The 99,645-nt window shown below is 43.3% G+C and carries 89 protein-coding genes, 1 pseudogene and 1 riboswitch (1 of these 91 only partly in view); of the genes and pseudogenes, 22 read left to right on the forward strand and 68 right to left on the reverse strand.

Going from position 1 to position 99,645, the window contains the following annotated elements:
- The 4 genes from B2248_RS10040 to B2248_RS10055 all read right to left on the reverse strand — a co-directional run.
- Nucleotides 1-422, reverse strand: partial view of a nucleotide-binding protein gene (locus B2248_RS10040; protein ID WP_273182101.1) — the 5' portion only. 409 nt of this gene lie to the left of the window's left edge; 422 of the gene's 831 nt are visible here — the first part of the coding sequence; the start codon lies at nt 420-422; the stop codon falls past the left edge of the window.
- Nucleotides 423-469: 47 nt separating this feature from the next.
- Nucleotides 470-1,390 (reverse strand): hypothetical protein, encoded by a 921-nt coding sequence (locus B2248_RS10045; protein WP_273182103.1) that lies wholly within the window; start codon nt 1,388-1,390, stop codon nt 470-472.
- 92 nt (nt 1,391-1,482) lie between these two features.
- Nucleotides 1,483-2,298, reverse strand: coding sequence for a hypothetical protein (locus B2248_RS10050; RefSeq protein ID WP_273182105.1), 816 nt, complete (start codon nt 2,296-2,298; stop codon nt 1,483-1,485).
- A gap of 94 nt (nt 2,299-2,392) precedes the next feature.
- Complete coding sequence (locus tag B2248_RS10055) at nt 2,393-3,049, reverse strand: hypothetical protein (RefSeq protein WP_273182108.1); 657 nt, start codon at nt 3,047-3,049, stop codon at nt 2,393-2,395.
- A gap of 637 nt (nt 3,050-3,686) precedes the next feature.
- Here B2248_RS10055 and B2248_RS10060 point away from each other — a divergent pair.
- The 6 genes from B2248_RS10060 to dbpA all read left to right on the forward strand — a co-directional run bounded on the left by B2248_RS10060 (nt 3,687) and on the right by dbpA (nt 9,710).
- Nucleotides 3,687-4,475 carry a TOBE domain-containing protein gene (locus tag B2248_RS10060; protein ID WP_273182110.1) on the forward strand — a complete coding sequence of 263 codons (789 nt, stop codon included), beginning with the start codon at nt 3,687-3,689 and terminating at the stop codon, nt 4,473-4,475.
- A gap of 14 nt (nt 4,476-4,489) precedes the next feature.
- Nucleotides 4,490-5,245 (forward strand): molybdate ABC transporter substrate-binding protein, encoded by a 756-nt coding sequence (modA, locus tag B2248_RS10065; protein WP_273182113.1) that lies wholly within the window; start codon nt 4,490-4,492, stop codon nt 5,243-5,245.
- Between the two features lie 22 nt (nt 5,246-5,267).
- Entirely contained in the window at nt 5,268-5,945 is a 678-nt protein-coding gene (modB, locus tag B2248_RS10070) for a molybdate ABC transporter permease subunit (RefSeq protein WP_273182116.1), read from the forward strand.
- A complete protein-coding gene (gene modC, locus B2248_RS10075) occupies nt 5,942-7,018 on the forward strand; it encodes a molybdenum ABC transporter ATP-binding protein (RefSeq protein ID WP_273182119.1) in 1,077 nt (358 codons plus the stop codon). The genes modB and modC overlap by 4 nt, the downstream gene beginning before the upstream one ends.
- A 185-nt stretch (nt 7,019-7,203) precedes the next feature.
- On the forward strand, nt 7,204-8,118 hold the full coding sequence (draG, locus tag B2248_RS10080; RefSeq protein WP_273182121.1) for an ADP-ribosyl-[dinitrogen reductase] hydrolase: 915 nt from the start codon (nt 7,204-7,206) through the stop codon (nt 8,116-8,118).
- Between the two features lie 209 nt (nt 8,119-8,327).
- Nucleotides 8,328-9,710, forward strand: a complete 1,383-nt coding sequence (gene dbpA / locus B2248_RS10085) for an ATP-dependent RNA helicase DbpA (protein WP_273182124.1) — start codon at nt 8,328-8,330, stop codon at nt 9,708-9,710.
- Nucleotides 9,711-9,721: 11 nt separating this feature from the next.
- Here the strand turns inward: dbpA and B2248_RS10090 are convergent, their stop codons facing one another.
- A complete protein-coding gene (locus B2248_RS10090; RefSeq protein ID WP_273182126.1) occupies nt 9,722-10,396 on the reverse strand; it encodes a class I SAM-dependent methyltransferase in 675 nt (224 codons plus the stop codon).
- A 105-nt stretch (nt 10,397-10,501) separates the two neighbouring features.
- Nucleotides 10,502-12,253: a pyrroloquinoline quinone-dependent dehydrogenase gene (locus B2248_RS10095; protein ID WP_273182128.1), complete on the reverse strand. Its 1,752-nt coding sequence runs from the start codon at nt 12,251-12,253 to the stop codon at nt 10,502-10,504.
- A 107-nt stretch (nt 12,254-12,360) separates the two neighbouring features.
- Between B2248_RS10095 and B2248_RS10100 the strand changes: the two genes are divergently transcribed.
- Nucleotides 12,361-12,747 (forward strand): acyl-CoA thioesterase, encoded by a 387-nt coding sequence (locus B2248_RS10100; RefSeq protein WP_007145660.1) that lies wholly within the window; start codon nt 12,361-12,363, stop codon nt 12,745-12,747.
- A 65-nt stretch (nt 12,748-12,812) separates the two neighbouring features.
- On the opposite strand, the gene B2248_RS10105 is transcribed toward B2248_RS10100, so the two are convergent.
- The 5 genes from B2248_RS10105 to B2248_RS10125 are packed head-to-tail and all read right to left on the reverse strand — an operon-like array spanning nt 12,813 to nt 18,830.
- Nucleotides 12,813-13,067: a formate dehydrogenase subunit delta gene (locus B2248_RS10105; protein ID WP_273182131.1), complete on the reverse strand. Its 255-nt coding sequence runs from the start codon at nt 13,065-13,067 to the stop codon at nt 12,813-12,815.
- A 13-nt stretch (nt 13,068-13,080) separates the two neighbouring features.
- Nucleotides 13,081-13,911 (reverse strand): formate dehydrogenase accessory sulfurtransferase FdhD, encoded by an 831-nt coding sequence (gene fdhD / locus B2248_RS10110; protein ID WP_273182133.1) that lies wholly within the window; start codon nt 13,909-13,911, stop codon nt 13,081-13,083.
- Nucleotides 13,911-16,787 carry a formate dehydrogenase subunit alpha gene (gene fdhF, locus B2248_RS10115; protein WP_273182136.1) on the reverse strand — a complete coding sequence of 959 codons (2,877 nt, stop codon included), beginning with the start codon at nt 16,785-16,787 and terminating at the stop codon, nt 13,911-13,913. The genes fdhD and fdhF overlap by 1 nt, the downstream gene beginning before the upstream one ends.
- 10 nt (nt 16,788-16,797) lie before the next feature.
- Nucleotides 16,798-18,339: a formate dehydrogenase beta subunit gene (locus tag B2248_RS10120; RefSeq protein ID WP_273182137.1), complete on the reverse strand. Its 1,542-nt coding sequence runs from the start codon at nt 18,337-18,339 to the stop codon at nt 16,798-16,800.
- Nucleotides 18,339-18,830, reverse strand: a complete 492-nt coding sequence (locus B2248_RS10125) for a formate dehydrogenase subunit gamma (protein WP_007145665.1) — start codon at nt 18,828-18,830, stop codon at nt 18,339-18,341. The genes B2248_RS10120 and B2248_RS10125 overlap by 1 nt, the downstream gene beginning before the upstream one ends.
- 496 nt (nt 18,831-19,326) lie before the next feature.
- Between B2248_RS10125 and dmeF the strand changes: the two genes are divergently transcribed.
- The 5 genes from dmeF (at nt 19,327) to galU (ending at nt 26,053) form a co-directional block, all read left to right on the forward strand.
- The gene (gene dmeF, locus B2248_RS10130) at nt 19,327-20,259 is read left to right on the forward strand and encodes a CDF family Co(II)/Ni(II) efflux transporter DmeF (RefSeq protein WP_273182139.1); all 933 of its coding nucleotides are present in this window, start codon (nt 19,327-19,329) and stop codon (nt 20,257-20,259) included.
- A gap of 121 nt (nt 20,260-20,380) precedes the next feature.
- The gene (locus B2248_RS10135) at nt 20,381-22,153 is read left to right on the forward strand and encodes an HAD-IIB family hydrolase (protein WP_273182140.1); all 1,773 of its coding nucleotides are present in this window, start codon (nt 20,381-20,383) and stop codon (nt 22,151-22,153) included.
- Nucleotides 22,146-23,369: a glycosyl transferase gene (locus B2248_RS10140; RefSeq protein WP_273182141.1), complete on the forward strand. Its 1,224-nt coding sequence runs from the start codon at nt 22,146-22,148 to the stop codon at nt 23,367-23,369. Before B2248_RS10135 ends, B2248_RS10140 begins: the two co-directional genes overlap by 8 nt.
- A 12-nt stretch (nt 23,370-23,381) precedes the next feature.
- Nucleotides 23,382-25,136 carry a sugar phosphorylase gene (locus B2248_RS10145; RefSeq protein WP_273182143.1) on the forward strand — a complete coding sequence of 585 codons (1,755 nt, stop codon included), beginning with the start codon at nt 23,382-23,384 and terminating at the stop codon, nt 25,134-25,136.
- A gap of 62 nt (nt 25,137-25,198) precedes the next feature.
- Complete coding sequence (galU, locus tag B2248_RS10150) at nt 25,199-26,053, forward strand: UTP--glucose-1-phosphate uridylyltransferase GalU (RefSeq protein WP_007145670.1); 855 nt, start codon at nt 25,199-25,201, stop codon at nt 26,051-26,053.
- Between the two features lie 48 nt (nt 26,054-26,101).
- Here the strand turns inward: galU and B2248_RS10155 are convergent, their stop codons facing one another.
- Both B2248_RS10155 and lexA read right to left on the reverse strand, forming a co-directional pair.
- Complete coding sequence (locus B2248_RS10155; RefSeq protein ID WP_273271029.1) at nt 26,102-27,301, reverse strand: DNA polymerase Y family protein; 1,200 nt, start codon at nt 27,299-27,301, stop codon at nt 26,102-26,104.
- Between the two features lie 36 nt (nt 27,302-27,337).
- Nucleotides 27,338-27,946 carry a transcriptional repressor LexA gene (lexA, locus tag B2248_RS10160; protein ID WP_273182147.1) on the reverse strand — a complete coding sequence of 203 codons (609 nt, stop codon included), beginning with the start codon at nt 27,944-27,946 and terminating at the stop codon, nt 27,338-27,340.
- A gap of 308 nt (nt 27,947-28,254) precedes the next feature.
- Between lexA and B2248_RS10165 the strand changes: the two genes are divergently transcribed.
- Nucleotides 28,255-29,787 carry a SulP family inorganic anion transporter gene (locus tag B2248_RS10165; protein WP_273182149.1) on the forward strand — a complete coding sequence of 511 codons (1,533 nt, stop codon included), beginning with the start codon at nt 28,255-28,257 and terminating at the stop codon, nt 29,785-29,787.
- A 473-nt stretch (nt 29,788-30,260) separates the two neighbouring features.
- Here the strand turns inward: B2248_RS10165 and B2248_RS10170 are convergent, their stop codons facing one another.
- The 14 genes from B2248_RS10170 to lepA form a co-directional block, all read right to left on the reverse strand.
- Entirely contained in the window at nt 30,261-31,370 is a 1,110-nt protein-coding gene (locus B2248_RS10170) for a DNA alkylation repair protein (RefSeq protein ID WP_273182150.1), read from the reverse strand.
- 53 nt (nt 31,371-31,423) lie between these two features.
- The gene (locus B2248_RS10175) at nt 31,424-32,029 is read right to left on the reverse strand and encodes a VPLPA-CTERM sorting domain-containing protein (RefSeq protein WP_273182152.1); all 606 of its coding nucleotides are present in this window, start codon (nt 32,027-32,029) and stop codon (nt 31,424-31,426) included.
- A gap of 17 nt (nt 32,030-32,046) precedes the next feature.
- Nucleotides 32,047-32,124: riboswitch (cyclic di-GMP riboswitch) on the reverse strand.
- A gap of 226 nt (nt 32,125-32,350) precedes the next feature.
- Complete coding sequence (gene rlmD, locus B2248_RS10180) at nt 32,351-33,685, reverse strand: 23S rRNA (uracil(1939)-C(5))-methyltransferase RlmD (protein WP_273182153.1); 1,335 nt, start codon at nt 33,683-33,685, stop codon at nt 32,351-32,353.
- A gap of 85 nt (nt 33,686-33,770) precedes the next feature.
- Complete coding sequence (locus tag B2248_RS10185) at nt 33,771-34,379, reverse strand: YdbL family protein (RefSeq protein WP_273182155.1); 609 nt, start codon at nt 34,377-34,379, stop codon at nt 33,771-33,773.
- 10 nt (nt 34,380-34,389) lie between these two features.
- Nucleotides 34,390-36,456 (reverse strand): hypothetical protein, encoded by a 2,067-nt coding sequence (locus B2248_RS10190; protein WP_286722949.1) that lies wholly within the window; start codon nt 36,454-36,456, stop codon nt 34,390-34,392.
- A 2-nt stretch (nt 36,457-36,458) separates the two neighbouring features.
- A complete protein-coding gene (cysM, locus tag B2248_RS10195) occupies nt 36,459-37,343 on the reverse strand; it encodes a cysteine synthase CysM (protein ID WP_273182160.1) in 885 nt (294 codons plus the stop codon).
- On the reverse strand, nt 37,343-37,726 hold the full coding sequence (gene acpS, locus B2248_RS10200; RefSeq protein ID WP_273182161.1) for a holo-ACP synthase: 384 nt from the start codon (nt 37,724-37,726) through the stop codon (nt 37,343-37,345). The genes cysM and acpS overlap by 1 nt, the downstream gene beginning before the upstream one ends.
- A complete protein-coding gene (pdxJ, locus tag B2248_RS10205) occupies nt 37,723-38,454 on the reverse strand; it encodes a pyridoxine 5'-phosphate synthase (protein ID WP_273182164.1) in 732 nt (243 codons plus the stop codon). Before pdxJ ends, acpS begins: the two co-directional genes overlap by 4 nt.
- Before the next feature lie 12 nt (nt 38,455-38,466).
- The gene (gene recO, locus B2248_RS10210; RefSeq protein WP_273182166.1) at nt 38,467-39,180 is read right to left on the reverse strand and encodes a DNA repair protein RecO; all 714 of its coding nucleotides are present in this window, start codon (nt 39,178-39,180) and stop codon (nt 38,467-38,469) included.
- 9 nt (nt 39,181-39,189) lie between these two features.
- Nucleotides 39,190-40,095, reverse strand: coding sequence for a GTPase Era (gene era, locus B2248_RS10215; protein ID WP_273182168.1), 906 nt, complete (start codon nt 40,093-40,095; stop codon nt 39,190-39,192).
- Nucleotides 40,092-40,775: a ribonuclease III gene (rnc, locus tag B2248_RS10220; protein WP_273182170.1), complete on the reverse strand. Its 684-nt coding sequence runs from the start codon at nt 40,773-40,775 to the stop codon at nt 40,092-40,094. The genes era and rnc overlap by 4 nt, the downstream gene beginning before the upstream one ends.
- Complete coding sequence (locus B2248_RS10225) at nt 40,775-41,152, reverse strand: DUF4845 domain-containing protein (RefSeq protein ID WP_007145688.1); 378 nt, start codon at nt 41,150-41,152, stop codon at nt 40,775-40,777. Before B2248_RS10225 ends, rnc begins: the two co-directional genes overlap by 1 nt.
- A 10-nt stretch (nt 41,153-41,162) precedes the next feature.
- Complete coding sequence (gene lepB, locus B2248_RS10230) at nt 41,163-41,939, reverse strand: signal peptidase I (protein WP_273182171.1); 777 nt, start codon at nt 41,937-41,939, stop codon at nt 41,163-41,165.
- 20 nt (nt 41,940-41,959) lie between these two features.
- Nucleotides 41,960-43,756: a translation elongation factor 4 gene (lepA, locus tag B2248_RS10235; RefSeq protein WP_007145690.1), complete on the reverse strand. Its 1,797-nt coding sequence runs from the start codon at nt 43,754-43,756 to the stop codon at nt 41,960-41,962.
- 292 nt (nt 43,757-44,048) lie between these two features.
- Between lepA and B2248_RS10240 the strand changes: the two genes are divergently transcribed.
- Nucleotides 44,049-45,377 (forward strand): MATE family efflux transporter, encoded by a 1,329-nt coding sequence (locus B2248_RS10240; RefSeq protein ID WP_273182172.1) that lies wholly within the window; start codon nt 44,049-44,051, stop codon nt 45,375-45,377.
- A 288-nt stretch (nt 45,378-45,665) separates the two neighbouring features.
- Here the strand turns inward: B2248_RS10240 and B2248_RS10245 are convergent, their stop codons facing one another.
- The 8 genes from B2248_RS10245 to rpoE form a co-directional block, all read right to left on the reverse strand.
- Complete coding sequence (locus tag B2248_RS10245) at nt 45,666-47,633, reverse strand: TonB-dependent receptor domain-containing protein (RefSeq protein ID WP_273182173.1); 1,968 nt, start codon at nt 47,631-47,633, stop codon at nt 45,666-45,668.
- Between the two features lie 101 nt (nt 47,634-47,734).
- Nucleotides 47,735-49,075, reverse strand: a complete 1,341-nt coding sequence (locus tag B2248_RS10250; protein ID WP_273182176.1) for a HAMP domain-containing sensor histidine kinase — start codon at nt 49,073-49,075, stop codon at nt 47,735-47,737.
- Entirely contained in the window at nt 49,072-49,773 is a 702-nt protein-coding gene (locus B2248_RS10255; RefSeq protein WP_007145695.1) for a response regulator transcription factor, read from the reverse strand. The genes B2248_RS10250 and B2248_RS10255 overlap by 4 nt, the downstream gene beginning before the upstream one ends.
- Nucleotides 49,774-49,912: 139 nt before the next feature.
- Nucleotides 49,913-51,331 (reverse strand): DegQ family serine endoprotease, encoded by a 1,419-nt coding sequence (locus B2248_RS10260; protein WP_007145696.1) that lies wholly within the window; start codon nt 51,329-51,331, stop codon nt 49,913-49,915.
- Nucleotides 51,328-51,753 carry a SoxR reducing system RseC family protein gene (locus B2248_RS10265; RefSeq protein ID WP_273182179.1) on the reverse strand — a complete coding sequence of 142 codons (426 nt, stop codon included), beginning with the start codon at nt 51,751-51,753 and terminating at the stop codon, nt 51,328-51,330. Before B2248_RS10265 ends, B2248_RS10260 begins: the two co-directional genes overlap by 4 nt.
- Complete coding sequence (locus B2248_RS10270) at nt 51,750-52,736, reverse strand: MucB/RseB C-terminal domain-containing protein (RefSeq protein ID WP_007145698.1); 987 nt, start codon at nt 52,734-52,736, stop codon at nt 51,750-51,752. Before B2248_RS10270 ends, B2248_RS10265 begins: the two co-directional genes overlap by 4 nt.
- A gap of 6 nt (nt 52,737-52,742) precedes the next feature.
- Nucleotides 52,743-53,303: a sigma-E factor negative regulatory protein gene (locus tag B2248_RS10275; protein WP_273182181.1), complete on the reverse strand. Its 561-nt coding sequence runs from the start codon at nt 53,301-53,303 to the stop codon at nt 52,743-52,745.
- Complete coding sequence (gene rpoE / locus B2248_RS10280; RefSeq protein WP_007145701.1) at nt 53,300-53,878, reverse strand: RNA polymerase sigma factor RpoE; 579 nt, start codon at nt 53,876-53,878, stop codon at nt 53,300-53,302. The genes B2248_RS10275 and rpoE overlap by 4 nt, the downstream gene beginning before the upstream one ends.
- Before the next feature lie 127 nt (nt 53,879-54,005).
- Here rpoE and nadB point away from each other — a divergent pair, with 127 nt between their 5' ends.
- Nucleotides 54,006-55,625 carry an L-aspartate oxidase gene (gene nadB / locus B2248_RS10285; protein WP_273182184.1) on the forward strand — a complete coding sequence of 540 codons (1,620 nt, stop codon included), beginning with the start codon at nt 54,006-54,008 and terminating at the stop codon, nt 55,623-55,625.
- Here nadB and B2248_RS10290 read toward each other — a convergent pair.
- Nucleotides 55,585-56,013, reverse strand: coding sequence for a protein YgfX (locus tag B2248_RS10290; RefSeq protein ID WP_273182186.1), 429 nt, complete (start codon nt 56,011-56,013; stop codon nt 55,585-55,587). The genes nadB and B2248_RS10290 overlap by 41 nt on opposite strands.
- Before the next feature lie 87 nt (nt 56,014-56,100).
- Here B2248_RS10290 and B2248_RS10295 point away from each other — a divergent pair, with 87 nt between their 5' ends.
- Nucleotides 56,101-57,042: a YgfZ/GcvT domain-containing protein gene (locus tag B2248_RS10295; RefSeq protein ID WP_273182188.1), complete on the forward strand. Its 942-nt coding sequence runs from the start codon at nt 56,101-56,103 to the stop codon at nt 57,040-57,042.
- 2 nt (nt 57,043-57,044) lie between these two features.
- Here B2248_RS10295 and B2248_RS10300 read toward each other — a convergent pair whose 3' ends face one another.
- The 5 genes from B2248_RS10300 to suhB form a co-directional block, all read right to left on the reverse strand.
- Complete coding sequence (locus tag B2248_RS10300) at nt 57,045-58,397, reverse strand: sigma-54-dependent transcriptional regulator (RefSeq protein WP_007145705.1); 1,353 nt, start codon at nt 58,395-58,397, stop codon at nt 57,045-57,047.
- A complete protein-coding gene (locus B2248_RS10305; RefSeq protein WP_273182192.1) occupies nt 58,394-59,998 on the reverse strand; it encodes a sensor histidine kinase in 1,605 nt (534 codons plus the stop codon). The genes B2248_RS10300 and B2248_RS10305 overlap by 4 nt, the downstream gene beginning before the upstream one ends.
- Nucleotides 59,995-60,213: a PP0621 family protein gene (locus B2248_RS10310; protein WP_007145707.1), complete on the reverse strand. Its 219-nt coding sequence runs from the start codon at nt 60,211-60,213 to the stop codon at nt 59,995-59,997. Before B2248_RS10310 ends, B2248_RS10305 begins: the two co-directional genes overlap by 4 nt.
- A gap of 63 nt (nt 60,214-60,276) precedes the next feature.
- The gene (typA, locus tag B2248_RS10315; protein WP_007145708.1) at nt 60,277-62,106 is read right to left on the reverse strand and encodes a translational GTPase TypA; all 1,830 of its coding nucleotides are present in this window, start codon (nt 62,104-62,106) and stop codon (nt 60,277-60,279) included.
- A gap of 48 nt (nt 62,107-62,154) precedes the next feature.
- The gene (suhB, locus tag B2248_RS10320; RefSeq protein ID WP_007145709.1) at nt 62,155-62,955 is read right to left on the reverse strand and encodes an inositol-1-monophosphatase; all 801 of its coding nucleotides are present in this window, start codon (nt 62,953-62,955) and stop codon (nt 62,155-62,157) included.
- A 232-nt stretch (nt 62,956-63,187) separates the two neighbouring features.
- Here suhB and B2248_RS10325 point away from each other — a divergent pair, with 232 nt between their 5' ends.
- Nucleotides 63,188-63,487, forward strand: a complete 300-nt coding sequence (locus tag B2248_RS10325; protein WP_007145710.1) for an Lpp/OprI family alanine-zipper lipoprotein — start codon at nt 63,188-63,190, stop codon at nt 63,485-63,487.
- A 74-nt stretch (nt 63,488-63,561) separates the two neighbouring features.
- Here B2248_RS10325 and B2248_RS10330 read toward each other — a convergent pair whose 3' ends face one another.
- Nucleotides 63,562-64,725 carry a L,D-transpeptidase family protein gene (locus tag B2248_RS10330; RefSeq protein ID WP_273182196.1) on the reverse strand — a complete coding sequence of 388 codons (1,164 nt, stop codon included), beginning with the start codon at nt 64,723-64,725 and terminating at the stop codon, nt 63,562-63,564.
- Nucleotides 64,726-64,870: 145 nt separating this feature from the next.
- On the opposite strand from B2248_RS10330, the gene B2248_RS10335 reads away from it, so the two are divergent.
- The gene (locus B2248_RS10335) at nt 64,871-65,656 is read left to right on the forward strand and encodes an outer membrane protein assembly factor BamD (RefSeq protein WP_007145712.1); all 786 of its coding nucleotides are present in this window, start codon (nt 64,871-64,873) and stop codon (nt 65,654-65,656) included.
- Nucleotides 65,657-65,720: 64 nt separating this feature from the next.
- Here the strand turns inward: B2248_RS10335 and B2248_RS10340 are convergent, their stop codons facing one another.
- The 4 genes and pseudogenes from B2248_RS10340 to sucC form a co-directional block, all read right to left on the reverse strand.
- Nucleotides 65,721-66,059, reverse strand: a complete 339-nt coding sequence (locus B2248_RS10340) for a P-II family nitrogen regulator (protein ID WP_007145713.1) — start codon at nt 66,057-66,059, stop codon at nt 65,721-65,723.
- Between the two features lie 9 nt (nt 66,060-66,068).
- A complete protein-coding gene (locus tag B2248_RS10345; RefSeq protein ID WP_273182200.1) occupies nt 66,069-67,709 on the reverse strand; it encodes an NAD+ synthase in 1,641 nt (546 codons plus the stop codon).
- Nucleotides 67,710-68,585: a succinate--CoA ligase subunit alpha gene (gene sucD, locus B2248_RS10350; RefSeq protein WP_273182203.1), complete on the reverse strand. Its 876-nt coding sequence runs from the start codon at nt 68,583-68,585 to the stop codon at nt 67,710-67,712.
- A pseudogene (gene sucC, locus B2248_RS10355) lies at nt 68,582-69,760 on the reverse strand (ADP-forming succinate--CoA ligase subunit beta); the annotation flags it as partial. The pseudogene sucC and the gene sucD, both read right to left, overlap by 4 nt.
- A gap of 185 nt (nt 69,761-69,945) precedes the next feature.
- On the opposite strand from sucC, the gene pip reads away from it, so the two are divergent.
- The 3 genes from pip to B2248_RS10370 are packed head-to-tail and all read left to right on the forward strand — an operon-like array spanning nt 69,946 to nt 71,997.
- The gene (gene pip, locus B2248_RS10360; protein WP_273182209.1) at nt 69,946-70,911 is read left to right on the forward strand and encodes a prolyl aminopeptidase; all 966 of its coding nucleotides are present in this window, start codon (nt 69,946-69,948) and stop codon (nt 70,909-70,911) included.
- The gene (gene dtd / locus B2248_RS10365) at nt 70,908-71,345 is read left to right on the forward strand and encodes a D-aminoacyl-tRNA deacylase (RefSeq protein ID WP_007145718.1); all 438 of its coding nucleotides are present in this window, start codon (nt 70,908-70,910) and stop codon (nt 71,343-71,345) included. Before pip ends, dtd begins: the two co-directional genes overlap by 4 nt.
- Nucleotides 71,346-71,367: 22 nt before the next feature.
- Nucleotides 71,368-71,997: a lytic murein transglycosylase gene (locus B2248_RS10370; RefSeq protein ID WP_273182212.1), complete on the forward strand. Its 630-nt coding sequence runs from the start codon at nt 71,368-71,370 to the stop codon at nt 71,995-71,997.
- Here B2248_RS10370 and B2248_RS10375 read toward each other — a convergent pair.
- The 17 genes from B2248_RS10375 to ileS form a co-directional block, all read right to left on the reverse strand.
- Complete coding sequence (locus B2248_RS10375; protein WP_273182213.1) at nt 71,990-75,247, reverse strand: EAL domain-containing protein; 3,258 nt, start codon at nt 75,245-75,247, stop codon at nt 71,990-71,992. The genes B2248_RS10370 and B2248_RS10375 overlap by 8 nt on opposite strands.
- Nucleotides 75,248-75,292: 45 nt before the next feature.
- Nucleotides 75,293-75,502 carry a cbb3-type cytochrome oxidase assembly protein CcoS gene (ccoS, locus tag B2248_RS10380; protein WP_007145721.1) on the reverse strand — a complete coding sequence of 70 codons (210 nt, stop codon included), beginning with the start codon at nt 75,500-75,502 and terminating at the stop codon, nt 75,293-75,295.
- A gap of 80 nt (nt 75,503-75,582) precedes the next feature.
- Nucleotides 75,583-78,021 (reverse strand): heavy metal translocating P-type ATPase, encoded by a 2,439-nt coding sequence (locus B2248_RS10385; RefSeq protein ID WP_273182216.1) that lies wholly within the window; start codon nt 78,019-78,021, stop codon nt 75,583-75,585.
- Nucleotides 78,022-78,058: 37 nt separating this feature from the next.
- Nucleotides 78,059-78,562 carry a FixH family protein gene (locus B2248_RS10390; RefSeq protein WP_007145723.1) on the reverse strand — a complete coding sequence of 168 codons (504 nt, stop codon included), beginning with the start codon at nt 78,560-78,562 and terminating at the stop codon, nt 78,059-78,061.
- Nucleotides 78,563-78,577: 15 nt separating this feature from the next.
- Nucleotides 78,578-80,002, reverse strand: a complete 1,425-nt coding sequence (gene ccoG / locus B2248_RS10395; protein ID WP_007145724.1) for a cytochrome c oxidase accessory protein CcoG — start codon at nt 80,000-80,002, stop codon at nt 78,578-78,580.
- Between the two features lie 331 nt (nt 80,003-80,333).
- Nucleotides 80,334-81,260 carry a cytochrome-c oxidase, cbb3-type subunit III gene (ccoP, locus tag B2248_RS10400; RefSeq protein WP_273182219.1) on the reverse strand — a complete coding sequence of 309 codons (927 nt, stop codon included), beginning with the start codon at nt 81,258-81,260 and terminating at the stop codon, nt 80,334-80,336.
- 195 nt (nt 81,261-81,455) lie between these two features.
- On the reverse strand, nt 81,456-82,136 hold the full coding sequence (gene ccoO, locus B2248_RS10405) for a cytochrome-c oxidase, cbb3-type subunit II (protein ID WP_273182220.1): 681 nt from the start codon (nt 82,134-82,136) through the stop codon (nt 81,456-81,458).
- A gap of 10 nt (nt 82,137-82,146) precedes the next feature.
- Entirely contained in the window at nt 82,147-83,571 is a 1,425-nt protein-coding gene (gene ccoN, locus B2248_RS10410) for a cytochrome-c oxidase, cbb3-type subunit I (protein WP_273182222.1), read from the reverse strand.
- 389 nt (nt 83,572-83,960) lie between these two features.
- Nucleotides 83,961-84,347, reverse strand: coding sequence for an MTH938/NDUFAF3 family protein (locus B2248_RS10415; protein WP_273182224.1), 387 nt, complete (start codon nt 84,345-84,347; stop codon nt 83,961-83,963).
- Between the two features lie 5 nt (nt 84,348-84,352).
- A complete protein-coding gene (locus B2248_RS10420) occupies nt 84,353-84,649 on the reverse strand; it encodes an integration host factor subunit beta (RefSeq protein ID WP_007145730.1) in 297 nt (98 codons plus the stop codon).
- Between the two features lie 122 nt (nt 84,650-84,771).
- Nucleotides 84,772-86,445, reverse strand: a complete 1,674-nt coding sequence (gene rpsA, locus B2248_RS10425; protein ID WP_007145731.1) for a 30S ribosomal protein S1 — start codon at nt 86,443-86,445, stop codon at nt 84,772-84,774.
- Nucleotides 86,446-86,555: 110 nt separating this feature from the next.
- A complete protein-coding gene (gene cmk / locus B2248_RS10430; RefSeq protein ID WP_414673482.1) occupies nt 86,556-87,224 on the reverse strand; it encodes a (d)CMP kinase in 669 nt (222 codons plus the stop codon).
- Entirely contained in the window at nt 87,214-88,533 is a 1,320-nt protein-coding gene (aroA, locus tag B2248_RS10435) for a 3-phosphoshikimate 1-carboxyvinyltransferase (protein ID WP_273182765.1), read from the reverse strand. Before aroA ends, cmk begins: the two co-directional genes overlap by 11 nt.
- Before the next feature lie 17 nt (nt 88,534-88,550).
- The gene (locus B2248_RS10440) at nt 88,551-89,438 is read right to left on the reverse strand and encodes a prephenate dehydrogenase (RefSeq protein WP_273182228.1); all 888 of its coding nucleotides are present in this window, start codon (nt 89,436-89,438) and stop codon (nt 88,551-88,553) included.
- Nucleotides 89,438-90,532, reverse strand: coding sequence for a histidinol-phosphate transaminase (gene hisC, locus B2248_RS10445; protein WP_273182231.1), 1,095 nt, complete (start codon nt 90,530-90,532; stop codon nt 89,438-89,440). Before hisC ends, B2248_RS10440 begins: the two co-directional genes overlap by 1 nt.
- The gene (gene lspA, locus B2248_RS10450) at nt 90,529-90,996 is read right to left on the reverse strand and encodes a signal peptidase II (protein ID WP_273182233.1); all 468 of its coding nucleotides are present in this window, start codon (nt 90,994-90,996) and stop codon (nt 90,529-90,531) included. Before lspA ends, hisC begins: the two co-directional genes overlap by 4 nt.
- Nucleotides 90,997-91,005: 9 nt before the next feature.
- On the reverse strand, nt 91,006-93,810 hold the full coding sequence (gene ileS, locus B2248_RS10455; RefSeq protein ID WP_273182235.1) for an isoleucine--tRNA ligase: 2,805 nt from the start codon (nt 93,808-93,810) through the stop codon (nt 91,006-91,008).
- A gap of 162 nt (nt 93,811-93,972) precedes the next feature.
- On the opposite strand from ileS, the gene B2248_RS10460 reads away from it, so the two are divergent.
- Nucleotides 93,973-94,266 carry a DUF3579 domain-containing protein gene (locus B2248_RS10460; protein ID WP_273182239.1) on the forward strand — a complete coding sequence of 98 codons (294 nt, stop codon included), beginning with the start codon at nt 93,973-93,975 and terminating at the stop codon, nt 94,264-94,266.
- On the opposite strand, the gene B2248_RS10465 is transcribed toward B2248_RS10460, so the two are convergent.
- The 5 genes from B2248_RS10465 to B2248_RS10485 all read right to left on the reverse strand — a co-directional run.
- Nucleotides 94,263-94,715, reverse strand: a complete 453-nt coding sequence (locus B2248_RS10465) for a CBS domain-containing protein (protein WP_273182241.1) — start codon at nt 94,713-94,715, stop codon at nt 94,263-94,265. The two genes, B2248_RS10460 and B2248_RS10465, sit on opposite strands and share 4 nt — an antisense overlap.
- A 112-nt stretch (nt 94,716-94,827) precedes the next feature.
- Entirely contained in the window at nt 94,828-97,281 is a 2,454-nt protein-coding gene (locus B2248_RS10470) for a TonB-dependent siderophore receptor (RefSeq protein WP_273182243.1), read from the reverse strand.
- 104 nt (nt 97,282-97,385) lie between these two features.
- On the reverse strand, nt 97,386-98,354 hold the full coding sequence (locus tag B2248_RS10475; RefSeq protein ID WP_007145741.1) for a FecR domain-containing protein: 969 nt from the start codon (nt 98,352-98,354) through the stop codon (nt 97,386-97,388).
- 3 nt (nt 98,355-98,357) lie between these two features.
- A complete protein-coding gene (locus B2248_RS10480) occupies nt 98,358-98,870 on the reverse strand; it encodes a sigma-70 family RNA polymerase sigma factor (RefSeq protein ID WP_007145742.1) in 513 nt (170 codons plus the stop codon).
- Between the two features lie 79 nt (nt 98,871-98,949).
- On the reverse strand, nt 98,950-99,645 hold a 696-nt coding region (locus B2248_RS10485), incomplete at its 5' end, for an EF-Tu/IF-2/RF-3 family GTPase (RefSeq protein ID WP_286722967.1).

Genomic DNA, 99,645 nt, shown 5'->3' on the forward strand with positions numbered 1-99,645 from the left:
TCATCATGTCCATGAACAATAAACACCCTACATAGTTCACCTTCTTTGTTTTTCTGAACACTACTTTTGGTTTCAGCAAGGGCTTTCCTATAACCAATTGCACCTTCAATAAAATCATCAGTCACATCAGTAGCCCTTCCAATAGCTTGATGTGTATAAGATGGCCCGCCAATAAAAGCAACTGATGATGCCCGATCCTCAGCTTTAATCTGAGGAATTAATGACTCGATTGTTTTTTCACTCTTTGAGATTTTGATTCGCTCAAGATCATCAGGCTGAACAGTTTTACCATTTATAACTATTGGCATCCCTTGCTCGTAAGGCTCAACAAACCTTGAAATCAGCTGTTCTTTAGTGAGATCTGTTTTGTACTCACCATAGTATTTATCTGATTTCGGTTTAATTATTACATGATAAAACATGATGACTCCTTAAAGAGGCTAACGCCCCGTTACAGGCCCTGTTATAATCACAATGATTCATAATAGACAATCAACTCCTTACAAAACTTTTTCCCTGCCTTCGCAGCGCCAAATTGACCTAACTTCTTTTTGAGCTCCATCATATGATTACCCAATTTGGTTGAGTCATTTGGTGCTTTTTGGTTTAGCTCAGGACGTAAACTATGGTAGAAGTGTAAAGCTTGGTATTCTCCTATATGATTTTGCAGAAGTTGCTTATCTAGAGATCTTGCAACCCCAAATATGAGCTTTTGATATTTGAGTGTATTTTCGCGACTAAGTCTATCCATAGACTGAATATCTATAACATTGTGCCTTCGGCTTTCTTCTATATCCCGCCCAAAAGCGTGACCAACGTTGTTTCTGAGTTTCCTAATTTTCTCTAATCTTGAAATATTGTCTGTGAGAATATTGGGCACAGAGCCAAATATTTTGGAAAAAGCGCAGACTCGACTACTCCAATCACCTTTGACACAAGAAACCAACTTATCCTCAAAGTCGAACGGCTGGGATCGTCCATATTTGACGATTTCAATTCCGTCTATTCTTTTGCTAGTCCCAAATAGAACACCGACGTCAGATTCAAGAGCTAATTGGATGACAGTTGACATATAGGTTTCAAGGTTTGAACTCATTGCCATAACAGAATTCAAGTTGATCCAGTTGTCGAATTGATTGTATGAATCTGACCAAGATTTAACGTTGTCGAAATTATTTACTTTGGTGTCGTCTAGAAATTCGAAGATGGTGCTGGCAGGGTCGCTCCATTCCGCTAGTTGGCCAAGCTTATTGTACGTAAACGCATGTGCAGCGATGTGCGATATGTACATCCTGCTTAGCTCTTTATTGTACTTTTGAAATACTTGAAAGCTCCAAGTCGACACCTCCCTGGACTTCCATCTTTCAAACCCAACCTCACTTCTTGGCAACGGAAACTCCTAAATGAATGTAACGCTAGCCGAAACCGGCACATTTGTAGTAAGCGCAGCGAACGAAAATTACGTCCGAGGTTACAGCATTGTTAGGGCTGAGCCGCATCTATCACTACCTTCACTTTTTCTATAGCTTCTTTTATCTGAAAATTTGCAGCACTTTCAATAATGGATTTTGCTTGGATATCGACACCTAAGTTTAACGCTATGTAGTCGAAAAAGGGGATTAGAAGAAGTATGAAGACTGAGAGTTCGATGCCCCAGCGAACAACCCCAGCTAATGGATACAAAACTGGGATGGACGTAGCAAGTCCTCTCATTAGCCTGCGCTTAAATTTTGAATTATGATCCAGGTATTGGGTTAAACCCACTGCTAGAGTGATAATTGAACTCCATACATACTCGACTATCGAAAAAACGATATGGATACCGTGATGAAGTATCCACAAGACGACAAAAATGATAAGTAGACTTTGCAAAAGTGGAAATTGTTGGCTCTTGCTGTCGAGCTCATCTAACTCTTGAACAGCTTGTTTAATTTTTGGCAGAGCCTCTTCAATTTGCTTTTGATAATCCTCTACACTTTTGGTTTTATTATCAGCCAACTCATTGAGCATTTTCTCAATCTCAACGCGAGTTTTGACTTCTTCAGTTAATATTTTCTGGGTTTCGGCAACAGACTTTATTGTATCCTGATCGGATTGTTCGGCTTGGTTAAACTGCAGCATAATTGCAATCACAATAGCCGGAATACCCAATATTTTAGTAATTGTTGTCCATATAGATTCATCAAACTTTCCAGTAGCCTTTTTCTCGCTCAGTTCGGTTTTTTCGATAGAGATTCCTAGCCTATCTATTTTGTTATTTATTTTCTCTAATGCTAAGAGAGTACTTTCGTCAGTCATTGTTTACTTCCATACTAAACTCTAACGCTCTAGCTTTGCGGCGAACCTGAGCGTAGCGTAGGTGCGTCCGACAACAGCCGCTGGTTAGACATATCTATTCTGGCTCCATTCTCGAGCCTCTATAACGCTGCATTGCGCCCGCGTTCTGGATGTCAGTTTCACGACGGAAAACTAAGACCAAAGCATCCGATTGATCATATAAATTTGTCATGCCAACCAAGGCCCACCCATTAGTAGACCACTGTTTCAAAACTTCAGATATTGCGTCATAAACCTCATTGGCGTTCCGTTCAAATACCGTGTTCAAAAGATACTCATAGTGGGCTGGTGACGAAGACTGACTTTCTAATAGTCTATTAATCTTGCTATTTTCATCGCCCAATATCTTCGATATATCGTCTATTTTGCTCTGGATGTTGTTGACCGTTTCATTGATATCTCTTCCAGCCAGCTTAGCGTTGTCACCAAATTCAGAGCCGCCAGCATCAAAGCTAGACCCAGCGCCGTTCGCGTTCTTTTCTGTAACGCTATTGGCGCCAAACAAATAACCAGCAATAGTACCAAGTATTCCAAGAGCCGCATTTAGATCGTTAGCTTTTGCGAGGGAAATGATGGAGGCCAGCAATGCAATGAGAACTATGCCTACTGCTCGCAGATTTACAGGGCCAAAACCACCCTTCATTTTGTAAAAAACGCCTATAAGAGTACCGGCGCCAATTGCGGATATAATCCAAAGCGTTTGCTGTTCCATGAAACTACCTATGTGTCTAACAGTGTCTTTCATGAAGCCTGTGGCTTCATAACAAATATTAAAGAAGTCGCTTCATAATTCCATTTTAAAATTTCTAAGCATTTGATTAAAAAAGAAACGACGATTAATTTTTTTGAGAAATAGATCCAAAAAGTTGGAATGGGTTGGAAAAATAGAGCCAAGTTATTATTCTCTTGGAAATGAATATTTCTCAGAGAAAAAGCGATATTCATATTGAAGCATCCATTTCTTTGTCCCTTTAAATCCTTTACGAGCGAATGGTTTAGCGACATTACAATCTATTGATATTTATAAAATATTTCATAGTTTTAACTTTTAATCAACATTCAATAACGTTGGATGATAAAAATCTGATACTAACTCACTTAACCTAAGCAATAACCATTTTTTCAAACACTTCAAATTCCATCCATTGAAGGAAGGCTTCCCGTTCCAGCTTGCTGATAATGTATTAGTCATTACTCTCTGCGCTATTGTAGAGAACCACATCATTTTTAATTCTCTCATTTTTGAACCAATTACAAATCATGCGATGCATTAAAGCTGAGATTGTAGTGTTGCTTATACCGATATATAGTTATACATACTATCGGTATTTAGAGACAATAAAAACCAAATGACCGAACAACATGCAGACACTACAACCGATTTATTCAGTCGTGGTCGTAAATACGATCACATGGCTTTACTTGAGCAGATTGATGTCACAGGCTCAATTCGCGCCGCTGCCACAGCATTAGGTATGACTTATAAAACGGCCTGGGATGCAGTCGAAGCCATTAACAATATGACTGAGAGACCTTTGGTGGAAAGACGCAAAGGGGGTCGTGATGGAGGTGGAGCCAAATTGACTGATCATGGCCGTCGATTGGTTAGCACATATCGTCGGCTTGATGAGGAACGTGAACGTGTTCTGCAGCAATTAAATAACGTGGTAGATGACTTTGATGCTTATTATCAGCTCATCAGGAGATTTGACTTGAAAACCAGTGCTCGTAATCAGTTTCTTGGCAAAGTAAAAACGATCAAGCAAGGCGAAATATCTAACGAAGTAATTTTGGATATCGGCGGTGATGATGAAATTGTCGCCAATATCACCACCGACAGTCTAGAGCATCTTGAGCTGAAACAAGGTACAGAAGCCTACGCGATGATTAAGGCTTCGTGGGTGATTCTGACCTTAGAGCATCAGCTAAAAACCAGTGCTCGCAATAAACTCACGGGCAAAGTCGCACGCTGCCATGAAGGTGCTATCAATACAGAAGTGATTATTGAACTCAAGGGTGGCAAAACACTGGCTGCCACTATTACCAATGACAGTGCTCATGAATTGGACCTTAAACTGGAGACACAAATCACGGCGTTAATTAAAGCATCCAACGTGATCCTTGCTGTAGCGAATTAAAACTGAGACTTCACATGACGACATTACAAAAACTGCTCACCACCCTTTTCTGTTTATTTGCCATCAGCAACGTTCAAGCGCAAACCGTCATGGTGGCGGTGGCTGCTAATTTCACCGAGCCGATGCAGGAAATTGCGGCTGCCTTTGATAAAGAGACGGGAAATAACACGGTATTGTCTTTTGCCTCATCCGGTAAGTTCTTTGCCCAGATAAAAAATGGTGCTCCGTTTGATGTGTTTCTTTCTGCCGATACGGCTAAGCCATTAGCACTGGAAGAGGCAGAACTGAGCGTTCAAGGCAGTCGCTTTACCTATGCTCAGGGCGGATTGATTCTGTGGTCACCCAAAGCGGGTTTTGTGGATAGTCAAAGTCCAGATGTGTTAAAAACCGATCAGTTCAAACATCTGTCTTTAGCTAATCCTAAGCTTGCACCTTATGGCAAAGCCGCAGTCGAGACATTAAATAATCTTGGTGTTTATGATGATGTCGCCAACAAAATCGTGATGGGAGAAAACATTGCCCAAGCCTATCAATTTGTTGCTACACATAATGCTCAACTGGGTTTTGTGGCTTTGTCACAAGTGATGAAACAAGGCAAGCTAAGTTCAGGCTCGGGCTGGATTGTGCCTAAAGATCTCTATTCACCGATTCGTCAGGATGCCGTATTACTTAAGAAAGCAAAAGATAATGACGCAGCCAAAGCGTTACTTGATTTTCTTCAATCAGATAAGGCACTGGCAATCATTGAGTCCTATGGTTATTCACATTGAGCATGGATCAACATAAAGCATCATGTTTAGCGACGCGAATCTAGCTGCCATCTTACTCACAGCAAAACTGGCCAGTATTGTGACCGTTTTGCTGTTACTCATTAGCACACCTATCGCCTGGTGGCTGGCTCGTACCCGTTGTCGAGCTAAAGTCGCTATCGAGGCATTGGTGGCGATGCCGATTGTTTTACCGCCATCGGTTATTGGCTTTTATTTATTAGTCGCTATGGGCCCTGAAGGTCCAGTGGGGCAATTGACTCAGGCGCTTGGTTTGGGCACCTTACCTTTTACCTTTAGCGGGCTGGTGATCGCGTCTATTTTTTATTCCCTGCCTTTTGTCGTGCAACCGATACAGCTAGCTTTTGAAAATATTAATGAGCATTATCTGGAAGCGGCTGCCACGCTAGGTTCCAGTCCCTTAGATCGATTTCTCACTATTGCCTTACCGCTTGCAGTACCCGGATTTCTAACCGGTGGCATTCTAGGCTTTGCTCATACTGTCGGTGAGTTTGGTGTGGTGTTAATGATTGGCGGCAATATTCCTGACGTGACGCGGGTTGTCTCTGTGCAGATTTATGACTATGTCGAGGCCTTAGAATATGACCAGGCATGGGAACTATCGGCGATTATGATTGCGTTTTCTTTTATTACCTTGTTATTGCTGTATCTATTTAACCCCAATAAAAGAAAAACCGCATGAGCAAGTCTGGCATCGAAACCTGCTTTTATCTTCAACATCCTGGCTTTACGCTGGATATTGATCTGACCATTCCTGCTCAAGGCGTCACCGCTTTGTTTGGGCCGTCGGGTTCGGGAAAATCCACCATCCTACGTTGTATTGCCGGTCTGGAAAAAGCCAAGGGCAAATTCGTCTTTGATGGCAACGTCTGGCAGGATGACAACACCTTTATTCCTCCCCACCAGCGTCCGATTGCCTATGTATTTCAGGAGTCGGCTTTATTCCCTCATCTCAGTGTGATGGCCAATTTGAACTATGCCTTTAAACGCAGAAAACAAAACAACCATGAATTTTCACTGGATAAAGCCATTGAGTTATTAGGCATTGCACACTTGCTTGACCGCAAACCGGCCAAATTATCCGGTGGTGAAAAACAACGGGTTGCCATAGCACGCAGTCTGGCGGTGAACCCCAAACTCTTATTAATGGATGAACCATTAGCGGCACTGGATGTAGCCAGAAAACGTGAGTTTTTGCCTTTTTTAGAAAAGCTGCATGACACACTGAAAATGCCGGTGATTTATGTGAGTCACTCCCCCACTGAAGTGGCGCGATTAGCCGATCATATCGTGTTACTGAAAGAAGGTCGGGTTGAAGCTACTGGTCCGCTGAATCAAACACTGTCTCGACTGGATTTATCGTCACAAATGGATGAGCAAGCTAGCGTCATCATTGAAGCCAGGATTGAACAACTTCAGTCTGAATGGCACCTTGCTGAGGCTGCGTTTGAGGGTGGCAGCATGTGGGTTAGAGATATGAATTTTGTTATCGGCAGTCAGGTGCGTCTGCAAGTGCTGGCACGGGATGTCAGTCTCACCCTATCTCCTGATAAAGACTCCAGTATTGCCAATACAATCGAGGCCATCATCGAAGAAGTCGGCGCTGGTGATCATCCAGCCATCTTATTAGTGAGACTTAAGATCGGCGCTAATTTTCTACTTTGCCGACTTACCTCACGCTCATTTCATCATCTCGGCGTTTCTGTCGGTGATAAAGTCTGGGCGCAAATTAAATCCGCTGCCATCATCGAATAACCGCATTTCTTCTAGCTCGTTCCAGCCTTTTCCCATACATCATCATCCATGTCTGTCATTTGAATAGAACGACAGGCATTTCATCATCTTCATGATCAGGATCAATGTCGCGATACATTCCCAGCTTTATTATTGGCGGCAGTTTTTTGGAATACCCGACAAATGGATAATAAGGCTCAATAAAGATGAATTCAGATGCAACGATAACAGCATCTTCTCTCTATGATCGTGCTTTAGGCGCTTATCTTGGTTTTGCTTGTGGTGATGCACTCGGCGCCACCTTGGAATTTATGACACCAGAACAGATTCAGGCAAGCTTTGGTGTTCACAAAGATATTACCGGCGGTGGCTGGTTAGGATTGCCAAAAGGTCACGTGACTGATGCGACCGAGATGACGCTCACACTCAGTCAGGCCATTATTGATGCTCAAGGCTGGGATATTAAAGTCGCCGCTGATTACTTTGTGGTCTGGTTAAGCAAACATCCGACCGATATCAGCGAAGCAGTCCTTCGGGGAATTCGTCGCTATAAAAATACCGGTGAGATCATAGCCCCTTATGATGAACATGACGCTGGTAATGGCGCCTGTAGCCGAATATTACCTTTGGCTTTGATCTGTCTATATCGAGATGATGAGTTTGAACACTGGCTTTGTGAACAAAATCATTTTACTCACCACAACAGCTTATCTGACCGAGCCAGCCAGATGCTGGGATATCTGATAAAGCATTTAATTCGGCAAGAAACTGATTTGGCTGAACACACCATTTCTGAGTTCACTGAAAAAGAGCCCTTGTTTACTTTCTCACCCTACCCTGGTCATAGCTCTGGCTATATCGTGGATACCATGCAAACCGTGCTGCATTTTTTTCATACGACCGATGGCCTGGAATCCTGTGTGATTAAGACGGTCAATATGGGCGGTGATGCCAATACGGTGGGTGCTCTCGCCGGTATGCTGGCTGGCGCGAAATATGGCGTGGATGCTATTCCCGAGCGGTGGCTGAAACAACTTGATCCGGATGTTTATCAACAGATAAAAAGTCAGACAACCACCTTACTTTCATTAGCAGAAAAACTCGCCGAACAAGATCAATAAGATCTTTCTGCTGTGATGACGAAGTGTTATGTCGCTTTGCCGGGATGAGCAAGGTATAATTCTTTCCTATATTCAAAGGACTACTAGCTCCCTGAGTTTATCTCTCTCCCATTAAGAAGTTCAGTCTTGATTGCGGAACAACGCTAAGTCTTATTTTCATATCCTCTGAACAGCCATCACGCATGCACGTGATTATTAATTGAGTTCCTATGTCAGATACTGCTTTTTCATCCCTCCCCTTATCTCAGCCGCAACTGGATGCCTTAACCTCATTAGGTTATGACAGCATGACAGCCATTCAGGCAGAAACATTACCCTGGTTATTAAAAGGCCGTGATGTGGTCGCCCAGGCGAAAACCGGCAGTGGTAAAACGGCGGCGTTTGGAATCAGCGTATTAAATAGCATCAACCCGCGTTTCTTTGGGGTGCAAGCGTTAATCTTAAGTCCGACCCGCGAGCTGGCAGAACAAATCACCAGCGAATTACGCAAGCTCGCGCGTTTAATGCCGAACATCAAAGTCACCACCTTATGCGGTGGTAAACCCATCGGCCCACAAATTGCGTCACTAGAACATGGCACACATATCGTCGTGGGCACGCCGGGTCGGGTAAATGACTTACATAGCAAAAACTGTTTAAAGTTAGATCAACTGAAAGTGCTGGTTCTCGATGAAGCGGATCGTATGTTGGATATGGGCTTTGCTGAAGTGATTCACCACATCATTGATCAAACACCAGAATCGCGTCAGACCGCTCTGTTCTCTGCCACCTATCCTGATACGATTCAGCAGATGAGTGAATCCATCCAAAAGTCACCCGTATCAGTTAAGGTTATCTCTGAACATAAGCAAGATGTCATCGAGCAACTGTTTTTTGATGTGAATAAAAATGAACGTGATCAGGCGTTAATCAAGCTGATTCAACACTATAAACCGAATAATGCTGTTATCTTCTGTCATACCAAAAAGCAGTGTGATGAAGTGGCGCAGTGGTTATCCAGTCAACAAATACAAGCGGCCGCTATTCATGGCGATCTTGAACAACGGGATCGTGATCAGGCACTGATTCGTTTTGCCAATAACAGTTGCCCGGTATTGGTCGCTACCGATGTTGCTGCCAGAGGCCTGGATATCGCCGCTCTGGAAATGGTCATTAACTATGAATTACCACGCGATCCGGAAGTGTATGTGCATCGTATCGGCCGTACCGGTCGTGCCGGTGAAAAAGGCATGGCGATCAGTATCGTCACACCAGCTGATGCGCCTCGGGTTGTTGCCATTGAAAACTATGTCTACGAGCCAGTTCATTATGGCAATTTATCCAAGCTAAAGACCGATTCAGGTTTCACGCTGCAAGGCAAGATGACCACCATCCAGCTGGATAGTGGTCGTAAAAATAAAATACGGCCTGGTGATATTTTAGGTGCCTTAACTGGCGATGCGGGTTTAAACGGTCAGCAAATAGGCAAGATTGATATTCGCGATATGTCCAGCTACGTGGCCGTTGAACACAGTGCCCTTAGGCAAGCAATGAATTACTTAGCCAAAGGCAAAGTGAAGGGCCGATCTGTTCGAGCCAGACAAATTCGTTAACTGATTGCTTGTTATCGCTTTTCGAGCACGTAAGTACGCCACATCGCATATTTGGGTAAAAAGTCGATGGCCGCTTTTACTTCAAAACCACTTTGGCGAAACTCATTTTCAATGGTGTGCTGATTAATCACAAAACGGTTTTGGTACTCTCTTGCGTGGCGTTTTTTCTCCAGCTTTTTACGACGCCAGGCTTTAAAGTTACCATCCACCCATAACGAAATAATCACGGTTTTTTGCGTTACCCGATGAAACTCTTTCAGCAGTGTTAAGCGATCTTGTGCATCACCAATATGGTGAATAAGACGAATACAGAAAATATTTTCTACAAAATTATCTGGCACATCCAGGCTGAACGCCGATGCCTGAAATGCTTCTACCCGTTGTGTGATTGCCTTGTCACGATACCGCATGCCAGTGTTTATCATGTCCTGGCTATAATCACTGGCAAAGATCTGGCGTTGAGGATTTTCACATAATAAAGACCAGAATCGACCTGTACCACATGGCACATCTAATACCGTTTTTGGGTCACCCGCGAGCTTAAGTGCTTGTCTGGCCACTTGATGATCACGCCAGTTAGATAATTGACGCCATAAGCCATCCTGATGTTTTTCAAAATAAGCTTTCGCATGTGTATCATCATATTTACCTGAAAACTCAAGCGTTGTTTTAATATCTGTGGTCATCTCATCACCTGCTTTTTTAAACTGAGGCTGAGTATGGTTAACAAATATTAAAAAAGACTTAACCGGTTTTTAATATTGCAACGTGGCGTTAACTTAAGTGAGACATTAATCCTTTAATGCCCATACTTTCATATAATCACCTGTTTTATAGCCGAATAATTTATTGCCACCACTGGCAACAGCAATATACTGCTTTCCTTCAATCTCATAACTGATTGGTGGCGCATTCACACCGGCTTCTGAGTGACCTTGCCATAACAGCTCACCTGAGGCCGCATCAAAGGCTAATAATCGACCATCCCCTTCACCTGTAAAGACAAGACCGGCAGCCGTGCTAAGCACGCCGCCTAATAATGGATTTGGGGTTTTATATTGCCAAACAATTTGGCCAGTATTGATATCGATCGCCGTTAATAGCCCATAGTGCTCAACATCATTCATGAGTGACATAGAAGAATATTTCACCCCTGACTCACCATCGCCGGTCCCCATTTGATGCAGGCGATAATTAATTGGCCAGTGAATACCCGCGATAAAAGCCAGTCCACGTTGTTGATCAACAGAAATAGGTGACCAGTTCGAGCCGCCAAGTACCCCCGGGTAGATAACCGTACCCTCTTCACTAGGCAGTTTGAACATATTCTGTTGCGGCACATAGGCTTCGCTTCGAAATAACAGTTTGCCGGTGTTACGGTTTAACACATAAAACCAGCCTGTTTTTCCCGCCTGCCCTAGTGCTTTGATCTGTTTGCCATCAATATCCACAGTGAATAATGCCGGAGGGCTGGCCACATCATATCCCCATAGATCATGGGGGACTTGCTGGAAATACCACTTTACTTTGCCACTCATGGCATCTAATGCGACGATAGAAGATGTGTAGAGATTATCACCAGGTCGTGACGAGTCTTCCATCTGTGGCGATGGATTCCCGGTGCCAAAAAATAGTGTATCGGTATCCTCATCTATTGCAGGCGTACTCCAGGCTGAGCCACCGCCATAACGCCAGGCATCAGGATATTCTGCTAACACCGCTTTTTCTTTTTCGATATCTCTGGGTAAGGCTTCACCACCCGGTGTAGTTGTCACGAACTGGCCTTCCCAATTGTGTTCTGGAATGGTATCGAACTGCCATAAGGGTGTTCCGGTTTCAGCATCATAGGCAGCAAGAAACCCTCTCCGTCCATACTCACCGGCGATACCCACCACAGCACCCAAAGGTGCATTAACGTCAGGAGAGTCGATATGTAAGCCATAACCAACACCTGTAATGCCAATAATGACCTGGCCTTTGTACACCATGGGTGCCATGTTGATACCGGCGCCTGATTTACCCGATACTTTTCCTTCAGCCTCGTCCCCCAGCGTAGCGATATCCTCCTGAATACCACTCTCACCTAGAGTGACATCTCTATCCCAGGCTAGCTTGCCTGTTTGTCGATCCAAAGCAATCAACCGACCGTCTACTGTGCCCATATACACATGATAATCATCAACAGCGACACCTCGATTCGCCGGACCACAACACATCTCACGGGATGTGATTCGCTCATGATAATAACGCCATAACTGTCGCCCCGTTTTGGCATCTAATGCCACCACGTCATTAAAGGGTAGAGACAAGTACATCACCTTATCTTTGACAATAGGCGTTGCTTGAAAAGTGGCTTTAATACCGCTTTGATATTGCCACGCAGGCTGTAAATTCTGGATGGTATCTTGATTAATTTGTGTCAGCGGTGAATGCCTTTGATGCCATTGGTTACCACCAAATACAGGCCATTGATTTTCATCAGCATTGGCCTGCACATTTAATATACTGAAAACAACGATGATACAAAGCTGTCTTAATTTCATCATCCGCTCCACTTATTCTGCTTGATAAAATCACTATACATGAGAAGTCTCTGTATTTTTTGTTATAACAAAGACACGATAAATCTATTTTCAGTTAAGGATTCGTAATGGAGTTACCACAAGATAAACATGCCGTTTTACGGATTATGGCCAGACCGAGTGATGTGAATATCGCTGGTGATATTTTTGGTGGTTGGTTAATGTCGCAATGTGATATTGCCGGTGGTATTTATGCCAGTCGTCTTGCCGGCGGCCGGGTTGTCACTGTCGCCGTCAATAATTTTCAGTTTATTGCGCCCGTGTTGGTGGCTGATATTGTCAGTATTTATGTCGATACGATACGGATTGGCACAACCTCTATCACTGTGAAAGTAACGGTATTAATTGAACGCCGTGATGGAAAAAATGAAACGACAATGAAAGTAGCAGAAGCTGACATTGTCTATGTTCATATTGATGAAAACCGCCAGCCAGCCGCTATTACACAAGAATAAGAGCGATACATAAAATATAAGGCCTTAGCGGCCTTATATTTGTTGCTTATGTTGAGAATAAGTGGTTAAACAGCTTGCTTCGCGGCAGCGGCTTCTTGCATATCACTTTTAACTTGCTCTGCTGCTTCTTTCGCAATCGGATCAAGCTCAGCACCACCTGCATCAAGATATTCCACTAAATCTTCTTTCATTTTTCTGGCCCAAAAGCGCTTGATATGACTGGCAATACGTTCCGCTGCCTCTTTATCTTCATAAGCGCGATTATTTGCCGCGATTTGGTTAATCATTTTGATCAATGTTTCAACCGGACTATGACTCATTTTGTTACTTTCCTTACATTGCCCCGAGGGCTTTTTCGTGATCATGTTGAGTAAACGGATCGTGATAAATGACGTGACGACCAGAACGGGCAAAGCCAACCAGCTTCAGACCCACATGCTGTGCTTGTTCAATCGCTAAAGATGTGGGGGCAGACACTGCCACAAGACAGCCAAAACCAGCGCTGGCTGTTTTCTGTACCATTTCATAGCTGGCACGACTGGTGACTAAAACAAAACCGTCGTGTGGCGATAATCCGGCTTTAACGTGAGCACCGATAAGTTTATCCAGTGCATTATGTCTGCCGACATCTTCTCTTGTCAGGACGATATTACCTTCAAGATCACACCAGGCGGCTGCATGGGTCGCCCCTGTCAGTTGCTGAAGCTGTTGGTATTGCTTGATATTATTCAAGGCTGTCTGGATAACATCATCCGCAACTTGCACCGACTGAACGGGTTTAATCGGGCGAATAGCCTGTTTAAGTGATTCAACACCACATAAACCACAGCCAGTTCGGCCAACTAAACTGCGTCGACGCTCACGTAATGCATCAAACTTTTCATCAGCAATCATCAATCGGACACTGATGCCATTACTATTCGACTGCACATGAATATGGCTAACCTGTTCGGCATTATCCACAATATCTTCAGTCAAACTAAACCCCAGAGCAAAGTCAGCTAAATCTGCCGGTGTCGCCATCATCACCGCATGAGAAATCGTGTTGTAAACCAGTGCAACAGGTATTTCAACAGCAATGTCGTCATGCTGATATTGGGTAGCCGATTCATTGTGATGAACGGCTACCTCAACATCAACTGTCGTTTTATCAACGCTTGTCATTACTCAGCTTCTACCTCTGAGTGAGCCGTGTCTGCTGCCCCTTTCAGTAGTTTCATCTGCAACGCTTCAAATGATTTGAAGTTTTGCTGCCACTCTGAAGGTTGGCTGACTCGTTCAACCTGAACGGCTGTGACTTTATACTCAGGACAGTTGGTCGCCCAGTCAGAGTTATCAGTCGTAATAACGTTGGCACCGCTACCAGGATGATGGAATGTGGTGTAAACCACGCCCGGCAGGACTTTATCGGTAATGCGAGCACGCAATACCGTTTGTCCGGCTCGACTGGTAATACCTAACCAGTCATTCTCTTTAATACCCCGTACTTCAGCATCAGATGGATGAATATCCAATACGTCCTCATTATGCCAGGCCTGATTCTCAGTACGACGTGTTTGAGCACCGACGTTGTATTGAGACAGGATACGTCCAGTTGTGAGTAATAATGGGAAACGACTATTAGTACGTTCATCCGTCGCCACGTATTCAGTGACACTGAAACGACCCTTACCAATCGGGAAATCATCCACATGCATGGTAGGCATACCCACTGGATTTTCATCGTTACATGGCCATTGAATACTGCCCAGCTCGTCAAGACGATCATAGTTAACACCGGTAAAGGTAGGTGTCAGCGAGGCAATTTCATCCATAATTTCTGATGGATGGTTGTAATGCATTGGATAACCCAGAGCATTCGATAAATCGACTGTAATTTCCCAGTCTTCCTTACCGGCTAATGCTGGCATCACTTTACGTACACGGTTGATACGACGCTCCGCATTCGTAAAGGTACCGTTTTTCTCCAGGAATGAAGACCCCGGTAATAACACATGAGCAAACTTGGCTGTTTCATTCAGGAACAGATCCTGAACAATCAAACATTCTAATGAACGCAGTGCTTTTTCCACATGCTGTGTGCCTGGATCTGACTGAGCAATATCCTCACCCTGAACATATAAGGCTTTAAATTCACCAGCAATCGCTGAATCAAACATATTCGGGATACGCAGACCTGGCTCATTATCCAGTTTCACACCCCAGACTGATTCAAAGTGTGCACGCGCAGTATCATCTGAAACGTGTTGATAGCCTGGCAATTCATGTGGGAATGAGCCCATATCGCATGAACCCTGCACATTATTCTGACCACGAAGTGGGTTCACGCCCACACCTTCGCGACCGATATTACCGGTTGCCATCGCCAGGTTAGCAATACCCATGACCATGGTTGAACCTTGACTATGTTCGGTCACACCCAGACCGTAGTAAATCGCGCCGTTCTTCGCTGTCGCATAAGTTCTGGCCGCTTGACGTACTTTGTCGGCGGCGACACCGGTTGTGGCTTCAACGGCTTCTGGTGAATGACGTTCATCACGAATGAACTCACGCCATTTTTCATAACTTTCCATATCACAGCGTTTTTCCACAAAGGCTCTGTCTTCCAGGCCTTCTGTCACTACGACGTGTGCAATAGCATTAACCAGCGCCACATTAGAACCTGGGCGTAAAGCTAAATGTTGTGCTTTTTTCAAATGCGGAGTTTTCAACAGATCAATATGACGTGGATCCGCCACAATCAAGTCGGCTCCTTCACGCAGACGACGACGCATCATTGAACCAAATACCGGATGCGCATCCGTTGGGTTAGCACCGATAACCATGATGACATCAGATTTCATTACAGAATCGAAGTTCTGCGTACCCGCTGATTCACCCATGGTCACTTTCAGACCATAACCCGTTGGTGAGTGACAAACGCGTGCACAGGTATCCGTGTTGTTATTACCAAATGCCGCACGGACTAATTTTTGAACCAAATAACTTTCTTCGTTAGTACAACGTGATGAGGTGATACCACCGACACTTTCACGACCGTATTTAGCTTGAATACCTTTCAGACGTGTTGCTGCGAAATTAATCGCTTCTTCCCAGCTAACTTCTTGCCAAGGATCGGTAATCGACTCACGAATCATCGGTGCTTTGATACGATCTTTATGCGTGGCATAACCAAAGGCAAAACGACCTTTCACACAAGAATGACCGTGGTTTGCGTCGCCGCCTTTATAAGGCACCATACGCACCACTTTGTCGCCTTTCATTTCAGCTTTAAATGAGCAACCTACACCACAATAGGCACAGGTGGTGACAACACTGTGCTCAGGTTGGCCCATTTCAATGATGCTTTTTTCCATCAGTGTGGAAGTTGGGCATGCTTGTACACACGCACCACAAGACACACACTCTGAATCCATAAAGTCTTCATCTTGACCCGCCGCGACTTTCGAATCAAAACCACGACCATCAATGGTTAATGCAAAGGTACCCTGCACTTCTTCACAGGCACGTACACAACGGGAACAAACAATACATTTACTTGGATCAAAACTGAAATACGGGTTGGAATTATCTTTTTCACTATCCAGATGATTTTCACCTTGATAGCCATAACGCACTTCACGCAACCCTACATCACCAGCCATATCCTGTAGTTCACAGTTACCGTTAGCAGGGCAAGTCAAACAATCAAGGGGATGGTCTGAGATGTACAGCTCCATCACATTCCTGCGTAATTTCGCAAGTTTGCTGTTTTGCGTGGTGACTTTCATGCCTTCATCAACTGTTGTTGTACATGAAGCTGGGTAGCCACGCCGTCCTTCAATTTGTACAGCGCATAAACGACAGGAACCAAAGGATTCCAGGTTGTCGGTGGCACATAATTTTGGAATATTGATATTCGCTAACGATGCAGCACGCATTACTGACGTGCCTTCAGGCACTGTGATTTCTACACCGTCAATTTCTACAGTCACTAACTTCTCAGATACACGAGCTGGTGTACCGTAGTCTTTATTTGGATTAAATGTTTCAATTCTCATGTCGTCACTCCTAGCGCGTTGCGCTGAGTTCTTCTGGGAAATATTTCATTACGCTCTGCACAGGAAATGGCGTCATGCCACCCATCGCACAAAGCGAGCCGTCTATCATGGTTTCGCACAAGTCTTCGAGTAAGACCCAGTTCGCATTGGCATTTTCGCCGCTGCGAATGCGATCAATGACCTCGACACCCCGTGTGGAGCCAATCCGGCATGGCGTACATTTGCCACAAGACTCGACTTTACAAAATTCCATTGAGAAACGGGCCTGCTGTCCCATATCCACGGTTTCGTCAAACATAACGACCCCGCCATGCCCTAATACGGCGCCAACAGCAGCGAACTCTTCATAGTCAATGAGGGTATCCCATTGGCTTGCGGGTAGATAAGCACCCAGTGGACCACCTACTTGTACAGCTTTCAGAGGTTTGCCCGTCAACGTGCCACCACCAAAGTCTTCCATTAACTCTCGTAAACTAATACCAAAAGCTAACTCGACTAAGCCGCCTTGTTTTACATTACCCGCCAATTGCAATGGTAATGTGCCGCGCGAGCGCCCCATGCCATAGTCCGCATACGACTGACCGCCTTTATCCAAGATATAAGGCACAGCAGCAAACGAAAGCACGTTATTGACAACCGTCGGTTGCCCGAATAAGCCGACAATGGCTGGTAACGGTGGCTTGGCTCTGACTAGACCACGCTTTCCTTCCAGACTGTCTAACAGAGACGTTTCTTCACCGCAGATATAAGCGCCTGCGCCGAGACGCACTTCTAAATCAAAGTGTTTACCCGACCCCAGAATATTTTCCCCCAGATACCCGGCTTTATAGGCACGTTCAATTGCTTCATTCAGAAGTTTATGGGCTACAGGATATTCAGAACGGAGATAGATATAACCTTGTGTTGCATGAACGGCCAATCCAGCGATAGTCATGCCTTCTATCAGCATAAATGGATCGCATTCCATCACCAGGCGATCGGCAAAGGTACCGGAGTCACCTTCATCAGCATTACAGACAATATATTTTTGTTCTGCTGGGGTATCTAAAACGGTTTGCCACTTAATCCCTGTTGGGAAGGCGGCACCACCACGACCACGCAGGCCAGATGTTTTGACTTCATCAACAATATTCTGGGCTTGCATTGCGATGGCATTTTTCAGGCCGTTAAAGCCATCCAAAGCAATATAATCTTCAATTGAAACAGGATCAGTAATACCAGAACGGGCAAATGTCAGTCTTTGTTGTTTTTTGAGGAAGGGATGTTCTTCAACCAGACCAATGCAACTTTCATGTTGTTGATTACCATCCAACATGCCAGCATCAAATAGCGCCGGTACTTGCTGAGCACTGATAGCACCATAACCAACGCGACCTTTTGCTGTCTCGACTTCGACAAGTGGTTCAAGCCAAAGCATGCCACGGCTACCGTTACGGACAATAGTAGCATCCAGGCCACGTTGTTCAATTTCTTGCTGAACCGCTTCTGCTAGTTGATCTGCTCCCAAAGAAAGTGCGGTTGTATCGCAGGGAATATAGATACGCTGACTCATTAGCCGACCTCCTTCATATCTTGCTGATGGGATGCCACTAATTCATCGAAACGATCCAGACTGACCCGGCCATGGATATCGTCATCAATCCTAATAGAAGGGCCAGTAGCGCAGTTACCCAGACAATAAACGGGTTCTAAAGAAAACTGTCTGTTTGCGGTGGTTTGGTGGTAATCAATACCGAGTGCTTGTTTTGCGTGTGCTTCTAGCGATCGGCAACCGACAGCCTGACAGGCTTCTGCACGACATATTTCAATCGTGTGTTTTCCTGGCGGTGTGGTTCTAAAATGATGATAGAAACTGATCACACCGTGAACTTCTGCTCGCGTTTGCAACAAAGACTCAGCAATCTGTGCAACCGCTTTTTCAGGGATGTAACCAATTTCGTTCTGAATTGCATGCAAGATGGGTAACATCGCGCCAGGCTTGTGTTTTAGCCCATCTATAATTAATTGAATAGACTGCTCAGTCCATTCTTTACCAACTGTCATTATATCTCTCTCCGTTATCTGAAATATGCACAATTAGGCATATTTAATTTATCTTATTTTTATTATTGACAAGACATTAGCATAGAGATTGCACGATAAAAATATGCATTTTTAATCATATTTAAAAACTGTGAATCACTATCCATTTTTTATAAAAGTATGACCTTAACAAGCTCATAAAATTTCCTACTCTGGTTCCCAGGCCGAATTAAGTGCAAAGCCATTTATATTTGCACCATCGCTGTGCATAAAATTTATTAACAACTTTCACACCCAACATAAACCTTTGTTTTAAATGGTAAATAAAAACTGGCACAGTTACTGCTAAATATAAATTACAAACAACTTTTCAGCTGCATTTTGTTTGTATTTCTCTCTTGTCTACGTGCTGAGCCTTGGGGTGAACATAAGTTCACCCCTTTTTTTTGTCTCAAATTGTCCCATCAGTTCTGTTAGCATAGCAGTATCATTCATCGGCAATTACTCTCTGAATTCTATGCATCAGCGCACTATTGAAAACCTTCAACAAGATCATGATTTTGTCACGGTAAATCCCCATGCTGAGAAGCGTACCCGATATGTGCTTTTCCTTACTGTGATTACCATGGTTGCAGAAATTATCGCCGGTACGCTATTCGGCTCAATGGCATTGCTTGCTGATGGCTGGCATATGGCTACCCATGTCGTCGCTTTTCTGATTACTTTATTTGCTTATTCTTACGCGGCGAAAAATAAAGCAAATGCAGCCTTTGCTTTTGGTACAGGAAAAGTAAGTGTTCTGGGCGGCTTTGCCAGTGCAATTGCTCTGGGTGTGGTGGCTTTAATGATGTTGCTTGAATCTGTTGAGCGACTGGTGAATCCACATCAAATTGAATTCAGTGCCGCGATTCTTGTCGCTGTGATTGGTCTCGTTGTTAATCTGATCAGTGCCCTATTATTAAAAGATAACCATGCACACAGTCATAATCATGGACATGCTCATTCGCATCACGATCACAATCTGAAAGCCGCCTATATGCATGTATTGGCAGATGCCTTAACCTCAATTCTCGCCATCATTGCCCTTATTGGTGCGATGTATCTTGGCTGGTTATGGTTAGATGCCACAATGGGTATTATCGGCGCAGCCATTATTAGTATCTGGGCCATTGGCCTAATTCGGGAAACAAGCCCAGTCTTACTCGACGGCAGTATTGATAAAAGCTATAGCCAAGCCATCCAGAACTGTATTGAAAGTGATGCTGATAATCGTATTGTTGATTTTCATATTTGGCATGTGAGTGCTAATCATTTTGCTGCCATCATTTCCATTGTGACATCTGAGCCTAAAGCCACGCATCATTACAAGTCACTACTCACTGAATTTGATCGTCTTTCTCACATCACGATTGAAGTCAATCAATGTCACGATAAGTCATGTCGCCATTAAAAATTGATTTATAACAAGTTTTTCAAAGAAAACTCGACCTTCGTTCAATATCTTAAATAGGCGGTACGAATACTGCATTAAGCTACCCATAATCAATTAAAGCCACCTGAGAGATATGGATATGCTGAATATCGACATCAGCGACTTTCTTCAAAAGCATCAATTACCTGATAGTTATCAAACGCTTGCGCGAGACTGGTATCTACCCATAATAGAAGAAATCGCTACGCACCAGAACAGTGCAAAAAGGACGATCACGATTGGTATTAATGGTGCACAAGGTTCAGGAAAAAGTACGCTAGCGCAGTTGGCTGTTTATGTCCTCACTCAGCATTATTCGCTGAGTGTTGTCTCTCTTTCATTAGATGATTTCTATTTTACACGTCAGGAAAGAACACAACTGGGTCAGGGTATCCATCCTCTTTTAGCCACACGCGGTGTGCCAGGAACACACGATATAACACTTGCCAGAAGAACCATTACTCAGCTTATTCATCAGCAATTTCCAGTGAGTATTCCGCGTTTCAATAAAGCAGAAGATGATCGCTTCCCTGTTGAATCTGCAGAAATTATTACTCATCCTATCGATGTCATCGTGCTTGAGGGTTGGTGTTTAGGGGCAGAAGCCCAACATGAATCATCACTCATCCAGCCAGTTAATGATTTGGAAGAAACTGAAGATAAAGATCTGGCATGGCGCCGTTATGTTAACGAGCAGCTAGCACGGTTTTATCCCAAACTGTTTGAGCTGATTGATATCTGGATCATGCTCAAAGCTCCATCATTTGATTGTGTTTTTCAATGGCGGTTGGAGCAAGAAAACAAATTAAAACGAAGTTTGTCAGAGTCTGATAAACAAACACAGATCATGGATGAAAAAGCGGTCGGACGCTTTATTAAATTTTATCAACGTATTACCGAAAATACCCTCAACACGCTGCCTAAGAAAGTGAACTATCTATTTGAACTCGATCAAAACCGTCAGATAACAAAATTAACCAGACCGACTCAATCCACTTTGAATACAGACTTGCCTTGCCAATGGTTAGTCTTCACCGATATGGATGGGAGCCTACTGGATCACCATAACTACCATTTTGATGAAGCCATTCCGACCTTAACAGCACTTGAACAGAACCATATTCCTGTCATCCCTGTGACCAGCAAAACTGCTGCTGAAGTGGAATTAATAAGAGACAGCTTAACTAATCACCACCCTTTTATTATTGAAAATGGTGCTGCAGTTTATATCCCACAAGACTATTTTGAAAAGCAACCCGAAGGCACTGAAAAACGAGGCAAATACTGGGTGAAAAGTTTTGTCCAGCCGCGTAGCTATTGGCAATCGCTCATTAATCAGCTGCGTCCCAAATATCAGAATGACTTTGTTACCTTTGCTGATGCAGGTATCGACGGCATTATTGCCATGACAGGTCTGAATGTTCATGCGGCCGCTTGTGCAGCAAGAAGAGAGTTTGGCGAACCCGTGTCCTGGCATGGCAATGGTAATCTGAAACAACAATTTATTGCTGAACTCAATGCGCTGGGAGCCAATATTCTTGAAGGCGGTCGCTTTCTTCATGTATCTGGGCAATGTGACAAGGGACGGGCCTTAAAATGGTTGACAGATATGTATCAGAACACGATGCCCGAACAAGTTATACAAACTTTAGCGATAGGCGATAGCCAAAATGACAAAGCCATGCTTGAACAGGCTGATCATGCCTTAGTCATCCGCTCACCGGTACATGGTCTACCTGATATCGACAGAACACATAATTTAACGGTGTCCACATTTTTTGGCCCTAAAGGTTGGGCTGAAGGCGTCACTCAAATCATCGATGCAAAGCTGCATTCCGATTCATTTAACTTACCCCGAGGCAATCATGGCTGATTTTCACCAGAATGGGATTATTACCACACTTCATAATCTAACCAATCGTCACCTAGCTGATTTAGAAAGTGATCTTGTACAGTTCAGCAAACAAAGACCAATGGGATTACTTTTGCCCTCTCTTTTCTCAGAGCTTGAAGGCGAGGCCTTACCGCAAATAATTCAACAGCTAAAAACGGTACCCTATTTATCTGAAATTGTGATTGGTCTCGACCGCGCTGATGTCGACCAATATCGCCATGCACTGACCTTCTTTTCTGCCTTGCCACAACACCATCGTATTTTATGGAATGATGGCCCCAGGCTCACCGCAATAGATGAAGAGTTACAATCATTAGGACTGGCACCAAAAGAAAAAGGCAAAGGTCGTAACGTGTGGTATTGCATGGGTTACATCATTGCTTCAGGCAAGACAGAATCTATTGCTCTCCATGATTGTGACATCGTGACTTACACCAGTGATTTACTGGCACGATTGATCTATCCGGTTGCTAACCCAATGTTTAACTATGAATTTTGTAAAGGCTATTACGCCCGCGTTGCCAGTGGCAAACTCAATGGTCGTGTGAATCGTTTATTAGTGACGCCACTTATCCGTGCATTAAAAATGGTGGTGGGTAACCAGCCCTATCTTGAGTACATGGATAGCTTCCGCTACCCATTAGCGGGCGAGTTCTCTTTTAGACGCGATGTATTATCCGATATTCGTATTCCTAGTGACTGGGGGCTGGAAATTGGTGTGTTATCAGAAATGCATCGTAACTATGCCAATAACAGACTGTGTCAGGTCGATGTTGCCCAAGTTTATGATCACAAACATCAGGAATTATCGCCGGATGATCAGCAAGCCGGCTTATCAAAAATGTCGATTGATATTGCTAAATCCCTGTTCAGAAAATTAGCAACGAAAGGCACTGTTTTTACGCCTGAATCATTCCGTACCCTGAAAGCCACCTATTATCGAATCGCACTCGACTTTGTTGAAACCTACCACAATGATGCTGTGATGAATGGGCTGCATTTTGATATTCATCAGGAAGAAGAATCAGTGGAAATGTTCGCTAAAAATATTATGGATGCAGGACAGATGTTCCTGGAAAATCCGATGGAAGTCCCTTTTACTCCGAGTTGGAGCCGCGTTCAGAGCGCTCTTCCAGATATTTTTGAAAGACTGTATGAGGCTGTTGAAGCTGATTATCAGGAATTTTCTGCATAAGGGACACCGAACATGACACCTAATGATGAGCAACTACAGCAATTAAAACAGACAGTTCTCCATCATCTCACCGCAATTTATGCTGATACCTCACCTGAGCTTTCACTCCCAGCTTTATGTGAAGACATCATCAACATTATGCGGTTGAACCAGGACTACAAAGAAAGCGTTTCACACAGAAATAATTGGGATCAAAATGACGTTATCCTGATTACCTACGGCAATAGTATTAAAAAGGAAGGGGAAGCCCCTTTAAAAACGTTACACCGTTTCTTGAATAAAGAAGTCAGTGGCTATATCAATGGTGTGCATATTTTGCCATTTTTCCCCTACTGTTCTGATGATGGCTTTGCGGTAATGGATTATTACGAAGTCAATAAAGCGCTGGGAGACTGGGAGGACATCGAAGCTATCGCCAATGATTATCGTCTCATGGCAGATCTTGTTATCAATCATGGTTCCAGCAGTGGTACGTGGTTTAAGAATTTCATTAAAGGCGATGGACCTGGCCATGACTATTTCTTTACCACATCACCTTCCCCCCCCATCAGTCAGGTTGTGCGGCCACGCACCAGCCCGTTATTACGCGAAACTGAAACACATGATGGGACTCAATATGTCTGGTGTACCTTCAGCCATACTCAAGTCGATTTTGATTTCCGTAATCCTGAAGTTCTGAAGGAATTTATTAATATCGTTCGTTTTTATCTGGATAAAGGCGTTCATATTTTCCGGCTGGATGCTGTCGCTTTTTTATGGAAAAAAATTGGCACCAACTGTCTTAATCTCCCGGAAACCCATGAAGTTGTCCGTTTAATGCGAAGCTTGATCCAGCATGCCGATCCCGATGCTGTCATCATTACTGAAACCAATATTCCTAATCGGGAAAACCTGAGTTATTTTGGTAATGCCAACGAAGCACACTGTATCTATAATTTTTCATTACCGCCGTTACTGGTAAACACTCTCGTCACGGGCGATTGTTTTTATTTAAAACAATGGTTGATGAGCATGCCGCCAGCACAACATGGCACGGCCTACTTTAATTTTATTGCTTCACATGATGGTATTGGCCTCAGACCAGCTGAAGGATTACTCAGCGAAGCAGAAATTGCCTCATTAATCAGTACTATGCAGCAATTCGGTGGTCGCATATCCTGGCGTGAGGGTGAGAATGGCGTTAAAAAACCTTATGAAATCAATATTTCATTATTTGACGCGCTGCAAGGAACGACTTCAGGCAAAGATGAGTGGAATATAGACCGTTTTATTTGCGCACATGCCATCATGTTGGCCTTAGAAGGAATTCCCGGCATTTATATTCATAGTTTACTTGCCACCAGCAATGATGTTCACAAGTTAGAACAAACCGAACAAAACCGTTCTATCAATCGCCATGAATGGGATGAAGAGGCCCTGATGGCAGAACTGAGTACACCAACATCGCAACATGCTCAGGTATCGGGTTTACTCAAAAAGCTCATTCATTTAAGAAAACAACAACGGGCTTTTCATCCTAATGCCACTCAGTTTACACTGCACCTTGGTGAAAAACTGTTCGGTTTCTGGCGACAAAGTATGGACAGAAGACAAAGCATCTTCTGCATATATAACATTACAGATACCGAACAACCACTGCGTATCGCAAACTTAAACTTAGTTGTCACGGATCGATGGTGGGACCTGATTAGCGGTGTTATTCTAGATGGTTCATCTGACGTTATTACAGTTGCGCCATACCAAGTATTATGGATTACCAACGGCTAAGGTATTGTCATCAGACTTTCATACCTATCAGCTAAGCTATATAAAAAAATAAGGAACAATGAATGCAACCAGTTAAAAAAATTCGTAAATGTCTATTCCCTGTAGCAGGTTATGGCACACGATTCCTGCCGGCGACTAAAGCCATGCCCAAAGAAATGCTTCCTGTTGTTAACAAACCCTTAATTCAATATGGTGTTGAAGAAGCCATTGAAGCAGGTATCAATCAAGTTGGGTTTATTACAGGCCGGGGCAAACGCGCCATTGCTGATCACTTCGATACCAGTTATGAATTAGAGCATCAGATTCGCGGTACTAGTAAAGAAAAGCATCTCGAAGACATCCGTGCGGTCATGGATACCTGTGACTTTATCTTCATGAGACAACGCGAAATGTTAGGTCTTGGTCACGCCATCCTGACAGGACAACCTATTATTGGTGATGAACCGTTTGCTGTTATTTTAGCTGATGACCTTTGCGCACGAACTGATGAAAACGTATCCAAACGTGCCCTAGGTCAGCTGGTTGAACTCTATGAAAAATATAACTGCAGTGTTATCGCCATTGAAGAAGTCCCCGGTGACAATATTAGTAGTTATGGTGTGATATCCGGTCGTGAAATCGAAGACGGCGTTTATGAAGTCGATGACATGGTGGAAAAACCAAAACCAGAAGATGCCCCAAGTCAGCTGGGTATTATTGGTCGTTATGTGTTAACACCAGATATTTTCGAATACATTGAAAAAACGCCGCCGGGTGCTAACGGTGAAGTCCAAATCACCGATGCTATACGCACACTAGCCAAAGAAAAGCGTGTCTTGGCACTGAAATTTAAAGGTCATCGTTTCGACTGCGGTAGTATTGACGGCTTTGTTGAGGCCACCAATTATTACTATCAGCGTGATCATGTGAAAAAATAAGTCGTATTATTAAGTTTGAAAAAAAGCCGGCCCTGTTGCCGGCTTTTTTTATATGGTCTTTCGGTGACCTTTGGGTTTCCATGCCGGGGCAATCACGTTGGGCATGGTGGATTTTTGTAATAATCTGGCCGGTGCCAAAGTCAGCTCGCCATAACGATAATTCACTTTATCTACCGTCTGATTAAGATGTTCTCTTTGCAGATCGGGCTGTGCAAATAAGTCCAGTTGCTTCCCTTGCCGAGGAGATAATGCTGTCACCTGTACTTGCCACACACCTTGCCCCGCCCAGTAAAAATCAACAAAGGCTTTACATAGCTGGTAAATCACTTGTCCATCATCAGTGTAGACACCGGCATGTGCTTTTGTTTTAAGCCAGCCTCTCTCCGTTTTTAAACCAATAAAAAAGCTCTCCGCCTGATAACAAAAACAACGCATCCTGGCCGCGACTTTTTCAGCCATGTGTTGTAAATAGGTCAATATGATATTTTTTTGAGCCGTTTTAGGTGGCAAAACCTTTCCATGACCGATGCTCTTGGGTGCTTTAACATTAAAATGTAAAGGCTCCGGATCCAGTCCCTGCGCCATTAGCCATATTCGCCGGCCTAAATGACCAAAGCGTTTCGCCAGTAAACTCATTGGTATTTTTTTCATATCGCCACAGCGCTCTACACCGTAATGTCTCAGAAAGCGGCCAATGCCTTTATTAATACCACTCAGTGCAGTCACCACTTCTGATGCCAACACTTCAGCAGCTAAGTCTGGATGAATCACCTTTAGTCCGTCAGGTTTAGCTTTTTTAGCAGCGAATTTGGCTGTGGTTTTATCCCCACTAATCCCTATCGAACAACGTAAACCAGACACTTGCCAGACTCTTTTTTTAATCAAATATCCAATATCTGTCGCTCCACGATATAAGCTTTGGCAACGACTTAAATCGAGAAACGCTTCATCCACACTGAACACTTCCACATCAGGGGTAATGTCAATGAGCCCTTCCATAATCCGGGTTGATAACTCAGCATAACGATAAGGACGTGAAGGTGCATGAATAAGGCCAGGACATAACTGCCTAGCCTGTTTCAGACGCATACCTGTATGCACACCAAACGCTCTGGCTTCGTATGAACAAGTGATGATAGTCGTTCCCTGTGTACCATTAGTGACTGCAACAGGTTTCTGAAACCAATGCTGGTTATCCATTTGCTCAATCTGAGCAAAAAAACAATCCATATCAATTAAGGCGATCATCCTTGACCACGGTGCAGATGAATCAAAGGTCATTAATTAAGGGTAGGTTCGCAACTGTCCAACCACAACACCTTGTACCCTGACCCGGCTGGCCGGCAAGGTAACAGGTTCATAATTCACATTAGCAGGCATTAATGTGACGGTGCCATCGTTGTTGATCAATAAGGTTTTTAATGTCGCATCAAAGCCATCAACTAAGGCCACAACTATATCGCCATGACGGGCTGTCGGCTGTGATTGCACCACCACATAATCACCCGACATAATGGCCTTATCAATCATCGAGTCACCGTTGACCTTCAGAACAAAGCGGCCTTTCCCAGTAAACATATCGCTCAAGTCAATTTCAGACTCATCTGCGACAGCTTCAATTAAACGACCGGCAGCAATTTTGCCTTTTACTGGCAAAGTGACCGCTGCCTGGGGAGCGGGATCAGGCTGATCCGTTAAATGCAGGCCTCGCGTTCTTCCAACATGCCTTTCCAGCAGTCCGGCATCCACTAATGCCTGAATATAACGGTGAGTGGTGCCTTGAGACTTAATCCCTAAGCCTTTGGCAATCTCAGAAACTAACGGTGAACGTCCCTGTTCATCAATATAATGACGAATAAAATCCAAAGTATCTTGTTCACGTTCAGTCAGCATCATCTCTTCCTTTTAGAGAAAATATTGAGAAGAGAAAATATAGAGAATTTATTCCGTTTGAGCAAGCATTATTTTTCACCATTTACTCGCTAACAAGAAGCACTTATATCTTTGTTATTAAAGGAGTAAGTTTAACCAAAAACTAGACTTAAGCTGACGCTTCGGCGATAATTGCTGCCTTTTTCAAGCCTTTCCTCACCGAAGGCTTACCTCTCATGACTCAGTCAAAATCAAAATAAATAACGTCTAACACCTGTGATGCATGGTGTGTATGAGTCATAGCTCAGTTTGGTTTATAAAGGGATTCTATGTTTAATCTGTTACTAAAACGTCCACAGAACATAAAAAATGATGTGCTGTCCGGTCTCACTGTTGCTTTAGCCCTGGTACCAGAAGCCGTTGCTTTTGCTTTTGTCGCAGGTGTTGAACCATTAGTCGGATTATATGCCGCGTTTCTTGTGGGTTTAATTACAGCCGCTATTGGTGGCCGTCCTGGCATGATTTCAGGTGCAACAGGCGCTTTAGCTGTTGTGATGGTGGCGTTAGTTGCCCAGCATGGCGTTGAATATTTGTTTGCTACCGTGATTTTAATGGGCGTTTTACAAATCCTGGCAGGTATATTCCGGCTCGGGAAATTTATTCGTATCGTACCATTACCGGTCATGCTCGGATTTGTAAACGGACTGGCCATGGTAATTTTCCTGGCCCAGCTCAAATCATTCAAAGTCACAGGCGACAATGGTGAAGAACAATGGTTGTCTGGTGAGCCGCTATGGTGGATGTTAGGTCTGGTCGCTTTAACAATGGCAATCAGCTATTTCTTACCCAAACTGACCAAAGCCTTCCCCTCATCTTTAGCTGCTATTATTGTTGTCACGTTGGTGGCGATTGGTCTGCATCTTGATATTCGTAATGTAGGTGATATTGCTTCTATTGCCGGCGGCCTTCCAGAGTTCAGTATTCCGATGGTCCCCTTCAACTTGGAAACATTACTGATTATCGCGCCCTACTCCTTTATCTTAGCGTTTATTGGTTTAACAGAGTCCTTACTAACCCTCACTCTCATTGATGAAATCACAGAAACGACTGGCCGCCCCAATAAAGAATGTATCGGCCAAGGTGTGGCGAATACAGTCACAGGCTTTTTTGGTGGTATGGGCGGCTGTGCGATGATTGGTCAAAGTATGATCAATATAAACTCCGGCGGTCGTGGTCGATTATCCGGTATCTCTGCTGCGCTGTTTTTGCTGTGCTTTATTCTGTTTGCATCGCCACTTATCGAAATCATTCCGATTGCGGCTTTAACAGGCGTCATGTTTATGGTGGTATTAGGTACGTTCGAATGGGCCAGTTTCCGTTTGCTTGGACGTATCCCATTACCTGATGCCATTATCGGTATTTCCGTCGCCGTTATTACCGTCTTTACTGATCTGGCTATCGCGGTAATTACAGGCATTATCATGTCGGCGCTGGTATTTGCATGGCAACACGCCAAACACATTTATCTGAAAAGTTATAAAAATGAACAAGGTTCTATCGTTCATGAATTGAACGGGCCATTATTCTTTAGCTCAGTCCGTAACTTCAATGACTTATTTGATCCGAAAAATGATGATGCTGACGACATCATTCTTGATTTCAAAAACTCGCGCGTTTACGACCATTCAGCCATTGAAGCGATCGACTCACTGGCAGAACGCTATATCAAAGCTGGAAAGACGCTGCATTTAAGACATTTAAGTGAAGAGTGTAAACAATTACTCAACAATGCAGCTGATCTGATTGAAGTGAATGTGATGGAAGATCCGCACTATCATATTGCTGATGATAAGCTGGCATAAAAGTGAAATAACTGCTATCTTAAGCCCATAATAATAAGCTAGAAATTGTATAACCTATTGAACTACGAGAAAAAAACATGTTAAAAAAAATTGATAAACTGCTGATAGAAAAATTTCCACATATTATTCTTGGCTTTACTGTTTTTTGGTTGTCACTGATTGCTTTCGGCCTATATAACAACTAAGCCGATCAGCGGTATCGTTAAAAAGCCAGTCATCGACTGGCTTTTTTTATGTCCAAATTTATTTCCATTCGACAACTTATTCATTTTTGATCTAGGTCAATGCCTAATATCTGTGCCAGGCGAATAATAGCCTCACGCTGTTTTCAAACAGCATAATATTCTCAGTGAGGAGACGATAATGGAAAAAATTGAACACTATATTCATGATAACTTTGCCGCATTAATCTGTGTGATGTCAGTTGCTTGGCTTGCCTTGGTTGCCTATGGCCTTATCATGTCTTAATGCCTTTAAGGTATAAGCAACTCAAAACTCGCCCGGGCAATACACTGGCCATTCAATAGGCACTCAACCTCGTGTATGCCCGGGTAATATTTTCTGGTCGATATCTTCTGTAAAGTATGTCGCTTTTGTATTTGGACATATTCGCCTTCTGCTAAATGTATATTTTTCCATTTAAAGACTTTTTCTCTCGTCATTTTTCCAGCAGCACCGACAAAACGTATCCGGTAGTCTAGTACTACATATTGCGTCTGCTTGCTTCGTAAACCAAAATCAAGCATTAGCGTCTGCCCCAATAATAATCGGCTATGGGAAAGGCAAAGTAATGGCTGTTCAATATCCACCGACTGACTAAAACCTAACAGCGGATAAACATCAGCATGTCCCTGTTTAACCAAACTCCGTAAACCATGGCGAATCACCCAGTTTGTGTTCTGCGACGCTGCTTTGTCCCATTTTGAACAAATATCAATCACCGTTTGTGGATGATCCTTACTAATGTCATTGATGTTATTAGCAACGGAACGCCTGACATAAAGACTGGGATCCTCTTTTAACTTCTCAAGAATCGGCCATATAGGTGTTGAATCATCACGTAAATCAGTTAATTGTGGTGCCCAGGGTAAACGTGGCCGAATGCCTTCAGAGGCTAATCGCCTGATATGTTCATTCTCATGCTCAGCCCACTTCAACATCTGTGCATAGGTTTCTTCAAAATGCGCCAACAGAAAAAACCGAATGGCAAATTCGCCGGTAAATAATGGAGTTAATTTTTCTAATGCAGCAAAAGAAACATCGAGGTGGTCGATGCCATATAAAGCAACATAGTCAATTAATGGCCAGGCTAAATAATGTGCCCAACCAGAAAACTGTTCTTCTCTTAGGTATTCAGCCGCCTGTAACAGAATAGCAATCGCATCAACATAATCATCAGGCAGGTAGACATGCAAACTCCTAGCAAGGTAGTCTGCACGTGCTTTGAGCTCTAACTCATCCAGTTTAAGTGATGCTGTCTCAATAAAATCAGTCATAGCAAAGTCTGGCCACACTGAATGAATCAGTGAGCCTAGCTCATGAACTGCAGCAGCATTGAGTTTATTTTTGAGTTGTTCAGCCATAAAAAAAGCCGCGATGGAATCGCGGCTTTTATCATACGGTATTCTGTCTTAGCTTAGGCAGTTTTTTTACGTCTGCGCATCGCTGTAAAGCCCATAAGACCAGAACCAAATAACCATAATGCAGCAGGTACTGGCACTTCGCTAACAGGTGGGCAATATTCGCCATTGACTGTTAATTCAGCCCAAAAAACATCTTCTTTTATTTTATCAAAAATAGCTTTGAAGGTGATACCAGCAAGCACTTCGTCAAATAAGTTTGAACTTAGTTCAAACACATCAACACCGCCATCTAACTTACCAATGTATGTCAGATATGGAAAATGATTATCCAGTGTCCATAAACCATCAGAGAACCATGAACCGTTAGCATTCGATTTAACCGATAAAGTAGCCGAAGTAATTTCTAAAGTCGGCTCATTAATGGCTTCAAAGCTCATATACGCCTCTGAAGAGTCCCATAAAGTTCCCCAGTAATCATGATCTTCATTAGTTACTTTAGCGTTTAATGTCGTTGAATAAGCTTGAGGGTTGTCGCATGTTGAACCATCATCGCCACAACCACCATGATGATGACCACCATGATAAAATGTTGCTGAAGCAACACTTGAAAAACCTAGCAACATAGCAGCTACTAACATAGCTGATTTGTAAAATTTCATAGAATTATCCTTATTTACTATGCAACCCGGCCATCTTTAAAAAAGATCCGTGGCTTTCCGTCACATGGCTCACACCAAGGTTGGCTTAACTATTCGATATGCAATCACTACCTGCAGAGTACATATTAGTGATTCGTCATTAGCTGAACAATTGTACTTTGGTACTAAAAAGCAAAATAAATCAGCCTCCTACAGTTTCCTTTATCCAATAACATTATTGCCATTTGATAAATAAGCCTCAGGAATTATTCCTAGGCAATTGCATAATATGAGGATGTCTATGTAGCAACAATTGTACTTTGGTACAGTTTTTAATCTTTTTTAACGTTTCTTTACAAATACAGCAATAGACTCGACATGTGTTGTATGAGGAAACATATCCATAATGCCTGCTGATTCCATAATATAGCCATGCTGATTCACTAGCTCACCAGCATCACGTGCCAATGTCGTCGGATTACAAGACACATACACCAAACGCTCAGCCCCTAATGCAGCAAGTTGATGTAAAACTTCAAACGCCCCACTTCTGGGCGGATCGAGCAGAATTTTATTAAAGCCTTTTTCAGCCCAAGGATAATCTTTGAGCTCAGTTTGTGTCAGATCAGCCAGTTCAAACTCAGCATTCTTTAAGCCATTAAGTTGTGCATTATTTTTAGCGTGTTGCACCAGAGCCGCATCACCTTCGACGCCAACCACTTCATTAACACGTCTGGCTAAAGGTAAGGTGAAGTTACCTAAACCACAGAATAGATCTAGAATACGATCATCAGCTTGTACATCCAGTAAGTTCATGGCTCGCTGGATCATTTTTTCATTAATACCGGCATTCACCTGAGTGAAGTCGCTCGGATCAAACTGTAAGTTCAACCCTGCTTCCGGCGCGTAACTGAGCTGAGCTGATTCAGGCCATAATAAGGACACGGTATCCGGCCCCCCCGGTTGCTGATAGATCCATAAATTATTGCTTTGACCAAAGCTAATCAGTGCCTGTTTATCCGTCTCAGATAATGCATCAAGATTACGAAAAACTAACGCCACATGCTCATCATCCATCGCCACTTCAATCTGAGCAATGCGGTTATAGGCTTCAAGCCCAGCAATTAATGAAGCTAAATCCGTTAAACGATGACCCACGCGTGGATCTAAGACCTCACATTGCTCTAGCATGGCAATATAGGGTGAAGACTTTTCTCTGAAACCGACCAGAACCTGTTCTTTTTTCGCAACATACTTCACGCCTAAACGTGCTTTACGACGATATCCCCATAATGGACCTGTTAAAGGTTCTAACCATTGTTCAGGGCTTAAGTTACCAAAGTGAGTGAAGTGTTCAGCCAATGTGGCTTGTTTATGAGCCAACTGCGCTTCAGGTGACATATGCATCAAACTGCAGCCACCACAAATACTAAAATGCTGACATTTCGCTGCTACCCGATCATCAGCTGCAGACAGCACCTCTACCGTACGAGCCTCATCATATTTTTTATGAACCCGACTATATTGAAAGTTCACTTTTTCTCCGGCTAAGGCGCCATCCACAAAAACGGTTTTACCTTCAATTCGAGCGATGCCTCTACCATCGTGTGATAACGACTCAATCTCTGCTGTAACGGGTTCTTGCGGTATTCTTTGTCTGCGGCTACGTCTTGCCATCTTTTATCTCTTATCTCTGAAAAATAAAAAATCCAGTGACGCTTTCACGCCACTGGACGTCATTATTATAATCAATCTGCTATATTTATTTTTGTTTCCAGCTACCACCTTGCTGATACCACCAGCCATTAGCAGCATTACTAATCCAACGTTGTGCAAAGGTTTGTTGGATATCATCCTGCCATTCCGGATGCCCGTTTGCTCTGGCGATTTCAGCATAGAGCGCTTTACGATCATTATTTTCGGCGGCAATCAGACTATTTAACTGGTTACGGTCTTTTAACGGTACAGACTTGGCATCACGTAGAGTAATAAAGCCATCATCAGTTAACCCTATCGCACCACTATTATAGAAAGGCTTCAGGCTTTCATGGCGTGTTTTCATATTCGACTGTAATGCATTGATAGCGGGTGAATTGATATTAATATCCGCACCTGCCGCTTCAGCCTGCGGTACCATCCAGTTCAACACAGACATAGCCAGTGGCAGCCTGGAGTCTGATGTTGACGATTGTTTATCCTGCTTGTCAGGTTCAGCCGTATCTGCAGGTTGTGTTTCTGGGCCCCACACATCTTCAATAATTCTGTCTGCTGCTTTTTCAGCCGCTGCCGCTGGAAAATAGATATTAATGGTGACACATGAAACCAACATTAATCCCGACACCGTGCCCGTTAACCACTTCATTAAATGCATAAACCTCTCCTTACTCAATAATGGGTCCAGAACTATTTTGTACCGCTTTGATACGTTCTAATAAATCAGCCCAGTCCACTCTACGCGTATAGCCAATCACATCAATCCATGGTGGTAAACCGCCCCCACCTTTGACAATATAGTACCCCTGATCAGCATCTTCGATGCCAGCCATTTCACAAACATCATTCCGTAAATGACATGACAGTCCTAAACGTTTATAAGAAAAGTCATCAAAAAAACGTAAAAAACTTCTCGAAATCATCCCTGTCGCGCCACCACCGACCTGCGTTAAATTATCCACGGCACGCTGACTGATAATGCGTTTTCCCGGATTATCTTTAGAGGTCGCCAACTTGGCATCAAACTGCACAGGTTGCCAGTTAGACAAACGCAAGTTATAGATTTCTCCAGTAACACGTCCGGTAATCTTGCCGACATCAAAGGTCTTGGTTAACAGGGCTAAATCCAAATCGTTCATATCAATATTGGCATACAGTTGTGGCAATACACCTAAAGGATCGGTTAAACGTAAATCACGAATAACTGTTGTGCCATCAAAGACTTTGACCTGTAACGCACCATCAATGGTGAGTTTATGTGATTGATAACGCACATGAGGAATCACGCCGGATAACTTACCGTGCATTGTTGGCCACTCCAGTGCCTCAGTTAAACTTTCCATGGATATCGGTAACAATAAACCATCAAATGACCAGGTTATCTGCTTATCTTCTTGCTGCTGCAAACTCAATTGATTAATTTGCAGTTCACCATCCAAAACAGGAATGCTGGTTTCCTCAACTAATTTAAAGCCATTTTTAACGGTTTGTGCATGCAACTGACCCGCACCAATGTCAATGGCATAAAGCTTGGCTTGCTGCCAGGATAAATGACCATCCAAAGGTGTTTCTTTATTGGTCCAGACCAGCTCGCCATTTAAATTCTCAGCATTGTAGCGTTGCTGGCTATCCGTAACATTTACCTTATCCAGTGTAGCTGTGAGCTGATACTGCTTATCAGACCAACTGAGCGATGATGAGACCTGACCTGATACCTGTAAATTGGCAGCCGCGGTACCCACCATAAAAGGTTTTACCCATGTTGGATAAAATGACGATAGCGTGCTTATGGTGACATCCGCTTCCACTTTCGTCGGCACGTTATCTGTGACCTCAGCGAGAGCCTCTAAGCTGAACTGTTCTGACTGACTTAACTTAATATCCGCCAAAGTCCAGTGATTTTTCTGGGTTTCAAATTTGCCTTGTACACTCAGTGTGATAGGAGAAACCGATAAATCAACAAACACGGGATCGCTGTAGGCCTGACCAGCAGTCAACGAAGATGAAACAACAAAGTCCCAAGTATCATCCGAATTATCTAAGGACACTTCTCCCTGCATCGCGATATTTTCAGCCACCTGGCTTGCTGTCGCATTACTAAAACCCAAGTCAGTGAATTGCCATTTTGCGATGCCAGACACTATTCCCAGTGTGTTTCCATCAAGGCGTGCTTGAACAGATACTTGCCCTTGTGGCTGCCAGTCATTGATAGCATCAAGGTAATGTTTATCCAGGAACTGAGGTAGCCATTTCTGTAATGCTGACAATGAAATATTCTGAGCATCAATATCCGCATTCCAATGCTGCTCAGCAAGGTTAACAACAAGATTTATCGTACCACCATCTAATTTCAGATTTTGTAGCTGCAGATCATAGTGTTCGTCTTCTGTATTAGCATCAATACTAAATTGAACGCGTTGCTGACCTAACTCAGCTTGTGAAAACTGTAAGGTGCCTGACTGACAGCTAAAGCCCTCTTCTAGCCAGGCTGCTTTGGCACACTCGAATGTGACATTGTGTAATTGATTCAGCGGGGCCGGTAAAGTGACTTGGGCAGCCTGCCCTGAAAGTTTCAGGCCTTCAGAGGTGAACCGGACAGCGGTTTTCAGATCTTTTGCATCAAATTTTTCTGCCCAGCTATGATCAATATTAATTTGAATCGTATTAATAGCCAATACAGGCAATGACCATATACATAGCCAGAGGAATACTGACTTTAGCGTCAGATATTTCATTATCAGGCAGGGAAAACGCCTGTTGAGATATAACGGTCGCCGCGATCACAGACAATACTGACAATCACCGCATTCTCTACCTGTTCAGAAACTTTCATTGCGGCGGCAAGTGCACCACCTGATGATACACCAGCAAAAATCCCTTCTTCAGCCGCCAGACGACGCATCATGGTTTCAGCTTCATCTTGAGTGACATCTAATGTCATATCAACACGTTCTGGTTCAAAAATCTCAGGTAAATAAGCCTGAGGCCAACGACGAATACCGGGAATATTAGCGCCTTCTGCGGGCTGTACTCCAACCACCTGAATCGCTGGATTTTGCTCTTTTAAATATCGCGATGTGCCCATGATGGTACCCGTGGTTCCCATTGAACTAACAAAGTGGGTAATTTCACCATGTGTATCAGCCCAGATTTCTGGACCCGTTGTTTCATAATGGGCCAGAGGATTATCAAAGTTACCAAACTGATTTAGCACCTTGCCTTTGCCTTCTTTTTGCATCTGTAGCGCTAAATCTCTGGCGGATTCCATCCCATCGGTCAGAATCAGTTCAGCACCATAGGCTTTCATGGAAGCACGACGCTCAGCGCTACTGTTTTCCGGCATAATCAGAATCATCCGGTAACCCAAAATAGCCGTGACCATCGCTAATGCAATACCGGTATTACCGCTGGTTGCTTCAATTAAAGTATCACCCGGCGTGATATCACCACGGAGCTGAGCTTGCTGAATCATACTGACCACAGGTCTATCTTTGACTGAACCGGCGGGATTATTCCCTTCCAGCTTGACCAGAATGGTATTGCTGGTATGACCAGGAATACGTTGTAATCTGACTAAAGGTGTGTGGCCGATAAAGGCTTCAATGGTCGGGTAAGATTTCATCAATTGGCTTCCATTAAAACGACATAAGCAATCGCGTATTCATGATCATCACTCAGGCTTAACATGGCCTTATCAATATGCATTTTCTGTTTCAGCTCAAGTCCTACTCTCTCAAACTGTAATTCTGGTTTGCCAAGGGGATCATTTTTGACACTGATATGGCGTAGACTCAAACCATCCCGAAAACCTGTTCCCATAGCTTTAGCTGCCGCTTCTTTTGCTGCAAAACGTTTTGCTAAAAAATTAGCCGGTTTGAGCTGTAATTTGAACTCACTGAACTCAGCATCACTGAGTATTCTCTCAGCAAATTTATCACCATGTTTATCGAGTAAGGCCTGCATTCGGGGAATATGAACCAGATCCGTACCAATGCCGATAATCATCTGCGGCGTGCATCCTGCATCAATTGTTTCATCTCACGCACGGCTGCCTGAAACCCAGTAAAAACTGAGCGAGCTACAATGGCATGACCGATGTTTAATTCCACCAGTTCAGGTATTGCCGCGATTTTCTGTGTATTGTGATAATGCAAACCATGTCCGGCATTCACCTGTAATCCTCTTTCATGAGCTTGTTTCGCCGCTTGTGCAATAATCGCCAGCTCATGCTCGGCTTCTGCATCCGTTTCTGCATCAGCATAACGGCCTGTATGTAATTCCACCACAGGCACACCACAGGCAATAGCGGCTTCGATTTGAGCCAGATCAGGATCAATAAATAACGAAACACGCACATTTGCCTCTGCCAGACGCTGACAAGCCTGCTGCATGCGAGATAATTGCCCCGCTACATCCAACCCACCCTCGGTAGTCAGTTCTTCACGTTTTTCGGGTACCAGACAGCAATCTGCCGGACGATATTTTTCGGCCATCGCCAGCATCTCTTCCGTTACCGCCATTTCCAGATTCATTTTTGTCTGCAGGATATCGCTTAACATCGCCACATCGCGTTCCTGAATATGTCGACGATCTTCACGTAAGTGCAAAGTAATACTGTCAGCCCCTGCTTGTTCCGCTTCAATCGCCGCCTGAATAGGATCTGGATAGCGCGTACCACGGGCCTGACGTAATGTGGCGATATGATCGATGTTGACACCTAGATAAATAGACATGAATCTCCAAACTCAGTTTGTTTTTGTATTAAATTGATTAAGGCCAGCAAATAACTGACGGCTATGTAAAGGCCGGCCGCCCAGATAATAATTTATCACTGACCGCATCATATGTTTGATTTCTTTCAGGCTAAGCTCGTCAAACCCGGCTTCTTGTTCGAGATGACGCAGACTTCGTCCTGATACCGTATTTTGCAGACGCTGACCGAATACACGTCGAGGACCGCTGTCAGGGTAGTAGATATAAATACCATCCTCTTCAATCGCTTCTCCCGACTCGGCATCCACCGTTAAGGCCAAGCCATAACCCAGATGACTCAGTAAGGCTTTTTCAAATAAACGCAGTGTAATCTGCTCATTATTCTTTTGCTGGAGCGAAGAGAGAGCCTGGCGATAGGCATCAAAAATGTCTGGTTCAGCTTCATGAACAGGGAGTAATTTCACCAATAACTCATTCATATAAAGCCCGCACAAACTGGCATTTCCGAGCAAACGATAACCGGGCTCATCTTTTTCTATCTGACTTAAGGTCACTAAGTCACCCCGGCCATACCAGCTTAACCATACTGGCTGGAATATCTGTATCGGTGATGACCGTTTTTTTGTCTGCCTGAGCCCCCGGGCCACCAGACTTACACGACCATGATCACGGGTTAACACATCGACCAGTGAACTGGTTTCCCGATACGGTCTGTGATGTAGAATAAAGGCTGATGTCAGCTCCACAAGCGACCACTACAAATCGTCGTTATAACCCAGATTTCTTAACATACGTTCGTTGTCAGACCAGCCTTCCCGCACCTTAACCCAGATTTGTAAAAAGACTTTACAGCCAAATAACTGTTCCATTTCCAGTCGTGCATCCTGGCCGATAAGTTTGAGCTGCTCACCCTTTTTACCAATCACGATGGATTTCTGACCGCTACGCTCAACATAAACAACAGCGCCGATCCGGTACATGCCTTCTTCTTCCTCAAACTGCTCAATTTCTACAGTGAGTGAGTAAGGCAGTTCCTGCCCAAGATAACGGAATAATTTTTCACGAACGATTTCACCAGCCAGAAATCGAGAACTGCGATCGGTTAACTGATCTTCATCAAAGATCATCTCACCTTCCGGCATTAACTTGGCTATTTCCTTTTCCAGTACATCGGTATTCATACCTTTGCGTGCAGAAATAGGCACAACCGCAGCAAAATCATACTGGGGTGCAAGCTCTTGTATTTGTGGTAATAAATCAGATTTATCTGATAATTTATCTGCTTTGTTTAACACTAAAATAACCGGCGAACGTGCATCTTGTTGAATGCGTTTTAATACTCGCTGATCGTCTTCAGTCCACTTCAGGCCTTCCACCACAAACAACACCACATCCACATCATCAATCGAGGCAGCCGCAGCACGATTCATATAACGATTCATCGCTTTTTTGCCATCACTGTGCATACCGGGTGTATCCACATAGATGAATTGGCCCTCTTCAGTGGTTTTAATACCCAGAATACGATGGCGAGTAGTTTGTGGCCGACGTGAAGTAATACACAGTTTTTGGCCAAGAATACGATTAATTAATGTCGATTTACCGACATTAGGACGACCGATAATAGCGATATAACCGGAACGAAATGGTGTTGAGTTCATTGTTTACCTTCAATTAAAGTTAAGGCACGTTCAGCGGCTTTCTTTTCAGCTTTTCGGTGACTGCTACCTTGAGCAACCACCACCTTATCCAGCAAGGTAATCTGACAGGAAGCTTCAAATACCGGTTGTTTTTTATCGGTTTTTAATTCTTTCACGCTATACAAAGGCAGGGGCTGCTTACGACTCTGTAATAACTCTTGTAAGCGTGTTTTTGGATCTTTGACCGTTTCTGTGACGTCGATCGCATCTAATCGTTCAGCAAATAATCTAAGAATAAGATCTTTAACCTGGGTCAGGCCACTATCCAGATAAAGTGCACCCAGGATAGCTTCAACAGCATCAGCCAGAATAGACTCCCGCCGAAAGCCACCACTCTTTAACTCGCCGGGCCCCAGTATCAACACATCACCTAACTTTAGCTCTCGGCCAAGTTCAGCGAGTGTTTCACCTTTCACTAAAGACGCTCTTAACCGGCTTAACTTACCTTCTTTAACCTGAGGAAACCGGTTAAATAACTCTTCAGCAATCACAAAGCTCAGGATAGCATCACCCAAATATTCCAGACGTTCGTTATTTTTTGGATCTGCGCTACGGTGCGTTAATGCCTGTTGCAAGAAGGCGATATCTTTAAATTCTACTTTTAACTGTTTGCACAGGGCTTTTTGCCGCTGGGTTATCATTATAGCTGTGGCTCTACATCAATTTCTTTGTGGAAATGGCCCACAAGATCAATCTGGGCAAAAAACGGTTTTCTGACTTCATAATCGATGACAATCTTGGTCACATATGCCGTATTCTTACCACGAAATACTTCAACATCATCACGTTTTACACTGCTGATATAGCCAATATTAAAACGCTTGGAAAGCAGGGTTTGCACTTCATTTTTGGATAAGTTGTTATTACGCAGTTCGGTTTTCATATCTTCCATAATCTGAACCACACCATAATATTCCTGATACATTGGCACCAAACGAATCGCTAATGTGACAAAGAAAGCGATCAAGGCCATGACAATGACCCAGCCAATTAATGTCATACCACGCTGGTGTTTCATCACAATCTCCTTATTCAATGGACTTACCTAAACGATTCCAGACAATTCCGCCTTCATTCCAGTCCCAACTCATCCAGACAAGGAACGCTTTACCAACAAGATTTTCTTCAGGGACAGTGCCCCAGTAACGACTATCGTTGCTGTTATCACGGTTATCACCCATTACAAAATAGTGTCCTTCAGGTACTACCGTTTCGCCTTCCACCCGTTTAATGCCAGGTTCAACCAGTATTAAATGGTTATGTTCACCTAATTGCTCTGAGCGTAATTCTGAACCAGGCGCAGCAATATTGATCATGCTTTCCGGCTTTTCGCGCGGATCTTGTGCAACAGGTTTACCATTAATATAAATCGTTTTATTGAAATAACCGACTTTGTCGCCAGGCAGCCCTACAACACGTTTGATGTAATCAATATCCGGATCGTCTTTATGTTTTTTCACCGGATAACGAAACACCACGACATCTCCACGTTGTGGCTCACCTGTATCGAAAATTTTTGTATTAAGAACGGGTAAACGAATGCCATATGAGAATTTATTCACCAGAATGAAATCACCAATGTGCAATGTTGGCACCATCGATGATGAGGGAATTCGGAAAGGTTCAGCAATAAATGAACGAATCACCAGCACCAGGAGAATAATCGGAAAAAATGAACGTGCGTATTCCACCACCACAGGTTCTTTTGCATCATTATCACGACGTGGGGCCCAGAACAGCTTGTCGATTAACCAAATCAAGCCAGTAATGGCTACCAGTAAAACCATGATTGCGGGAAAACTCACTGTTTAACGCTCCTACCTTTTTATGAATTCTTTGACAGTTGTAAAACGGCGAGGAAAGCTTCTTGTGGAACATCCACCTTGCCGACTGATTTCATCCGTTTTTTACCTGCTTTTTGTTTTTCCAGCAATTTACGTTTACGAGAAACGTCACCACCGTAACATTTTGCTAATACATTCTTACGCATCGCTTTGACTGTAGAGCGCGCAATAATATGACCACCAATCGCCGCCTGAATCGCAATATCAAACATTTGACGAGGAATAAGCTCTTTCATTTTTTCTACTAATAGCCTACCGCGACTGACACTGGTGTCTTTATGCACAATCAGTGACAACGCATCAACACGTTCACCATTAATCATGATATCCAGCTTAACCAGATTGGCGGGTTCAAATCTGACAAAATGGTAATCAAGCGAGGCATAACCACGGCTGACAGATTTCACACGATCGAAGAAATCAATGACCACTTCATTCATTGGAAGTTCATAGGTCAATGCCACTTGTTTACCCATGTATTGCATATTCTTCTGCACACCACGTTTTTCAACACACAAGGTAATGACCGCACCTAGATGATCTTGCGGTACCAGAATGTCAGCTCTGACGATTGGCTCACGAATTTCTTCGATCGTACCAATGTCCGGTAGTGATGATGGGTTTTCAACGCGAACGACTTCACCGTTCTTCTTCAGCACTTCAAACACAACAGTTGGCGCTGTAGTGATCAAGTCAAGATCGTATTCCCGTTCCAGACGCTCCTGAATGATTTCCATATGCAAAAGGCCGAGGAAACCACAACGGAAGCCGAACCCTAAGGCTTGTGAACTTTCTGGTTCGAAAAATAATGAGGCATCATTTAAACGCAGTTTAGATAAAGCTTCACGGAAGTTCTCATAGTCATCACTGCTGACAGGGAAAATACCGGCATAAACCTGTGGCGTTACCTCTTTGAAGCCTGGCAACATCTTATCGGCACCATGATGTGCATGGGTCAACGTATCACCGACTGGTGCGCCATCAATTTCTTTCACACCTGAAATAACGTAGCCTACATCACCACAGTCCAGCACATCGCAGGGTGTGCGCTTAGGTGTAAAGGTACCAACCTGATCCACCTGATATTCATGTCCGGTCGACATGACTTTGATTTTATCTTTGGTTTTCAGCGAGCCATCAACGATACGGACTAAGGAAATAACGCCTACATAACTATCAAACCAGGAATCAATAATCAGCGCTTTTAATGGGCCATCTGGATTACCTTTAGGTGCAGGGACTTTAGCCACCAGCTCTTCCAACACATCTTCGATACCAATACCGGTTTTGGCACTGCAACGTACCGCGTCCATGGCATCAACACCGATGATATCTTCAATTTCCTGAGCAACACGTTCCGGTTCAGCCGAAGGTAAATCAATTTTATTCAGTACGGGTAAAACTTCTAAGCCCAGTTCAATCGCCGTGTAACAGTTAGCCACACTTTGTGCTTCAACCCCTTGAGCCGCGTCAACAACCAATAAGGCCCCTTCACAGGCCGCCAGAGAGCGCGATACTTCATAAGAAAAGTCAACGTGTCCAGGGGTGTCGATAAAATTAAGTTGGTAGGTTTCACCATCACGGGCTTTATATTCCAGTGAGACGCTTTGTGCTTTAATGGTAATCCCACGCTCGCGCTCGATATCCATAGAGTCGAGTACTTGTTGTGACATTTCCCGCGCAGTCAGACCGCCACAAATTTGGATAAAGCGATCAGCAATAGTAGATTTACCGTGGTCAATATGGGCGATGATAGAAAAGTTACGTATATTCTTCATTTAGTTACATTTTCATTAGTGACGTCGGTGGCCATCCCGAACAGTTAACATAGATTTTGCATGACATGCATTGTTCCCGCTGGCAGATGATGTTGGCCTTTGAGTCACGCGCTCAGCAAATGACTGGATATTATACGCATTTCACTATCACAAAACGATAATCTAGCGAGTCTGTAGATAAAAACGTGACATACGACAAACTGTCTGACACTCTGTCACCGGTTTTATATAAGCATTAATTTGACAAAAACTTTCTGAATAGAAAAAAGCGTTTTTCTGGATAACAAATATCATGGATAAAGCCGTCCTGTCTGGCCCTATCATTCCCACCTTTTTACGGTTTGCCATTCCCTCCATTTTAGGCCTTCTAGCCATTACCACCGCCAGCATTGTCGATGGTATTTTTGTGGGTCAATTTGTTAGCGCTGAAGGTTTGGCAGCCATTAATTTACTGATCCCTTATCTGTCATTGATATTTGGTCTGGCCCTGATGTTGTCAATCGGAGGCGCTGTTCGTGCTGGTTATTACATCGGGCAAAAACGATTCGCTGCTGCATCCGATGTGTTTAGCCAATGTCTTATTGCCATTGTTATGATTGGTTTGAGTTTTATGCTGCTCTCCTGGTTTTTTGCAGACAGTATTTTAGGCTTTCTCGGCACACCAGAATCCATGCTGACTTTAATACGGCCTTACTTTTACATCATCAATGCGGTGTTAGTCGTTCAAATATCTACCATGGTGATGTATTACTTCATTCGTCAGGATAATGCCCAAACCCTGGCTTCATCAGCATTAATAAGCGGCGCGCTGATCAATATTGTTCTAGACGCACTGTTTATTATCGTATTTGATTGGGGGCTTAAAGGTGCAGCGGCAGCCACGGCTATTGCCCAAGTTATCCAGTTAATGATGCTAAGCCGTTATTTTTTACGTGCTAAAAAAACACTTTCTTTTTTATTAACGCAACAGCATTGGTCTGAAATTAAACCGGCTATGTTTAATGGTGGCTCCGAGTTTATTAACGAAATCTCTGGGGGCCTGGTTATTTTAGTGCTGAACTGGCTTTTAGTGAGTCAACTGGGTATCGAAGGCATCGCCGCATTTGCCGTTATCAATTATCTGATTTTTATCAGTTTGATGCTCTATTACGGCATTTCAGATGCATTACATCTAGTCGTTAGCCAAAATCATGGTGCTCACAATGTACAGCGTATAGGTCAATTTCTATTAACGGCGTTGAGTTGTATTTTACTGATCAGTATCAGTCTGACGCTTTGTTTAGTCTTTTTCCCCACACAAATCAGCAGATTGTTTTTAGATGAAACGGCAGAACAGACCTTGCAGTTATCCCAACAATTTATTGTTTTGTTATGGCCATTATTTCTGATTAATGGTGTTAACGTCATTATGTCTATTTACCTAACAGCCATCCAAAAACCTATTCCATCAATGGTTATTGCATTATCAAGAGGTCTATTTTTGCCGATTCTGTTATTGCTGTTTTTCTCGTGGTTATTGCCCGAGCCCGAATTTCTGATCGCTTTACCGCTTTCAGAGTGGCTGACCTTTATTATTGCCATTGTCCTGTTCAGCTTGTATCGACCAAGCAAACAGACTTAGGATGATGTTCAGTAAAACACCTAGTCTTTAAAATTATCTGAATTGTCTGTAAGACAGATTCTTACTGGCACCACATAACAACCTATTAATAGAACAGTCGTATAGCACTTTTGCCATCAATGGTTTTTATATTGGCATTTATCGATAACATTGTTGTTACATATTCTGACAACCATGAGGCAGATATACAGTCTTTGAGTAGTGGCATTATCCAGCACAAAAAATAAGCCAGATATGACTATCTGGCTCAGTAAAAGGTCTGAGAGAGTATTCAGACACTTGGGGAAATTAAAATTGCCATGCAACGCTCAGGCGGACATCACGGCCGGGTTCATTATAGCCTCGAACTATTTCATAACCTGAGATACTTGTGTAGTCTGCGACGCTGGCCTGATCAATATAGTTTTTATCAAAAACATTTCTAACGGTCATTGTAATTCGAAGGTTATGAAGCTCAGAAGGTATCCATTGGGCATATAAGTCATGAACACCATAACCAGGTTTATCTACTTCACCATCAGAAAACTTGACATTGTCACGCCCTTTCACAAACTGCGCATTCCACCCGAAACTCCATTGTGCATCTAACTGGTAGTCAAGTTGGGTAAGTAATGTATCCCGAACGGTATTAGCAATTCCGTTATGGTCGTAGGCATTAGCCTCAATGCCATCAACATCAGCTTCATTATGGTGATAACTTACTTTACCTAGAATATTATCCCAACGATGACCCAGCTCAACTATGACACCATCCGATTTTAAATCACCAATATTTTCAAATAACCTTGGGCCTCCAGCCGGATCAGCGACAACGTCTTCTATTCTGCTTCGATATACTTTTGCTGAACCAAACCACGATTGAGAATCATAAGCTACGCCGAACTCAACGTTTTTTGCTTTTTCAGGTTTTAAATCTGGACTGTTTGCAACAAAATCAATTTTAAATGCGTCTTGTGCTTGTGGTCCCTTGAATGCTTCTGCATAAGATGCAAATGCACTAAAACTATCAGTGAAGTGATAATTAACTCCGATATTGCGACTGATATCATCTTCATCAAAGTTATTGTTACCTATTTGATCATCTAGTTCATAGTCGTCATATCGTAGACCCGCACTAAGTAACAAGGCATCCGTAATCTGCATATCATTCTGAATATAAACGCCCCTAACTTCTGATTTATCCTCAAAAGCAGAGTTATCTGAATATGCTTCACCACCCGCAGTAGTAGTATCTTCACGATAATCCAAACCATACGTAAGCTTGTGCATCCCTAAGATAGAGGTATTACGCAAATCGAAACCTTTACTCTTACCATCACCATAGTAAGGGCCAAATGCGCCATCCTGAAATAACTCTGTTTCTGTATGGTATAGCGTTAATGCCATATCTACATATGCGTTATCTATAGGATTTAATTCATAATTTAATGTAAGTGTTTTCCGCTCAATATCAATTGGAAATAATGGATTTCCTTCACTAACTAGCCACTGTGGACGTCTTGCACGCTCACCTTCATCTTGGCGCTTTTCGTAGCTAAGGCGAAGAGTCTGACTTTCAGTCATATGGCCAACAATCTTCGCGAAGACATAGTCTTGGTCAAACCCCGTTCCTAAGACTTCCTTACCATCACCATCTTCGTAATTATCAGTGTCATTACGTGTGTATGAAACCATAGCACTCCAATCATCCGTCATACGCCCGAAGAGACTGGTGTTAGTTTTAAAACTATCGGTATTACTGGAAAAGCTGCCTTTGACAAGTCCACCAAATTTTTGCCCAGGTTTCAACATATCTTCTGGGTCTTTTGTTATAAACTTGATCGAGCCACCTAATGCTCCTGGTCCAGAAAGGGCATTACCTGCACCAGCATTAACTTCAACACGCTTGAGTAATTCTGGCTCAATGCTGATACGTCCTGCATGATGATATTGACGAGTCGACTGCTGAGCACCATCAATTGTAATATTCAATAACTGATCTTCTATACCTCTAATATAGAGTTTCTGTGCTGCATCAGGCCCCCCACCTACCGTCACTTCTGGCGACTGACTGAACAAGTCTTGCAAATCGTTAGCTTGCATCTTTTCTATCTGTTCAGCGTCAACGCTGTTTGTTTCTGGTGTAACGGTATTTCCAACAACATTTAATGTTTCTAACTCAAGTGTTTCTGCTGATACATGTTGTGTTGATAAACCTGCTAAAACAGCGAGTGTTAGCATCGTTGGTTGACTTATTTTATTTAAATAAATTCTCACATCCACCTCTAAATAATAATCATTATCAAATAATACATAATCGCATTCTAATGATTGAAGAAGGTAATGAATATGAAATTTACAATTGTTACATTCTGCTACTATCTTGTTGGTAGGGTGATAGTCATTCTTAAACCACCGTTGACTAAATTTTCTGCCACTAGCTGGCCACCACACACTTCAATATGACGTTTGGCCAGGCTTAAGCCCACCCCAAATCCTCGATGACACTCGCGACCCGCCCGAGCCAACCTAAAAAACGGTTTGAAGATATCACTTAAATGTTGCTTTGCTACACCTGGTCCATAATCATCAACTTCGACCAGGTAGTTCTGCATAACTGTTTTCAGGTTAATCTTAACAGGCTCCTCTTTTGGAGTGTGGCTTAATGCATTTCTGAGGATGTTTTCAAAGGCATGTCCCACTGCACGGGCACTGCTATTTTCAATAATTGCCTGGTCAGGCATGGTAATAATGAGTTGCCGATCAGGAAACTCAAATCGTGCATCATCGATAATGCTGTCTATCAAATCGGTTAAGTCGAGCGTTTCCTGACGTAAATCCGGTCGTTCATTATCAAGCCATGCCAGAGTGAGAGTATCTTCAACCATGGCACGCATTTGCAGACATTCATAACGAATTCGTTCTATCAGTTGCGGGTCAAGATTTTGGTTTTCAGCCCAACTCAAGGCTAACTCAACCCGTGCTAATGGGGTTCTCAACTCATGTGATAAATCAGAAATAAGATGGCGTTGTGTCTGAATCAGGTGACCAATACGCTCAGCCATACCATCAAATGTTTCGCCTAAAGCCGTGATTTCATCTTGGCGTTTTGCCAGACTTTTTCCAACACGAACACTAAAATTGCCATCACTAAATTGTCTGGTGGCTTTTTCTAACTGACTCAATGGTGACATAACATGGCGGTAGATAATCACGCTAATTAATGTCATCAGCAATAAAGGCAGTGCGATTTGTAATAATAAACTGGTCTGAAACCAATAGGCTCCGGGACGCATTCGATCCGGTAGGGTAATTAAAAAATGCGCTCTTCCATCTGCAATAGGCAAATCCATAATCGGATTTTCTTTGAAGTACAAATGTATTTTCCAACTAATATCTCGCCCGAGACCAAAGCTTTCCTGAAACGCTTCTGATAAATAACTATTACCTATTGGAGTAACCTGTGAAGTCACCACCGCAGCCCAGGTATGTTCTTTTTCTTCGATCTGTTTTATCCACTGGTCTAATGACTGGATATCATCCGCCAAGTAATACTTCTCAGCTTTTTTTGCATACTCTTTTAATAAGCCCTGATCACGTTCAGCAATAAAACTCATATGCTGTTCTGTGTGTAACATCAATAGGTGTATCAGCCAAAACAGTAATACGGTTCCGATAACTATGGTCGCCACTAACTTCCATAGCAAACGACGCTTCATAATAAAATATATCCTGTCCCGTGAACGGTTTGCAGGTGATCTGCAGGCAGCCCCGCCATGACTAATTTACGTCTGACACGACTCATATGCATATCCAGACTTCTGTCATAACGACTGAATTCTTTTTCTAACACTAAGCGATAAAGCTGTGGCTTACTGAGTGTCTGGTTTGGGTTCTGCATCAAGGTCCAAAGCAGCTTGAACTGGATGGGCGTAAACGGAATAGGCTGGTCAGCAAAAAACACCGTCTGTTTAGATTTATCTAGCTTAATACCATGCCGTGTTAGCTGTTTCTGCTCATCATCAGGACTGGTCTGCGGCAATGATCGTCTCAGAATCGCTTCTATTCTTAATAATAATTCGGTGAAATTAAAAGGCTTAGATAAATAATCATCTGCGCCACTTTTTAATCCCAGAATACGTTCTTCTTCTGCACCATGTGCGGTTAGCATAATGACAGGCGTAACACGGGTTTGCCTCAATGTTCTTAAAACGCTGTAGCCGTCTTTTTCAGGCAGTGAGACATCCAATAAGATCAAATCCAATGGAAGGCTAATTGCCTTTGTCAGCCCCTCATTACCATCGTATGCAGTAATAGTAGAAAAGCCTGCATTTTCAAGTAATTGATTTAGTTGTTTGTTTAAGGTGGGGTCATCTTCAACAATAAGGACTTTTGCTGACATGGTGAGTTTGTTCATCCTTGCACATATTATAAATACTAATGATTCGCATTTATAATATTACCAGATAACAATATATAAAAATCAAATATCCTGATAAAAAAAGAGCCGTTGATTTTCATCAACGGCTCTTTTTAACTTCAGTTATGTGAGAAGGTTACTCTTTAATTTCTATCGCCAGAAATTGAGCAGAACCTCCACGCTGTACCAATACAGGGATAGGTTTATTGGCAGGAAGCTTTTTCGCCACCTCAATAAACTGATGAGGATCTTCAATCTCAGTATTGTTAAGGCTCAGAATAATATCTCCAGGTCTGATACCCGCCTTAATGGCTGGACCTTGCTCAACTTTCATAACCATAACACCACCTTTTTCAACTTCGAACTGCTTACGCTGTTCTGGAGTGATATCCGCCACTTCCATTGATAAACGGTCATCAACAAATCGGCCAGGTTTAGTGCTGTTGCTTGTCAATGCTTCATCTTTTGGTAACTCTTCAATCGTCACTTTAAGCGTTGTATGCTTGTTATTCCGCATGACTTCAACATCAACTTCTTTGCCTACTTTTGTTCTACCTACGATAGGAGGTAAATCAGAAGATGTTTCCACTTCTTTACCATCAAATTTCAAAATAACATCGCCCGTTTTAAATCCTGCACGAGCTGCCGGGCTGTCATCAACAACACGAGAAATCAGCGCACCACTTGGTTTTGATAAACCAAATGACTCGGCTAGTTCACGCGTCACATCTTGAATAACTACACCTAACCAGCCACGACTGACATAACCCTGTGATTTAATTTGTTCTACGACGTTCATGACAGTATCAATTGGGATTGCAAACGATACGCCCATAAATCCACCTGTACGGCTGTAAATCTGTGAGTTTATGCCAATAACTTCACCATCAAGATTAAACAATGGGCCACCTGAGTTACCCGGGTTGATCGCGACATCTGTTTGAATGAACGGCACATAACTGTCGCTTGGCAAACTTCTGCCCAGCGCACTGATAATGCCAGCAGTAGCAGAGTAATCAAAGCCAAAAGGTGAACCAATGGCTAATACCCATTCACCTACTTTGAGATTGTCTGAATCCCCAAGTTTGACTGTTTTAAGGTTCTTCGCATCCACTTTCAATAACGCGACATCACTACGTTCGTCACTACCCAACACTTTAGCTTCTAACTCAGTACGATCACTGAAACGAACTATAATTTCATCGGCATCTTTAATCACATGGTGATTAGTCAGAATGTAACCATCGGAAGAGATAACAAAACCTGAGCCTAAAGACTCACTTTCACGGGGAATAGGAGCGCCACCACCTTGTCCCTCAAAAAACTTTTTAAAGAAATCATCAATTCCCGAACCTTCCGGTAAATCCAGGCCACGAGGCAACATCGATGTTGGTGTTTCTTCCGTTTTATTGTGAGTTCGGATATTGACAACAGCATCACCATTATCGGCGACGAGTTCAGTAAAATCAGGTAATGAACGGGCTTGGACACTAAAACTCAGCATTAGCCAAGCAAACAGCATTGTTAAAGCCGCCCAATTTTTGTTTACTCTCATTTGAAGTCCTCATTTGGTTTGACATTGATACCAGCATCATGATGACTCATACGATGTTTGACCCACACAAAACCGGTAATCAGACCTAATAGACCAGACACAATTTGTAGCAGTTCCCCACCACCAGTCAAACGGACGGTAATTGATGTAAAAAAAAGTAAAATCAGCGGCAGCATGTACATAAGAAACGCACCTGAAAGTAATGCTTGTTCAGGTATGGACACGGTCACTTCCTGTCCAACTTCCAGTGTGCCTTCACCTTTTACAGCGATGCGTGAGAATTTTTTTCCTACATGCTTAGCAAGCAAGCCAGTGCCGCAACCTTTACGGGCCTGACATTGACCGCAAGTGGACTGTCTTTCAGCTTCGACCCAGACTAAATGGTCGTGACGACTGATAACTGTCGCTTTCTGCTCAATCATTCCTGATCAACCGGCGTGAAAGCGATTGCACTGCCAATTTTCTCAACGGTGACTGCTGGTACTTCGCCAACCACTGTCACAAAGTGAGCATTCATAATCGTACCGAAAGCATTGATTCCACCCACATGAGATGCACCATGCAAATGGTTATGTTTGGCCCGGATTTTTTCAATAAACACAGAGACAGAGCTTAGACCATCGCTATACACTCTCTGTTCGACATCGGCACCGTTATTGGCTCTCAAGCGTGTTTGTAATGCAACTAATGCAAAGCCATCTGGCAACCAATTAACTTGCCATTCGAATTCATGACTATGTTTATCTATATCAATGGGATTCTCTGGTTCTGTTTTGTGCCAGACCATATCATCGTCAGCCAGCAACGATTTAAACTTGTAGTCAGGAATCGGCTCGCCTGTACTCACCGATGAAAATGAAAATGTTTCCAATACATCGCCATCCTGACCGATAAGTTCAGACTTTAAAAGAAGGTATGTCTCAGCATCGACCCACAAGTGATAGCCATAGCGATAATTATCGATAGGCGTAATCAGTAATTGATAAGCTTCTTTGCCGGCGATACGACTTTTACCACCCATTTCAACTTCATAATAAGGTGCAGCTGAGCTGAATCGACGAGGCAAGTCACTTGGGAACCCTCTTCCCAAGGGACGTCGGCTAATATTGACCTGCTTACCATCGGGGTTAATACAGGTCACCATATCATTATTGCGAATGACTTCCCTGGCAGCACCATTTAGAGAAATCATTCTTTCCAGTTCACCATTCTCATCTGCGCGATGAAAAATGCGTATCGACTGTAAATTTCTACCAGACTGATAATTAAACACGCCTTCATAGGTTAATGTTTTTGCCGCTGAAGTCATTTTCTCAAGAATTTGCATTGCTTCAGGATCATCAGCATGTGCAGTTGCTGAGAATGATACAAATGTGACGACTAACAGGTGGAGCAAAAAACGCATTAGCGACTACTCCTCACCGTATGAAACAACTCTGGCGTAAGAGAATAAACCTGAAGCACCGGCATATTCGTTATGATCAACTAAGTAATCATTCAGACGATCTTCAACTTCTGACTCACCCACTGTCCAGCGGTTTGAATCAGCAACCGTAGTTTGCTGCTGCATAGGTTCAGATTGCGCCATATTCGTCGTTGGCATAACCGTCTGTGGTTGTGACATCAAGCCGACTACAGCCAGTGCGCCAATAGAAGCAGCGGCAGCTAAACCAGCCGTTTGCTTCCAGAACCAATCAGGTAATGCAAACACTTTTGCTGTGTGTCTGTCTTCTGTTGGTTTAACATCTAAACCCGGCTCGTTAGATAAGGCCTGCTGTATTCTGTCTGTTAAATCAATTTGTTTATGTTCGGTCACATAACCATGTAATAAATCACTTGAGAATTGATATCTCATATAATCTTGTTTGGCACTGTCGTCTGATTTCATCAATGCCAGTAACTCATCAAGCTCTTGCTCATTAAGTTCGCCATCAACAAACGCTGACAATAATTCTTGTTGCTTGATTGTCATAGTTCCTCTCCACCCATAACTGCTTTGACCTGTTTATCTATTGCCTCTCTGGCGCGAAATATACGCGACCTGACGGTCCCAATTGGACAATCCATTGCCTGTGCAATTTCCTCATAGCTCAGACCTTCAAACTCCCGCAGTTTGATTGCCGTTGCCGTATCTTCTGGCAATTCCTGAATAGCGTCATGAATTGCCTGCTGTAAGTCGTCGCTCATTAGACTACTTTCAGGTGTCTCAAATTCCTTCAATTCCGGCGCATCGTAATAAATTGTTGCATCCATAGCATCAACATCACTGACAGGCGGTCTTCTGGACGCCGCTGTCAGATAGTTTTTTGATGTATTAATCGCAATACGATACAGCCATGTATAGAAAGCACTATCACCCCTAAAGCCTGGCAAAGCGCGGTAGGCTTTAATAAACGCTTCTTGCGCTACATCCATCGCTTCAACAGGATCATGAACAAACCCTGTAATGACGTGAATGATTCTTTGCTGATATTTCATAATCAGCAAATCAAACGCCTTTTTATCACCTGCTTGTACGCGCCGTACTAGCTCTTGATCCACATTCATCCTATCATCCGGCTTGAGTCGACACGTTTATCACTTCTTTAAATTTAGCTTGATTGACCATGTCGATTTAACTTTGTTCCACATTAAGTGCAAAATAAACATTCCTATTGTACCTGTATAGAGCCTTATGACCACAACGCATCATTACGATATTTTAATTATTGGCAGTGGCACCGCCGGACTCACTCTCGCTTTACACATGGCCGATGATGTCAAAGTCGCTGTAATTTCCAAGGGTCAACTTGAAGAAGGCGCATCTTTATACGCTCAGGGAGGCATCTCCGTAGTCCTTGATAAAACAGACTCCATTCAATCCCATATCGACGATACTCTGAGAGCCGGTGCGGGATTATGTAGCGAAAAAGCTGTTCGATTTACCGTCGAACACGCCCGGGAAAATATTGAATGGTTAATCAAACAGGGTGTGACATTTACGCGGGACGGAATAACATCAGAAACCTATCATTTAACGCAAGAAGGCGGTCACAGTCACCGACGAATTATTCACTCTGCAGATGCCACAGGTAGAGAAGTAGAAACTACGTTACTCGATAAAGCCAAAGCACACCCAAATATAGAACTACTTCCCTATCATATTGGTATTGACCTCATCAGCAGTAACAAACAGTTAGGTGAAAAAGAAAACCGTATCCTGGGTTGTTATGTACTTGATATCAAAAAAGACGAAGCCAAAACACTGTTAGCTCCCATAACAGTTCTGGCCACTGGTGGTGCAGGAAAAGTCTATCTTTACACCAGTAATCCAGACGTATCGACAGGTGATGGTATAGCCATGGGATGGCGCGCAGGTTGTCGTATTGCGAATATGGAATTTATTCAATTCCATCCTACCTGCCTGTTTCACCCACAGGCAAAATCGTTTCTAATCAGTGAAGCACTGCGCGGAGAAGGGGCCAAACTGGTGTTAGCCAATGGTGAACGTTTTATGGAGCGTTTTCATCCTCAGGCTGAATTAGCACCAAGAGATGTCGTCGCGCGCGCGATTGACCATGAAATGAAACGTACCGGGCATGACTGTGTCTATCTTGATATTTCACACAAACCCGCGGCGTTTATAAAAGAACATTTCCCCACCATTTATCGACGCTGTTTACAGTTTGGCATTGATATCACCAAACAAGCTATCCCCGTCGTTCCTGCAGCGCACTATACCTGTGGTGGCATCATGACTGATTTAAATGGTAAAACCGATGTACCAGGTTTGTATGCCATTGGTGAGACAGCTCATACTGGACTGCACGGCGCCAACCGCATGGCCAGTAATTCATTATTGGAGTGTCTGGTGTTTGCTAAATCAGCAGCGGACGATATCAAAAAACAATTACCGCTAACGACATCAGCCATTGTCCCGCAGTGGGATGCCAGCCAGGTTTATCCTGCCAAAGAAGCCGTAGCAATCAGTCACAACTGGGATGAGTTACGGCGTGTTATGTGGAACTATGTCGGTATCGTTCGCAAAACAGATCGTCTGCTCCGAGCCCGACAACGGTTGCAAGTACTCCAGGCTGAAATTCGTGACTATTACAGCAAACATCATATTAGTGCTGACTTGCTTGAGTTACGAAATCTGGCGGATGTGGCCGAACTGATTATTGAATCTGCATTAAGACGGAAAGAAAGTCGCGGACTGCACTATATTCTGGATTATCCTGAAACAGATAATAGTCAGCCAGCCACTGAAACGATCATTCTGCCCAAACATCAGGATCACGAAGCTGTGCCCTGAGCCTTCGCCAGTCTTGTTTATCAACGGCATCTATCGGGATCATTAAACTGTGACTTTGCCACCAATGTCGTGTTCTGAAATAGATGAACATGACATACGGGAATTGGATGCTTGATTTCAATTTAAAAGGGCCGGATACAGCCCCTGTTTCGTCTCTTAAGAACCAATTTTTTTCCAGATTCATACTGACTTCTATTAATGAATTCTTGGCATCACTGGCAGTATATCGGCGATACCACTGTATAAATCCTGCACAAACCAAAACAGTCAAGAACAGTACCAGCAGCCTATTGTTGTCCATGCTCCATAACAACAAAATGATAGCTAAGATATGCAGTGAAACCATATACACAAATAAACCACGTGACTTAGTGATTGTGACTTTCATTCTTGAATGTCCTTTGTTTTCATCCCTGTTTTAGCACGGCTTATACAGTTAGAATAAAACCTGTTAATAATAAATCGCAATACAACTATGAATGTTCAAACGCTTTTACAAAGCCCCCCTACAGTAAACTATCTTAATGAGATAAATGACACGACCTCCCCTGTGGCTATCGCTCTGCCCAGTTTCAGCGTGATTGAGGTTGCAGGCGAGGAAGCAGAAAGTTTTTTACAAAACTTACTCACTAATGATATCCGCACCTTGACGGCCAATACTGCTCAGCTAAGTGGTTTTTGTAACCCTAAAGGACGTTTATTAAGTCTGTTTTATGTCATCAAACGAGAACAGGACTTTTTATTAGTGCTTGCTGCAGATTTAGCTGAAAGCATTGCTCAACGTTTAAATATGTTCAAACTACGAAGCAAAGTCGATATTACTGTTAGCCCTGAACTCAAGGTCATGGGCTATCTTAGCCAAGCGCCGTTGACCAATCAGGCGACAGATTTCTGGTCAAGTGTTTCACTGAATGACGAATTAACGATTTATCTGCCAGGTCATCTACATCGTTATTTAGTTATTAGCGCTGGCGAAACAACTATCAAGGAAGAAAGCCAGATTGGTGCAGAGAATCTCTGGGCCAGTGCGGATATAGAGGCCGGATTGCCCATGGTTTATTTGCAAAGCAAAGAGCAGTTCACACCACAGCAATTAAATCTCGATATCGTGGGTGGCGTTAGTTTCAAAAAAGGCTGCTATCCAGGACAGGAAGTGGTCGCCAGGCTGCATTATCTTGGCAAACCGAGTCGTCGTTTATTCCTTGCTCAGTTGAAAACGGTAGACATACCTGAGCCGAACCTTGAAGTAGCTGATGAATCAGGTGAAGTGGCCGGCCATGTCGTACGGGCAGCCATGCTCGACTCAGGCACGCTTATTTGCCAATTAAGTTTAAAATTAGCTGCCAAGGATAAAAAATTATTTATTAATAATAACGAAGTATCTGGACTAACCGCTTTAGTTGAAGACGAGGAATAAATCTAATCCAATGCCAGTTTTTTTAGTTTATAGCGTAAAGAACGGAAACTAATGCCAAGCTTTTTTGCAGCGGCCGTCTTATTCCAACGCGTTGACTCCAGCGCATCAACAATAAGCTGCCGCTCCTGATCTTCCAGTTGTGATTCTAGGTCAACTTTATCTGCTGTTAGACTAAAGCCGGGCTCATCGGCTGATAGACTATTTAGAGGTGCTTCAGGCAACATTAAATCTGCTTCGTGAATAACCGAGCCATCAGACCATGTCATCGCCCTTTCCAGGATATTTTCAAGTTCGCGTACATTGCCAGGGAAGGCATATTCACGTAAGGCACTAATGGCATCCTCACCAATCACTGGTTTTAGCTCACCACTTTTAGCCGCAAGCTGCACAAGAATATGCTCGACTAACAGAGGAATATCCGCTTTACGTTGTCTGAGCGGTGGCACTGAAAGTTCAATAACGTTCAAACGGTAAAACAAATCTTCACGGAAACTACCTTGCTTTACACATTCCGCCAGATTTTTATGGGTTGCCGACAATATTCGAACGTCAACGCTAATTTCTTCATTGCCACCAACAGGTCTAATGGCTTTTTCCTGAATCGCTCTTAGTAACTTCACCTGCATCATTAATGGCAAATCCGCGACTTCATCCAGAAACAACGTACCGCCGTTAGCCGCCTGAAATAAACCCTGTTTATCAGCAACAGCGCCCGTAAAAGCGCCTTTTTTATGTCCAAAAAACTCACTTTCCACTAATTCTGCCGGTATAGCACCGCAATTAATCGGCACAAAAGCCTCATCAGAACGACTGCCTAACTCATGAATTAAACGTGCGACAAGCTCTTTGCCTGTACCAGACTCCCCCGTGATATAAACAGGTGCCTGACTGCGAGCTAATTTACTGATTTTATTTCTCAAAGAGCGAATAACATCGGTATCGCCGAGTAATTTATCCCTCGAACGTCGCTCTTTTACATCTGACTTTAATGGAGATAAATTTAATGCTGAGTTTACTAAATCACGTAAGACTTTAAGCTTAAGTGGTTTTGATACAAAATCGAAGGCGCCTGATTTAAGGGCTTCAACAGCCAGATCAATATTACCGTGCGCAGTGATAACCGCCACGGGACAATTTGGATAAGTTTTTTGAATAGTGCGGACAATATCCAAACCGTTACCATCAGGTAATCGCATATCAGTAAAACAAAGATCAAAAGATTGTTGTTTTAATGCCTGATTGGCTTGGGCTACACTCTCCGCCGTTACACAATCAATCGACATACCTGACAATGTCATTGTTAACAGTTCAAGGATATCGGGTTCATCATCTATGACTAACGCTTGTCTGTTCATTGCTTAACTATTTCCTGCCATTCGCTTGGAAAGCTTATACGGAAAAACCCCTTATTCAACTCATCGCGAATATAATTCAAACGCGCTCCGTTTGCTTGACACAATTCTCGAGCCAGATACAAGCCCAGTCCAGTGCCTCCCTGTCTGGCTGAATGGAATGGCTCAAATAAATGTGTCTGCACATCCTCAGGCACACCTGGACCATTATCTACAATATCCAGGCAGACCTGTTTATTTTGCTGCTCAACGACGACCTTAATACACGGTTTTATCTTCTGGTTTGCATGAAACCAGGCATTATCCATCAGATTCCAGATAACTTGATGTAATTGCTCAGGATCCATTGCGATATGGATATCAGAAGTACTTATCTGCAATGAAATATCTTCCTCATCCGCTTGTTTTATATCAGAAAACTCACGAATAAACTTCGACAACCACACATTTAAAACCAGCATCGATGGTTCCGCTGTTTTTCTACGACTCATTTGCAAGATGGTCTCGATAATATTATTCACTCGTTGTGTGTGCTTCAAAATAATTGAAGTCAGCTTAGTCATCATATGGTCCGCGGCATATTGCTCTGCAAGCAGCTCACCTGCATGACTGATCGCGCCCAGAGGATTGCGGATTTCGTGTGCAATGCTTGCGGTTAAACGCCCCAGTGAAGCTAATTTAAGTTGTTGCGCCTGTTGTGCCAAAGCAGATGTGTTTTCAATGTAAATAAGGATTTCACCACTATCAAGCTGAGTCGCGGATGCTTGCACTTCAGGCAGGTCAGCGCGTGCCTGAAAAGGTAGGAAAGCATTTGGACTATGCTGTTGCCATAACCACACCTGTTCTCCCAACTCAGGGACGTTTTCACGTAAATTAAATCCTGAATTATTATCTGGAATACCCAATAATTGCCTGGCAGAAGCATTAAGCATCGTCACATTACCCTGACTATCTAAAGCCAATACACCAGTATGCATTTGGCTAATAATGTGCTGATTTAAGACCGCCAGGTTTTCTACATCTCTGGCTCGCTCTTCCGCAAGCACCTGTGATGTTTGTAATTTTTTGGATAACCACTGTGCCAGCCAGGCTGTCACAAAAAAGGTCGCCCCCAAGATCCCAGCCTGACTGTATTTTGTCACCCCATCGCCAGCTATTTGTGAATAACTGACTTCCAGCAGCACCGCTAAAGTTGCCAGAGCAGCAATAAAGGCAGCCAGACGTCCTGGCATCAGCGCACCACCAGCCACTACCACAACTAACATCAGTGAGCCTAATCCCGTATGCAAACCGCCACTGGCATGAATAATAACGATGAGGGCAATGATATCTATCACTGCCTGCAGCCTTATCTGCGTCTGAACCTCTCTCCAGTGCCTTAACGTTAAAATGAGCAATACAAATGCAGACAGAAAATAAGCAAGGCTAACAAAGCTATATAAGCGAGGATCCGCTTCCCCCAAAAACTCGGGTGGAAGCCTCAAATAAAAAACTAGGAAGAGAACGGTAGCGAGAAATAAACGGTAGCTGGCAAAAACGGTTAACGCACGCCAGGTAGCAGGATCCTGATAATACGACTTATAAGAATCGGGCAGTGAACTCATTTCGACTCGTTAAAAGCCTCTAGATGTTGCGTAGAGCAAAAATAATGGTGGTTTTGTTGTATTGCTTCATGCTCAGAGACATGTAAACCACACTGTTCACAACGTACCATTTTTTCCATTCTGGCTTGTTCATCTTCTATTTTTGCCTTGCGCAGCAAATGAGTGATGATGATATAAAGCAATAAACCAATGGCAATTAAAATAAGAATTCGCATTTTTCACCTCAAAAAAAAGGGTATCGACATAGGATACCCTTTTTCTTTTATTTTTAGTGACGTCTAGCCACGAGAAGCACGTTTACGCTCATGCTCCAGCAAGAATTTCTTACGAACACGGATAGCTTTTGGTGTGACTTCAAGTAACTCATCATCGCCAATAAACTCCAGCGCCTGTTCCAGACTCATTCGGATAGGTGGTACTAAAGTGACCGCTTCATCAGAGCCTGATGCACGCATATTGGTTAATTGTTTACCTTTAAGCGGGTTAACAACCAAGTCATTATCACGTGAATGAATACCGATGACCATGCCTTCATAGACTTCATCACCATGGCCGATAAACATACGTCCTCGGTCTTGTAAGTTGAAGATAGCAAATGCCACTGCTTTACCCACACCGTTTGCTATCAACACACCATTAATACGCTTACCAAAGCTACCGGCTTTCATTGGAGCATAATGATCAAAGACACTGTAAATCAAGCCAGTACCCTGTGTAGCTGTCAGGAACTCGGTACGGAAGCCAATCAAGCCACGTGAAGGAATAATAAAATCAAGGCGAACACGGCCTTTACCATCTGGCACCATGTTTTTCAGGTCAGCACCACGCTCACCCATTTTTTCCATCACTGTACCCTGATGCTCTTCTTCGATATCAATGGTTACAGATTCGAACGGTTCTTCTTTCACACCATCGACTTCGCGGATAATCACTTCCGGACGTGATACACCCAGTTCGAAACCTTCACGACGCATGTTTTCAATCAGAACTGACAAATGTAACTCACCACGGCCAGAAACTTTGAACTTATCAGGATCGGTAGGCACTTGTTCCACACGTAATGCCACGTTATGAATCAATTCACGATCAAGACGTTCTTTGATTTGACGAGTGGTAATAAACTTACCGTCTTTACCCGCAAACGGCGAGTTATTGACCTGGAAGGTCATCGTCACTGTTGGTTCGTCAACAGAAAGTGGTGGCAAGGCTTCTACAGCACTTGGGTCACATAATGTGTCAGAAATATTTAATGGGTCTAAACCAGTAAAGGCAATAATATCGCCCGCTTGCGCTTCAGCAACTTCTTCACGTTGTAGGCCTAAAAAGCCCATGACCTGTTGTACACGACCGTTACGTTTTTTACCTTCACGATCAACAACCGTGACAGGTGTATTGGTTTTAACGCGACCACGTTCGATACGGCCAACACCGATAACACCGACGTAGCTGTTATAGTCCAGTGACGACACCTGCATACGGAAAGGACCATCTGCGTCCACATCCGGATGACTCACTCTATCCACGATCAATTCGAAAAGTGGTGTCATATCACCACCACGAACGGTATCTTCCATACCAGCAAAACCATTTAAGCCTGACGCATAAATGACATCGAAATCGAGCTGTGCATCTGTGGCATCCAGATTAACGAACAAATCAAAGGTTTGATCCAAGACCCAATCCGGACGAGCAGAAGGTTTATCAATTTTGTTGATAACCACAATCGGTTTTAAACCTAGTGCTAATGCTTTTTGTGTAACGAAACGCGTTTGTGGCATCGGACCTTCTGAAGAGTCGACCAGCAGCAATACTGAGTCAACCATCGACAGAACACGTTCCACTTCACCACCGAAGTCAGCATGGCCTGGGGTATCGACGATGTTGATATGATAGTCGTTCCAACGAATCGCCGTGTTTTTCGACAGAATGGTAATACCGCGCTCACGTTCCAGATCATTAGAGTCCATTACGCGCTCGGTTAATTCTTCGTGTTCACCGAAAGTGCCAGACTGACGAAGAAGTTGATCCACCAAGGTTGTTTTACCGTGGTCAACGTGGGCAATAATGGCTATATTGCGGAGCTTAGAAATATCTCGTTTGTTTGTCATTGTTTGAATTCTGTAAAAGCATGCTAGGCATGCGGAAAAAATATGCCCTTAGGCGCTTATTTGGTTTTTCGATAGATGTGGTTGCAGTGTTGTTAACATCAGCTTGTGCATACCAAGCCCGGCTGCAATGACATTACCTTTGTTGAACAAATTATCGGTACCATCAAAGTCGGTGACAATTCCCCCAGCCTCTTCGACCAGAAGTAATCCAGCCGCCATATCCCAGTTTTCTAATCCCATTTCCCAGTAGCCGTCAACACGACCTGCTGCAACATAAGCAAGATCAAGTGCTGCTGAGCCCGTACGGCGAATATCAGCTACCTGAGGAAATAGAGCTTTAAAACTATTGAAATAGGCATCATGAAATGATGGATATTTGAAAGGGAAACCCGTCGCAATCAATGCACCATTAAGCTCTCTGCGTTTGGTAACACGCAGTCGACGGTCATTTAATTTGGCGCCTTCGCCCCGGCTAGCAGTGAATAATTCATCGCGTTGCGGATCATAAACAACAGCGTGCTCAACACGACCTTTGACTCTAACGGCAATGGATACGCAGTAATGCGGGAAACCATGCAGAAAATTTGTTGTACCATCCAGTGGGTCGATAATCCACACTGTTTCATTATCACCTGAGCGACCAGACTCTTCAGCCATAATAGCGTGGTCAGGATACGCTTTTTTTATTACATTGATGACTTCTTGCTCTGCCAGGCGGTCGACATCTGACACGTAATCATTTCGACCTTTTGTAGTCACTTCAAGATGCTGAACATGCTGTAGTGAGCGCATGATCAGAGAGCCAGCATTACGCGCAGCCCTGATTGCTATATTGAGCATTGGATGCATAAACAAATTTTTCCAGAACGATAGGTACTTCAAGAGTACATTGAAGATCAATGACTCATATAAAGGACGCTATTATACCAACTATTTCTTTATGAATCTGTTGTAATATTAAAAACGGTTTTTTATTAATGTGAATGGACAGCAAAAATATTTCTTGCTAGCGTATGTTTTATGTTGCGAATTAGCAATATAATATCCACGCCAATTTAACTGGTACTTTAAGGAGATAAAAATGAAATCATTAGCAAAACTGAGTGCTGTAATCCTGCCTTTAGCTATGTTGACTGCATGTGCCAACACTGCCGAAATGGAAGCGCTGAAAGCCTCTGTAGAATCAGCTCAATCAACAGCTGATTCAGCTCTGGTCGCAGCCCGCAATGCTCAAAGCACTGCCGACACAGCGCAACGTACTGCAACTGACGCAGAACTGGCTGCTATGAACGCCCAGAAAGCTGCTGATGAAGCTCAATCAACTGTCGAAGAATGCTGTGCAAAAATCGACCGTATGTTTGAAAAAGCGATGAGCAAATAATCTAAAATTTAGATTACCTCATACAAAAAAGCCGGAACAAATGTTCCGGCTTTTTTTTATCTTCAATATTTATCCTAAAGCGCGTCACTGGAAACTTGCGCAACCCACACAGATATTCCCGCAGCTTCACTAATTTTATTCGCCATATCTGCCGCTTCTTGTTGAGAATTGAAGGGACCAATCATCATTTCACCAACCGCGCCAGATTTGGCTGGCCAGAACAGATCATTCAACTGTAATGAGTTAATAGCCTGACGCGTTTTTTGTATCGCTTTCTGGCTCAGACCTGCATGAACAAACCAGACATCGTCAACAATATCGAGAGGCTCCTCACCCACTCGCTTTACAATACTGTCTTGCGCTTCAACTAATTTTTCTGTGAATGCCCAGTCGTTGTCCGCAGGTAATTTATCTTGCGCATCTAAAATGGCTGCTACCATCGGTGTCATATTTAAACCCTGACGTTTATCAATGTCACTATGCGGTTTATTCACTTCAAGATATAACTTACCGTCACGCACGCCCGCTTTATCAGGCTGATAAATAATCTCTACCGGTGTATTAACAGCGGCAATATTAAACAAATGTTGGATATCCTCCGGGAACAGTCGGATACAACCATGACTCACTCGCATTCCTACACCGTAGGGTTTATTTGTGCCATGCAGCAAATAGCCCGGCATAGACAAACGCATTGCATAAGCACCTAGTGGATTATTGGGACCAGCTGCCACCACTTTTGGCAGAGGATCGCCTTTTTCCAGATGTTCTTTTCTGATGGATTCTGGTGGTGTCCAGGTTGGATCTTTTCGCTTCTGAGTAATTTTAGCTTTGCCCAGTGGTGTGCCCCAGCCTTCACGCCCAATCCCGATAGGATGGGTAATGACTGTTTTCGTTTGTCCCGCTTTGGTTTCCGGATAATAATAAAGACGTAACTCGGCAATATTGATGACAATGCCTTTTTGACCGGCCTTGGGCAGAATAAAACGGCTTGGGATAATCACCCGGGTATTTTCGCCGGGAAGCCATGGATCAACATTTGGATTGGCTTCAACGATATCGTTATAACCTAAGTCAAATTGACGGCCAATATCCAGTAATGTGTCTTTTGCTCTGCTATAGACCACCATGTTGTGACCCACAACGGTTGAGTCAGCTGAATTAAGCGCAAAAGTAGTTGCCATAGAAGGTGCTGATACCGCAAGCCCTACAGCAAGAGCCAACAACCGTTTCAACATTGATGATTCCTGTTTATCAAAGAATAAAGCTGCATATTGTACTTGATTAAATATAATCTTCACATTCGGTAAAACGTGCTTTGAATCAGAAAAAGGGCTAAGATCAGCCTTTACCTTAAACAGCAAGCTAGCGTACTCTACTTCAATGAAAAAATATTATTTGCCATTACTTATCGGTTTGACCTGTTTGTCACTGTCTGGTTGCTCTTTTTTTAAAAAAGAAGAAGTTAAAGCGGATGAAAGCTGGAGTGTAGATCGTATATACAGCGAGGCAAAAGCCGCACTCGACATCGCAGACTACAGCAAAGCGATTACCTACTACGAACAACTTGAAGCTCGTTTTCCTTTTGGTGAATATGCTCAACAAGCGCTGCTTGAGTCTGCATATGCTCACTACAAATCAGATGATCCTGAAACAGCTATCGCTACCATTGACCGCTTTATGCGTGTTTATCCACTTAATCCAAATATTGATTACGCTATTTATTTACGTGGCCTGGTCAATTTTCATCGTGATATTGGTTTATTAGAAAAATATATCCCCCGTGATGAATCTCAACGTGACCCGGGCGCTGCTGAGGATGCCTTGCGTGATTTCAACACATTAATTAATCGCTTCCCGACCAGTCGTTATGCCGAAGATGCTGCGCAGCGTATTGTTTATCTTCGTAACCGACTGGCACAGCATGAGGTGAATGTCGCTAATTACTATATGCGTAGAGGATCATTCCTGGCTGCATTAAACCGTGGTAAGTATGTGATAGAAAACTACGACCGTACACCGGCTATGCCTGATGCATTAGTCGTTATGGCAAAAGCATACAAAATTCTCGGCATGACCGATCTTTCAGATGATGCTTTACGAGTATTGAAAATCAATTACCCTGGTCACCCGGGTATTGCTGAAGTTGCACAGACTGAAGTGCAATAATTAAACAATAAAAAAGCCCGCCTATGAATATTCAGAGGCGGGCTTTTTTTATGCCTAGAACAGCTTAAATAGCGTCTTGGTTCTGCTCACCAGTACGAATTCTAATCGCTTGCTCCAGCGGCGTAACAAAAATCTTACCATCGCCGATACGGCCTGTATTGGCCGCTTTGATCACTGCTTCGATAACACTATCGACTTTGTCATCTGCTACGGCAATTTCTAATTTCACTTTCGGTAAAAAGTCGACCACATATTCAGCACCACGATAGAACTCGGTATGTCCTTTCTGACGACCAAATCCTTTGACTTCAGTGACAGTCATCCCGGTCACACCAATATCAGAAAGTGACTGGCGAACATCATCCAGCTTAAAAGGTTTAATTATCGCTTCAATTTTTTTCATCGTAGTTCCTTACTCTATAGTTGAAGTGACGGTGTAGCCTGACGTAATGGGATACCGACGGTCTCGGCCAAACGCCCGGCTACTGATACGGATACCTGGAGGCGCCTGCCGCCTTTTGTATTCATTACGATCTACCATTTTAATAACTCTTGCAACCATTTCGGCGTCGTAGCCCTCGTCGACTAGCTCTTCAAAGCAACACTGATCAGCTATATAACGTTGTAGAATTTTATCTAGGACAGCATAGTCAGGCAGACTATCCTGATCCAACTGACCTTCTGCCAATTCAGCGGATGGAGGTCGTGTGATGATACGCTCTGGAATCACATTAGATTGCTGATTGCGATAATGGCTCAACTGATAGACCAACGTTTTATAAACATCTTTTAATGGTGAGTAACCACCAGCCATATCGCCATATAAAGTTGAGTAGCCGACAGCCATTTCGCTTTTATTACCGGTTGATAACACCATTGAACCCGTTTTATTGGATAAGGCCATCAAAATAATGCCGCGGCAACGGGCTTGAATATTTTCTTCCGTGGTATCGGCCGGCAAACCTTTAAACTCATCAGCTAATGAGTCAATAAAGGCATTAAATGTCGGTTCTATCGAAATAATACTGTACTTAACACCCAAGCCTTCAGCCATTAACTTTGCATCATCCAGACTCATTTGAGATGTGTAGCGCGACGGCATCATCACCGCATGCACATTGTCTGCGCCGATAGCATCAACAGCAAGTGCCATTGTTAACGCAGAATCAATGCCTCCTGACAGTCCAAGTACAACACCTGGAAAGTGATTTTTCTCAATGTAATCTTTCAGTCCAAGGGTTAACGCTTTGTATATGATAGATAAGTCGTCCTGCGACTCACAAATGGCACCCGATAAAGCTAGGCCACCAGATGACTGTCGTTCAATCGTCACCGGAAATAAACCAAACTCAAATGCAGGTGCTTGGACCACTTTTTCGCCATTGGCATTCATCACAAAAGAATGACCATCAAAAACCAGTTCATCCTGACCACCGTATTGATTGACATAGACAATAGGTAAGCCCGTTTCACTGATACGTTTTTTTACTTCAGCCTCACGCAGTGGCCATTTGCCCATATGGTAAGGAGAAGCATTCAAGTTGACGATAAGGTCAGCTCCGGCAGCTTTTGCTTTAGCACTCGGCTGTGTAAACCAGATATCTTCACAGATAGTAATGCCGATTTTCAGACCTCGAAAATCAAACACAGTGGCATTTTCGCCTTCGATAAAATAGCGTTTTTCGTCGAATACACCGTAATTGGGTAACTGCTGTTTGTGATAGGTACAAACAAGCTTGCCCCCATCAATTAACGATGCAGAGTTGTATAAACCCGACTCGACATCACCATCGGGATGGCCGATTAACACGGCTACATTATCCAGCTTGCTTGCCAGTGTCGTTAATGCTTTACGAACGCGCTTCAACAAACCAGGACGAAGCAATAAATCTTCTGGCGGATATCCGGTTAGGGTCAATTCAGGAAAAACAATTAAATCTGCATTGAATTGTTTTTTTGCCTGCTGTGCCGTCTCGATAATTTTATTAACATTACCCGCAACATCCCCAACTACAGGATTAATTTGCCCCATCACCAGCGTGACTGTCTGCATTTATTTTTTATCCATCATTGCCAGCATAATGTCGCCAATTTCTGCGGGCGATCGCGCAATGCCACAGCCTGCCGCTTCAAGCGCTTTTAATTTCGCTTCAGCGGTGCCACTGCCACCACTGATAATCGCTCCTGCATGTCCCATGCGTTTGCCAGCCGGTGCCGTTAGACCGGCGATATAGGTCACCACCGGTTTAGTAACATGCGCTTTGATAAACTCGGCCGCATCCTCTTCAGCATGACCGCCAATCTCACCAACCATCACAATACCTTCGGTCTGCGGATCATTCTCAAACAACTCAAGACATTCAATAAAGTTCATACCATGAATTGGATCACCGCCAATACCAACACAGGTACTTTGTCCAAGTCCGTTCTGCGTTGTCTGATGAACAGCTTCATAAGTCAGGGTGCCTGAACGCGATACTATGCCGATTTTACCCGGTTGATGAATGTTACCGGGCATGATGCCAATCTTACATTCACCTGGAGTAATCAGGCCCGGACAGTTCGGCCCTATCAAGTGTGCATCGTAGCTATTTAAAGCATGTTTGACGCGTAACATATCCAGTACAGGGATGCCTTCTGTAATACAGGCAATTATTTTGATACCCGCATCAGCCGCTTCCAGAATCGCATCTGCAGCAAAGGCGGCAGGCACATAAATCATGGTGGCATCAGCACCGGTCTGTTCAACCGCTTCATGAACCGTGTTGAATACCGGTTTATCCAGATGCGTTTGCTCACCTTTTCCTGGGGTAACACCACCGACAAATTGGGTGCCATATGCAATGGCTTGCTCTGAGTGAAATGTACCTTGTTTACCAGTAAAGCCCTGACAAATCACTTTGGTTTCACGATTGATTAAAATACTCATGCCTGCGACTCCTGAGCTGCCGCTACAGCTTGACGCGCAGCATCGGTTAAATCATCGGCAGCATATATACTCATTTCACTGTTTTTCAATAATTCACGACCTCGTTGCGCATTGGTACCCTCGAGTCTGACGACAACAGGTAACGATAAGCCGACCTCTTTTGCTGCCTGAATAATGCCTTCGGCAATCAGATCACAGCGGACAATACCACCAAAGATATTGACCAGGATCGACTTCACTTTTTTATCAGACAGGATCAGCTTAAATGCTTCAGCCACGCGAGCAGCCGTAGTGCCACCGCCTACATCCAGGAAGTTAGCAGGCTGTCCACCTTCTTTCTGAATCAAGTCCATCGTCGCCATAGCGAGACCAGCTCCATTGACCATACAAGCCACATTCCCATCTAAAGAAATATAGTTAAGGCCAAATTCACGGGCGATAACTTCTGCATCATCTTCCTGACTCGGATCAAACATCTCTGCCAAATCGGCATGACGGAATAAGCCGTTATCATCTAAATTAATTTTTGCATCAACGGCAAGTAAGTCACCGTCATCAGTCACCACAAGTGGATTCACCTCCACTAGACTGGCATCGTTTTCTGTAAAGAGCTGATACAAATTTTGCATGACGGACTGTAGCTGCTTAAAGCTATTTCCAGTCAAGCCCAGGAAAAATGCGGCGCGACGACACTGATAGCCCTGTAAACCAACAACAGGATCAACATATAAATTCAGTATGGCTTCAGGCTGCTGCTCAGCGACGGCTTCGATATCCATGCCGCCTTCTGCTGACACCATAAACACAATACGTTGAGAGCTGCGATCAACCAGTACGGCCAGATAGATTTCACGGCTGATATTGGTCGGTTTTTCCACCAATACCTGCTGTACGGGTAAACCTTCAGCAGTGGTCTGATGCGTGACAATATTTTTTCCCAGCATACCAGCAGCGGCTGACTCAACGTCATCCAGCGAACTCACCACTTTAACGCCACCCGCTTTGCCGCGGCCACCGGCATGAACCTGTGCTTTAACCACCCAGCGCTCGCCCGCTAATAACTCAGCCGCTTGCCGCGCCTGAGCAGCTTCAGCGACAGCTTGCCCTTGTGGTGTAGGCACACCATATCGATTAAATAATTGTTTGGCCTGAAATTCATGCAGATTCATTGTATGTTCTTGCCTTGCTTAGTTGTCTTTTCAATCATAAGCACAACTATCTTTGAAAGAATGTGTGATTTGTTGATAAAAACAAGATCTTAATTCAACGTCGAAAACGTTATATTTTCTCGCAATAGCTCAATAATTACCATCACTACACATGATATAGTTCATGCCGAATGTCATAAACGAGTTTTTACATGTTAACGCTATACCCAGAAATAGAACCCTATCAAAGCCATTTACTTGCAAGAGAAACCATATCTTCTGGTAAAAAACACGAAATTTATGTAGAGGAATGTGGCAATCCTTCAGGGATTCCGGTGGTTTTCCTACATGGTGGACCGGGTTCTGGTTGTCGGCCTCAACATCGACAATATTTCAATCCTGAAAAATACCGCATTGTATTATTTGACCAACGAGGTTGCGGACGCTCAGTTCCCAGTGGCGAACTTGAAAACAATACCACTGCGCATCTGGTCAGCGATATGGAATATATCCGTACCCGTCTGGGCATAGATAAATGGGTCATTTTTGGTGGTTCCTGGGGAGCTACCCTGGCACTGTGTTATGCCAGAGATCATGCCGAAAAAGTGATAAGCATGATATTACGCGGCACTTTTCTTGGGCGTCAGCAGGATATTGACTGGGTTTATGCCGCAGGCGGTGCCTCAAAATTATTTCCCGAAGCATGGCATCGCCTAACACATATGCTTGATCAGTCAGAACAACAAACACCGCTCAAAGCTTACTATACTCGCCTCACCGATCCTGATGAGTCACTGCAAATCTCAGCTGCCACTATTTTGAATAGCTGGGAAGCCACCATCGTCACATTACGGGATCATGAATACGAACCGGATTTAACGGAAGCTCCTGGCCCATTGGCGCACTCCCGCATTCAATTACATTTTGCGTTAAATCAATGCTTTATCGAAAACCGTCCCATTTTGAGTGAAATAGAAACCATACGTCACATTCCTACTCAGATTATTCATGGTCGATACGATATTGTTTGCCCACTTCAGCAATCCTGGGAACTACATCAGGCATGGCCAGAAACAAGCTTAACCGTATTGCCGCTGGCTGGTCATGCTGCTGGCGAACCCGCTGTGATTGATGCCTTAGTGAGAGCCACCGATACCTTAGCGGGTGAACTGCAGTGATCACCTTATTACAACGCGTTAAGCAGGCATCGGTTGAAGTAAATGAACAATGCATCGCAGAGATTGATCAGGGTGTGCTGGTTTTTGTGGGTATTGAGAAAGGTGACTCCTCTGAATTGGTAGCTCGTCTGGTAGAAAGGGTCATCAATTATCGTCTGTTTGCGGATGCTGAGGAAAAGATGAATCTATCCGTCAAAGATATTAATGGCGGTTTACTTCTTGTCCCACAATTTACCTTGGCCGCTAACACACAAAAAGGATTACGTCCGAGCTTTGCTTCTGCAGCCCCCCCTGACATAGGATATCAACTGTTTAATGAGTTTGTTGATGCCGCTAAACAGCAGCATCCCAAGGTCTGTACCGGTCAGTTTGGTGCCGATATGCAGGTTAAACTCATCAACGATGGGCCAGTCACTTTCTGGCTTCATAGCTAATCACCGTTACAGGATTTTTTGAATGCGCATTATCAGAAACTTTATTGTTGGTCTTTTATTGGTGTTTGTCGGAATTGCCGCGATCATGCTAATCCCCTCACCACAACCGCCAGCCAGTAAACCATGGGAAGTGACCGTGATGCCTGACAACAATATCAGCGTCTTTGGTATTCACTTGGGTAATACCGACTACAAAACAGCACAAGAAGAACTGCGAATATTTGGTAAAACGGCTATCTTCACCGACCCCGATAATAAGGCCACGGTCGAAGCCTATTTTGATAGTGTTAACTTAGGAGGACTATCCGCCAAGATGGTGCTTAATCTTGATGTACCAGAGGATAAAGTCTCCGCTATGCTGCAAAGGGCCTCTGTAGGCAAACTTCAACCCAGTGGTGCGCATCAGCATGAATTGGTGGAAGAAGACAAACAGTTTTTACTATCCTCACCTGTCGCTGCCATTACCTACATTCCTAGTGTCCGCTTGAGCAGGGAGATGATTCAGGAACGCTTTGGTGAACCTGATAGCATTGATGTGGGCTTACCTGATGATAAAGGTAATACGAGTGAAAGCTGGTCTTATCAGGCACTAAATTTAAGCGTTATCTTTGGTAGCACTGGTAAGACGATACTAATTTATCAAACTAAATAAGTGTGTCTTTTTGCGCCAGCTCGTAAAACAGGTCTTCACTCACAGGTTTACTAAATAAATACCCCTGAGCGCCCTGACAAGTATGCTGTTTGAGGTAATTTAATTGTTCCATTGTCTCCACGCCCTCGGCGACAACCATCAAGCCCAGGCTTTCGCTCATTGCCATGATCGCGTTGACGATGGCGGCATCGTCCTTATCTGTGGTGACATCCCGAATGAAACTGCTATCAATTTTCAGAACATTCAAAGGGAACTGCTTCAGGTAGGACAATGAAGAATAACCTGTACCAAAATCATCAATTGCCAGACTAATGCCCATCTGGCTAAGCTCCGATAAAGTGAGCGTTGCCAACTCAGGATCTTCCATCAGCATAGTTTCTGTAATTTCTAACTCCAGGTTCTTTGTGGGCATACCCGTTTCTGCCAGAATATAACGGATGCGACTAGCTAAATTACCACCTTTAAATTGTCTGCCTGATAAATTGACGGCAAGCTTAAAATCATCCGCCAATTTGTCTTTCACCTTTAAGAAGCTATTACATGCTTGTGTCAGCACCCACTCACCGACAGATTCAATCAAGCCAGTATCTTCAAGAATAGGAATAAATTCAGCGGGTGAGACGAGCCCCCATTGGGTACTATTCCAACGTAATAACACTTCGGCTCCGTTCATTTTTCCAGTTTCAATCTCAACCTGTGGTTGCAGATGAATAAAGAATTCTTCTTGCTCAACGGCACGTCTTAAAGCTGTCTCCATGGCAAGACGCAATGATGCCTGAGCATTCATATCGACGGAGTAAAACTGAAAATTATTCCGTCCTGTTTTTTTAGCGTGATACATGGCTGCATCCGCATTTCTAATTAGCATATCGACATCCCGACCATCGGCAGGATAGAGGCTGATACCAATACTGGGACTGATGCTGATTTCAACGTTATCAATAATATACGGCTGACTCATCGCATCGATAATTTTTTCAGCGACTTTACCCACGTATTGTGCGGAACGAATATCTTCCAAAATAACGGTGAACTCATCTCCTCCAAGTCTGGCAACCGTATCACCCTCCCTGATAGTCTTCTTAATGCGTATTGCCACTTCACGCAGCAGACTATCACCCGCTTTATGTCCTAATGAATCGTTAATATGTTTGAAATGATCCAAATCTAAAAAACAAACCGCAAGTCGACCTGAGTCACGATGCGCTTTATGGATAGCATGCTCAAGACGATCATTAAACACGTTCCGGTTTGGTAAGCCTGTCAGACTATCAACGCTTGCCAGGTTAGTCAGCCTTTCCTCATTCTGTCGTTGAGTTGTAATATCCTCAAATAACCAGATAGATCCATTTTGTGGGGCTTCAGCTTCAATTGATTTTCCCGCCATAGCGCACCAGAATTTCTCACCATTTTTACGGACTAATTCAAGCTGAGCTTCATAGCTCTCCCCTACAGAAAGATAATGAGCAGCATGTTCTCCAAACTGCTCATAAGCTACCTGACTTGGATAAATAAACTGTGTTTTTTGTCCTTCAATCTCTTCACGACTGTATTGAAATAACTCTTCAAACTTTTGGTTAACACGCACCACTTTACGATCACGAATGAAAGCAATACCCACCATCGCATTTTCCAGAATTGTGTTTAATTCTGACGTCATTTGATGCAATTGCTGGTTAGTTTGTTTCCATTTAGTAATGTCAGCGATAACACACACCCAAACAAACTCGTCATTACCACTTAATATACGACTGACAGAAATCCATAATGAGAATGCGGATCCATCTATACGAATGCCTTCATACTCACCATTCGACTCATCATCGTGCTCTAAATCATCAATTGACTCGGGTTTATGTTTTTCAGCAAAAAAATGAAATAAATGTTTCCCGACAATCTCTTTAATGGTGCCGCCAAACATGGTGGCACCAGCAGGATTAATATCAATGATATAACCCTCTTCACTCAGTGACAGAATCGCTTCAGGTACACCATTAAGAATTGCTCTTAACTGTTGTTGTTTATGTTGCATGGTGACTTTTGCTTTGCTGTAATCAGCAATCAGATTTTGTGTCACCTCGGCGAAATGATTCAAGTCACGAGCCAGCATAGAGACTTCATTTTGCGTTGATGTCACCGACATTCTTGTCTCAAACCGACCTTCAGAGAGTGCTCGAATAGAGTCCTTGATCAACACTAATGGTTCATTGATTCTTTTTATAAGAATATAAGCAAACACCATGACTGCACTCATAATAAGAATGCTGACTAATATAATTTGCCACCATGAATAATCGGCCGATGAGGCATCACTTGCGATCTCTTCATAGTTATAAAGATTGATTTGTTCCGTTAACTGGTTCAAGTCCACTGTTAATGTTGACATCATAGCAAGGGATAATTGCAGCTCTTTAGTCAACGTTCTTTGGGTGAGAGTATTTTCTTTTTCTATCGCTATTAAGCCGTTCTCTCCTCCCATTAAAACCCTGAGTGAATCCACCTGTTTCTCTATCGCCTGTAATGTATCCGTTACATACAACAATTGAAAAGATTGGCTGGAAAAAGCATCAATATCCTGCTCTATCTGAGTAAAAATGGTCTCAAATTGTTTTTCTGATTGAGTAAAACTTGATGGATCTTCAGTCTGAAGAAACAACTTGTAGTTTAATAAACGAAGTTGATGAATATGAGTTTTTAACGGGTTAACCAGACCCAGGATAGAAACCAGATTATCGTTGCGTAATCGTTTTTCAAGATTATCCACTAACAACAATAATGCAGCCGAAACCCGTTCATTCCCCTCTTGCTTGGCTTTTATATCGTTGGTTAATTCAAGATGATGTTTTTTTAATTGATAAAGCTTGGCGTCGATCTGTAAATAATCATGGTAGGTCGTCAAAAGCGACTTCAACAGGCCTTGAACTTGTTGCTTATCATCTAATGTCTGAGTGAGTAATTCTGCATTTTCCTGAAACAAATTTTCAAGCGGCGCTCTGTCAGCAAATTGAGATAAGACAGATACCGTAGCTGAACTGAGGAATTGTTGCTGGCGTTGGGCGAGAAGTAATGAAACTTGACTAAGTTTGCGGCTGCTCGACTCCAATGGCAAAAGATGGTCGACAAAAATTGAATGTGTCTCGGACATCAGGTTATTGGCGTAATTTGCCATCACGCCCATCACAAGGACAGCAATCAATGTGATCGCAGCCCATAGCTGGAGCAAATGTTTGATACTCCAGTTTTTAAACATCTGATTGTTCACCGTTTTGAAGTAACATTTTAGCCATCCATTGCTTTAATGTTGGTTCTTACTTTTATCTTCTGATTTGCTCTGTTTGCCTGACTCATCAGATTCAGGTGTTACTTCATCATCATCCATAAGTACCCGATTAGCTGCACCATCCATATCATCGTATTGACCATTACGAACGGCCCAGAAAAAAACGGCTACACCAATAATGCCAAGTAATAACATACCTGGAAGCAACCCATAAATGACTTCCATCACATACTCCAAACTATTGCCTTTCGTTGAGCGATGAAATCAGGGCAAAACAAGCACTGACTTTTAATAGATCGTGCCAGCTACTTATTTTTATTTATAAACCTTCCGATCCGAGCAGAGTTTCCAATAACTAATAACGAACTTATCGGCATTGTTATCGCAGCCACTAGAGGATTTACCCAAGCACACATCGCTAAAGGCACCATGATAACGTTATAACCAATAGAAAGCATTATGTTCTGACGAATGATACGTAAAGTTGTTGTCGCCAAAAGCTTTGCTTCAGCAACTTTAGCCAGCTCTTGATGTGATAAGACAACATCAGCACTTTCTACTGAGACATCAGTGCCAGACGCCAGGGCCATGCCCACATCTGCTTGAATTAAAGCCGGCGCATCGTTTACACCATCCCCTATCATGGCTACGATATCACCTTGCGCTTGCAGTGATTTCACAACAGCAGATTTGTCCTGAGGCAGCACTTCCGCAAATCGCTGTATATTTGAAAATGACTGTGTAACCGCATTCACTACCTCCAGTCGGTCTCCACTCAACACAGTTATTTTGGCACCCGCCGCCTGTAATAATTGAATCGTTGACAAAGCATCCGCCCGAAGAGAATCTGTCAAACCAATAATACCTTGTAGCTCACCATCCACTGCAACAGACACACAACTAATACCTTGCTTTTCATTCTGTAGAATAGTGTTGTTAAGCGTTTCAGGAAAATAAATACTTTGTGAGCTCAACCACTGACGAGTTCCAACGAGTATATGTTTACCATCAATATACGCTGTCACACCTCGTCCGGGTGTCGTAGTAAACTTTGTGATGGGTAGCAATTTGAGCCCCGCTGATATTGCAGCATCACAGATAGCAGTCGCAATAGTGTGTTCTGAGTGTTGCTCAACAGAAGCCGCCAATCTGAGTAACTCCGATTGTGTTAAGTCTGCACAGGGCTCAACCACATGCACATTTAATTGGCCGGTTGTTAGCGTACCGGTTTTATCAAATACAAAATGATTCACTGCTGACAGACGCTCGAGTGTTTCACCCTGCTTGACCAAGACCCCTCGCTGCGCCCCTACGCCAGTTGCAACAGCAACTGACATTGGTGTGGCTAAACCAAAAGCGCATGGACAAGTAACCACTAATACTGAAATAGCCGCGAGTAAAGCGATTTCGAAGTCAAACTGTATCCAATATACGAATGTTAAGGTAGCAAGCGTTAGCGTTATCAACACAAACCAGGGAACAATTTTATCGGCTAACGTTTGGATAGGTGCTTTTGAAGCCTGCGCTTCGTCCATCAATGCAATAATTTTGGCCAAAGCGGTATTACGTAATACCTGCTCAACCTTAACCTGAAATGCCCCTTCACCATTAATACTGCCGGCAACGACAGAATCCCCGACTTGCTTGACTACAGGTACAGATTCCCCAGTCAACATCGACTCATCTACCGCACTATCACCTGACACAATAACCCCGTCTACAGGGATACTTTCACCAGGTCTGACTAAAATGGTTTGTCCGATTTTCACTGCACGTATTGGCACAACTTCAGTGATATTATCAACGATGACTGTGGCAAATTTAGGCTGTAATTCCAGCATCCTCCTGGTGGCAGAAAGTGCTTTCTTTTTTGAAATCGCTTCGAGATAGCGCCCTACTAAAATTACAAACAAAAAATTGACCACAGTGTCGAAATAAACATGACCCGTATCAAGTGCTTTTATCGTAGCGTAAGTCGAATATAAGTAGGTTGAAGTTGCACCAATCGCTATCGGTAGGTCCATTGTTAAAAAACGCTGTCGTAAGCCACTGATGGCACTACGAATAAATGGATAGCCCGAATACAGTAGGGTCGGCGTTGCAATCAGAAAACCTATCCAGTGAAACCATTGGCGAAACTCTCCATCACTTGCCCCACTGTATAGAGCGATGGATATCCACATCATATTCATCATCGCAAAGCCAGCAAATGCCATACGATAAAGTAATCCACGATGTCGTTTTGCTAATGCCCCTTCTGCTGTTTCCGGATCAAAGGGGACTGCGGCATAGCCTATTTCTGCTAGGCGGTTCAGAACGCTAGATAAAGCGATTTTTGAATTGTCCCAGTTTAGCTTTAGCCTTTTTGCCGTTAAATTCACCTCAGCATTAATAACGCCAGTTAGTCGATTAAGCGCATTTTCAATCAACCAGACACAAGCCGCGCAGTGAATTCCTTCTACCAATAAATGAATAGTACGTTCATTTTGATCAATATCCGTATAGTCGGATTGAATTTCATCCAGGTCATAAGCCGACAGATCGCCTAACCTGTCTGGCGGAGGAGCAAGAGGTTCGGACTGAGGGGTTTTGGCATAAAAACTTTGTAAACCCGCGCCATAAATGGTTTGACATACAGTTTTACAACCATGACAGCAAAATACGCGTTCTGCCCCATCAATCTCGGCTTTAAACTCGTTTATATCTTCGACGGCTAAAGCACAATGATAACAAGCTGTGGTCAAAACTAATCCTAGATTTCAGTTTATCAATATTTTAATTTTAAGGATTAATTTGTATGCGACGGGTTAATACGTACTTATCGTCTCCACGACGTGCTTCGATGATAATGTCCCAACTACCAGGTAAATTAAAACTCACATCGGTGACAAAGCTACCATGCCCAGAAGGCTGCATATCAGCAGAAAAGTCCTGACGTTTATCAGAGGGTCGGTAGGCGAAGAACTTCACCGAATCTAACATTAAACCAGCAGAATTTTGTCCCGTAATCAACGCTTCATAGGTTTGCGTTTGATTGACTCTGGTTGCCGATGGCGTCAGCAAAATACCTGACCAACCAAGGTTCTTTTCCTTGGCAATCTCTTCTTCTGTTTTAGCGTATGCCTGACCTTTTTCATAAAAATCTTCAAGCACCAAGTTAGGTGGTGATTTAAATGCTAGATAGATAAATAGTGCATTAGCACTTAGAAATACGAGTAAAAATACCAGCATACCCAATACCCATGGGTTTTTCAGTGCTTGACTATTTTCTTGTGAAATATTCATTCTTTTCCTCTTCCACTACTCAGGCGCCATAAACATACTTTCGTATGAGGTCGATATGGCTGAATTATTTAATACAACCGCTTTAAACTGTATCGGCACCAGACCTTTTTGAACTTTATCGTCAGGTACTCTCACCAACGCCGTCACAGGTACAACTTTACCTGGCTGAACAGTAATTTTATCGCCCATACCATGTAGGGTAGCACCCTCCAATCCTTCGACATCGTAACGGACGTCGATTGGTTCTTTTGTTTTATTTAATAACTTCAACGTATATTTATTCTGGATCCCACCATCACTGAGCCTTACATACAATGGTTGACGATCATGAATAACTTGGAACTCAGTTGGTGACAGCGTGAAGAAACCATAAATAATACCTGACAATGCTGTCAGCAAAATCAAACTATATATAATGACACGAGGTCTTTTATACATGGCTAAGACGTTTTTATCGTGATGCAGTTCCTTATAGGAAGCATAACGAATCAAACCGCGAGGCTGATTAGTTTTATCCATAATACTGTCACATGCATCAATACACATACCACATGTAATACAGCCCTCTTGCTGTCCCTTTCTTATATCAATACCGGTTGGGCAAACAGCAACACAGACTTTACAATCAATACAGCTACCTTTGGTTTCATCCTCCAGCTGACCTTTTTTTAGTTTACCTCTCGGTTCACCACGTTCAGCATCATAAGCTGGTAAAACAGTATCCTGGTCATACATCACACCTTGTAGTCGAGCATATGGGCATAACCAGAAACAGACTTGCTCACGCATAAAGCCTGCAAATACATAAGTAAATACACCAAACACCGCCATTGAAATCCAAACAGGCAATGGTGCTTGTAAGCTAAAAATCTCAGGCCATAACTGATAAGCATCCGTGAACCATGCGGCAAAGGAAATTCCGGTAATCAGCGCGATCGCAATCCATAAAGAATGCTTCGTTACCACACGTGCCAACTTATCAAATGACCAGGGCGCTTTTTTGAACTTCATCGCCTTCTGAGGACTATCTCCTTCAAGCTTGGTTTCGATAAAGGTATAGATATCTGTCCAGACAGTCTGAAAACAGAAGTAACCACAAAACACGCGTCCTGCAATGCTGGTTACAGCGGCTAATAAAATAGCAAAGAATAATAATGTTAACGACAACATCCAGATGTCTTGAGGATAAATCGTTAAATGAAAGAAATTAAATTGTCGATTTGGAATATCAAACAAAACCGCCTGGTGCCCATTCCAACGAATGTATGGGCCTAAAAAGAATATTAACCAAACAGACATCCCTAGCCACTTCCGGAGTCGAAATCGGCCCTTGATTCGTTTGGCAACCACTTTTTGGTCACCGGTATTCACGTGCCAATCGGAGACTTCTTCATAAATTTGGCTGACATCATCATTAACGTTTGTTTGTGATTGACTCATATCATCTCCGAAATAGTATTCATCGCGTGCATTTTAACACAGGCACAATCTAATATTAGTACTTACTGATATTAATTCGTTATAAAAAAGCCGACTTTATTTGTCGGCTTTCCATTTACCTAAACAACGGTTCAATAATAATTATTTATTTTCTATAACAATTATTTATCGTCTAGATTTTTCATAATTCTATAACCGATAACACCTATTACGACAATAGTCAGAACAACAGATGCAATCGCTCCAATAACAACTGCGTCAATATGCATATCTTCTCTCCTGAATAAGATTTCATCTCCTCTCAGAAACTAACTGAGAGGAGTGATATTGATTACTGCCCACCGCCTAATTGATGAACATAAACAGCTAATTTCTTAATTTCAGTTACTGATAAACGCTGAGTTTCATCGCCTTCGTATTCAGGCTCTTCATCCCATTTCTCAGCTTCAAGTTTCACTGCAAGCTTTTCATTCCATGCAGGCATGATAGCAACACGTGTTAATGGATCTGATGGGTCATTAACGCCATGCAGGATTGTGTAGCGAACCTCTTCCGGATCACCTGAGAAGCGCCAGATTTTATCGGTCAGGTTAGCTGAGCCTAATTCATGGATACCTTTGGCATCTGCACCATGACAACCGACACAGCCTTTTTCGTTAAATAACTTCCATCCGGCCTCTGTGGCTTTGCCATTTGATAAGTTTTCAACAAATTTAACCAAACCATCCACTTCCTCAGGTTTTAAGGTTTTCTCATGTGCCATCATCATGCCATGACGTCCAGCCGCAAGAGAGGTGACGATAGTGTTGATATCACCGCCATACAACCAATCATCATCGGCCAGAATAGGATAGCCAGAGTTTTTAGCTGGAACACCACCAGTACCATGACATGCAGCACAGTTATCACCAAATAAAACCTTGCTCGAACCTACTGCGTAGTTTCTCATTTCGGTGTCAGCAAGGATTTCTTCAGCCGTCATTGAAGCTAATTTCTCTTCATATGGGGCTCTGACGTCCTGAACTTTTGCCATATCTTCTTTGTACTCTTTGATTTGAGTCCAGCCTAACAATCCTTTTGTACTGTCATTAATTAATGGCAGCGATGGATAAAGGATAAAATAGACCAACACTAACAAGCCACTCAAATAAAGGGCATTTGTCCACCAACGTGGAGGTGGATTTTCTAACTCTCTGATGCCATCCCATTCGTGCCCTGTATCTGGCACTTCATTAGGATTCTTTTTATTATCAGCCATCATCATTTCTCCGAATTTGTATCGTCATCGTCCTGCAGCATAGTGCGGTGAGACTCTATTTTGTCTTTATTTTTAGGGTTAAGAACCCAAAAATAGAGCACCACCATCAGTATAAAAATTACTACTGTAAACACTAAGCCAAACCAGTCGGTTGCTGTCATTTCACTCCAATTAGTATGAAAATACTCTTGAAGTTTACTCACGATATGACCTGCCAGGCTCAAAGTTGACCATTGTTCCCAACACTTGCAGATAAGCAACTAACGCCTGCATTTCAGTTTTACCTTCAACTTCTGCAGCAGCATTATCAATTTGCTCATCCGTGTATGGAACGCCTAAGACTTTCATCGCCCGCAGACGTTTTTCAATTCCATTGCCATCAATGGTTGCATGTTCTAACCATGGATAACTTGGCATAACAGACTCAGGTACAACCGAACGGGGGTTATGTAAATGCTGAATATGCCATGCATCAGAATATTTTCCACCAACACGGGCTAAATCAGGTCCAGTACGTTTTGAACCCCATTGGAAAGGATGATCATACTTTGACTCTACAGCCAGAGAGTAATGACCGTAACGATCTTTTTCATCACGAAAAGGACGGATCATTTGTGAGTGGCACAAATAACAGCCTTCACGTTGATAGATATCACGACCAGCTAATTCAAGTGCCGTATATGGGCGAACTGTTTTCAGCTCTTCATACTCAGGATGCACTTGATCCTCAAAAGTGGTTTTGAGGTAAAACAGAGGAACGATTTCTACGATACCGCCTACAGAAACAACCAATGCCGTTGCTAACACAAGCGCCCAGATATTTTTTTCCAGTTTTTCTTGAAAGGTAACTGGTTTATTAGAATTATGATCAGACATTCCAGTCTCCTTAAATGTTAGCCGCAGTTGCCATTGCAGCCGATGGCTTAGCAATTGCACGACGGATAGTCACTGTAACGTTGAATAACATGATGCAAGCACCTGAGAAGAATATCAGTCCACCCATAGCACGCATTGCATAGTAAGGGTGCATTTGAGCAACTGACTCAACAAAGGTGTAGGCCAAGTTACCGTAGTCATCATATGCACGCCACATAAGGCCTTGCATAATGCCGGATACCCACATAGCTGTGATATAAACCGCTGTACCAATTGTGGCCATCCAGAAGTGGAGATTCACTAGACGGATTGAGTACATGGTTGTTCCCCACATACGTTCAACCATATGATAAAGCGCACCGATAGACACCATCGCTACCCAGCCTAATGCGCCTGAGTGAACGTGACCGATGGTCCAGTCTGTATAGTGTGATAATGCGTTAACAGTTTTTGAAGCCATGACTGGACCTTCAAAAGTTGACATCGCATAGAATGCTAAAGAGACAATCAGGAAGCGTAAGATATAATCGGTACGCAGCTTGTCCCAGGCTCCACTCAATGTAAACATACCGTTGATTGCACCACCCCATGAAGGAATGATCATCGCTAATGATATAGCGGCACCTAATGAACCAGTCCAATCAGGTAACGCAGTATATTGAAGATGGTGAGCACCTAGCCAAACATAACCGAAAACTAATGCCCAGAAATGGATGACAGATAAGCGGTATGAATATACAGGGCGATTCGCTTGTTTAGGAACAAAGTAGTACATGATTCCCAAAAAGCCTGCAGTCAGGAAGAAACCAACCGCATTATGACCCCACCACCACTGAATCATGGCATCTTGAACACCTGAAAACAGTGAATAAGATTTAAATAATTCAACAGGGATAGCCAAGCTATTCACAACATGCAGATAAGTAATCATGACCATCATCGCAATGAAGAACCAGTTTGCAACATAGATATGTGAAACTTTGCGAATTGAGATTGTCATGATGAAGTTAAAGGTATAAACCAACCATACCGCTGCAATCAGAATATCAATCGGCCATTCTAATTCCGCATATTCTTTTGATTGAGTGTAACCAAGAGGTAAGGTGATTACAGCACCAAGAATAACGAGATTCCAGCCCCAAAAAGTGAACCAGGCTAACTTATCACTCCATAGACGCGTACGACATGTGCGCTGTACGATGTAATAAGCTGTTGCCATTAGTGTTGAACCACCAAAAGCAAAAATAACCGCATTGGTATGTAAAGGACGTAAACGACCAAAACTGATATATGGATTATCAAAATTCAGGACTGGCCAAGCCAATTCTGAGGCGATATAAACACCGATACCGGTGCCAACGACCAAGTAGACGCATGCCATATAGGCAAACCACTTGACCACTTGAAAGTTATATTGTTGTTGTTCCGCTTGCATAGCGACCACACCTTCTCTCTTTGGAAAACTCTCTCTCAACTTTGCTGAAAACCACACAACAAAATCAGGACCCTTTTCTACATGCTTCAATGAATATCGAAAGCAGTTAGAATTTTACATCAATCATTAGAATTGCTTCACATCAAAACATTGATCTAGATCAAACGTTGTGTGATAAAGCTCATTGTGCTGTGAAATGCCCCACCCCGCACGTAACAGGGAATTTTCCTAAGAACAAAATGTCCGGTCAAGTTGGTCAACGTTGGCACCTGACATAAAACCTATATTTATATTAAAAAAACAAATAGTTACAAAAATCCGTTAAAAAAAAAGAAATATGGATAATGTCAAGATAATGAATGATTGCGGCTTATTAAATTTGCTCGTATTTAAGGACTGAGGATCAGTACCACTGAACGTTCTTCTGCTAACAGTAAATTGTATGTATGGCAGGCAGATGACAATGTCATAAACTCGGTTCCGATACCTTGCTCGTTGAAATACTTGGCTGTGTTTATCAGGGGAAAAGAAAGGCCGGCTTCAGTCGCAAAAATAATTACTTCTGGAGCCAGCGCTTTTAAAGCAGACAGAGTATCTGCTGTTAGATTTTGGATATTAGTGACGTCAATATTTTCTATTATTTGATTTGGCGTCAAAACAAACCCGAGGTCATAAGACTTAAGAATTTGTGTATTTTTCTGGCGAACAGTGACTGACTGTTCATCATATGAGTGGATTTGGTTAAATTCGAAAACCGCTTCCTGGCTCAGTTTCATCTGTTCTACTGCTGATAACCTGCCGCATCGTTGACGCGGTCACGCAACTCTTTACCAGGCTTGAAATGCGGTACATATTTTTCATCTAACTGAACAGATTCACCACTTTTTGGGTTACGCCCAACACGTGGTGGTCGATGATGTAAGGTAAAACTACCAAACCCGCGAATTTCAATTCTATCTCCTTGTGAAAGGCTATCGCTCATCTGTTCTAAAATGAGTTTAACTGCAAGCTCAACATCACGATAATTCAATAGAGATTGTTTTTCAGATAAAACTTCAATCAAATCTGATTTGGTCATGTCTTTAAAATTCCTGGAATAATGCGCTAAACACCAATATCAAATATCGGCTTTAATCTTCTGAATCTATTAGAGAAAAACCCCTGACAAAATCAGGGGTTCATCTTTAAATTGAAAAACGATTAATTGTCTTTCTGATCCATTTGTTCTTTCAGCAAATCACCCAGAGTAGTGTTGCCTGCAGAAACATTACTGTACTCTTTCACAGCTTCTGATTCTTCTTGATCATCTTTCGCTTTAATAGAAAGAGTTAGCGTACGATCTTTACGTGACATGCCAGTAAATTTAGCTTCAACATCGTCGCCAACAGCCAGAATTTTACTTGCATCTTCAACACGTTCACGAGCAATATCTGCAGCACGAACATAACCTTCAACGCCTTCAGCTAATTCAATTGTTGCGCCACGAGCGTCAACAGCAATGACTTTACCGTTAACAATGCTTCCACGTGGATGCTCAGCTAAGTAAGCAGAGAACGGATCGTCTTGTAATTGTTTAATACCTAAAGAGATGCGTTCACGTTCAGGATCAATCGCTAAAACAACCGCTTCAACGTCATCACCTTTCTTGAAGTCACGAATTAATTCTTCGTTGTCTTCTTCCCAAGAGATATCAGACAAGTGAATCAGACCGTCAATACCACCGTCTAAGCCGATGAAGATACCAAAATCAGTGATTGACTTGATAGCACCACTCACTTTGTCGCCTTTGTTGTGGGTCATCGCAAACTCTTCCCATGGGTTCGTTTGGCATTGTTTGATACCCAGAGAAATACGGCGACGTTCTGCATCAATATCCAGAACCATAACTTCAACTTCATCACCCAGTTGAACCAGTTTAGATGGGTGAACGTTTTTGTTAGTCCAGTCCATTTCAGACATATGAACTAAACCTTCAACACCATCTTCGATTTCAACAAAGCAACCGTAGTCAGCAATGTTTGTGACTTTACCGTGGATGCGTGTGCTGTTTGGATAACGACGAGCGATATCTTTCCAAGGATCATCACCCATTTGTTTCAGACCCAGTGAAACACGTTCACGGTCTTTATCAAATTTCAGTACTTGAACTTCAATTTCGTCACCGATAGCAACAACTTCAGATGGGTGTTTGACACGTTTCCACGCCATATCAGTGATATGTAACAGACCATCGATGCCGCCCAGATCAACGAACGCACCGTAGTCAGTCAGGTTCTTAACAATACCTTTAACTACTTTGCCTTCTTCCAGCGTTTCTAATAACGCTTCGCGTTCTGCACTGTTTTCTTCTTCCATAATCGCACGACGTGAAACAACGATGTTGTTACGTGGACGATCAAGTTTAATCAGTTTGAATTCGAGTTCTTTATTTTCCAGGTGAGTAGTATCACGGATTGGACGAACATCAACCAAAGAACCAGGAAGGAATGCACGGATATTTTCCAGATCCACGGTGAAACCACCTTTGACCTTACCAGAAATGATACCCATAACGGTTTCACCCGCTTCAAACGCGTGTTCCAATTTAGTCCATGCTTCGGCAGCTTTCGCTTTATCACGTGACAATTGTGTCGCACCAAAACCATCTTCTAATGATTCCAGCGATACATCGACTAAGTCACCAACAGAAACCGTTACTTCACCATTTTCGTTCAAAAATTCTGAAACTGGGATAGCGCCTTCTGATTTCAGACCGGCATTGACCATAACAACATCAGGACCGACATTGACTACCGTACCGGTAACAATTTTGCCTGGTTGCATTGGAGTTGAATTTAGACTCTCTTCGAAGAGATCAGCAAAGCTTTCGCTCATTGTTAAATATCCTTGACCCTGTTGAGGAAACAAGATCACCTAATTAATCACTCGCTCATGCGAGATCGTTAAACATCCCATTCGACAAGTATCGAACAGGCACCAAAAAATTAAATTGCACAATAGCTGCGCACTTTTTCATATACTGCAGCGATACCTAATTCGGTAGAATCCAGTATCAATGCATCCGTAGCGGGCAATAACGGCGCGACTTTACGTTCACTGTCACGCTTGTCCCGCTCTGAGATTTCTGCAATGAGATCGGAAAGGTTACTCTCAATTCCTTTCTCTTTCAACTGCTTATAACGTCTCAATGCTCTTTCTTCCGCACTTGCGGTTAAAAACACTTTAAATGGTGCATCAGGGAAGACAACCGTACCCATGTCACGCCCATCGGTGACTAAACCGGGTAATTGGCAAAAGTCACGCTGACGCTGTAATAATGCTGCCCTCACAGCAGGAATCGCTGCCACTTTAGACGCTGCATTACCTGCTTTTTCTGTACGAATTTGCTGGCTAACCTCTTCGCCCTCTAACAGCACGCTGAGTCCGTCATCATCTAAATGAAATTGTAGATCTAAGGTTTTTGCTAGTTGAACAAGGGACTTTTCATCCGAGGCTGGAATCTGGTGTTTAAGACTGGCAAATGCCAGTACCCGATATATCGCACCACTATCTAAATAGTGCCAACCCAATTCTCTGGCTATCATTTGTGCAATGGTGCCTTTGCCAGATCCGCTGGGCCCATCGATCGTTAATACAGGAATATCAGCCATCAATTTCATCAACCTGCAAACCGACTTTATTGGCTAGATCAACAAAGCCCGGGAATGAGGTAGCCACGTTGGCACAATCATTAATCTGGATAGAGCCACCAGCCTGCAGCCCCGCAATAGCAAATGACATTGCAATCCGATGATCACTATGACTGTCGACCTCACCGCTACCAATCACACCACCAGTAATAACAATGCCATCTTCTGTTGGCTTGGCATCGATCCCCAATGTGGTTAAACCATCGGCCATAACTTGAATGCGATCACTTTCTTTCACTCGTAACTCTTCAGCCCCGGTCAACACTGTCTGACCTTCAGCGCAGGCTGCTGCAATGAATAATGCAGGAAATTCATCAATGGCTAGAGGTACTTGATCTTCTGGAATTTGAATCCCTTTTAAGGGTGCATATTGGATACGAATATCAGCCACAGGCTCACCACCAGTGACTTTTTCATTGGTCAGCGTAATATTTGCGCCCATTTCCTGAAGAATATTGATAACACCAATACGGGTCGGATTCACACCAACATGTTCGAGAGTAATATCTGAACCGGGTGCAATCGCCGCAGCGACCATGAAGAACGTGGCTGAGGAAATATCGGCAGGTACATCTATGTTTGTTGCTGTCAGCTTACCGCCACCCACTAGAGAAACGGTACTGCCCTCTTTTTCTACCTGATAGCCCATCCCCTGAAGCATGCGCTCGGTATGATCTCGCGTTGGCGCAGGTTCTGTAACAGACGTTTTACCTTCTGCATATAAACCGGCCAATAATAGACAGGATTTAACCTGTGCACTGGCCATTGGCAAATCATAATGAATCGCTTTCAGGCTGCTTGTTTTATGTAAGGTAAGCGGTGGTTTGCCATCAGTGGTATCGATCTTCGCGCCCATTAATGCTAACGGATCGGTCACACGTTTCATCGGTCTGGATGATAATGACTTATCCCCCGTCATGGTGACATCAAAACCCTGGCCTGCCAGCAGTCCAGATAACAGACGCATGGATGTACCGCTATTACCCAGGTTTAATGCTGTTTCAGGTGCTTTAAGGCCGTGCATACCTACACCATAAATCGTGACCTTACCTTTATCAGGGCCAATGATGTCGACCCCCATACCACGAAAAACAGCGAGTGTTGCTAAAGCATCTTCACCCTCTAAAAATCCGGTAACTTCTGTCGTTCCCTCTGCAAGTGAGCCAAGCATGATTGAGCGATGTGAAATCGATTTATCACCCGGCACCCGTACTTTCCCGGTAATCTTACCACCAGGATGAACAATATATTTTTTACTCGCTTCACTAGACACGTCTGTTGATTCCACTTTTATACTTCACTGTTATCTATCAAATCAGGATCGGCAAAACGGGTATCCCGGGCTTTTTTAGCACGAGCAAACACCTCAATTAAATACTCCCCATCTTCTTCCTTGATGGCCTGTTCGATTTTATTAATGCCTTGATGGTATTCATCAAGTAAATTAAGAATGGCTTGTTTATTACCCAAACAGATATCTCGCCACATCACAGCATCACTTGAGGCAATTCGCGAAAAATCACGAAAGCCACCGGCGGCATAGCGTAAAACTTCATCGCAATCATCACGTTGCGCTAACATGCCTACCAAGTTAAATGCCAGTACATGAGGCAAATGACTTGTCGCTGCTAATACCGTATCGTGATGTTCGACATCCATCTCAAAGACTTCTGCCCCTGTTAACTGCCACATGGCTTTAATTTTTGCGGTGGCTGCAGGGTCTGTGTCACTCACCGGTGTCAGAACAACCCGATGGTCCTCATACAAAGTAGCGAATGCAGCGGAAGGACCGCTTTTTTCTGTACCAGCAATCGGATGTCCCGGCACAAACTGCTTGAAGTTATCTCCCAATGCCTCGCGTGCCGCCAGGACCACTTGTGCTTTAGCACTACCACCATCGGTGATAATGGCTTCTGGTCTTAGGTGCTGACTCATATCAGCAAAAACCGCCACCATCGCCCCCATCGGCACGGCAACAAAGACAACATCGGCTTCAGCAACCGCTTCAGCAATGGAATCAGCAGCCTTATCAATAACCCCTAAAGCCAATGCTTCTTGCCGGGCATTTTCACTGCGTGAATAACCGATGACTTCGTTAACAGCACCTTTGGATTTAAGAGATAAGGCAAGTGAACCACCAATCAGTCCAACACCTATTACAGCCAGCCGATTAATCATTAACCGCGTCCCAAAATACCAGATAAGGCATCGAGAAAGCGCTGGTTTTCTTCAGCTAAACCAATACTGACCCGAAGGTGCTGAGGTAAACCATAATTAGCCACTGGGCGAACAATAACCCCTTCATATAGCAGTTCATCGTAAACTTCAAAAGCATTGGTGTGCACATTGACTGTGATGAAGTTGGCTCTGGAAGGAATATATTGCAATCCCATTTTCTCAAAGCCAGCAATGAGTTGTTTCATGCCAGCTTGATTGACATCTCGCGTTTGCTGTAAATAAGCTTCATCGCCCAGAGCGGCGACCGCAGCAGCTTGAGCCAGATTACTGACATTAAACGGTTGTCTGACTCGATTCATCAAATCAGCGACTTCAGGATGTGATAAAGAATACCCCACCCTTAGACCCGCCAGACCATAAGCTTTAGAAAATGTGCGGGTAATGATCAGATTATGGAAATCCTGCAGCCATGGTACCGAATTTTCTTCCATATTGAGGTATTCAACATAGGCTTCATCCAGTACGACTAAGACCTTTTCAGGGACTTTTTCTAAAAATAATTTAATTTTCTCTGGCTCTAACCAAGTACCCGTCGGATTATTGGGATTAGCAATAAAAATGACTTTTGTACGTGGGCTAATCGCTTTATAGATAGCATCAAGATCATAACCATAGTCTTTAGCCTGCGTCACAACTGGGGTCGCACCAATGGCTTGCGTCACTATCCCATACACAGCAAAAGCATGTTCTGAAAAAATAATTTCATCCCCTGCCCCGGCAAAAGCACGTGCCACCATTTCCAGTACATCATTCGAGCCATTACCCAGGGTAATCTGCTCAGGTGCTACCTGATGTTTTTCAGCTAATGCCAATTTTAATGCGTAGCCGTTGCCATCCGGGTAGCGTGCCATTTCTTTAGCTGCCATTGCCACTGCGGCCACAGCCGCTTTAGGAGGACCAAGCGGATTTTCATTGGAGGCCAGCTTAATAACATTACGAACACCATACTGACGTTGTAACTCTTCAATGGGTTTACCCGGGACATAAGGTTGCAGGTTAGCAACCCCACTTACAGCAAGATCACAAAAACTCATTTCTGCTCCGTTTTGTTTCTGAAGCTATCGAAAATCAATAGAATGGCACCTATACAAATCGCTGAGTCAGCCACATTAAATGCCGGCCAATGGTAGGTTCCGTAATAGACATCCAGAAAATCGATGACATAACCATGTATGAAGCGATCAATCACATTACCCAATGCCCCACCCAGAATTAATGCTAAAGAGGCTGCTTCGAATTTTGCATCTGGTTTTAGTCGTTTCATCCAAAACAGTAAGATGATACTTACCAGAACGGCTAAACCACTAAAAAACCAACGTTGCCAGCCACTTTCTGCCGCAAGAAAACTAAATGCAGCACCATGGTTATACGCCAGAGTAATATTAAAAAAGGGCAAAACGGCTATAGACTGATAAAGCTCTAATGTACTATTCGCCCACCATTTGCTGAGTTGATCAAACACAATCACCAAAGCAGAAAGATTCAACCATTTCAGCATGTTATTTATTTAAGCGAACTGTCTTAGTTCGCCATCTCCTTCGATATTATCAACACAACGACCACACAACTCAGGGTGATGGCTATTCTGTCCAACAGATTCAACCTGATGCCAGCAGCGGTCACAGCGTGAATATTCAGCCGCTTTAATTGCAACAAGTACGCCTGACAAGCTTGTCTGTACAGCTTGTTTAGCTGCATCACTATCCATACTGAAAAGATTGACCTTTGAGGTAATCAAAACAAACTTTAACTCATCGCCCAGCTTGTTCAATGAAGCCAACATTTTTTCATCTACAAACAGACTAATTTCGGCAGTTAATCCACCTTTAATCTGGCCTGCATTTCGTTGATTTTCGAGTTCTTTAGCAACCACCTCTCTGACACTAAAGACCTGATTCCAGAATGCTAGATCAAAGTCGGTGTTTTGAGGCAATGGCGCTAATTCATCACTCCAGAGATTGAGTAATACAGATTCGTTACGTTCACCCGGTAAGTAGCCCCATAATTCATCTGCAGTGAAACTCAGAATAGGCGCCATCCAACGCACCATTGCTTCCAGAATATGGTACATCGCTGTTTGTGATGAGCGTCTGCCCAAACTATCTGTCTGCATCGTGTACTGGCGATCTTTAGTGATATCCAGATACAGGCTGCCCATTTCATTTGCACAGAAATTATGTAACTTCTGATAAATCACATGGAACTGATAACTCTCATAGGCTGCCAGAATATCTTGCTGTAAATGGTAAGCGCGATCCAAAGCCCAACGATCCAAAGGTAATAAATCGTCGACAGCAACCCTATTGTTGGCTGGGTCAAAATCATTCAGGTTTGATAATAAATAACGAGCAGTATTACGGATACGACGATAAGAATCGGCAGTGCGTTTGAGAATTTCATCAGACACTGTCATCTCGCCACTGTAATCAGTGGAAGCCACCCACAGACGAATAATATCGGCCCCCAGGCTGTTCATCACTTTTTGTGGTGAAACCGTGTTACCCAAGGACTTAGACATTTTTTTGCCATTCGCATCAACAGTGAAGCCGTGAGTTAATGCTGCTTTGTAGGGTGCTTTTCCAGTGGTTGCCACAGAGGTCAACAAAGATGACTGGAACCAGCCACGATGCTGGTCACTACCTTCCAGATATAAATCTGCAGGACGATTTAAATACGCACGACGAGCCAATACACACGCATGAGACACACCAGAATCAAACCATACGTCCAGGGTATCAGTTACTTTTTCATAGTCGGCCGCTTGTTCGCCTAATAACGATTCTGGCTCTAAATCAAACCATGCATCGATGCCCTCTTGCTCAACCTTCTGGGCGACGGTTTCCATCAACTGTTCAGTGTCAGGATGCAACTCACCTGTTTGTTGGTGAACAAATAACGGAATTGGCACCCCCCAGGTACGCTGACGAGAAATACACCAGTCAGGGCGTCCTTCTACCATATTTTCAATACGTTTTTGACCCCAGGCTGGCATCCAGTCTGTATCAGCAATGGCTTTCATCGCAGCACTTCGCAAACCATTTTGATCCATGCTAACGAACCACTGTGGCGTCGCGCGGAAAATAATCGGGCTCTTATGACGCCAGCAATGCGGGTAGCTATGCTGAATATCGATGTGCGCGAGTAATGCGCCTTTTTCTTTTAAAAGCGCGATAACATCCGGATTCGCTTTAAACACAGATTTGCCAGCAAAAATCGGCGTGTCCGGTAAAAACACTCCATTACCACCCACTGGATTATCCACTTTTAAGTCATATTTCAGACCGACAACAAAGTCGTCCTGACCATGTCCAGGAGCCGTATGCACCGCACCAGTACCGGCATCCGCCGTGACGTGGTCACCTAAAATAACAGGCACTTGTCGATCGTAAAATGGATGCTGAAGCAATAAACCTTCCAGTGTTTCGCCTTTAAAGCGTGTCACTACTTCAGCTTCAATGCCATAGCGCTGGAGAGCCGCTTCATATAATGACTCAGCTAAAACCAGTTGCTCATTATCCGCTTGCAATAAAACATAAGTGAATTCAGGGTTGACCGAAACAGCCTGATTGGCAGGTAGTGTCCAAGGAGTCGTTGTCCAGATAGGCAAACTCAGTACACCTTTACCTGAATGACCTACAGCATTTTCAAAAGCAGTTTTGTCAACGATGCTAAAACGCACATCAATGGCTGGCGAGGTTTTATCTTCGTATTCGACTTCCGCCTCTGCTAAAGCAGAACCGCAGTCCACACACCAGTGCACAGGTTTCACACCTTTATGCAGGTGGCCTTGTTTAGTGATTTGCCCTAAGGTACGGATGATGTCGGCTTCAAAGCTGAAATCCATGGTCAGATAAGGATTATCCCACTCACCCAAAACACCTAAACGTTTAAAGTCTTCGCGCTGACCATCCACTTGTTTAGCAGCATAATCACGACAGGCCTGACGAAACTCTTTGGCAGTGACTTTTACACCAGGTTTACCCACTTTCTTCTCGACATTCAGTTCGATAGGTAAACCATGACAATCCCAGCCGGGAACATATGGCGCATCAAACCCACTCAAGGTTTTAGACTTGATAATAATATCTTTTAAAATCTTGTTAACGGCGTGACCAATATGGATATCACCATTTGCATAGGGAGGACCATCATGCAAAATAAATTGTGGTCTACCTTTGGCCTGTTCACGAATTTTTTCGTAGAGATTAATATCCTGCCAATGTTGAAGCGTTTGTGGTTCACGGTTAGGTAAACCGGCTTTCATAGGAAATTCTGTTGCAGGTAAATTTAGCGTTTGTTTGTAGTCAGCCACAAGATTCTCGTAGAGTAGGAAAACTAAAAGCGGTGATTATACGGATTTTTATTGCCGACCTAAATCATTGAAAGCACTTTTATTTACACTCTGTGCTTATGCAAACATGATTATTTACAGTAGAATGCCGATTTTAACCCATCACAATTGAGCTGACGCTTTATGTCCATATCGAAAAAGGTGATCATCCGCGGACTGACTTTAGACGGTGGAAAGTTTCGCCCCAGTGACTGGGCAGAGCGCTTGTGCGGAGCAGTTGCCTCATATGGTCCTGGTCGACGCATTATTTTTCATCCCAGTGTCAGGCTAGCGACATTAGAAGGCGTCAAATGCGTGGTGATTGACGCTGACTTAGAACAAAGAGACGAGATGCTTTTCGACTTTCTGTTAGATTTCGCCAAAGATAACCATCTACAAATCGATCACAGCGATAACTTCGATTCAGAACAACATTAGATTTCCTGCTCGGCGTCAGGCCAGTTCTGAATATAATTTTTTAGCAATTTATTCTCGAACTTGGCTTTTTTCAGCAACTCTTCCACGATATCTGTAATAGATAACATACCTTCCAACTTACCTTTATAAACAACAGGTAAGTGACGGATATTATGCTCCACCATTTTATTCATCACTTCCTCAAGCGTATTATCGGGCTCACAGGTATAAGGATTAGGCGTCATGGCATCGTTGACCAGCATTTGATTCCACTGATCTGGATGTGTATCAAGAATTTTCAAAATGTCCCGTTCAGATAAAATCCCCACCATCGTCCCGTTGGCTTCGGTAATAATCAATGAACCTATTCGGTGTTCCATCAACATGGCAACCGCTTTATCCAGACTGTCTTTTGGTGATAAGCCAATGACAGGTTTACCTTTATTTTTGGTAATCGATCTGACTTTCATGGTCCTGCCCCTCTTCTCTGAGTGCTGAGGCTTATTCTGCTTGAGTCAGTAAGTGTTTGGCAACAAATAAGAAAAAAGGGTTGCATGATTTATCATGCAACCCTTGGTAGAACTACCAGTTGTAAGTCGCTGAGGCAATGACTCGACGGCCATCACCGTAATAACAGACCAGATCCGTACATGTGGTGGTGTACTCACGATCAAATAAATTACTGACGTTCAGCGCCAGTCTCACATCATCAAAGTCATAACGGATACTAGCGTCAGTTAATGTGTAACCACCGGTTTCAATATCGACACTCTGATTACCGCTGAGCGCACTCAAATTATCCTTGCCAATATAAGTGCTTTCACCAATATAACGTAAGCCTGCCCCTACGCCTAAACCTTTCAGTACACCGCTTGTTTGTGTGTAATCAAGCCATAAGCTTGCTGTTTGACGGGGTTGGTTAGGAATCAGACTATCTTTTTCCCAGCTATTTGGACTTTCAGTAATACGCGCATCAACATAACTATAAGCGGCTGTGAGTTTGACTTGTTCGGATATATCTAAACCGGCTTCAATTTCCACACCGGTAGAGTTCACCTCACCCACCTGACGTGATACACCATTAACATTCACGGCATCGTACTCGGTGATGACATAGTCCTCTTTCGTCAAATCAAACACAGCCATACTGATAAAACCATCAATATTTTTCGGTTCATACTTCACACCGACTTCATATTGCTTGGCTTTTTCAGGATCAAATAAATTGCCATTCGTATCGGTTTTTGTGACTAAATTAAATGATTCGCTATAACTCATATAAGGCGAAAGGCCATTATCAAATTTATAGACCAAACCAATACGCCCTGAAAAATCTTCCGCTGATTTATCTGCATCAACATCGCTACTGTTTGTATAATTCACATCAACATCATTTTTAACCCAGTCGTAACGTCCGCCAATCAGTAAACGCCAATTTTCATAAGCGAGTTGGTCCTGCATATACAACCCTGTTTGACGCGAGTAAATATCTCTATCTTGACTAAGCGAGAGATCACCTACTGCTGAACCATACACAGGATTTAAATAATTAATCGCTGTGGCTGTTCCACTAAAAGTCTTTTCTGTAGCATCAGAATAGCGCCAATCCAGACCAATAAGCACATCATGAGTTAGTTTTCCAGCATCAAAATGCGCTAACAACTGATTATCTACAGCAAAAGCATTTAATTCTTCTTTCTTTCTGGAAGCTACTCTACCTTGTATACCTGAAGTTAAATCGGATGCAAATAGATTACCGCTAATACCAAGAGCTTTAAAGTCTAGATCAACTTGATCATATCGGGTGTTTTGTCTGAAAGACCATGTATCATTAAAAGTATGAGAAAACTCATATCCCACTGCTCGATAATCACGCTCAAAGTTATTAAAATCCTCTTCACCATCAAAAAAACCGAATTCTCGATCGTAGACCTTCGCTCCACCTCGAAAAGCACTAAAAGTTTTCAACAATGCCGGTGAGAAATGACTATTAAAACTATAAGTTTGATCATCATGCTGCTCAACAGCCAGTACCGTTAACTGAGTATCATCACTGATATTCCAGGTTAATGAGGGTGCCACCATCTTACGTCTGGAGTCGTTATAGTCGACTTCTGAATTACTATCGTTACCCACAAAGGTCAGGCGATATAGTAATTTGCCTTCCTCATCAACTTTGCCACTGAAATCACCGGCTAACTCAAAAAAGTCATTACTGCCTGCCGACAGACGTAATTCATGCAAAGGCTCCTCCGTTGGACGCTTGCTGACCAAATTCACCAAACCACCGGGTTGAGCTTGCCCATAAGTCACTGAACTCGGGCCACGAATCACTTCTACTCGCTCTAGTGCATAACTATCCGCTCTGGGTAGACCATAGGTACTGGTTGGAATCAGCAGACCATCACGATAGACCTGTGTTTTGGCATCAAAGCCACGCAAACTAAACCAGTCATAGCGTGTATCGTAACCATAAGGCACACTCAGACTCGGCGTGTATTGCAATGCCTCCGTGACCGTTTTTGCACCACGAATAGTTAATTGCTGTTGGGTAACCACTGAAATTGACTGCGGTGTATCAAAAATTGAGGCGTTGTTTTTAGTCGCTGATGCACTGCGCTGTGCAGCATAACTATCAATCGGTGTATAAGGCGATAATGATGATTTTTCCCCCGTGACCGTCACCACAGGTAAATCAGCAGACTGTTCATTGCTTTGTGTCAGACGATAACTATTTTCTGATTGTTTAACCACTGACAAAGGGGTGCCTTGCAATAGTTTTTGCAATCCCATGCTAATGCTGTATTCCCCCCTCAGCCCTGCGGTTTTATATGGACTGGCTAATTCAGGCGAATAACTTAATAAAATACCTGCTTGCTGACCAAACTGATTTAATGCGCTGGTTAACTGACCTGCTGCCACATTAAAATTAACTTTTTGTTTTGTGCTACTGATCTCTTGATCTGCTGCCAATACCGGCGTCGGTGATATCAGGACCAAACCTGTAGTGGTCAGTAAAGCAGTTGCGAGCGTCATGGCGCTCAATAACGTTGGCTTGTATAACATGCGATGTCTCACTTCCATTAACAAATAGTGTCTATTTGTTCTGTCACGTGAGAATGAAAAAAAGACCAAAAAAATTAAACGGTCTGTTTTGGTCTGAGCATTATCCAGTAACGCGTTCTATAAACTAACTCAATCTGCAATGTTGCAGATAACGCTCGTAATACTTGCTCAACATCCATTAATGGATAAGTCCCCGAGACTCGGCGGGTGGCTATTGTCGGGTCACAACGTAACCATCCATGGTGATAATTTTCCAATTCCGTTAACACATCAGCCAGAGCCATGTTATCTGCTATTAACATATGCTGTTGCCATGCCAATGCCTCTTCTCTGGCAGGAACAACCGAGCCAGACTGATCAGCAGCAAAGCTGATCTGATGACCTGCTTTAATTAGCAATGTCGGAAACCTATCCTGTCTGATGATATTAACAGCACCTTCATACACAGCAAGTAATGCCTGATTTTCACGCTGTTTCACATAAAAACGTGTGCCCAACGGCTGCATATCAGCCCAAGGTGTTTTTAATAAAAAGGGTCTATTCTCTTTGGCCGTGGTGATAAGCACATCACCCGCCAGTAGTGTGAGGTAACGCTGTTGCTCTGAATAATCTACTGAAAATGCCGTGTTCGCATTCATTTGAACTTGAGTGCCATCTACCAATGTCACCTGTCGAGTCTCAGCAATCCCTGTATGGTAGTCAGCCATTAAGGGTGCAAGAAACATATCATTCTTTAAAAATGCCCAGGAACCACCACTGATAATGGCTACACCGGCCAATGACTGTAAAAAATGACGACGACTTTTAGCGGCTTTATTTAATGATTGGTGAGTCACCCCACGTGAAAGCGGCGAGCTTAAAGAACTCAGCTCGTTATTGACCTGTTCGATTCTTGACCAGGCGATTTGATGACTGCTGTCAGCCTCAAGCCACTCCTGCCATTGCTGTCTGAGCACATGGTCATCATCACGCTCGCTCAAGCTCAGATACCATTCAATCGCCTCTAAGGCGATCTTTTGTTCTATTTGAATGGCTTCAGTCATTTTTTATTTCACGCTGATCGCAAAATAGCATTGAGCAGCAGCACGACTCAGATAGCGTTTAACGGTAGAGACCGAAACAGACAATTTCTCAGCAATTTCCTGCTGTTTCATTCCATCCAGTTGCGCATGAAGAAATGCACGCTTCACATCCAGTGGCAAACCTTGTAATCGCTGATTAATCGCCACTATCGACTCGATAATAATAGCTTGCTCTTCTTCAGACGGATGTAAATCTTCAGGTATGTCAGAAATCGCTTCTAGATAGGCTTTTTCAACATATTGACGGCGCCAGTGATTAGCCACACTGCGCTTGGCCAGCGTGGTGAGAAATGCACGCGGCTCTTCTAATAAGAGCTGCTCCTCACGCGCCAATAAGGTCACAAAAATATCATGAGAAATATCAGCAGCTGATTCCGTTGACTCGACTTTGCCACGAAGCCAGCGAAATAACCAAGAATGGTGCTGTCGGTAGAGACTAGCTATGGTTTGTTGCTCTGACTCCTGATAAACGGACATACATTGCCTGACGAGTTAAATAAATGAGAATCATTATCATATAATATATAACCGCAATCAGGCAATAAGCATTCAATTATCAGAGATGTTCGCGTGTTGCCCGGAAATCGATATCAGGCCAGCGTTCCATCGTCAGGTCAAGATTCACCCGTGTTGGTGCGATATAGGTCAGATTACCCGCACCATCCAATGCCAGGTTTTGTGATGCTTTCTTTTTAAACTCTTCCAGTTTCCGCACATCATCACAATAGACCCAGCGAGCGGTATACACCTGAACCGCTTCATAAGCACATTCGACGTTGTATTCACCTTTCAAACGGTGGACTACCACATCGAACTGAAGCACACCCACCGCACCCAAGATCAGGTCGTTATTATCCAAAGGTCGGAATAACTGAGTCGCCCCCTCTTCACTCAGTTGCTGTAGGCCTTTTAATAAGGCTTTATTCTTGAGAGGATCTTTTAATCTGACCCGACGGAATAACTCAGGCGCGAAATAGGGAATACCGGTGAACTGAAGATCTTCACCTTGAGTGAAGGTATCACCTATCTGAATGGTGCCGTGATTGTGCAGCCCCAGAATATCGCCTGGATAGGCTTCTTCTGCCTGCTCACGTTCAGCCGCCATAAAGGTCACTGCATTAGCGATGGTCACATCCTTGCCAATACGCGCCTGATGCAGCTTCATCCCTTTTGTATATTTGCCTGAACACACACGTAAAAACGCAATGCGGTCACGATGTTTCGGATCCATATTGGCCTGAATCTTAAACAC

The organism is Methylophaga sp. UBA2012 (genome assembly GCF_002335235.1).
GTDB lineage: Bacteria > Pseudomonadota > Gammaproteobacteria > Nitrosococcales > Methylophagaceae > Methylophaga > Methylophaga thalassica.

Coding starts and splice junctions, on each gene's coding strand:
- B2248_RS10050 (WP_273182105.1), bottom strand. CDS start 2,298: ATGACTGACGAAAGTACTCTCTTAGCATTAGAGAAAATAAATAACAAA.
- B2248_RS10055 (WP_273182108.1), bottom strand. CDS start 3,049: ATGGAACAGCAAACGCTTTGGATTATATCCGCAATTGGCGCCGGTACT.
- B2248_RS10060 (WP_273182110.1), top strand. CDS start 3,687: ATGACCGAACAACATGCAGACACTACAACCGATTTATTCAGTCGTGGT.
- modA (WP_273182113.1), top strand. CDS start 4,490: ATGACGACATTACAAAAACTGCTCACCACCCTTTTCTGTTTATTTGCC.
- modB (WP_273182116.1), top strand. CDS start 5,268: ATGTTTAGCGACGCGAATCTAGCTGCCATCTTACTCACAGCAAAACTG.
- modC (WP_273182119.1), top strand. CDS start 5,942: ATGAGCAAGTCTGGCATCGAAACCTGCTTTTATCTTCAACATCCTGGC.
- draG (WP_273182121.1), top strand. CDS start 7,204: ATGAATTCAGATGCAACGATAACAGCATCTTCTCTCTATGATCGTGCT.
- dbpA (WP_273182124.1), top strand. CDS start 8,328: ATGTCAGATACTGCTTTTTCATCCCTCCCCTTATCTCAGCCGCAACTG.
- B2248_RS10090 (WP_273182126.1), bottom strand. CDS start 10,396: ATGACCACAGATATTAAAACAACGCTTGAGTTTTCAGGTAAATATGAT.
- B2248_RS10095 (WP_273182128.1), bottom strand. CDS start 12,253: ATGAAATTAAGACAGCTTTGTATCATCGTTGTTTTCAGTATATTAAAT.
- B2248_RS10100 (WP_007145660.1), top strand. CDS start 12,361: ATGGAGTTACCACAAGATAAACATGCCGTTTTACGGATTATGGCCAGA.
- B2248_RS10105 (WP_273182131.1), bottom strand. CDS start 13,067: ATGAGTCATAGTCCGGTTGAAACATTGATCAAAATGATTAACCAAATC.
- fdhD (WP_273182133.1), bottom strand. CDS start 13,911: ATGACAAGCGTTGATAAAACGACAGTTGATGTTGAGGTAGCCGTTCAT.
- fdhF (WP_273182136.1), bottom strand. CDS start 16,787: ATGAGAATTGAAACATTTAATCCAAATAAAGACTACGGTACACCAGCT.
- B2248_RS10120 (WP_273182137.1), bottom strand. CDS start 18,339: ATGAGTCAGCGTATCTATATTCCCTGCGATACAACCGCACTTTCTTTG.
- B2248_RS10125 (WP_007145665.1), bottom strand. CDS start 18,830: ATGACAGTTGGTAAAGAATGGACTGAGCAGTCTATTCAATTAATTATA.
- dmeF (WP_273182139.1), top strand. CDS start 19,327: ATGCATCAGCGCACTATTGAAAACCTTCAACAAGATCATGATTTTGTC.
- B2248_RS10135 (WP_273182140.1), top strand. CDS start 20,381: ATGCTGAATATCGACATCAGCGACTTTCTTCAAAAGCATCAATTACCT.
- B2248_RS10140 (WP_273182141.1), top strand. CDS start 22,146: ATGGCTGATTTTCACCAGAATGGGATTATTACCACACTTCATAATCTA.
- B2248_RS10145 (WP_273182143.1), top strand. CDS start 23,382: ATGACACCTAATGATGAGCAACTACAGCAATTAAAACAGACAGTTCTC.
- galU (WP_007145670.1), top strand. CDS start 25,199: ATGCAACCAGTTAAAAAAATTCGTAAATGTCTATTCCCTGTAGCAGGT.
- B2248_RS10155 (WP_273271029.1), bottom strand. CDS start 27,301: ATGATCGCCTTAATTGATATGGATTGTTTTTTTGCTCAGATTGAGCAA.
- lexA (WP_273182147.1), bottom strand. CDS start 27,946: ATGCTGACTGAACGTGAACAAGATACTTTGGATTTTATTCGTCATTAT.
- B2248_RS10165 (WP_273182149.1), top strand. CDS start 28,255: ATGTTTAATCTGTTACTAAAACGTCCACAGAACATAAAAAATGATGTG.
- B2248_RS10170 (WP_273182150.1), bottom strand. CDS start 31,370: ATGGCTGAACAACTCAAAAATAAACTCAATGCTGCTGCAGTTCATGAG.
- B2248_RS10175 (WP_273182152.1), bottom strand. CDS start 32,029: ATGAAATTTTACAAATCAGCTATGTTAGTAGCTGCTATGTTGCTAGGT.
- rlmD (WP_273182153.1), bottom strand. CDS start 33,685: ATGGCAAGACGTAGCCGCAGACAAAGAATACCGCAAGAACCCGTTACA.
- B2248_RS10185 (WP_273182155.1), bottom strand. CDS start 34,379: ATGCATTTAATGAAGTGGTTAACGGGCACGGTGTCGGGATTAATGTTG.
- B2248_RS10190 (WP_286722949.1), bottom strand. CDS start 36,456: ATGAAATATCTGACGCTAAAGTCAGTATTCCTCTGGCTATGTATATGG.
- cysM (WP_273182160.1), bottom strand. CDS start 37,343: ATGAAATCTTACCCGACCATTGAAGCCTTTATCGGCCACACACCTTTA.
- acpS (WP_273182161.1), bottom strand. CDS start 37,726: ATGATTATCGGCATTGGTACGGATCTGGTTCATATTCCCCGAATGCAG.
- pdxJ (WP_273182164.1), bottom strand. CDS start 38,454: ATGTCTATTTATCTAGGTGTCAACATCGATCATATCGCCACATTACGT.
- era (WP_273182168.1), bottom strand. CDS start 40,095: ATGAACTCAACACCATTTCGTTCCGGTTATATCGCTATTATCGGTCGT.
- rnc (WP_273182170.1), bottom strand. CDS start 40,775: ATGATAACCCAGCGGCAAAAAGCCCTGTGCAAACAGTTAAAAGTAGAA.
- B2248_RS10225 (WP_007145688.1), bottom strand. CDS start 41,152: ATGAAACACCAGCGTGGTATGACATTAATTGGCTGGGTCATTGTCATG.
- lepA (WP_007145690.1), bottom strand. CDS start 43,756: ATGAAGAATATACGTAACTTTTCTATCATCGCCCATATTGACCACGGT.
- B2248_RS10240 (WP_273182172.1), top strand. CDS start 44,049: ATGGATAAAGCCGTCCTGTCTGGCCCTATCATTCCCACCTTTTTACGG.
- B2248_RS10250 (WP_273182176.1), bottom strand. CDS start 49,075: ATGAAGCGTCGTTTGCTATGGAAGTTAGTGGCGACCATAGTTATCGGA.
- B2248_RS10255 (WP_007145695.1), bottom strand. CDS start 49,773: ATGAACAAACTCACCATGTCAGCAAAAGTCCTTATTGTTGAAGATGAC.
- B2248_RS10260 (WP_007145696.1), bottom strand. CDS start 51,331: ATGAGAGTAAACAAAAATTGGGCGGCTTTAACAATGCTGTTTGCTTGG.
- B2248_RS10265 (WP_273182179.1), bottom strand. CDS start 51,753: ATGATTGAGCAGAAAGCGACAGTTATCAGTCGTCACGACCATTTAGTC.
- B2248_RS10270 (WP_007145698.1), bottom strand. CDS start 52,736: ATGCGTTTTTTGCTCCACCTGTTAGTCGTCACATTTGTATCATTCTCA.
- B2248_RS10275 (WP_273182181.1), bottom strand. CDS start 53,303: ATGACAATCAAGCAACAAGAATTATTGTCAGCGTTTGTTGATGGCGAA.
- rpoE (WP_007145701.1), bottom strand. CDS start 53,878: ATGAATGTGGATCAAGAGCTAGTACGGCGCGTACAAGCAGGTGATAAA.
- nadB (WP_273182184.1), top strand. CDS start 54,006: ATGACCACAACGCATCATTACGATATTTTAATTATTGGCAGTGGCACC.
- B2248_RS10290 (WP_273182186.1), bottom strand. CDS start 56,013: ATGAAAGTCACAATCACTAAGTCACGTGGTTTATTTGTGTATATGGTT.
- B2248_RS10295 (WP_273182188.1), top strand. CDS start 56,101: ATGAATGTTCAAACGCTTTTACAAAGCCCCCCTACAGTAAACTATCTT.
- B2248_RS10300 (WP_007145705.1), bottom strand. CDS start 58,397: ATGAACAGACAAGCGTTAGTCATAGATGATGAACCCGATATCCTTGAA.
- B2248_RS10305 (WP_273182192.1), bottom strand. CDS start 59,998: ATGAGTTCACTGCCCGATTCTTATAAGTCGTATTATCAGGATCCTGCT.
- B2248_RS10310 (WP_007145707.1), bottom strand. CDS start 60,213: ATGCGAATTCTTATTTTAATTGCCATTGGTTTATTGCTTTATATCATC.
- typA (WP_007145708.1), bottom strand. CDS start 62,106: ATGACAAACAAACGAGATATTTCTAAGCTCCGCAATATAGCCATTATT.
- suhB (WP_007145709.1), bottom strand. CDS start 62,955: ATGCATCCAATGCTCAATATAGCAATCAGGGCTGCGCGTAATGCTGGC.
- B2248_RS10325 (WP_007145710.1), top strand. CDS start 63,188: ATGAAATCATTAGCAAAACTGAGTGCTGTAATCCTGCCTTTAGCTATG.
- B2248_RS10330 (WP_273182196.1), bottom strand. CDS start 64,725: ATGTTGAAACGGTTGTTGGCTCTTGCTGTAGGGCTTGCGGTATCAGCA.
- B2248_RS10335 (WP_007145712.1), top strand. CDS start 64,871: ATGAAAAAATATTATTTGCCATTACTTATCGGTTTGACCTGTTTGTCA.
- B2248_RS10340 (WP_007145713.1), bottom strand. CDS start 66,059: ATGAAAAAAATTGAAGCGATAATTAAACCTTTTAAGCTGGATGATGTT.
- B2248_RS10345 (WP_273182200.1), bottom strand. CDS start 67,709: ATGCAGACAGTCACGCTGGTGATGGGGCAAATTAATCCTGTAGTTGGG.
- sucD (WP_273182203.1), bottom strand. CDS start 68,585: ATGAGTATTTTAATCAATCGTGAAACCAAAGTGATTTGTCAGGGCTTT.
- pip (WP_273182209.1), top strand. CDS start 69,946: ATGTTAACGCTATACCCAGAAATAGAACCCTATCAAAGCCATTTACTT.
- B2248_RS10370 (WP_273182212.1), top strand. CDS start 71,368: ATGCGCATTATCAGAAACTTTATTGTTGGTCTTTTATTGGTGTTTGTC.
- B2248_RS10375 (WP_273182213.1), bottom strand. CDS start 75,247: ATGTTTAAAAACTGGAGTATCAAACATTTGCTCCAGCTATGGGCTGCG.
- ccoS (WP_007145721.1), bottom strand. CDS start 75,502: ATGGAAGTCATTTATGGGTTGCTTCCAGGTATGTTATTACTTGGCATT.
- B2248_RS10390 (WP_007145723.1), bottom strand. CDS start 78,562: ATGAATATTTCACAAGAAAATAGTCAAGCACTGAAAAACCCATGGGTA.
- ccoG (WP_007145724.1), bottom strand. CDS start 80,002: ATGAGTCAATCACAAACAAACGTTAATGATGATGTCAGCCAAATTTAT.
- ccoP (WP_273182219.1), bottom strand. CDS start 81,260: ATGGCTGATAATAAAAAGAATCCTAATGAAGTGCCAGATACAGGGCAC.
- ccoO (WP_273182220.1), bottom strand. CDS start 82,136: ATGTCTGATCATAATTCTAATAAACCAGTTACCTTTCAAGAAAAACTG.
- ccoN (WP_273182222.1), bottom strand. CDS start 83,571: ATGCAAGCGGAACAACAACAATATAACTTTCAAGTGGTCAAGTGGTTT.
- B2248_RS10415 (WP_273182224.1), bottom strand. CDS start 84,347: ATGAAACTGAGCCAGGAAGCGGTTTTCGAATTTAACCAAATCCACTCA.
- B2248_RS10420 (WP_007145730.1), bottom strand. CDS start 84,649: ATGACCAAATCAGATTTGATTGAAGTTTTATCTGAAAAACAATCTCTA.
- rpsA (WP_007145731.1), bottom strand. CDS start 86,445: ATGAGCGAAAGCTTTGCTGATCTCTTCGAAGAGAGTCTAAATTCAACT.
- B2248_RS10440 (WP_273182228.1), bottom strand. CDS start 89,438: ATGATTAATCGGCTGGCTGTAATAGGTGTTGGACTGATTGGTGGTTCA.
- hisC (WP_273182231.1), bottom strand. CDS start 90,532: ATGAGTTTTTGTGATCTTGCTGTAAGTGGGGTTGCTAACCTGCAACCT.
- lspA (WP_273182233.1), bottom strand. CDS start 90,996: ATGCTGAAATGGTTGAATCTTTCTGCTTTGGTGATTGTGTTTGATCAA.
- B2248_RS10460 (WP_273182239.1), top strand. CDS start 93,973: ATGTCCATATCGAAAAAGGTGATCATCCGCGGACTGACTTTAGACGGT.
- B2248_RS10465 (WP_273182241.1), bottom strand. CDS start 94,715: ATGAAAGTCAGATCGATTACCAAAAATAAAGGTAAACCTGTCATTGGC.
- B2248_RS10470 (WP_273182243.1), bottom strand. CDS start 97,281: ATGACGCTCGCAACTGCTTTACTGACCACTACAGGTTTGGTCCTGATA.
- B2248_RS10475 (WP_007145741.1), bottom strand. CDS start 98,354: ATGACTGAAGCCATTCAAATAGAACAAAAGATCGCCTTAGAGGCGATT.
- B2248_RS10480 (WP_007145742.1), bottom strand. CDS start 98,870: ATGTCCGTTTATCAGGAGTCAGAGCAACAAACCATAGCTAGTCTCTAC.